The 114,262-nt window shown below is 68.5% G+C and carries 101 protein-coding genes and 1 tRNA gene (1 of these 102 cut by a window edge); 54 read left to right on the top strand and 48 right to left on the bottom strand.

The window, feature by feature from the left end:
• The 3 genes from plsX to FN976_RS21255 all read right to left on the bottom strand — a co-directional run.
• Positions 1-814, bottom strand: the 5' portion of a protein-coding gene (plsX, locus tag FN976_RS21265; protein WP_145895077.1) for a phosphate acyltransferase PlsX. The gene continues 242 nt to the left of window position 1, outside the view; only the first 814 of its 1,056 coding nucleotides appear in the window; its start codon is at positions 812-814; the stop codon falls past the left edge of the window.
• 136 nt (positions 815-950) lie between these two features.
• Positions 951-1,133 (bottom strand): 50S ribosomal protein L32, encoded by a 183-nt coding sequence (gene rpmF / locus FN976_RS21260; RefSeq protein ID WP_145895076.1) that lies wholly within the window; start codon positions 1,131-1,133, stop codon positions 951-953.
• A gap of 153 nt (positions 1,134-1,286) precedes the next feature.
• Positions 1,287-1,832, bottom strand: a complete 546-nt coding sequence (locus tag FN976_RS21255; protein ID WP_145895075.1) for a YceD family protein — start codon at positions 1,830-1,832, stop codon at positions 1,287-1,289.
• Between the two features lie 25 nt (positions 1,833-1,857).
• Between FN976_RS21255 and FN976_RS21250 the strand changes: the two genes are divergently transcribed.
• Positions 1,858-2,469 (top strand): Maf family nucleotide pyrophosphatase, encoded by a 612-nt coding sequence (locus FN976_RS21250; protein ID WP_145895074.1) that lies wholly within the window; start codon positions 1,858-1,860, stop codon positions 2,467-2,469.
• Positions 2,466-3,230, top strand: a complete 765-nt coding sequence (locus tag FN976_RS21245) for an SAM-dependent methyltransferase (RefSeq protein ID WP_145895073.1) — start codon at positions 2,466-2,468, stop codon at positions 3,228-3,230. The genes FN976_RS21250 and FN976_RS21245 overlap by 4 nt, the downstream gene beginning before the upstream one ends.
• A 14-nt stretch (positions 3,231-3,244) precedes the next feature.
• Here FN976_RS21245 and FN976_RS21240 read toward each other — a convergent pair whose 3' ends face one another.
• From FN976_RS21240 to FN976_RS21225, 4 genes are read right to left on the bottom strand one after another with little or no spacing between them, the layout of a single operon-like run.
• Entirely contained in the window at positions 3,245-4,282 is a 1,038-nt protein-coding gene (locus FN976_RS21240; protein WP_145895072.1) for a S49 family peptidase, read from the bottom strand.
• Positions 4,283-4,654 carry a Rieske (2Fe-2S) protein gene (locus tag FN976_RS21235; RefSeq protein ID WP_145895071.1) on the bottom strand — a complete coding sequence of 124 codons (372 nt, stop codon included), beginning with the start codon at positions 4,652-4,654 and terminating at the stop codon, positions 4,283-4,285. It lies immediately after the preceding gene.
• Between the two features lie 2 nt (positions 4,655-4,656).
• Positions 4,657-5,319: an HAD family hydrolase gene (locus tag FN976_RS21230; protein WP_145895070.1), complete on the bottom strand. Its 663-nt coding sequence runs from the start codon at positions 5,317-5,319 to the stop codon at positions 4,657-4,659.
• Positions 5,282-6,280 (bottom strand): RluA family pseudouridine synthase, encoded by a 999-nt coding sequence (locus FN976_RS21225; RefSeq protein ID WP_432417881.1) that lies wholly within the window; start codon positions 6,278-6,280, stop codon positions 5,282-5,284. The genes FN976_RS21230 and FN976_RS21225 overlap by 38 nt, the downstream gene beginning before the upstream one ends.
• A 231-nt stretch (positions 6,281-6,511) precedes the next feature.
• Here FN976_RS21225 and FN976_RS28975 point away from each other — a divergent pair, with 231 nt between their 5' ends.
• Positions 6,512-6,676, top strand: coding sequence for a hypothetical protein (locus tag FN976_RS28975; RefSeq protein ID WP_186511062.1), 165 nt, complete (start codon positions 6,512-6,514; stop codon positions 6,674-6,676).
• 138 nt (positions 6,677-6,814) lie between these two features.
• Positions 6,815-10,096 carry an Rne/Rng family ribonuclease gene (locus FN976_RS21220; protein WP_145895068.1) on the top strand — a complete coding sequence of 1,094 codons (3,282 nt, stop codon included), beginning with the start codon at positions 6,815-6,817 and terminating at the stop codon, positions 10,094-10,096.
• Positions 10,097-10,237: 141 nt separating this feature from the next.
• Here FN976_RS21220 and FN976_RS21215 read toward each other — a convergent pair whose 3' ends face one another.
• From FN976_RS21215 to hemC, 4 genes are read right to left on the bottom strand one after another with little or no spacing between them, the layout of a single operon-like run.
• The gene (locus FN976_RS21215; RefSeq protein WP_145895067.1) at positions 10,238-11,491 is read right to left on the bottom strand and encodes a heme biosynthesis protein HemY; all 1,254 of its coding nucleotides are present in this window, start codon (positions 11,489-11,491) and stop codon (positions 10,238-10,240) included.
• A gap of 5 nt (positions 11,492-11,496) precedes the next feature.
• Positions 11,497-12,576: a uroporphyrinogen-III C-methyltransferase gene (locus tag FN976_RS21210; RefSeq protein ID WP_145895066.1), complete on the bottom strand. Its 1,080-nt coding sequence runs from the start codon at positions 12,574-12,576 to the stop codon at positions 11,497-11,499.
• Positions 12,573-13,331 carry a uroporphyrinogen-III synthase gene (locus FN976_RS21205; protein WP_145895065.1) on the bottom strand — a complete coding sequence of 253 codons (759 nt, stop codon included), beginning with the start codon at positions 13,329-13,331 and terminating at the stop codon, positions 12,573-12,575. Before FN976_RS21205 ends, FN976_RS21210 begins: the two co-directional genes overlap by 4 nt.
• Before the next feature lie 10 nt (positions 13,332-13,341).
• Positions 13,342-14,286 carry a hydroxymethylbilane synthase gene (gene hemC, locus FN976_RS21200; protein WP_145895064.1) on the bottom strand — a complete coding sequence of 315 codons (945 nt, stop codon included), beginning with the start codon at positions 14,284-14,286 and terminating at the stop codon, positions 13,342-13,344.
• A 70-nt stretch (positions 14,287-14,356) separates the two neighbouring features.
• On the opposite strand from hemC, the gene ppc reads away from it, so the two are divergent.
• Positions 14,357-17,164 carry a phosphoenolpyruvate carboxylase gene (ppc, locus tag FN976_RS21195; protein WP_145895063.1) on the top strand — a complete coding sequence of 936 codons (2,808 nt, stop codon included), beginning with the start codon at positions 14,357-14,359 and terminating at the stop codon, positions 17,162-17,164.
• Here the strand turns inward: ppc and FN976_RS21190 are convergent, their stop codons facing one another.
• The 3 genes from FN976_RS21190 to FN976_RS21180 form a co-directional block, all read right to left on the bottom strand.
• Positions 17,165-18,358, bottom strand: coding sequence for an AI-2E family transporter (locus FN976_RS21190; RefSeq protein ID WP_255440653.1), 1,194 nt, complete (start codon positions 18,356-18,358; stop codon positions 17,165-17,167).
• Between the two features lie 114 nt (positions 18,359-18,472).
• Positions 18,473-19,213 carry a LytR/AlgR family response regulator transcription factor gene (locus FN976_RS21185; protein WP_145895062.1) on the bottom strand — a complete coding sequence of 247 codons (741 nt, stop codon included), beginning with the start codon at positions 19,211-19,213 and terminating at the stop codon, positions 18,473-18,475.
• Positions 19,214-19,247: 34 nt separating this feature from the next.
• Positions 19,248-20,297, bottom strand: coding sequence for a sensor histidine kinase (locus FN976_RS21180; protein WP_145895061.1), 1,050 nt, complete (start codon positions 20,295-20,297; stop codon positions 19,248-19,250).
• 78 nt (positions 20,298-20,375) lie between these two features.
• Between FN976_RS21180 and argH the strand changes: the two genes are divergently transcribed.
• The 3 genes from argH to FN976_RS21165 all read left to right on the top strand — a co-directional run bounded on the left by argH (position 20,376) and on the right by FN976_RS21165 (position 23,370).
• Positions 20,376-21,767, top strand: coding sequence for an argininosuccinate lyase (gene argH / locus FN976_RS21175; RefSeq protein ID WP_145895060.1), 1,392 nt, complete (start codon positions 20,376-20,378; stop codon positions 21,765-21,767).
• A 3-nt stretch (positions 21,768-21,770) separates the two neighbouring features.
• Positions 21,771-21,974, top strand: a complete 204-nt coding sequence (locus FN976_RS21170) for a hypothetical protein (RefSeq protein ID WP_145895059.1) — start codon at positions 21,771-21,773, stop codon at positions 21,972-21,974.
• 133 nt (positions 21,975-22,107) lie between these two features.
• Positions 22,108-23,370, top strand: a complete 1,263-nt coding sequence (locus tag FN976_RS21165; RefSeq protein ID WP_186511060.1) for an agmatine deiminase family protein — start codon at positions 22,108-22,110, stop codon at positions 23,368-23,370.
• A gap of 194 nt (positions 23,371-23,564) precedes the next feature.
• Here FN976_RS21165 and FN976_RS21160 read toward each other — a convergent pair whose 3' ends face one another.
• Together FN976_RS21160 and FN976_RS21155 are read right to left on the bottom strand one after the other, a co-directional pair.
• Positions 23,565-26,903, bottom strand: a complete 3,339-nt coding sequence (locus FN976_RS21160) for an acetate--CoA ligase family protein (protein WP_145895057.1) — start codon at positions 26,901-26,903, stop codon at positions 23,565-23,567.
• Positions 26,904-27,004: 101 nt separating this feature from the next.
• Positions 27,005-27,919, bottom strand: coding sequence for a LysR family transcriptional regulator (locus FN976_RS21155; protein WP_145895056.1), 915 nt, complete (start codon positions 27,917-27,919; stop codon positions 27,005-27,007).
• Between the two features lie 140 nt (positions 27,920-28,059).
• Here FN976_RS21155 and FN976_RS21150 point away from each other — a divergent pair, with 140 nt between their 5' ends.
• Genes FN976_RS21150 through FN976_RS21140 form a run of 3 tightly spaced genes read left to right on the top strand, consistent with a single transcriptional unit; the run spans position 28,060 to position 32,398 of the window.
• Positions 28,060-29,043 carry a Bug family tripartite tricarboxylate transporter substrate binding protein gene (locus FN976_RS21150; protein ID WP_145895055.1) on the top strand — a complete coding sequence of 328 codons (984 nt, stop codon included), beginning with the start codon at positions 28,060-28,062 and terminating at the stop codon, positions 29,041-29,043.
• A 1-nt stretch (position 29,044) separates the two neighbouring features.
• Positions 29,045-30,793, top strand: coding sequence for a carboxylesterase/lipase family protein (locus FN976_RS21145; protein ID WP_255440651.1), 1,749 nt, complete (start codon positions 29,045-29,047; stop codon positions 30,791-30,793).
• Between the two features lie 21 nt (positions 30,794-30,814).
• Positions 30,815-32,398 carry a methyl-accepting chemotaxis protein gene (locus tag FN976_RS21140; RefSeq protein ID WP_145895054.1) on the top strand — a complete coding sequence of 528 codons (1,584 nt, stop codon included), beginning with the start codon at positions 30,815-30,817 and terminating at the stop codon, positions 32,396-32,398.
• Positions 32,399-32,405: 7 nt separating this feature from the next.
• On the opposite strand, the gene FN976_RS21135 is transcribed toward FN976_RS21140, so the two are convergent.
• Positions 32,406-34,397, bottom strand: a complete 1,992-nt coding sequence (locus tag FN976_RS21135; protein WP_145895053.1) for a helix-turn-helix domain-containing protein — start codon at positions 34,395-34,397, stop codon at positions 32,406-32,408.
• Between the two features lie 149 nt (positions 34,398-34,546).
• Between FN976_RS21135 and FN976_RS21130 the strand changes: the two genes are divergently transcribed.
• From FN976_RS21130 to FN976_RS21085, 10 genes are all read left to right on the top strand, one after another.
• Positions 34,547-35,338 (top strand): SDR family oxidoreductase, encoded by a 792-nt coding sequence (locus FN976_RS21130; protein WP_145895052.1) that lies wholly within the window; start codon positions 34,547-34,549, stop codon positions 35,336-35,338.
• 16 nt (positions 35,339-35,354) lie between these two features.
• Complete coding sequence (gene kce / locus FN976_RS21125) at positions 35,355-36,293, top strand: 3,5-dioxohexanoate:acetyl-CoA acetone transferase (protein WP_145895051.1); 939 nt, start codon at positions 35,355-35,357, stop codon at positions 36,291-36,293.
• 40 nt (positions 36,294-36,333) lie between these two features.
• A complete protein-coding gene (locus FN976_RS21120; protein WP_145895050.1) occupies positions 36,334-37,431 on the top strand; it encodes an SMP-30/gluconolactonase/LRE family protein in 1,098 nt (365 codons plus the stop codon).
• A gap of 25 nt (positions 37,432-37,456) precedes the next feature.
• Complete coding sequence (locus FN976_RS21115) at positions 37,457-38,356, top strand: SDR family NAD(P)-dependent oxidoreductase (RefSeq protein ID WP_145895049.1); 900 nt, start codon at positions 37,457-37,459, stop codon at positions 38,354-38,356.
• A gap of 139 nt (positions 38,357-38,495) precedes the next feature.
• The gene (locus tag FN976_RS21110; protein ID WP_145895048.1) at positions 38,496-40,199 is read left to right on the top strand and encodes a tannase/feruloyl esterase family alpha/beta hydrolase; all 1,704 of its coding nucleotides are present in this window, start codon (positions 38,496-38,498) and stop codon (positions 40,197-40,199) included.
• A gap of 24 nt (positions 40,200-40,223) precedes the next feature.
• Positions 40,224-41,039 (top strand): Crp/Fnr family transcriptional regulator, encoded by an 816-nt coding sequence (locus FN976_RS21105; protein WP_145895047.1) that lies wholly within the window; start codon positions 40,224-40,226, stop codon positions 41,037-41,039.
• A gap of 24 nt (positions 41,040-41,063) precedes the next feature.
• Positions 41,064-41,906, top strand: a complete 843-nt coding sequence (locus tag FN976_RS21100; protein ID WP_255440649.1) for a YihY family inner membrane protein — start codon at positions 41,064-41,066, stop codon at positions 41,904-41,906.
• Between the two features lie 107 nt (positions 41,907-42,013).
• Entirely contained in the window at positions 42,014-47,893 is a 5,880-nt protein-coding gene (locus FN976_RS21095; protein WP_145895144.1) for an alpha-2-macroglobulin family protein, read from the top strand.
• Positions 47,890-50,085: a penicillin-binding protein 1C gene (pbpC, locus tag FN976_RS21090; protein WP_145895046.1), complete on the top strand. Its 2,196-nt coding sequence runs from the start codon at positions 47,890-47,892 to the stop codon at positions 50,083-50,085. Before FN976_RS21095 ends, pbpC begins: the two co-directional genes overlap by 4 nt.
• A gap of 29 nt (positions 50,086-50,114) precedes the next feature.
• On the top strand, positions 50,115-51,284 hold the full coding sequence (locus FN976_RS21085) for an alpha-hydroxy acid oxidase (RefSeq protein ID WP_145895045.1): 1,170 nt from the start codon (positions 50,115-50,117) through the stop codon (positions 51,282-51,284).
• Positions 51,285-51,290: 6 nt separating this feature from the next.
• Here the strand turns inward: FN976_RS21085 and FN976_RS21080 are convergent, their stop codons facing one another.
• Positions 51,291-52,184 carry a c-type cytochrome gene (locus FN976_RS21080; RefSeq protein ID WP_145895044.1) on the bottom strand — a complete coding sequence of 298 codons (894 nt, stop codon included), beginning with the start codon at positions 52,182-52,184 and terminating at the stop codon, positions 51,291-51,293.
• Between the two features lie 147 nt (positions 52,185-52,331).
• Here FN976_RS21080 and dinB point away from each other — a divergent pair, with 147 nt between their 5' ends.
• Positions 52,332-53,528, top strand: coding sequence for a DNA polymerase IV (gene dinB / locus FN976_RS21075; RefSeq protein ID WP_145895143.1), 1,197 nt, complete (start codon positions 52,332-52,334; stop codon positions 53,526-53,528).
• Here dinB and FN976_RS21070 read toward each other — a convergent pair.
• Together FN976_RS21070 and FN976_RS21065 are read right to left on the bottom strand one after the other, a co-directional pair.
• Positions 53,525-53,794: a hypothetical protein gene (locus tag FN976_RS21070; RefSeq protein WP_145895043.1), complete on the bottom strand. Its 270-nt coding sequence runs from the start codon at positions 53,792-53,794 to the stop codon at positions 53,525-53,527. The genes dinB and FN976_RS21070 overlap by 4 nt on opposite strands.
• Before the next feature lie 20 nt (positions 53,795-53,814).
• Positions 53,815-55,425, bottom strand: coding sequence for a DUF4331 domain-containing protein (locus FN976_RS21065; RefSeq protein ID WP_145895042.1), 1,611 nt, complete (start codon positions 55,423-55,425; stop codon positions 53,815-53,817).
• Between the two features lie 133 nt (positions 55,426-55,558).
• On the opposite strand from FN976_RS21065, the gene FN976_RS21060 reads away from it, so the two are divergent.
• The 4 genes from FN976_RS21060 to FN976_RS21045 all read left to right on the top strand — a co-directional run bounded on the left by FN976_RS21060 (position 55,559) and on the right by FN976_RS21045 (position 58,186).
• On the top strand, positions 55,559-56,155 hold the full coding sequence (locus FN976_RS21060; protein WP_145895041.1) for a sigma-70 family RNA polymerase sigma factor: 597 nt from the start codon (positions 55,559-55,561) through the stop codon (positions 56,153-56,155).
• On the top strand, positions 56,152-56,889 hold the full coding sequence (locus tag FN976_RS21055) for an anti-sigma factor (protein WP_145895040.1): 738 nt from the start codon (positions 56,152-56,154) through the stop codon (positions 56,887-56,889). The genes FN976_RS21060 and FN976_RS21055 overlap by 4 nt, the downstream gene beginning before the upstream one ends.
• A 125-nt stretch (positions 56,890-57,014) precedes the next feature.
• The gene (locus FN976_RS21050) at positions 57,015-57,287 is read left to right on the top strand and encodes a hypothetical protein (protein ID WP_145895039.1); all 273 of its coding nucleotides are present in this window, start codon (positions 57,015-57,017) and stop codon (positions 57,285-57,287) included.
• A gap of 68 nt (positions 57,288-57,355) precedes the next feature.
• Positions 57,356-58,186 carry an enoyl-CoA hydratase-related protein gene (locus FN976_RS21045; protein WP_145895038.1) on the top strand — a complete coding sequence of 277 codons (831 nt, stop codon included), beginning with the start codon at positions 57,356-57,358 and terminating at the stop codon, positions 58,184-58,186.
• 87 nt (positions 58,187-58,273) lie between these two features.
• On the opposite strand, the gene queF is transcribed toward FN976_RS21045, so the two are convergent.
• The 5 genes from queF to FN976_RS21020 are packed head-to-tail and all read right to left on the bottom strand — an operon-like array spanning position 58,274 to position 61,952.
• Positions 58,274-59,119: an NADPH-dependent 7-cyano-7-deazaguanine reductase QueF gene (gene queF, locus FN976_RS21040; protein WP_145895037.1), complete on the bottom strand. Its 846-nt coding sequence runs from the start codon at positions 59,117-59,119 to the stop codon at positions 58,274-58,276.
• Positions 59,116-60,018, bottom strand: coding sequence for an alpha/beta fold hydrolase (locus FN976_RS21035; RefSeq protein WP_145895036.1), 903 nt, complete (start codon positions 60,016-60,018; stop codon positions 59,116-59,118). The genes queF and FN976_RS21035 overlap by 4 nt, the downstream gene beginning before the upstream one ends.
• Positions 60,015-60,884, bottom strand: coding sequence for a 2OG-Fe(II) oxygenase (locus FN976_RS21030; RefSeq protein ID WP_145895035.1), 870 nt, complete (start codon positions 60,882-60,884; stop codon positions 60,015-60,017). The genes FN976_RS21035 and FN976_RS21030 overlap by 4 nt, the downstream gene beginning before the upstream one ends.
• Entirely contained in the window at positions 60,881-61,660 is a 780-nt protein-coding gene (yaaA, locus tag FN976_RS21025) for a peroxide stress protein YaaA (RefSeq protein WP_145895034.1), read from the bottom strand. Before yaaA ends, FN976_RS21030 begins: the two co-directional genes overlap by 4 nt.
• 10 nt (positions 61,661-61,670) lie before the next feature.
• Positions 61,671-61,952: a hypothetical protein gene (locus tag FN976_RS21020; protein WP_145895033.1), complete on the bottom strand. Its 282-nt coding sequence runs from the start codon at positions 61,950-61,952 to the stop codon at positions 61,671-61,673.
• Between the two features lie 61 nt (positions 61,953-62,013).
• Between FN976_RS21020 and hemA the strand changes: the two genes are divergently transcribed.
• The 5 genes from hemA (at position 62,014) to FN976_RS20995 (ending at position 66,832) form a co-directional block, all read left to right on the top strand.
• Positions 62,014-63,285: a glutamyl-tRNA reductase gene (gene hemA / locus FN976_RS21015; RefSeq protein WP_145895032.1), complete on the top strand. Its 1,272-nt coding sequence runs from the start codon at positions 62,014-62,016 to the stop codon at positions 63,283-63,285.
• Positions 63,286-63,357: 72 nt separating this feature from the next.
• The gene (gene prfA / locus FN976_RS21010) at positions 63,358-64,455 is read left to right on the top strand and encodes a peptide chain release factor 1 (protein WP_145895031.1); all 1,098 of its coding nucleotides are present in this window, start codon (positions 63,358-63,360) and stop codon (positions 64,453-64,455) included.
• The gene (gene prmC / locus FN976_RS21005) at positions 64,452-65,282 is read left to right on the top strand and encodes a peptide chain release factor N(5)-glutamine methyltransferase (RefSeq protein WP_145895030.1); all 831 of its coding nucleotides are present in this window, start codon (positions 64,452-64,454) and stop codon (positions 65,280-65,282) included. The genes prfA and prmC overlap by 4 nt, the downstream gene beginning before the upstream one ends.
• Before the next feature lie 45 nt (positions 65,283-65,327).
• Positions 65,328-65,657: a Grx4 family monothiol glutaredoxin gene (grxD, locus tag FN976_RS21000; protein ID WP_145895029.1), complete on the top strand. Its 330-nt coding sequence runs from the start codon at positions 65,328-65,330 to the stop codon at positions 65,655-65,657.
• A 179-nt stretch (positions 65,658-65,836) separates the two neighbouring features.
• Positions 65,837-66,832, top strand: coding sequence for an AAA family ATPase (locus FN976_RS20995; protein WP_145895028.1), 996 nt, complete (start codon positions 65,837-65,839; stop codon positions 66,830-66,832).
• 9 nt (positions 66,833-66,841) lie between these two features.
• Here the strand turns inward: FN976_RS20995 and FN976_RS20990 are convergent, their stop codons facing one another.
• Together FN976_RS20990 and FN976_RS20985 are read right to left on the bottom strand one after the other, a co-directional pair.
• The gene (locus FN976_RS20990) at positions 66,842-67,537 is read right to left on the bottom strand and encodes a lytic transglycosylase domain-containing protein (RefSeq protein WP_145895027.1); all 696 of its coding nucleotides are present in this window, start codon (positions 67,535-67,537) and stop codon (positions 66,842-66,844) included.
• Positions 67,534-69,276 (bottom strand): proline--tRNA ligase, encoded by a 1,743-nt coding sequence (locus FN976_RS20985; RefSeq protein WP_145895026.1) that lies wholly within the window; start codon positions 69,274-69,276, stop codon positions 67,534-67,536. The genes FN976_RS20990 and FN976_RS20985 overlap by 4 nt, the downstream gene beginning before the upstream one ends.
• A 92-nt stretch (positions 69,277-69,368) precedes the next feature.
• On the opposite strand from FN976_RS20985, the gene FN976_RS20980 reads away from it, so the two are divergent.
• Positions 69,369-70,010, top strand: a complete 642-nt coding sequence (locus FN976_RS20980; protein ID WP_145895025.1) for an RNA pyrophosphohydrolase — start codon at positions 69,369-69,371, stop codon at positions 70,008-70,010.
• Positions 70,000-70,500: a CNP1-like family protein gene (locus tag FN976_RS20975; RefSeq protein WP_145895024.1), complete on the top strand. Its 501-nt coding sequence runs from the start codon at positions 70,000-70,002 to the stop codon at positions 70,498-70,500. Before FN976_RS20980 ends, FN976_RS20975 begins: the two co-directional genes overlap by 11 nt.
• A 7-nt stretch (positions 70,501-70,507) precedes the next feature.
• Here FN976_RS20975 and proB read toward each other — a convergent pair whose 3' ends face one another.
• The 4 genes from proB to rplU are packed head-to-tail and all read right to left on the bottom strand — an operon-like array spanning position 70,508 to position 73,377.
• Positions 70,508-71,656, bottom strand: a complete 1,149-nt coding sequence (proB, locus tag FN976_RS20970; RefSeq protein ID WP_145895023.1) for a glutamate 5-kinase — start codon at positions 71,654-71,656, stop codon at positions 70,508-70,510.
• Entirely contained in the window at positions 71,653-72,726 is a 1,074-nt protein-coding gene (cgtA, locus tag FN976_RS20965) for an Obg family GTPase CgtA (RefSeq protein ID WP_145895022.1), read from the bottom strand. Before cgtA ends, proB begins: the two co-directional genes overlap by 4 nt.
• A 59-nt stretch (positions 72,727-72,785) precedes the next feature.
• Positions 72,786-73,049 (bottom strand): 50S ribosomal protein L27, encoded by a 264-nt coding sequence (gene rpmA, locus FN976_RS20960; RefSeq protein WP_145895021.1) that lies wholly within the window; start codon positions 73,047-73,049, stop codon positions 72,786-72,788.
• Positions 73,050-73,065: 16 nt separating this feature from the next.
• Complete coding sequence (gene rplU, locus FN976_RS20955; RefSeq protein WP_145895020.1) at positions 73,066-73,377, bottom strand: 50S ribosomal protein L21; 312 nt, start codon at positions 73,375-73,377, stop codon at positions 73,066-73,068.
• A gap of 226 nt (positions 73,378-73,603) precedes the next feature.
• On the opposite strand from rplU, the gene FN976_RS20950 reads away from it, so the two are divergent.
• The 8 genes from FN976_RS20950 (at position 73,604) to FN976_RS20915 (ending at position 80,535) form a co-directional block, all read left to right on the top strand.
• Complete coding sequence (locus tag FN976_RS20950; protein WP_145895142.1) at positions 73,604-74,533, top strand: polyprenyl synthetase family protein; 930 nt, start codon at positions 73,604-73,606, stop codon at positions 74,531-74,533.
• A 33-nt stretch (positions 74,534-74,566) separates the two neighbouring features.
• Positions 74,567-74,643: transfer RNA gene (locus FN976_RS20945), tRNA-Pro, on the top strand.
• A gap of 211 nt (positions 74,644-74,854) precedes the next feature.
• On the top strand, positions 74,855-76,594 hold the full coding sequence (pilB, locus tag FN976_RS20940) for a type IV-A pilus assembly ATPase PilB (RefSeq protein WP_145895019.1): 1,740 nt from the start codon (positions 74,855-74,857) through the stop codon (positions 76,592-76,594).
• 15 nt (positions 76,595-76,609) lie between these two features.
• Positions 76,610-77,824 (top strand): type II secretion system F family protein, encoded by a 1,215-nt coding sequence (locus FN976_RS20935; RefSeq protein ID WP_145895018.1) that lies wholly within the window; start codon positions 76,610-76,612, stop codon positions 77,822-77,824.
• The gene (locus tag FN976_RS20930; protein WP_145895017.1) at positions 77,824-78,762 is read left to right on the top strand and encodes a prepilin peptidase; all 939 of its coding nucleotides are present in this window, start codon (positions 77,824-77,826) and stop codon (positions 78,760-78,762) included. The genes FN976_RS20935 and FN976_RS20930 overlap by 1 nt, the downstream gene beginning before the upstream one ends.
• Before the next feature lie 10 nt (positions 78,763-78,772).
• On the top strand, positions 78,773-79,378 hold the full coding sequence (coaE, locus tag FN976_RS20925; RefSeq protein WP_145895016.1) for a dephospho-CoA kinase: 606 nt from the start codon (positions 78,773-78,775) through the stop codon (positions 79,376-79,378).
• A gap of 171 nt (positions 79,379-79,549) precedes the next feature.
• A complete protein-coding gene (gene zapD / locus FN976_RS20920) occupies positions 79,550-80,302 on the top strand; it encodes a cell division protein ZapD (protein WP_145895015.1) in 753 nt (250 codons plus the stop codon).
• Between the two features lie 11 nt (positions 80,303-80,313).
• Positions 80,314-80,535, top strand: coding sequence for a DNA gyrase inhibitor YacG (locus FN976_RS20915; protein ID WP_145895014.1), 222 nt, complete (start codon positions 80,314-80,316; stop codon positions 80,533-80,535).
• A gap of 3 nt (positions 80,536-80,538) precedes the next feature.
• Here FN976_RS20915 and FN976_RS20910 read toward each other — a convergent pair whose 3' ends face one another.
• From FN976_RS20910 to FN976_RS20895, 4 genes are read right to left on the bottom strand one after another with little or no spacing between them, the layout of a single operon-like run.
• Entirely contained in the window at positions 80,539-81,018 is a 480-nt protein-coding gene (locus tag FN976_RS20910; RefSeq protein WP_145895013.1) for an NUDIX domain-containing protein, read from the bottom strand.
• The gene (locus tag FN976_RS20905; RefSeq protein ID WP_145895012.1) at positions 81,015-81,887 is read right to left on the bottom strand and encodes an ATP-binding protein; all 873 of its coding nucleotides are present in this window, start codon (positions 81,885-81,887) and stop codon (positions 81,015-81,017) included. The genes FN976_RS20910 and FN976_RS20905 overlap by 4 nt, the downstream gene beginning before the upstream one ends.
• Positions 81,888-81,890: 3 nt before the next feature.
• Positions 81,891-83,117: a bifunctional glutamate N-acetyltransferase/amino-acid acetyltransferase ArgJ gene (argJ, locus tag FN976_RS20900; protein WP_145895011.1), complete on the bottom strand. Its 1,227-nt coding sequence runs from the start codon at positions 83,115-83,117 to the stop codon at positions 81,891-81,893.
• 16 nt (positions 83,118-83,133) lie between these two features.
• The gene (locus FN976_RS20895) at positions 83,134-83,541 is read right to left on the bottom strand and encodes a rhodanese-like domain-containing protein (RefSeq protein ID WP_145895141.1); all 408 of its coding nucleotides are present in this window, start codon (positions 83,539-83,541) and stop codon (positions 83,134-83,136) included.
• A gap of 193 nt (positions 83,542-83,734) precedes the next feature.
• Between FN976_RS20895 and FN976_RS20890 the strand changes: the two genes are divergently transcribed.
• From FN976_RS20890 to FN976_RS20845, 10 genes are all read left to right on the top strand, one after another.
• Complete coding sequence (locus tag FN976_RS20890; protein WP_145895010.1) at positions 83,735-84,850, top strand: TRAP transporter substrate-binding protein; 1,116 nt, start codon at positions 83,735-83,737, stop codon at positions 84,848-84,850.
• Between the two features lie 76 nt (positions 84,851-84,926).
• A complete protein-coding gene (locus tag FN976_RS20885; protein ID WP_145895009.1) occupies positions 84,927-85,550 on the top strand; it encodes a TRAP transporter small permease subunit in 624 nt (207 codons plus the stop codon).
• On the top strand, positions 85,547-87,547 hold the full coding sequence (locus tag FN976_RS20880) for a TRAP transporter large permease (RefSeq protein ID WP_145895008.1): 2,001 nt from the start codon (positions 85,547-85,549) through the stop codon (positions 87,545-87,547). The genes FN976_RS20885 and FN976_RS20880 overlap by 4 nt, the downstream gene beginning before the upstream one ends.
• A 66-nt stretch (positions 87,548-87,613) precedes the next feature.
• Complete coding sequence (locus FN976_RS20875) at positions 87,614-88,456, top strand: PPK2 family polyphosphate kinase (RefSeq protein ID WP_145895007.1); 843 nt, start codon at positions 87,614-87,616, stop codon at positions 88,454-88,456.
• A 19-nt stretch (positions 88,457-88,475) separates the two neighbouring features.
• A complete protein-coding gene (icmF, locus tag FN976_RS20870; RefSeq protein WP_145895006.1) occupies positions 88,476-91,769 on the top strand; it encodes a fused isobutyryl-CoA mutase/GTPase IcmF in 3,294 nt (1,097 codons plus the stop codon).
• Between the two features lie 241 nt (positions 91,770-92,010).
• Positions 92,011-92,784, top strand: a complete 774-nt coding sequence (locus tag FN976_RS20865; RefSeq protein WP_145895005.1) for an ABC transporter ATP-binding protein — start codon at positions 92,011-92,013, stop codon at positions 92,782-92,784.
• A 1-nt stretch (position 92,785) separates the two neighbouring features.
• Positions 92,786-93,493, top strand: coding sequence for an ABC transporter ATP-binding protein (locus FN976_RS20860; protein WP_145895004.1), 708 nt, complete (start codon positions 92,786-92,788; stop codon positions 93,491-93,493).
• A 42-nt stretch (positions 93,494-93,535) separates the two neighbouring features.
• Positions 93,536-94,729: an ABC transporter substrate-binding protein gene (locus FN976_RS20855; protein ID WP_145895003.1), complete on the top strand. Its 1,194-nt coding sequence runs from the start codon at positions 93,536-93,538 to the stop codon at positions 94,727-94,729.
• Between the two features lie 50 nt (positions 94,730-94,779).
• Positions 94,780-95,664: a branched-chain amino acid ABC transporter permease gene (locus FN976_RS20850; protein WP_145895002.1), complete on the top strand. Its 885-nt coding sequence runs from the start codon at positions 94,780-94,782 to the stop codon at positions 95,662-95,664.
• 184 nt (positions 95,665-95,848) lie between these two features.
• Positions 95,849-96,799 (top strand): branched-chain amino acid ABC transporter permease, encoded by a 951-nt coding sequence (locus FN976_RS20845; RefSeq protein WP_145895001.1) that lies wholly within the window; start codon positions 95,849-95,851, stop codon positions 96,797-96,799.
• Positions 96,800-96,803: 4 nt separating this feature from the next.
• Here the strand turns inward: FN976_RS20845 and FN976_RS20840 are convergent, their stop codons facing one another.
• Together FN976_RS20840 and FN976_RS20835 are read right to left on the bottom strand one after the other, a co-directional pair.
• Positions 96,804-98,474, bottom strand: coding sequence for a magnesium transporter CorA family protein (locus tag FN976_RS20840; protein WP_145895000.1), 1,671 nt, complete (start codon positions 98,472-98,474; stop codon positions 96,804-96,806).
• A gap of 11 nt (positions 98,475-98,485) precedes the next feature.
• Entirely contained in the window at positions 98,486-99,928 is a 1,443-nt protein-coding gene (locus tag FN976_RS20835) for an MBL fold metallo-hydrolase (RefSeq protein WP_145894999.1), read from the bottom strand.
• 117 nt (positions 99,929-100,045) lie between these two features.
• Between FN976_RS20835 and FN976_RS20830 the strand changes: the two genes are divergently transcribed.
• Complete coding sequence (locus FN976_RS20830) at positions 100,046-100,816, top strand: SDR family oxidoreductase (protein WP_145894998.1); 771 nt, start codon at positions 100,046-100,048, stop codon at positions 100,814-100,816.
• 25 nt (positions 100,817-100,841) lie between these two features.
• Here FN976_RS20830 and FN976_RS20825 read toward each other — a convergent pair whose 3' ends face one another.
• The 7 genes from FN976_RS20825 to FN976_RS20795 all read right to left on the bottom strand — a co-directional run bounded on the left by FN976_RS20825 (position 100,842) and on the right by FN976_RS20795 (position 106,770).
• Complete coding sequence (locus FN976_RS20825; protein WP_145894997.1) at positions 100,842-101,735, bottom strand: carbohydrate kinase family protein; 894 nt, start codon at positions 101,733-101,735, stop codon at positions 100,842-100,844.
• A gap of 28 nt (positions 101,736-101,763) precedes the next feature.
• Entirely contained in the window at positions 101,764-102,786 is a 1,023-nt protein-coding gene (locus tag FN976_RS28970; protein ID WP_186511058.1) for a DUF3426 domain-containing protein, read from the bottom strand.
• A 22-nt stretch (positions 102,787-102,808) separates the two neighbouring features.
• Positions 102,809-103,690 (bottom strand): 50S ribosomal protein L11 methyltransferase, encoded by an 882-nt coding sequence (gene prmA / locus FN976_RS20815; RefSeq protein WP_145894996.1) that lies wholly within the window; start codon positions 103,688-103,690, stop codon positions 102,809-102,811.
• A complete protein-coding gene (gene accC / locus FN976_RS20810) occupies positions 103,690-105,039 on the bottom strand; it encodes an acetyl-CoA carboxylase biotin carboxylase subunit (RefSeq protein ID WP_145894995.1) in 1,350 nt (449 codons plus the stop codon). The genes prmA and accC overlap by 1 nt, the downstream gene beginning before the upstream one ends.
• Positions 105,040-105,049: 10 nt before the next feature.
• Positions 105,050-105,514 carry an acetyl-CoA carboxylase biotin carboxyl carrier protein gene (accB, locus tag FN976_RS20805; protein WP_145894994.1) on the bottom strand — a complete coding sequence of 155 codons (465 nt, stop codon included), beginning with the start codon at positions 105,512-105,514 and terminating at the stop codon, positions 105,050-105,052.
• Between the two features lie 125 nt (positions 105,515-105,639).
• On the bottom strand, positions 105,640-106,143 hold the full coding sequence (locus FN976_RS20800; RefSeq protein ID WP_145894993.1) for a TlpA family protein disulfide reductase: 504 nt from the start codon (positions 106,141-106,143) through the stop codon (positions 105,640-105,642).
• A gap of 30 nt (positions 106,144-106,173) precedes the next feature.
• Positions 106,174-106,770, bottom strand: a complete 597-nt coding sequence (locus FN976_RS20795) for a hypothetical protein (RefSeq protein ID WP_145894992.1) — start codon at positions 106,768-106,770, stop codon at positions 106,174-106,176.
• A 76-nt stretch (positions 106,771-106,846) separates the two neighbouring features.
• Between FN976_RS20795 and FN976_RS20790 the strand changes: the two genes are divergently transcribed.
• Together FN976_RS20790 and mpl are read left to right on the top strand one after the other, a co-directional pair.
• Positions 106,847-108,475, top strand: a complete 1,629-nt coding sequence (locus FN976_RS20790) for a long-chain fatty acid--CoA ligase (RefSeq protein WP_145894991.1) — start codon at positions 106,847-106,849, stop codon at positions 108,473-108,475.
• A gap of 47 nt (positions 108,476-108,522) precedes the next feature.
• Complete coding sequence (mpl, locus tag FN976_RS20785) at positions 108,523-109,902, top strand: UDP-N-acetylmuramate:L-alanyl-gamma-D-glutamyl-meso-diaminopimelate ligase (RefSeq protein ID WP_145894990.1); 1,380 nt, start codon at positions 108,523-108,525, stop codon at positions 109,900-109,902.
• On the opposite strand, the gene FN976_RS20780 is transcribed toward mpl, so the two are convergent.
• The 4 genes from FN976_RS20780 to FN976_RS20765 all read right to left on the bottom strand — a co-directional run bounded on the left by FN976_RS20780 (position 109,899) and on the right by FN976_RS20765 (position 114,098).
• Positions 109,899-110,930, bottom strand: coding sequence for a hypothetical protein (locus FN976_RS20780; protein WP_145894989.1), 1,032 nt, complete (start codon positions 110,928-110,930; stop codon positions 109,899-109,901). The genes mpl and FN976_RS20780 overlap by 4 nt on opposite strands.
• Before the next feature lie 114 nt (positions 110,931-111,044).
• Positions 111,045-112,067: a hypothetical protein gene (locus FN976_RS20775; protein ID WP_145894988.1), complete on the bottom strand. Its 1,023-nt coding sequence runs from the start codon at positions 112,065-112,067 to the stop codon at positions 111,045-111,047.
• Between the two features lie 103 nt (positions 112,068-112,170).
• The gene (locus tag FN976_RS20770; protein WP_145894987.1) at positions 112,171-113,289 is read right to left on the bottom strand and encodes a 3-deoxy-7-phosphoheptulonate synthase; all 1,119 of its coding nucleotides are present in this window, start codon (positions 113,287-113,289) and stop codon (positions 112,171-112,173) included.
• 224 nt (positions 113,290-113,513) lie between these two features.
• On the bottom strand, positions 113,514-114,098 hold the full coding sequence (locus FN976_RS20765) for a hypothetical protein (protein ID WP_145894986.1): 585 nt from the start codon (positions 114,096-114,098) through the stop codon (positions 113,514-113,516).
• Positions 114,099-114,262: the final 164 nt, after the last annotated feature.

The following is a 114,262-nucleotide window of genomic DNA, read 5'->3' as shown; positions in this document are numbered from 1 at the left end:
AGGCAGTTAGGATCGGATAGGCCACGATCGCGGCGAGTTTCGTCAGCGGATTGCGAGAAAACTCTTCTCGCAGGAAACCACCGATCATCGAAGCCAGGCCTTCGCTGGTCTTGAGCGCCACGTTGCCGACAAAACCGTCACACACGACGATGTCCGCCGTTCCCTTGAAAATGTCGTTGCCCTCGACGTTGCCAAAGAAATTGAGATCGCCGGCATTGCCGGCCGATCGCAGCAATTCGCCCGCTTTCTTGATGACTTCGCTGCCTTTGATCACTTCCTCGCCAATGTTGAGGAGCCCCACCGAAGGCGTCGGATTGCCCGTGAGGGCGGAGACCAGCGCGGAGCCCATCACGGCGAACTGGAGCAAGTGCTGCTCCGTGCAGTCCACATTGGCTCCGAGGTCAAGCACGGTGGTAGCGCCGCCCTTGGCATTCGGCAGTGGTGAGGCAATGGCGGGACGATCGATGCCGTCCAGCGTCTTCAACAGGTAGCGCGCCAGCGCCATCAGGGCGCCGGTGTTGCCGGCCGAGACGGCCGCCTGGGCATCGCCCTGCTTCACCTGCTGGATCGCGATGCGCATCGAAGAATCCTTCTTCTTGCGCAACGCGACCTCCACGGCATCGTCCATGGCCACCACTTCGGTGGCGGCAACGATGCGGGCTCGGGGATGCTGCAGGCCCGCCAGCTGCTCGGGCGCGCCCACCAGCAGCAAGCGGGCTTCGGGATGGCGGTCCAGGAACTGACGGCAAGCCACGAGGGTGACCCGGGGGCCGTGGTCGCCGCCCATGCAATCGACAGCCAAAGTGGTCGTCATGGCTTCAACTGTAGTTGCAAAGATTGATTCAGGCCCATCAAGACAAAGGCCCGGACTGCGGAGTGCCAGCAGCCGGGCCTGGGGCCGGGGTTGGACGCGAGGCTTGACGCCAGGCGTCGCGCCAAGCGGCGCGTGGTCAAGCGTCGTTTTTGGTCTTCAGCACCTTGCGGCCACGATAGAAGCCCGTCGGGCTGATGTGGTGGCGCAGGTGGGTTTCGCCCGTGGTCGGCTCGACGGCGATGCCCGGGACGTTCAACGCGTTGTGCGAACGGTGCATGCCACGCTTGGAGGGCGACTTCTTGTTCTGCTGGACAGCCATGAGGGGCTCCTGATTTCAGGCGGCGGCTCGCGGGCCGCAGCACTTGGTTGGGTTGGACAATCCTGGGTTCGACGAACGGCCAGGGGGTCTGCGGGCACTTGGCTGGGAAAGCCAGGGCGCAACCGGCGCGAAGCCCGCGATTATAGCCCATTGTCAGGACTTGCCGGCCTTCAGCTTGCCCAGCACCGCGAAGGGGTGCTGGCGTTCGGCTTCGGCCAGATGGTAGGCCGGGTCCGCGCTGGACATTCTGACGGGCACCGGACAGGTCTCGTGCATGGGAGCCACGGGCAGATCCATGATCAACTCGTCCTCGACCAGTTCCAGCAGGTCGAATTCGCGGCTGAGAGCCAGGACCTCCTCCTCGGCCTCGTCGTCTTCGGCGGCAGCGGTGGCTTCGTCCGCCACGAAGCGGAACGGGCGTTCCAGCATCACCTCCACGTCGACCGGCTGCAGGCAGCGCTGGCAGGTCAAGGCGAAGGTGGCCTCCGCCTCCAGGTAGAGCCACATCTCAGGATGCACGTGCTCGGGATTGCGCAGCTCGCCGGTCGCCGTCCAGCGCACCTCATTGGAGGCGCTCACCGTCTCGAGTTCGGAAGCCAGCCGGGGGAACGAGAGCGCAGGCGTCACGCCGGCCAGGGTGCCGGCCTCCTCGGCAAAGCGGCGCACATCGAGGCGGCGCGGATCGAACTCCTTGGGCATGCAGGCAGTGTAAGAGAATCGAGCCATGAAGAAGGGTTCTTCCCCCGGTCCAACGCCTGCGCGCGCTGTCGTGCTGGGATCGACTTCGCGCTACCGCCGCGAACTGCTGGGCCGGCTGGGCATCGCCTTCCAAGTGGCTGCCCCCGAGGTCGACGAGGCCGCGCTGCCGGGCGAAGGCCCCGCCGCCTTGGCCAGCCGCCTCGGTCTGGCCAAGGCCCAGGCGGTCGCGGAGCGTTTCCCGGGCGCCGTCGTGATCGGCTCGGACCAGGTGGCGGACCTGGACGGCGAGGCCCTCGGCAAGCCTGGCGACCATGCGAATGCCGTGGCGCAGCTCAGCCGCATGCGCGGACGCAGCGTGCTCTTCCACACGGCGCTCAGCGTGGTCTGCCGCGAGACCGGCTTCCAGCAGCAGGACGTCGCCGTGGTGCGCGTCCGCTTCCGCGACCTGTCGGATGCGGAGATCGAGAGCTACCTGCGCCGCGAGCAGCCCTACGACTGCGCGGGCAGCGCGAAGAGCGAGGGGCTGGGCATCGCCTTGCTGGACGCGATCGAAAGCGATGACCCGACGGCGCTGGTCGGCCTGCCCCTGATCCGCACCTGCCGCATGTTGCGGGCCGCCGGCGTCCCGCTGCTGTGACGACGCCCGGCCGCCTCCTGCTCGTCCCGGGACCGCTCGATTTCGGCTGCGCGGCGCAGGTGCCGCTGGCGGACGTGCTGCCCGCCGGCACGCTGGCGGCGGCCGCCGGCCTCACGCACTGGATCTGCGAGAACGCGAAGACCGCGCGTGCGTACCTGAAACGCATCGGCGAGCTGCATCCCCTGGCCGCACCGCTGCAGCAGCAGGCGCTGGTGGAATTGCCGCGGGAAGTTCACAAGAAGGGTGACCACACGCCCCACGCGTTCGACGCGCGGCCGCTGCTGCAGCCGGCGCTGGATGGGCACGACGTCGGCCTGCTCAGCGAAGCGGGCATGCCCGCCATCGCGGACCCCGGCAGCTCCGTGGTGCGCGCCGCGCACGACCTGGGGCTGGCGGTGGTGCCGCTCGTGGGGCCGGTGTCGCTGCTGCTCACCCTGGCGGCCAGCGGCCTGAACGGCCAGAACTTCGCCTTCGTCGGCTACCTGCCGCAGGACCCGGATGGCCGCTTGCGCCGCCTCCGCGAGCTCGAAAAGATCGCGCTCGCCACCGGTCAGGCGCAGCTGTTCATCGAAACCCCCTACCGGAATTCGGCAGTCTGGCAGGCCCTGCTGCAGGCGTTGCAGCCGGCGACGCGGCTGGCGATCGGCTCGGGTCTCACACTGCCCTCAGCGAGTTGCCTGAGCGCCACTGCCTCCGCCTGGAAGAAGCGGCCCGCCCCCGTGGGCAACGACACGCCGGCAGTCTTCGGGATCGGCCGCTAGACGTTCGCCAGCCGCTAGCGGATCGGCTGCATCGTGCGCAGCGCCTTCACGGCACCCTCGCCGATGGCCGCCCCGAAGCGCTTGGCCAGTTTCTGGGCGACGTTCTCATGCCGGGTGTAGTCCACCAGTTCCTCGGCCTTCACCACTTCGCGAGCGACGTAGTCGAGGTTGCCCAGCTGGTCGGCCAGGCCCATGTCCACGGCCTGCTGGCCGGTCCAGAACAGGCCGCTGAACAGCTCCGGCGTTTCCTTCAGCCGCTTGCCGCGGCCGGCCTTGACCACGTCGATGAACTGCTTGTGGATCTGGTCCAGCATGCCCTGCGCATGGGCGCGGTGCCGCTCGGTCTGCGGGCTGAACGCGTCGAGGAAGCCCTTGTTCTCGCCCGCGGTCAGCAGCCGGCGCTCGACGCCCAGCTTGTCCATGAGGCCGACAAAACCGAAGCCCTCCATCAGGACGCCGATGCTGCCGACGATGCTGGCCTTGTCCACGAAGATGCGGTCCGCGGAGGCGGCGATGTAGTACGCGGCGGAAGCGCAGGACTCCTCGACCACGGCATACAGCGGCTTCTTGTGCTTGGCCTTCAGGCGGCGCAATTCGTCGTTGATGATGCCGGCCTGCACCGGGCTGCCGCCCGGCGAGTTGATCAGCAGCACGATGGCCTGCGCGCCCTGGTCCTCGAAAGCGGCCTTGGCGGCCGCCACGATGAATTCGGCGCTGGCCTCCGCCTCCGGCCCGATCTCGCCCTTGATCTCGATCACCGCGGTGTGCGCGGTCGATTTGTCGGTGCTGGGCGAACCCTTGAAACCCACCACCCAGATCAGGAAGACGAAGAACGCCAGCCAGGACAGACGGACGAAGCTGCGCCAGCGCCGCGCCGTGCGCTGCTCTTCGAGCGTCGCGAACAGCAGCTTCTCCATCGTCTGCCGCTCCCAGCCGGGCGCGACAGCAGCCGCCGCGGCCACAGGCGGCGGGTTCGGGGCGGTCGCGGCGGAAGGTGCAGCCTCGGGCGCCGGCGTCGCGGCGGGGCCGCCCGGGCTCTCGGGATCAGTCATTTAGAACTCGATGGGTTTCAGGTTGAAGGCAGTATGCCAGTGCACCACGCCATCGCGCTCGGTGAGGGCGATGGCCACCAGGCGGCCGCCGCGGCAGGGGCCGCCCACGCAGACACCGGTGTCGGGTTCGTAAGCCGCGCCATGGGTGCTGCAAAGCAGCCAGCGTCCGGTGTCGTCGAAGAAGCGGTTCGGCTGCCAGTCCATCTCCATCGCCACGTGCGCGCAGCGGTTCAGGTACGCGTGCGCCCCGCCCTGCCAGCGCACGGCGAAGGCCCGGCAGGTCTGGCCGCCGTAGATGACGTCGAAGGGCACGGCCAGGCCGCCATCCGCCAGGTCGGCCGAGTTGCACAGGGGAATGGCCTCGCCGTCCATGCTCAGGCGTTCCCCACCAGCCAGCTGTGCAGTTCAGCCACCGAATGCGCGACATGGCGCGGCCCCAGCGCCGCGAAGCCGGCCGTCTCGTGGGCGCCGTAGCTGACCCCCACGCTGGCGCAGCCGGCGTTCACCGCCATCTGCAGGTCGTGCGTGGTGTCGCCGACCATGAGCGTGCGTTCCGGCTCCACGCCGAACTGCTCCATCAGCTCGTGCAGCATGCGCGGATGCGGCTTGCCCGCGGTTTCGTCGGCCGTGCGCGAGCCGTCGAACACGCCTTTCAGCTGCACGGTGGTGAGCACGTCGTCGAGGCCGCGGCGCGACTTGCCGGTGGCCACCGCCAGCAGGTGGCCCCGCTCGCGCAGGCTCCCGAGCATTGGCAGCACGCCGTCGAACAGGCTCAGGTCATCCTGGTGCGCCAGGTAGTGCACGCGGTAACGCGCCCCGAGTTCCGCGTACTTCTCTTTCGGCACGTCAGGCGCCGCGTGGGCCAGCGCCTCCATCAGGCCCATCCCGATGACGTAGGCAGCCTCCCGGTCCGCCGGCACCGTGCCGCCGACATCGGCCACCGCCCGCTGGATGCAGCGCACGATGATCTTGGTGGAGTCGAACAGCGTGCCGTCCCAGTCAAAGGCGATCAGGTCGAATTGGCGCGGGGCTGGCATGGTCAACGTACTTCTGCAATTCAGGAGGTAAGGCGGCCTGGAGGCTGATGCGTTCGGCGCTCGCGGGATGATCGAACTGTAACCGCCAAGCGTGCAGGAACATGCGCTTCAGGCCCTGCTTCTGCAGTGCCTTGTTCCACTCGAAATCGCCGTACTTGTCGTCGCCCGCGATGCCGTGGCCCTGGCTGGCCAGGTGCACGCGGATCTGGTGCGTGCGGCCGGTCTTGATGGTCACCTCCAGCAGGGAGCAACCGGCCAGCCGCTGCGCGACCTTCACCAGCGTGATGGCCCGCATGCCGTCGGGATCGTCCTTGGGCACCACCTTGACGCGGCGCTCGCCGTCGTCCAGCAGGTACTTGTGCAGCGGCTGGTCGATGACTTTCTTGTTGCCGGGCCACTCGCCCTGCACGAGCGCGAGATAGGTCTTGCCGGTCTCCCGCTCGCGGAACTGGTCCTGCAGCCGGGTCAGGGCCGAGCGCTTCTTGGCCACGAGCAGGATGCCGGAGGTTTCGCGGTCGAGCCGGTGGACCAGCTCCAGCAGCTTCGCGGCCGGGCGTGCCTGGCGCAACTGCTCGATCACGCCGAAGCTGACGCCGCTGCCGCCATGCACCGCCACGCCGGCCGGTTTGTCGATGGCCAGCAGGTGGTCGTCCTCGAACAGGATGGGAAACTCGCGCGGCGGCGCCGGCTTGTCCAGCTTGCGTTCCATCGCCTCGGACACGCGCACCGGCGGCACCCGCACCACATCGCCCTCGCCCACCCGCGTGTCGGCGCCCGCGCGGCCTTTGTTCACCCGCACCTCGCCGCTGCGGATGATGCGGTAGACATGCGTCTTGGGCACGCCCTTGAGCACGCGCAGCAGGAAGTTGTCGAGGCGCTGGCCGGCGGATTCTTCCCCGACTGTCAGAAATTTGACCTCCGCGCTTGCAGCCCGCGGCGCGCCCCCTATAATCTGTTTCACTAGCGTTACGCTGTAAGTGGTTGATTTGGCTGGCAGTTTAGTCCACCCCACCACTTTCGCCACGCTGGAAGGTCGATGCCACCGTGGGTGTGGGCGAGCAGATTCCGGGCCAAAGCCCGTCATGGCCGCCCCGCTGCCGGCGCGGGCCGATTCCTTGAAACACGATACGGAATTCAAGTCCGTCAGCGCACTGCGCTGGCGGGCGGATCAAAGCGAGACAACGAAGTGCTGATGGCGATCCTCCTGGCATGCTGGCGCTGGCTTCTGCCCGCGCAACGCGTGCCGGCGTCATCCGCACCAGCCGACGGCGCACTCGCCGCGGCAACCCTCGCGGTGCATCTTTCGCACCGCGCGCTCGCCCCCATCCCTGTGCCTTTGCCACGCCTGCTGAGCTAGCCTCGGCACGCTGCGTCGCACTCCGGCAATTCCACTCGTTTCAAGGCGTCAGTCCCGGCACCGAATTCCGCGCCCCAAGGCGCGTTGAAGAAGTTCGCGACCCCTCGGGGGGCGCGTTGAAAGTTGAGGGACAGACCTATGAAGCGCATGCTCATCAATGCCACCCAGGCGGAAGAACGCCGGCTGGCGATCGTCGACGGACAAAAGCTCCTCGACTACGAAATCGAGATCGAAGGGCGCGAACAGCGCAAGGGCAACATCTACAAGGCGGTCGTCACCCGCGTCGAGCCGTCGCTGGAAGCCTGCTTCGTCGACTACGGCGAAGACCGCCACGGCTTCCTGCCGTTCAAGGAAATCTCCCGCCAGTACTTCGCCCAGGGCGTGCCCGTCTCCCAGGCCCGCATCAACGACGTGATCCGGGAAGGCCAGGAACTGCTGGTCCAGGTCGAGAAGGAAGAACGCGGCAACAAGGGCGCGGCCCTCACCACCTTCGTTTCCCTGGCTGGCCGCTACGTCGTGCTGATGCCCAACAACCCGCGCGGCGGGGGAGTCTCCCGGCGGATCGAGGGCGAGGACCGCGCCGAGCTCAAGGAGAACATGGACCAGTTGGAATACCCCAACGGCATGTCCATCATCGCCCGCACCGCCGGCATCGGCCGCAGCGCGCCCGAGCTGCAGTGGGACCTGAACTACCTGCTGAAGCTGTGGTCCGCCATCGACGGCGCGACCAAGGGGGCCAAGGGCGCTTTCCTGATCTACCAGGAATCGTCGCTCGTCATCCGCGCGATCCGTGACTACTTCAATCACGACATCGGCGACATCCTGATCGACACGGACGACATCTACGACCAGGCGCACCAGTTCATGGCGCACGTGATGCCGGAACACGCGGCACGCGTGAAGCGCTACCGCGACGACGCCCCCCTGTTCAGCCGCTTCCAGATCGAGCACCAGATCGAATCGGCCTATGCGCGTGAAGTGAAGCTGCCCTCCGGCGGCGTCATCGTCATCGACCACACCGAGGCGCTGGTCTCCATCGACGTCAACTCGGCGCGCGCCATCAAGGGCGGCGACATCGAGGAAACCGCGACCCGCACCAACCTGGAAGCCGCCGACGAAGTGGCCCGCCAGATGCGCCTGCGCGACCTGGGCGGCCTGATCGTCATCGACTTCATCGACATGGAAGAGTCGAAGAACCGCCGTGAGGTCGAGAACCGGCTGCGCGACGCGCTGCGGCAAGACCGCGCCCGCGTGCAGTTCGGCAGCATCAGCAAGTTCGGCCTGATGGAGATGAGCCGCCAGCGGCTGCGCCCGTCGCTGTCCGAAGGCGCCTCCATCCCCTGCCCGCGCTGCGGCGGCCACGGCCACATCCGCGACACGGAAAGCTCGGCGCTGCAGATCCTGCGGATCATCCAGGAAGAGTCCATGAAGGACGGCACGGCCGCCGTGCACGTGCAGGTGCCCGTGGAAGTCACCTCGTTCCTGCTGAACGAGAAGCGCCCCGAGATCGCCAAGATCGAACTCAAGCAGCGCATCAGCGTGATCCTCGTGCCGAACAAGACGCTCGAGACGCCGAACTACCGGCTGGAGCGCCTGAAGCACGACGACGCGCGCCTCGACAACATCAAGGCCAGCTACCACATGGCCGAAGAGATCGAGGACCCGACCGCCGTCACGCGCCGCTCGCACGAGCGCACCAACAAGCAGGAGCCGGTGATCAAGGGCGTGCTGCCCGATGCGCCGGCACCCATGCCGGTGGTCAAGCCGGAGCCGGCACCGGCTGTTCCTGCTCCGGTGGCCGTCAAGGCGCCCGCCCCGACGGCCGCGCGTGCGCCGGCCCCGGCGCCAGTGCAAGCCCCGGCCGAAAGCGGCTTCTTCTCCTGGGTCAAGGGCCTGCTGGGCATCACGCCCGCGGCCGAGCCGGCACCGGCGCCCGTGGCATCCGCGCCGGTGGCGCCCGTTCGAACGGAAGAAAAGCGTGAACATCGCGGCGATGGCCGCCGCGATGGCCGTCGCGGTGAAGGCCGTGGCGACCGCGATGGCCGCCGCGACGGCCGCCGGGGCGATGGCCGCGGCGGCGACCGGGACGGCCGCCGCGACGGTGAGCCGCGCCGCGAGCGCGCTGCCGCCGAGAGTGGCGAAGGCACGGGCCAGCCGCGCGTGGAAGGTCAGGGCGGCCAGGGTGGCCGCGGCGAGGGCCGGCGCGAGCGCGGCGAAGGCCGGGGCGAAGGCCGCGGGCAGGACGGCCGCCGCGAGCGCGGCGAAGGCCGGGGCGAGGCCCGCGAACCGCGCGAGAGCCGTGAACCGCGGGAAGGCCGCGAACCGCGGGAAAACCGCGAGCCGCGCGAACCCCGTGAGGCGCGCGAAGGCCGGGGCGAGGCCCGCGAACCGCGTGAGAACCGTGAGCCACGGGAGCCGCGTGAAGCGCGTGAACCGCGCGAAGGACGCGAGAACCGTGAACCGCGCGAGCCCCGTGAAGCACGAGGTGAGGTGGCCGGCGAGGTCCGGGGTGAGGCACGCGAGCCGCGCGAGGCCCGCGCTCCCCGCGAGACGCGCGATGACCGCGAGCCGCAGGAAAGCCGCGAACGGCATGAAGCCCGCCTGCGCCGCCAGCGCGAAGATGCGCAGGCGCGCGAGTCCGGCGAAGCCGCCCCCGCCGAGCCGCAGGAAGCCGGCGCCGAGGGCGCTCTGCCCGTGCAGGCGCAGGACCGTCCGCCCCGCGGTGAGCGTGGGGATCGCGGCGAACGCGGAGACCGCGGCGAAGGCCGCCGCGACGGCCGCCGGGGCCGGGGTGACCGTGAAGGCCGCGGCGACCGCGAAGGACGCGATAGCGTCAGCCCCGAAGCGACCGTGGAAGCGCAGGCCCTGGCCGGCGCCGGCGGTTCCGTCGGCGCGGTGACCGAATCCGCGGGCGACCAGCTGCCGCCGGGAACCAACCCGGTGCTGGAGTCGCACACGCATTTCGACGAGGCCAGCGCGGCCAACGCCGCCGAGAACGGCCCCGACGGCGAAGGCCGCCGCCGCTCCCGCGACCGTTATGGACGCGAACGCCGCGAGCGCGACGAGCGCCCGCAGCGCGACAGCCTGCCGGTGGGCGGCGCCGAACTGTCCGCCGGCGAGCAAGCCGCGGTGCCTGTGACGGCACCGGTGGCGGCCAGCGCTCCGGCGGCGCAGGCGCTGCCGCGCGTGACGGCGTACCAGTTGCCGGTGGAGACACTGGCGGGCGTGGCGCAGAGCTCCGGCCTGCAATGGGTGAACTCGGACGCAGCCAAGATCGCCGCGGCGCAAGCCGCGATGGCGGCCGAGCCGGCACCGGTGCGCACGCCGCGCGAGCGGCCGCCGGCCGTCGTGATCGAAGAAGGCCCGCTGGTGCTGGTCGAAACCAAGCGCGACCTGCGCAACCTGCCTCTCCCGTTCTGAGCCTTCACGCTGAAAAGTCGCTGCGCGACTTTTCAGCGTGGCTTGATCAGTGCGACGAAGCCCGGCAAAGCCGGATCTTCATCGCAAGGGAGGCCGGCCTGCATGCTATTCCGGCCGGCCTGGTGCCGCGGTGCGGAGGATTCAATCCCCCGCCGCGCGCTTCCATGCCAGAGCCGCGGCTTCCGCATCCTCCCGCTGCTCCGCCAATTCGGCCAGCGCGCGCCAGGCGCTGCGGTGCATGCGCGGGTCCTGCAGGCCCAGCGCCGCCTGGCGCAGCAGTTGCTGGGCCTTGCCCCAGAGCTGGCGCTTCATGCACGCCATGCCCGCCAGGTACTGCAGGTTGGGGTCACGCGGATTCGCTTTCTGCGCCGCCTCGATGCGGGCCAGCCAGGCGCCGTCCAGGCTGTCCAGGCCCTCTTCGAGCGCGCCCACCAGCTTCACCCTCAGGCTGTCCGGGAGCTGGCCCTGCGCCTCCCACACCGGCAGCAACCAGTCGCGCGCCAGGTGGGCGTCGCCGCCCAGCGTGGTGAGCCGGCGCGCGGCGTGGATCGCGACTTCGGGAACCGTGCGCTCCGCCGGCTCCAGCGTGGCCCAGGCGCGCTGCAGCTGCGCGACGTCGTAGGCGCCGTTCAGGGCATCGATGGCCAGGCCGCGAACGATGCTCTGCGCGGCGACCGGCGAAAAAGCATGGTGCTTGGCCAGCAGCCGTGCCGTGTCCAGCGCCTCGCGGGTCTGGCCCGCCAGGCGCGACGCCTTCAAGCGCGTGCGCAAAGCCAGCGTGCGCCGGGCCGCCCCCTGTGGCAACCCTTTCAGCCAGGTCAGGGCGGCCTGCGGCTCGCGGTCCTCCAGTGACCAGCGCGCCGCGCGCATCAGCACACCTTCGTGCGTGCCCTGCGCGTCGCGGGCAGCCGCGTGTTCCAGGGCCTGCTGCAGGTGCTCCTCGCGGCCCGTGCGGTCCTGCAGCGATTGCGCGCTTTCCGCGGCCAGGAGGTGGGCAAGCGCGCGCAGCTGGACGCCGTTGGCGGGCCGCCGGCCGGAGGCGGCCAGCGACGCCTCCTGCTGCAGCGCCGCCTCGGCCGACTTGCGCGCGCGGATGTAGCGGCCCGCCAGCATGTGCGACAGCGCGTCCAGCACCGAACCGTGCATGGCGCGCTCCTTCTGCTGGGTGCGCCAGCGCAGCGCCTGGCGCGGCAGGTCGAACAGCGCGGCCAGCGCGCCGAGCGCCGCATGCAGGAACAGGAACGCGCCGAGCAACAGCAGCAGCACCAGGTTGAGCGACAGGTCGATGCGGTAGGGCGGCCAGAACAGCGTCACCGTGCCCTGGTTGTTGCCCGCGAACAGGGCCACCGCCACCGCGATGGCGAAGAGCACCAGGAGCCAGAGTGCCGCGCGCATCGGGCCTAGCGCCCCGCCGCGGCGGTCGCCAGCGCGGCCAGGGTTTCGTCCATGCGCGGCACTTCGGCCACGCGCACCTGGGCCTGCACCTGCTGCAGTTGCGTGGCCACCTGCTGCGTGCGGCGCGAGGCCGGGTCGAAATACTTGTGCAGGGTGGCGACTGCGGCAGCGACGTCGGTGCGGGCCGCCTCGTTCTGGCGGGCCAGCAGCGAGAGCCGTGCGTTCAACAGCTTGAGCTTGAGGTTCTCGCGCAGGAAGAAGGTCTGCTCCGGCGCCAGCAGCGCGGCCTCGGGCTGGTCGATGCGGCTGACGCGCACCAGGCCGCGGGCCTCGTCGAGCACGGCATCGCGCCACTTCTGCCACCACAGCGCCTGACCGGCCGCCGGTGTGGTCCGCCGCGCCGCGTCGAGCGCCCCGCGCGCCGGCACCTGGTTCGCCACCGGCAGCTCGTCGATCTGCCGCGCCAGGTCGTCGAGGCGGGCGAGCACGCCGGGTACGTCGGTCACCGTCGCCGCCTTGATGCGGTCCACATCTCGTGCAATCGCCGCGCGCAGCCGGGCGAGGCGGGGCTGCGCCGCGCGCGCCAGGCGCTGATCGGCGGTGCGCAGCGCGGCCAGCAAAGGCTCCGCGCTGCCGGTCAGCTGCGTCTGCTGCTGCGCCAGCCGCAGCGCGGACTCGATGTCGACCACCAGGTTTTCGTCGCGCGAGCGCGAGAGGCTCTGCATCAGTTCCTCGAGCTGGCTGCGCTGCAGCGCAACCTCGCTCACGCGCGACTCCAGCAGCACCTGCCGGGCCGACGCATCGCGCGCCACCTCCTGGGCCTGCTGCGCCAGGGCGCGCGCCGCCATCGACGTGGCGGCGCTGTCCGCGCTCTGCCGCGCGAGCTGTTCCTGGATGTGGGTCAGGTTCTGCCACAACAGCGCTCCCAGCACCAGCGAAGCGCCGGCCATCACCACCAGGGCGATCAGGGCGCCGCGCGGCACGGCGATGATGCGGTCATTCACCGGCACGACCATGGTCGACACGGCGTGCCCCACCGGCAGGGCCGGCGCGGGGTCGGGCGGTGGCGTGCCGGGTGCGTTCATCGGCGCGATTCTATCGACGCGAGCACGTCGCCCAGCGCCGGGCGCGTCTCGTCCACCACGCCGAAGCCCGCGTCCCGTGCCGCAACGGCGATGCGTGGGTGGGTCGCCAGAGCGCGCGCGGCGGACCAGTCCTGGCCCGGCAGGAGGGCGCGCAAATGGCCCACGGCCTCGGAACTGCTGAACAGCCAGAGCGAACCGTCGGCCGACGCTTCGCGCGCAGCCGCCAGCTGGGAGCCGGTCCAGCCCGGTGCGCCCCGCGTGTAGGCCACGACGCTCTCGGTGCGGGCCCCACGCGCGGCAACCTGCTCCGCCAGCCATTCCCGGCCGGCCGCGCGGCCGGTGGCATCGCCACCGCGCACCAGCAGCACGGCGCCCCCGGTGCGTACCTGGGGGCCGACTTCGCGCCAGAGCGCTTCCGAATCGAACTGCTCGGCATCGGGCGCGGGCGCGTCGATGCAGGCGGCAGGCACTCCGGCCGCGCGCAAGGCGTCGCGCGTGCCGGGGCCCGGCGCCCAGGCGCGCGGACCGGCAGGCCAGGCCGCGCCGGCCGCGAAGAAACCTTGCACGGCGTTGGCGCTGACGAAGAGGGCGGCCTGGCAAGCGGACAGCCGCGCCCAGGCGGCGCGGACCGCCGTGGGATCCGGCGCCGGGCCGATCGCGATGAGGGGCAGCACCAGGGGATCGATGCCGCGCGCCGCGAAGTCCGCCGCCCAGGCACGCGACTCCGGCTCGGGCCGCGTCAGGACCACGCGCATGACGGTCCCTCTAACCGGCGCCGGCCGCGCGCAGCTTGGCCGCGACGCTTTCGCCGAGCACGGCCGCCTGCGCCAGGTCGGCCACGACTGCCGCGCCGCGAGCCCTCACCAATGGCCCGGCCTGCTCCGCATCGCCCCAGGCCGCGGCGAGCTGCACGTATTCGCCCTCCATGCGCGCGTGAGCGGCCAGCGGCATGGAGCAGCTACCGCCCATGGCGCGGCTGACCGCGCGTTCGGCGGCCACGCACAACCAGGTGCCCTGATGCGCCATGGGGGCAAGCGCCTGCGCAACATCCATGCGGCCGGCCCGGATCTCGATGCCGAGCGCGCCCTGCCCGGCCGCGGGCAGCATGTCGGCCGGTTCGAACACCTGGCGGATGCGCTCGGCCAGGCCCAGGCGCTTGAGGCCGGCGGCGGCGAGCACGATCGCGTCGTACTGGCCGTCGTCCAGCTTGCGCAGGCGGGTGTCGAGATTGCCGCGCAGGGGTTCGATCCTGAGGTCGGGCCGGGCCGCCATCAGCAGGACCACGCGGCGCAAGCTCGACGTGCCGACAACGGCGCCCTGGGGCAGTGCTTCGAGAGACGCGAAGCGGCTGGAGACCAGGGCGTCGCGCGGATCCTCGCGTTCCAGCACGCAGGCCAGTTCGAACCCGTCCGGCAACTCCATCGGCACATCCTTCAGGGAGTGCACGGCCAGGTCGGCACGGCCTTCCTCCAGCGCCGTCTCGAGTTCTTTCACGAACAGGCCCTTGCCGCCGACCTTGCTCAAGGTGCGATCCAGGATCTGGTCGCCGCGGGTGGTCATGCCCAGCAACGACGCGGTGTGGCCGCCCTGTTCGAGCAAGGCCTTCACGTGCTCGGCCTGCCAGAGGGCGAGCCGGCTTTCGCGGGTGGCGATGGTGAAATGCGGCACGTAACCAGAACGGAATCGGGGGGCGGAAGTCGATGCTAGCATGCACGTTGCCAGAACAATGAGCACGCACCGCCCCAACCCGCGCGGTGCCGCACCCCCCGGAGAGAGAAGCATGCCGCCCAGTGCCACGACGCCTCCAGCGCGTCGCGCGAAGGACAACGAACGCCCGCTGGTGGAAGACATCCGCCTGCTCGGACGCATCCTGGGAGACGTGCTGCGGGACCAGGAAGGCGTGGACGCCTACGAGCTCGTCGAGCGCATCCGCAAGCTCTCGGTTGCCTTCCGCCGCGACGCCGACCACGAAGCCGACAAGGCGCTCAAGTCGCTGCTGAAGGCGCTCTCCAGCGACCAGGCGGTGAGCGTGATCCGGGCCTTCACCTATTTCAGCCACCTCGCCAACCTGGCCGAGGACCGCCACCACATCCGCCGCCGCCAGGTGCACGAACGCGCCGGCGACACGCAGGAAGGCAGCATCGAGGTGGCGCTGGCGCGCCTGCGCTGGGCCGGCATCGGCGCCAAGGCCGTGGCGCAGACGCTGGCGCACAGCTACCTGTCGCCCGTGCTCACCGCGCACCCCACCGAAGTCCAGCGCAAGAGCATCCTGGATGCGGAACGCGACATCGCGCGCCTGCTCACCGAGCGCGACGAGATCAAGGCGCGGGCGCTGCCCAAGGACGCCCTCGCCCCGCGCGAACTGGCCGCCAACGAGGCGCACATCCGCGCCCGCGTGCTGCAGCTGTGGCACACGCGCCTGCTGCGCTTCACCAAGCTCACCGTGGCCGACGAGGTGGAAACGGCGCTGAGCTACTACGAGGCGACCTTCCTGCGCGAGATTCCCAAGCTGTACACGCAGCTGGAGCAGGAACTCGGCAACCACCCGGTGGCCAGCTTCCTGCGCATGGGCCAGTGGATCGGCGGCGACCGCGACGGCAACCCCAACGTCAGCGCCGAGACCCTCGAATACGCCCTGCGCCGCCAGTCCGAAGTGGCGTTGCGCTACTACCTGACCGAGCTGTTCTGGCTGGGCAGCGAGCTGTCGCTCTCGGCCATGCTGGTCCCGGTCACGCCCGAGATGCGCGCGCTGGCCGACGGCTCACCCGACGGCAGCGAACACCGGCAGGACGAGCCCTATCGGCGCGCCGTCACCGGCATGTATGCACGCCTGGCGGCCACGCTGAAGGAGCTGACCGGCGGTGACGCCGCCCGGCACGCCGTGGCGCCGCAGAACGCCTACCGCCGCGCCGAGGAGTTCATGGCGGACCTGCGCACGATCCGCGCATCGTTGCTCGCGCACCATGGCGCCGCCCTGGTGCACCAGCGCCTGCACGCGCTGATCCGCGCGGTGGAGGTGTTCGGCTTCCACCTGGCGACAGTCGACTTGCGGCAGAACTCCGAGCAGCACGAGGAAGTGGTGGCCGAACTGCTGGCGGCGGCACGCATCACGCCCACCTACCGCAAGCTGGATGAAGCGGCCAAGCGCGAGGTGCTGCTCCAGCTGCTGAATGACGCGCGGCCGCTGCGCGTCTGGGGCGTCGACTACAGCGAGCACGCCCGCAAGGAGCTCGCGATCTTCGAATCCGCGGTCCGCATGCGCGAGCGCTATGGCGTGCAGGCGATCAAGCACTACATCATCAGCCACACCGAGACGGTCAGCGACCTGCTGGAGGTGCTGCTGCTGCAGAAGGAGGTCGGCCTGGTGCGCGGGACGCTGGACGCCAACGCGATCGCCGACCTGATCGTGGTGCCGCTCTTCGAAACCATCGAGGACCTGCGCAATGCCGCCCCCATCATGCGCGAGTTCTATGCGCTGCCCGGCATCGCCAAGCTGGTGCAACGCTCGGGCGCCGAGCAGGACATCATGCTCGGCTACAGCGACAGCAACAAGGACGGTGGCATCTTCACCAGCAACTGGGAGCTGTACCGCGCCGAGATCGCGCTGGTCGATCTCTTCGACCAGCTCGCCAATTCGCACAACATCCAGCTGCGCATGTTCCATGGCCGCGGCGGCACGGTGGGCCGCGGCGGCGGGCCGAGCTACCAGGCGATCCTGGCGCAACCGCCGGGCACCGTGCGCGGGCAGATCCGCCTGACCGAGCAGGGCGAGGTGATCGCGTCGAAGTACGCCAACTCCGAGATCGGCCGGCGCAACCTGGAGACACTGGTCGCGGCGACGCTGGAGGCGACACTGCTGCAGCCGACCAAGCCGGCGCCGAAAGTGTTCCTGGACACGGCGGCCAGGTTGTCGGAGGCCAGCATGGCCGCGTACCGCGGGCTGGTCTACGAGACGCCCGGCTTCGTGGACTATTTCTTCAGCGCCACGCCCATCCGCGAGATCGCGGAGCTGAACATCGGCTCGCGCCCGGCCTCGCGCAAGGCCAACCAGCGCATCGAGGACCTGCGCGCCATCCCCTGGAGCTTCAGCTGGGGCCAGTGCCGGCTCACGCTGCCGGGGTGGTACGGCTTCGGCTCCGCGGTGGAAGGCCTGCTGGCCGGCGCCGGCAAGGAGCGCAAGGAGGCCGTCGCGCTGCTGCAGAAGATGTACCGCCAATGGCCCTTCTTCAAGGCGCTGCTGTCCAACATGGACATGGTGCTGGCGAAGAGCGACCTGGCGCTCGCCTCGCGCTACGCCGAACTGGTCGGCGACGCCCGGCTGCGCAAGCGCATCTTCGGCCAGATCGAGGCCGAGTGGCACCGCACGGTGGAGGCGCTGGCCCTGGTCACGGGCGAGAAGCATCGCCTCTCCGGCAACGCGGCGCTGGCGCGCTCCATCAAGCACCGCTTTCCGTACATCGACCCGCTGCACCACCTGCAGGTGGAACTGGTGCGGCGCTGGCGGCAAGGCCAGCACGACGAACGGGCCAAGCGGGGCATCCATCTGTCCATCAACGGCATCGCCGCAGGGCTGCGCAACACCGGTTGATCAGGTTCCGAGCAGCTCGCCGACCGGCTTGAGGTGATCGACGCGGTCGCACACCGCCTTGATCGCCATCAGGATCGGGATCCCGAGCAGGAGCCCCCAGACGCCCCAGAGCCAGCCCCAGGCCAGCACCCCGATGAACACCGCGACGGCATTCATGCGGCTCGTCTTGCTGGTGGCCCAGGGCACCAGCAGGTAACCCTCGATGGTGTTGATCAGCAGCGAGATGCCGCCCACCAGCAGCGCCATGTCGATCTGGCCGAACTGCAGGAAAGCGACCAGAGAGGCGCCGCCGGTCACCACCAGCGAGCCCATGTAGGGCACCAGGTTGAGCACCCCGGCGGCGACGCCCCACACCGCCGCGTGGTTCAGGCCGAGCATGGCGAAAGCGATGCCGGTCGCCAGGCCCACGCCGACGCTCGCCGCCAACTGCACCACCAGGTAGCGCTGCATCTGCGCGTTGATCTCGTCCAAAGCCTGCACCGTGAGCTTCTTCTCCGAAAGCCCCGGCCCGGTGATCTTCACCAGCTTGCGCCGGAACGTGTCCCCGGACATCAGCATGAAGTAGGTGAGGAAGGTGACCAGCACGATCTGGCCGAGGAGGCTGGCGAGACCCAGCGTTCCGGACACCAGGTGGTCCCGCAGGTCGAAGCGGGGCTTCTCGATGATCACGCGGGCGACGCCGCGGGCGTTCGGGGCGCTGGTGGCGCCGCCTGCCTCCTCGGCCGCTTTCTGCAGTTCGGCCGCCGCCTTCTGCACGGTCTCCAGCGTGGTGTCGGGCGCCCGCGCCTGCTTGCGCACGCTGTCACGCAGCTTGGCCGCCGCCGCCGGCAGCGAGGTGATCAACTCGTTCGCATCGTCCGCCAGCGCGTAGACCGAGGAGCCGGCGGCCCCCAGGATGCCGAGGATCAGCACCGCCGCGCTGAGGGCCCGGGGAATCTTGCGCCGGGCCAGCCAGTCGACGACCGGCGACAGCGCGTAGCTGAAGACGAGGCTGATCATCAGCGGGATGAAGAAGCCGCTGGCCCACTTCAACACCGCCAGGACGGCGATGCAGGTCAGGACCACCAGCATCACGCTGCGCACGTCCGCCGGCAGCGGCAGCAGCACGTGCGGCGGCGCTTTCGGGTCGACCGGCGTGCGCGTGGCGGCAATGGCGTCCGACACTTCGTCGCTTACGGGGGTTTCGTCACTCAAGGGGCCATCTCCAAAGGGCCGGATGAGAATACCCCGCCAGGCATATGGATGGGGCAGCAACGGCCGCGCAGCCGCAAAACGCGCCGCAGGCCTACCCGCCGGCTGCCTCTTGGCCTACCCCGCGATCGCCTCGCGCACCGCGCTCAACTGCCGGCGGGACACCGCGAGCGATTCCTCGACCCCGGTCAGGCGCACGGCCCAGCCTTCTCCCTCCTCCGGGTCGTAGTGCTTCTCCAGCGCCCGGATCGCGCGGCGCGACACCAGCGCATTGCGATGCACCCGCAGGAACTGGGCGCCATGGCGTTCCTCCAGTTCGCTCAGCGAGCCGTCCAGGATGTAGCTGCGGACCGACGTGCGCACCGTCACGTACTTCAGTTCCGCCTTGAAATACAGCACCTCGGCCACCGGCACGCGTTCGGTCCGGCCCCGGTCCTGGATGACGAGCACGTCCGGCGCACCCGCCGCGGGAGCGGCCTGGCGCCCCTGCAGGGCGCGCTCGGCCTTTTGCAGGGCGATCTGCAGGCGTTCCAGCCGCACCGGCTTGGTCAGGTAATCCACCGCTTCGAGGTCGAAGGCCGCGACCGCATGCTCGGCATAGGCGGTCACGAAGATCACCACGGGCGCGGACGGCAGGGCGCGCAGGGCCTGCGCGAGCGCGAGCCCGTCGGCGCCCGGCATGTGGATGTCGAGCAGCACGGCGTCGAAAGGCTGCCGCCGCATCTGTTCCATCGCCTGGGCCGCATTGCCGGCCTCGCCCGCGACGTCGCCAGCCGGGGCGTTGCATCCGGCCAGCAGCGTGCGCAGCCGTGACCGCGCGAGCGGCTCGTCGTCGACCAACAACAGTTTCAAACCCATGGCTCCCCCGCACTCGCGTGCCGGCCGGCGTCCTTCAAGCCGGTACTTCGATCCGCACCTGGTACACCCCGTCGGCCAGCACCGTCTGGAACTGGCCCTGCACGTCGTGCAGCAGGCGCAGCCGGTCGCGGACATTGCCCTGCGCCACGCCATGGCCCCGCCGGCCCTGCCCCGACGGCACCGTATTCGTCACCTTGATCACCACCACGCCGCCCCGCCGCTGGGTGCTGACTTTCACCTCCGCGCCGGTGGAGCTGGGCTCGACCCCGTGCTTCACCGCATTCTCCACCAACGGCTGAAGAATCAAAGGGGGCACGCGCGCGCTGCCCGCCAGCGGGTCGAGCGCCCATTCCAGCCGCAGCCGGTCGCCGAAGCGCACCGCCTCGATGGCCAGGTAGCGCCGCGCGACGGCGATTTCCTCCGACAGGGTGACGGCCTCGCCCCGGTCGACCAGCGCGTGCCGGAACAGCTCGCTCAGGTCCTCCAGCAGGGATTCCGCCTTGGCGGGGTCCTCCCGCACCAGCGCGATGGCGCTGTTCAGGCTGTTGAACAGGAAGTGTGGCCGGATGCGGGCCTGCAGTTCCGCCAGGCGCGCCGCGGTCTCGGCCGGCATGCGGCTCTTCGCGCGCAGCACGAGGGCCGCCACCACCAGCGCCGCCAGCATGCCCCCGACCAGGGCGGAGCCGATCCAGGGCATGGGCGCCGTGATGCCGACCAGCGCCAGCAGGAAGCAGCCGTACAAACCGGCGAGCATGCCCAGCACCACCCCGAACAGATGCTGCCCGGTGGGCGGCAGGCGCGCCAGCAACTGCTTCAGGCTGCAGGCGACGATCAGCCAGCTCAGGGTGCCCGGCAAGGCCGCGCCGGTGAGGAAGGCCAGTCTTTCGATCCAGTCCGGCACGTTGCCGGAACCCAGCGTGGCGCCGACGGCCATGACCGCCTCGACGAACAGCACCGTGCGCAGCACCACCCCCAGCTGGCAGGCGTCGAACACCAGCGCCGGCCGGATGGCGGGCGGCGGCTCCGGCGGCGGCGGGGTGCGCCGCGAATCGGAGAACGTCGATAATAGGTGCGAGTCGTTCATCGGTCGGCAGGCCTTCATTATGGTGAATCAGCCGGCATGACGAATCCGCATCGCATCCCTTTTCCTGCCCCTCCCCCCATGAGCCAATTCGATCAGAAATCCGAGGCCTGGTCCGCGCTGTTCAGCGAACCCATGAGCGACCTCGTGAAGCGCTACACCGCCAGCGTGTTCTTCGACAAGCGGCTCTGGCAGGCGGACATCCAGGGCTCGCTGGCGCATGCGGCCATGCTCCAGCGGCAGGGCGTGATCTCGGCGGACGACCTGGCCGCCATCCAGAAGGGGCTCGCCCAGGTGCGCGCCGAGATCGAGTCGGGGGCTTTCGAATGGAAGCTGGACCTGGAGGACGTGCACCTGAACGTCGAAGCCCGCCTCACGCAGCTGGTGGGTGATGCCGGCAAGCGCCTGCACACCGGCCGCAGCCGCAACGACCAGGTCGCCACCGACGTGCGCCTGTGGCTGCGCGGCGAGATCGACCTGATCGCGGGCCTGCTCGAAGACCTGCAGCGGGCGCTGCTGAAGCTGGCGGAGAAGAACGTCGACGTCGTGCTGCCGGGTTTCACCCACCTGCAGGTGGCGCAGCCCGTGAGCTTCGGCCACCACATGCTGGCCTATGTGGAGATGTTCTCGCGCGACCACGAGCGCATGCTCGACGTGCGCAAGCGCGTCAACCGCCTGCCCCTGGGCGCCGCGGCGCTCGCCGGCACGAGCTACCCGCTGGACCGCGAGTGGGTGGCGAAAGAGCTCGCGATGGAAGCCGTCTGCCAGAACTCGCTGGACGCCGTCAGCGACCGCGACTTCGCCATCGAGTTCACGGCGGCCGCCAGCATGGTGATGGTGCACGTGAGCCGGATGTCGGAGGAACTCATCCTCTGGATGAGCCAGAACTTCGGCTTCATCCGCATCGCCGACCGCTTCACCACCGGCTCGTCGATCATGCCGCAGAAGAAGAACCCCGACGTGCCGGAGCTGGCGCGCGGCAAGACCGGCCGGGTCGTCGGCCACCTGGTCGGCCTGATCACCCTGATGAAAGGCCAGCCCCTGGCCTACAACAAGGACAACCAGGAGGACAAGGAGCCGCTGTTCGACACGGTCGACACGCTCAAGGACACCCTGCGCATCTTCGCGGAGATGGCCGAGGGCATCACCGTGCAGCCGGAGGCGATGGAAGCCGCCGCCCGCCGGGGCTACGCCACCGCGACGGACCTGGCCGACTACCTGGTGAAGAAGGGCCTGCCGTTCCGTGATGCGCACGAGACGGTGGCGCACGCGGTGAAGGCGGCCACTTCGCACAACTGCGACCTGTCGGAGCTGCCGCTGGCCGTGTTGCAGGGCTTCCATGCCTCGATCGAGAAGGATGTGTTCGATGCGTTGTCGCTGCGCGGTTCGCTGAATGCGCGCAATACGCTGGGTGGTACCGCGCCGGCGCAGGTCAAGGCGCAGATCGAGCGGCACCGGGCGCGGCTGGGCTGAGCCATGCCGCTGGACCTGGCTGAGCAGGAACTGGCGCGGCTGGTGGCTGCCGGTTCGACCTACGCCATCGGCATGCTGCCGGTGAACCTGTACCTGCACAAGGGCGACCGGGCCACGGTGAAGAAGCACCTGGACACCCTGAATGCCAGGAACAAGGCCAAGGGGCTGCCGCCGCAAACGCTGGCCGATTTCGAGATGTGGCACTGAGCGCAGTCGCGCCACAAAATCGCCTTGGCGGCACAATGCTCGCTCCAGGAGCGATCGCCCGATGTCCCGATCTGAACCCGCGTCATGGTCCCGTCGGCGCTGCCTGCACGCGGCCGCCGCCCTGTTCGCTGGCATGGCGCTCCCACTCAACGCCGCTGCGGACGGCCCGCAGACGGAGGGCGCCCGGCTGACGGCGGACTTCGATCCGATCGGCGCCATGTGGCTGGGGTATGACGCTGGTCACGAGGCCTTCACGGGTGATCTGGCGCAGGCCTTGTGGCCTCACGTGCCCATCCGCATGCTGGTCCGCGATCCGCAGGCGCGCGTCCGCGCGATGGCCCTGTTGGCCGACCGGGGCCTGGACGCGGGCAAGGTGCAGTTCACCGAGGACCGTTCGGCGCACTTCTTCGTGCGTGACAGCGCGGTCTTCGGTGTGGACGGGGACGGCCGCCCCTTCATCGTCGATTTCCGGTGGACCGGCTACGGCCTGGGGAACTGGTGCCGGCGCCGCCATGGCACCAACACCGTGGAGGCCGCCGCTTGCGCGGCGACGCTGGACCGCGATGCCGGCGCCGTGGACGAGCGGCTGGCCGAAGCGCTGCGGCTGCCCCGGTTCACGACATCCCTCGCGATGGAAGGTGGAGGGGTCGAGGTCAACGGGCAAGGCCTGCTGATTGCCCACACCGCCTTGTGGCGCCGCAGGAACGGGGGCATGGCGCGCGACGCCCTGGAAGCGCAGATGCTGGCGCTGCCGGGCATCCGCAAGGTGATCTGGATCCCGTTCGGCCTGGCGCACGATGCACCGCATCGCGCGACCATCACCGGCCCCTATGTCGGGTGGGGGACCGGCGGGCACACCGACGAATTCGTGCGCTTCGCCGACGAAAACACGGTGCTGCTGGCGTGGGTGGACGAAGCGGAGGCGAACCTGCATCCGGTGGCCCGCCTGAACCGCGAGCGCATGCAGGCGAACCTGGAGGTCCTGCGAGCCAGCACCGACCAGCGCGGCCGCCCGCTGCGCGTGGTCAAGGTGCCGCTGCCGCGCGTGGTCGAGCGGCCGGTGGTGCTGCGGGCCGATGCCGACACCGCGTATTCGGAACAGTGGTCGGCCACCACGTTCCCCCCCGCCGAGGGGCGCCGTGAGGGTGACACTGTGCTTCAGGTCGCCACCACCAGCTACCTGAACCACGTGGTGGCGAACGGCCTGGTGCTGCTGCCGGACTACGTGCCGCACGGAACGCCGCCCGCGCTGCAGGAACGTGTGCTGAGACGCTACGAAGCCGCTTTTCCCGGGCGCACCATCCGGTTCATCGATTGCATGGGCGCCAACTGGGTCGGTGCCGGCGCGCATTGCGCCAGCCTTGGCCAGCCCCGGGCCAGGCCAGGCTGGGGCTGAGCCGGCCGCAGCCCTCGCACTGCCGGAGTGCGCAGGAGCCCAGGCGCTCCATGCCGGTGCCCCACCCGCGACCCGGAATTCCAGGGACGCCGCCCGCGGGGCGATTGAACGCAACCCGGTGGTGTTCTGGAAGGGCTCGCTGTTCCTGGCCGTGGCGTGCGTCGTGTTGCCGGGACTGTGGCGGTTGAAGTGAGTCACGCCAGCCGTTCGACCGGCGGATAGTCAAACGTGCCTTCGAGGTGGGCCCGGCGCGGCTGGTACAGCCGCAAGGCCAGGTAGAACGCCTCACCCGCGGGCGCCGGCAGCCAGTTCCTCCCCGGCCCCGGGTCCTGCGCCTGGATCGCGATCGTCAAGCCGCCGTCCGCATCGCGCACCAGCCCGCGGGTACGGTCACCGATGGAGTGGCGGCCGATCGGATTCGCGGCCAGCAGGCAGTCGGCGCGGCGGTACAACGTGACCGACCAGAACGCATCCACCTCCGGCATCCCCCCGGCCGTCAAGCGCAATGCATAGCGGTGCGTTCCATCCAGCACATGGCCTTGCGCGTCGACTTCCGCCATCACATACATCGCCTCCTCGACCCCCAGCGTGCCGATCCAGTTGCGCGCGACGCGGGCGCGCGTGGCGAAGTCCTCGCCGAAATGGGTGCGCACGTTCACGGCGGTGGTCCAGCCGCCGCCGAGTTCGGATCGCGCGTCGGCCTCGCGCAGTGCGGCGTAGACGGGAGGGAGCGCTGCTTCGAGCGCCGACGCCGCCGGCGGCCAGCCTGGTACGGGGCGCGGCGGCGGGTTGCGCGCCATCATGCGCTCCACGGCGTTCAGGTATTCGCCCGCGCCCGGCGTGCCGGCGCGGCGGCCGTCGAGCAGCACGTCCAGCCGTGCCAGCGCCGACGAACCATCGGGCCGCGAAATGCCAAACCGGTCCTGCAGCGCATGCACCCGGGCCAGGTCCTCATCATCGTGGTCCACGATGATCCGCCCGATCACCCACACGTCGTCGCCCGGCGCACGCACGCCGTGCATGCCGGCCGGCACCCCGCCCTGCCAGGCCGGGCCATGCACGAAGACGCGCTGGCGGGCCCCGCCCGTCGTGCGCCGTCCCGCGTAGGCCCAGGGATTGGTCCAGGCGTCGAGGAAGCCGAGCACCCAGTAGCGTTCGCCCATTTCCGGGACGTCGATGACCAGGGGGCCGGCCGAAAGATCGAGCCAGGCGTTGGTGAACAGCGTGTCGTTGTTCGGCGTCACGACCTCCTTGTCGCCCGGACCGATCAGCCGGCGGGTGTGCGTGAACTGGTTCACCCACCGCATCGTGGAGGCTGGGCCAGCGCCCGCGAAGCCTTGCACGGCGTGGCGGCGCGCCGTGTTTGCCGAGCGCATGCGCGCCATCTCGAAGAGCGGCAGCGTTTCGATCACGAGGTCGCCCACGCCCGTCTCTCGAGCCGTACCGCGGCCGACGATGACCGCATCCAGCGCGACGGCGCCTTCCCCTAGCGGCAACACGGCGAAGGGATTCACGTCCACGGATTCCAGCGAATCGCCGGCGGCCATGGCGAATCCGGAGAGCCGGACGATGGCCTGCGCCAGCGCTTCGGCATCCGCCTTCGGCGCGCCGCGAAAGCCGTGCAGCAGCGCCGCGGTCTTGAGCCCGGCCACCATGCCGCGGGCTTGCCCGAGGTCCACCGGCGCGATGCGGAAGCTGACGTCCCTCAGGAGTTCCACGTTCACGCCGCCCGCACCCAGCATCACCACATGGCCGAGCACCGGGTCCCGATGCACGCCCAGGATGCATTCGACACCGCGCACCATTGGCGCCGCCAGCACGCCGTCCAGCCGCGCATCGGGCGCGCCGGCGCGTACGCGCTCCATGATGCGGTCGTAGGCTGACGCGACCGCGGCGGCGTCGGCCACGCCGAGGGCGACACCGCCCAGGTCGGTCTTGTGCGTGATGTCCGGCGACAGGATCTTCAGGGCCACGGGATAGCCGAGGGCTGCGGCGGCAGCGATCGCTTCGTCCCGGCTGCCGGCCCGGCGCGCGGCGACCGCGGGCACGCCATGCGCCTGGAGCAGTTCCAGCGCGTCGGCCTCGTTGTAGGTGCGGGGCTGCAGCGTGAGTGAAGCCGCGGCGGGGGAAGGCGCAGCATCGTTCGCCCGCTGGCCCTGCTCGCGGAAGAAGTGCAGGGCGGCCAGGACGCCGATGGCGCGGCTCGGGTCCGTGAAGGTGAGGCAGCCGAGTTCCTCCAGGGCGCACTGCTGCCGCGGATCGGCCAGCGTGCTGAAGACCACCGGGCGGTCCGGGAAATCGCGCCGCAACTGGCGCGCCAGGTTCAGCTGCATCTGCTGCATGACGGGGGTGAGGCCGGCGGCGGCGAGGAACACCAGCAGGCTGCCGTAGCCGCCTTCGCGCAGCATGACGTTGGCCGCGACTTCCAGCAGGTCCGGTTCGGACGTCACCTGGCCGGTCACATCCACCGGGTTGCGCGTGGCCGCGAAGGGCACGCGGTCCAGGATGCGCTGCTGCGCGGCCGCGGGCAATGGCGCGACATCGAGTCCGGCATCGGCGGCGGCGTCGGCGAGCAGGACACCGACACCGCCCGATACCGTCAGCAAGCCCACCTTGCCGTTCGCCGGCAGCCCAGAGACCGCCAGGCCATGCGCCACGTCGAAGAACTCGTCGATGGTGCGCGCGCGCCAGGCGCCGTACTGCCGGAACAGCGCGTCGAACGCGGCGTCGTCGCCGGCCAGCGCCGCCGTGTGCGAAGCCGCCGCCTGCGCGCCGAGCTCGGTGCGCCCCACCTTGACGACGACGACCGGCTTGCCCGCCGCGCGGGCCGAGGCCAGGGCGCCCTTGAGCCGGGCGCCGTCGTGGCAACCCTCCATGTAGGCCATGATGACGTGTGTCGCCGGGTCTTGCGCCATCCACGCGATGCACTCGGCCACGTCGATGTCACCCTCGTTGCCGGTGGCGACCCAGGTCGAGAGCCCCAAACCGCGCTCGCGCGCCATCCCGTAGGCGTAGGCGCCAAACGCGCCGCTCTGCGTGACGATGCCGACGGTGCCGCGCGGTGCCAGGCCGGTCGAAACCACGGGCGAGAACGTCGCGTAGACGGAGGCGGCGGCGTTCATGAACCCCAGGCAGTTGGGGCCGAGCACGCGGATGCCGTGCGTCCGGGCTCGCTCCATCACGCGGCGCTGGGCCGCCAAGCCCTCCGGCCCGGTCTCCGCGAAGCCGGCAGTGAAGACGACCACGTTGCGCACACCCGCGGCGACCGCGTCCTCGAAGGCGGCTTCCACCTGGTCCGCCGGGACGGCGAAGATCGCCAGGTCGATCGGGCGGCCGACCTCCCGCAGTCCCGGATACGCACGCAAGCCAGCCACCTCCTGCCGCGCCGGGTTGATCGGGTAGATCTCACCTGCATACCCATGGTCCGCGAGATAGCGCAACGGGATCGCCCCGATCTTGCCGGCGGTCGCGGAGGCTCCCACGACGGCGATCGAGCGCGGATGGAAGAAGGACTGGAGGTCTGGCGAGGGCACGGCGGCAGTCGAAGCAAGGGAAGGACCGCAAGATAGTCGCGCCTGCCCTATCGGACAAACTGCGATTTCCGTCCGATTGATAGGACGGCGCGATAGGTGGCCTAGCGGCGCGCGCCGGCGCCCGGCTTTTGGCGCGTGAATTCGAGCGCGAAGCGCAGGAAGCTTTCCACGGCGGGCGATGCCGACGGGCCACGGCGGACATACATCGCCACGCGCCAGCTCACCTGCGGCTGCACCAGCGGCAGGAACACCAGCCCGAAGCCGCGCACCAGCGGCTCGGTCATCGACGGGCAGACGACGGCGCCGCGTGTCACCTGCAGCATGGACAGCGCGGTGTTGACGCGGTGGACCGGCATGAGCTTGCGCGGGTGGTTGCGCACCGGCACCTGGCTCAGCACGTTGGGCGCGAAGTTGGGCATGTAGTTGATCATGGGCAGATCGCGCAGGTCTTTCCAGCTCACCGACGCTGCATCGGCCAACGGGTCGTCCGGCGCGAGCGCCGCCCACAGCGGGTCTGCCCAGAGCACGTGCGCCTCGATGGCTTCGTCCTGCACGATGCCCGCCGGCCCGAAGCCGATGTCCGCGCTGCCCCCCTGCAGCTCGGCCAGCACGAGTTCGATCGGCACGTCGTCGAAGCGCACGTCGATGCCGGGATGGCGCGCCGTGTAGCTGGCGATCAGCTGCGGCATCAGCGTGCATGACAACGGCTCCGGCGCGGCCAGCCGGATGACGCCCCGGCGCAGCTCCTTCAGGTTGCTCAGGCTGCCCAGCGCCTCGTCGAGGCTGGCCAGCACGCGGCGCACCATCGGTTCGAAGGCTTCGCCCACGGCCGAAGCCGAGACGCTGCGCGTGGTGCGATCCAGCAGCCGCACCCCGACGCGCTGCTCGAGCTCGCGGATGAGGCCACTCAGCGCCGCCTGCGACAGGTGCATCGAGTGCGCGGCTTCGGAAAAACTGCCGGTGCGCACCACCGCCACGAAGGCCTGCAGCTGCCGCAGTGTCACGTGCATGGTCATGGGAGGTTCCCGCCGCGACGGCGCGGCACTTATAACGCGCGATGATAGATTGCTTGAAAAAAACGTCTTGCGCGATAGCCCGGGCGCGCCTTACCGTGTCGCCAGGGCTGCATCGACAGCCTCTCATCCGAGGAGACGAAATGAAGTTCACCCGCCGGGCCCTGCTGGGCACCGCCGCGGTCTGCCTGTCGGCCGGGACCGCCCCCTTCGCATCGGCCCAGGGCTCGGCATGGCCAGCGCGGCCGATCCGGTTGATCTCACCGTACGGCGCCGGCGGCGCCAGCGACATCTCGGCACGCATCCTCGCCGAATACCTCGGCAAGAAGCTGGGCCAGCAGATCGTGGTCGAGAACAAGCCGGGCGCCGGCACGCGGCTCGCCAACGAGTTCGCCGCCCGCGCCCCGGGCGACGGCTACACGATCCTGTATGCCGCCGCGCCCTACGCGACGGCCGAAGCGCTCTATGGCAGGCAGAACTTCGACACGCGCAAGGACCTGCAGCCGGTGGCGCTGGTCGCGATGGCGCCGCTGTTCCTGATCGTCAACGCGCAGAGCGGGATCAAGACGGCGCAGGAACTCATCGCGCACAGCAAGACCAAGCCCAGCGGCCTGAACATCGCGTCACCCGGTGCCGGCTCGCAGCCCAACTTGGCCGCCGAGCTGTTCCTGCGCGATGGCGGCGCCCGGGGTGTCGTCATCCACTATCGCGGCGACGCACCGGCCTACGCCGAATTGCTGGCCGGGCGGGTCGATGCCACCTTGACGGCGATCACCACGGCCTTGCCGCACATCCAGGCCGGCAAGCTGCGAGTGCTGGGCGTGGCGGCGACCCAGCGCAGCGCGCTGTACCCGGACGCGCCCACCTTGCGCGAGCAGGGCTTCCCGAACGTGGTCGCCTCCGGCTGGTACGGCTTCATGGTCCCCGGCACCACGCCGCCGGCGATCGTCGAGCGGCTGCAGCTGACCACCATCCGCGCGCTGGCCGACCCGGAGGTGAAGCAGAAGTTCCTGGCTCAGGGACTCGAACCCAACAGCAAGACCAGCGCCGAGTTCCGCAAATTCATCGATGACGAGGGGCGCAAGTGGGGCGAATTGATCGCCAAAGCCGGCATCAAGGGGGAATAGCGTGCATGCGCTTGACCGCTCCCTGCTCGCGCGCTCTTGCGCCGTCGCCCTGCTGGCCCTGCTGCAGGCTTGTGCCCATCCCGTGAACACCGGGCCGGGAACTCAACGCAACACGTCGCACGGCCCGGTCCTCGGCGTCGAGGACGCGGGCACCGCCACCATCAGCTGGAAGGGCGTGCCCTTCGCCCGGCCGCCCGTGGGCGCGCTGCGCTGGAAGGCCCCGGTCGATCCCGAGCCCTGGTCGGCGCCACGGCAGGCGTCCGCTTTCGGGCCGGCCTGCGTGCAGACCGGCCGTCTCTATGGCCCCGGCCTGAACAACCGGTACGACGAAACGATCGGCGCGACGCTGGGGCAGACCCTCGGCTCCGAGGATTGCCTGTACCTCAACGTCTGGGCACCCGCCACGCGTTCGGCGGCGCCGCGTCCCGTGATCGTCTGGGTCTACGGCGGCAGCAACATCACCGGCCACACCGCGGACCCCGTGTACGACGGGGCGAACCTCGCGCGTGCGGCCGACGCCGTGGTCGTCTCGGTCAATTACCGCCTCGGCATCTTCGGCTTCCTGGAACTGGCCGAACTGAAGACGGGCAACGCGGCCGACGACTCCGGCAATTTCGCGTTGCTGGACCTGATCAAGTCGCTGGAGTTCGTGCAGAAGAACATTGCCGGCTTCGGCGGTGACCCGGCGCGCGTGACCTTGATGGGCGAATCCGCGGGTGCGGTCAACGTGTACGCGCTGATGACGTCGCCGATGCTGGCCAGCAGAACGCCGCAGCTGTTCCACCGCGTCATCGCGCTGAGCGGCGGGCTGTCCACCGCCGCCACGTTGCCGCCCGGGTCCATCCCCGGTGTGCTTCCCAGATCCGTCTGGGCCACGCGCGGACAGGCCTTGCTGACGCACTCCTTGATCGCCGACGGCACGGCGACGGACGAAGCCGCGGCCAAGGCCAACCTGGCCCGCCGCTCGCCGCAGCAGATCGCGGACGACGTGCGCAGCAAGTCGCCCGATGCGTTGCTCACCACGGTGCGCACCCGCCTCACGCCCTTGGGCATGTCTGCATCCAACCCGATCCCTGACGGGACCGTGGTGGCCACGGACCCGATCGCGGCCATCCGCGCAGGCCGTTACGTGAAAGTGCCGGTGCTGGCCGGCAGCACGCGCGACGAGACCAAGCTGTTCCCCCAGCTGTTCGCCATCCGCCCCGACCTCGGCGGCGCGAGCGGGCGCCTGATCGACGACGCCAGGCTGTTCGCCATCGTCCACAAGTACGATCCCGAAGGGCCGCCCGCGACCCGTGTCGAAGACTGGATCCCGGCGCGCTACCTGCCGGTGGACCAGCCGGCCACCGGCTTCAATGCGCGCGCGCGGGAGCTCAACCGCGTCTGGTTCGCGGCGATCCGCGACGACATGCTCAACGCCCTGCGCACGCAGCAGGCCGCGGTCTGGCACTACGACTTCGAGTGGGACGAGCTGCCCCCGCCGTTCGACACGATCTTTGGCGCCGCCCACAGCTTCGACCTGCCCTTCGTCTTCGGCAACTTCGGGCCTTCGCTCTACGCCAATGTGTCGTTCACGCGAGCCAACCAGCCCGGGCGCCTGGCGCTGTCCAACGCGATGATGGCCAGCGTGAGCGCGTTCGCCCGCGCGGGGGACCCGAACCATCCGGGACTGGGAGCGGCCTGGCAGCCGTGGCCGCGGCGCATCGTGTTCGATGCCACGCCGGCGGCAGCCCGCATCTCCGCGAGGTAACCCGGCAACGAGGAGAGTTCGATGATGCAGTCTCTGCTCGCACCCGCGCACAAGCTGCTTGGCCACATCCATTTCACCGCGGCCTTCGGCATCGTGTGCGTTCTGGCCGTGTTGCCCGCCGCGGTGGCGCTCGGTGCGCGCGACTTGCTGGGGCCTCAGGAACTGTTCATCGCGGTTGCCGCGCTCTGCGCGCTCGCGCTCTACGCGCTGGCGGCGTTGCGCACCTTCGCATCCGCCGACATCTCCGCCATCGTCCGCATCATCGACCGGCTCGCCAGCGGCGAACTGATCGGCAGCGTCCAGCCGGCAGCCGCGGCCACGGGCGACGGCACGCGGCTCTGGGCGTCGGTCACGCGGATGAACACCACGCTGTCGGCCATCGTGAAGCAGGTGCGCGCGAGCGTGGAAACGGTCGTGGCGGGATCCGACAGCATCGCGGAAGGCAACACGCTGCTTTCCGAGCGCACGCAGCAACAGGCCGCCGCGCTCGAGGAGACGGCGAGCGGCATCGACCAGCTGGCGGCAGGCGCGCGCCGCAATGCGGAGAACTGCGAGCGCGCGAGGCAGCTGGCGAGCGAGTCGAGCGAGGTGGCTGCGCAGTCGGCCGAGCGCATGGGGCAGGCGGCGCAGACGATGCAGGCCATCGATGCCAGCGCCCGGCGCGTCGCCGAAGTCCTGGCCACGGTGGAAGGCATCGCCTTCCAGACCAACATCCTGGCCCTCAACGCCGCCGTCGAGGCCGCGCATGCTGGTCACCGCGGGAACGGGTTCGCCGTGGTCGCCGCGGAGGTGCGCGAGCTGGCGCGCCGATGCGCCGAGGCCGCTCAGGAGATCAAGTCGCTCAACGAAGTGGCCGCGGGACACGTCGAAGCCGGCCAGAAGCTGGTGGGAGCCGCCCAGGAGGCTGCCACCCGGGCGGCCGGCAACGCTTCCGAAGTGGTGAGCGTCCTGGGCACCATCGCGCTGTCGACCCGCGAGCAAAGCGTGGCGCTGCAAGAGGTCAGCCTCGCCGTGGCCCAGGTCGACACGGCGACCCAGCAGAACGCGGCGCTGGTGGAAGAAGCGGCGACCTCCGCAGAAGCCTTCCGCGAAGAGGCCCGGCAGCTGTCCGAGGTGGTGGGGCGCTTCAAGACGGACCGCAACGACGACCGGGGCCGGGTGATCGCGCTGGTGAAGAACGCCGTCGAACACGTGCGACGCCGCGGGGTGCGCGGTGCCTGCAGCGACTTCAACGACGCGCGCGGGGACTTCGTGCGCGGCGAGGATTACGTCTTCGCGCTGGCCGGCGACGGCATGCAACTGGCCTACGCCCCCGACCCCAGCATCGTCGGGCGCAACAACGTCGACCAGCCGGATGCCGCGGGCAAGATCGTGGGCCGCGAGATCCTGCAAGTCGCCCACGGGGACGGGTTCGGCTGGGTCGACTATCTGTTCGCCAACCCGCGCACGGGACGCATCGAACCGAAGTCGGTCTATGTGGAGGCGGTCGAGGGCATCATCGTCGGATGCGGCATTTATCGCAACGACGGCGTCGGCGATGTCGTGCAACCGGCGCGGCGGCCGCAACCCGTGCGGTCCGCGCCCGCGCGGCTGGCGCGCGCCTAGCGCACCCTCAGCCCAGCCGGGCCGCGACCTTGCGTCGCAGTTCCTCGTCGCCCAGGGTCCACAGGCGCAAGGCGATGTGGATCTCCAGCACGCGGGTAGCGCTGCCCCAGTGGCCGAGCAGGTCCTCGATGGTGCCGAGACGCTGGCGCACGGTGTTGACGTGGATGCCGAGGCGCTGCGCCGCCACCTTCGCGTTCTGCTGCGCGTCGAAATAGCAAAGCAGGGTCGGCGCGAGTTCGGTGCCGCGTTTCTGGTCATAGCCCGTGAGCGCGCCGATGGAGGCTGCGAGGAACGCAGCAAGGCTGTCCTGGTCGTGCGTCTCGAACAACGTCGAGTAAAGCGCCATCTCGTTCTGCGGAACGATCTGCGAGCGGATGCCGATCCGGCGCAGCACCGGCAGGGCACGGCGAAGCGCCGTGTAGGTGGCCGGGATCTCCGCGGGACCCGACAACGGGCGCGAGACCACCCCCAGGAAGGCCGAACCGAATTCGCGCCCCGCCAGCTCGGCGACGCTCCGGCGGCAAGGCTCGGCGCGCGTGGCCGCGGTGAGCAGCACGAGCGCGCCGTCGATCTCGTCGAACACCGCGCCGGCGTGGGTCTCCGCCGCTCGCAGCCGGCGTGCCGCGTACCCGGCGTTCGAATCGGCGATCTCCACCACCAGCAGGGATACCGGTTGCGTCAGGTCCAGCCCGAAGCCGAGGGCGCGGTCCCACTGCAGCGCCAGGTCGTCCTGGCGCGGTGACAGCAGCGCACGCAACAGGGTCGCAACGTCGCGCGTCTTCGTCGCTTCCATGCGCTCGCGCGAGAGCAGCACCACCCCGATGACGGTGGCGCTGCGCTCGAAGGTGCGCACCGCGATCTCGTCGAGTTCGCCCCGCCGGAACAGCAGGACAGCGCCCAGCACATCGTTGCCGCCAATCACCGCGATGGCGCGGCAGCTCTCCTCGCCTTGTTGAAAAGCAACGACGGACCGGCCGATCTGCCGGCTCTGGCGCAACGCGCCCGTGAGGGCGCTGCTGGTCCCGGCGTGCGGCGCGTAGGCCGCCATCGCGGCGGAAGCGAGCCCCGGCGCGGCACCCCGGCCGATCGCCTGGCCGGCCTCATCGAGGACGATCACACCGCCGTCGAGCAGCCGCGCGAGGGATTCGCACAAGGCGGCCAGCGGCGCGCCGCGCGCCAGCAGCGAAGTCATCTCGCCGTGCGCCTCGGCGGCGCCCTGGACGCGGCGGGCGTGCAACTCCAGCTCCGCCCTGGTGGTCTCGGCGCTGCGCAGCGCCGCCTGCGCCTGCCGGAACGCCATGGCGTTCTTGATGGCCACAGCCGCGTGCGCCGCCAGCGTGGAGAGGATGGAGACGTTCTGCGCCGTGTGCGTGCGGTGGTAGCGATCGGCCACGAACAGCAGGCCGATCACGTCGGCTTCCCAGAGCAGCGGCACGCCCACCACGGCGGCGATGCCCTCGTCGCGGAAGGTCTGGTCCAGGTCGGGATCGTGCGGGAACCGCGTGTCATGCAGGTAGTCGGGCGTGCTGAAGGGCAGGCGCGTCTCCATGACGACGCTCACGATGCCGCGGTCGCGGCTGGTCGCCATCTTCCCGGTGCCTCTTGCGAGGGCACCGTCGGCGGCCAGCACATGGAATTCGCCCGCTTCGCTGTCGTAGGTGGACAGCCATGACACGTGCGAGCCCAGCATGTTGCGCGCGCGCGAGGCGATCGTGCGCAACAGTTCGTCGAGTTCCAGCCGCGCCGTCAGGTCCCGCGCCGATTCGATCACGGTGAGCAGGCCGCTCTCGCGCTGCTGCCAGAGTTCCAGGCGGTTGTGCACCGCCATGGCCATGCGGACGAGTTCGACCAGGCTTGACTTGCCGCGGCCGTCCTCAGGCAGGCTCTCGACTTCGGCCAGGCGGGCCGCGAATGCCTCGGCCGGCGCCCCCTGGTGCAGCAACGCGACAAGGTCGCGCGCGATGCCTTCGCCGTCTGGGGGCTGGGGACTGGATGGCACTTCTTCTTGCTCCGGGTTGGCGTCACGTCGAAGTGTGCAGGCTAACGCGCGGCCTGTCTGCCCCCAGGTGGCACGGCCACATCCGAAGCCGCCCCCGCATGTGGCGGGTGCACATTTGATTCGCGGCGCGGGTCGGACAAAGTCCCCGCATGACAGTTCTTGATTCCCTGCGGCCCCCGGCGGGACTGCGGGTCCTGGTGACCGCGGGCGCCAGCGGCATCGGCGCGGCGATCGCACGCGCCTTCCATGAAACCGGCGCGCGCGTCCACGTGTGCGACATCGACCGGACGGCGCTGGACCGCCTGGCCACGGACAGCCCCGCGATCACCGGCAGCGTCGCGGACGCGTCGATCGCGCGCGACGTCGACCTCGTGTTCGACGACGTGCTGGGCACGCTGGGCGGTCTGGACGTGCTCGTCAACAACGCCGGCATCGCCGGGCCCACCGCGGCGATCGAAGCGATTGACCCGGCGCAATGGGACCGGACGGTGGCGGTGAACCTCAACAGCCATTTCCTGTTCGCCCGGCGCGCGGTCCCGATGCTGAAGGAATCCCGCTCGAACCCCTCGATCGTGATCATGAGCTCGGTGGCCGGGCGCCTGGGTTATGCGTGGCGAACGCCGTATGCCGCAACCAAATGGGCGGTCATCGGCATGATGAAGTCGCTGGCGGTGGAGCTCGGGCCGCAGGGCGTACGGGTCAACGCGATCCTGCCGGGCACGGTCGAGGGCGAGCGCATGGACGCGGTGATCGCCGCGCGCGCGGCCGCCACCGGGCTGAGCCCCGTCCAGGTGCGCGAAGAGTACGTCCGCAAGACCTCGCTGCGCCGCATGGTGACCACGGACGACGTCGCGGCCATGACCCTGTTCATGTGTTCCCCCGCGGCGCGCAACCTCACCGCCCAGGCGGTGAGCATCGACGCCAACATCGAATATCTCTGAAGGCGACAGGCAGGCCATGGCAAGAACCCAGGACAAGGTCATCATTTCCTGCGCGGTGACCGGCTCGGTGCACACGCCCACGATGTCGCCCTACCTCCCGCTTTCCCCGGACGACATCGCCCGGCAGGCGATCGAGGCGGCGGAAGCAGGCGCCGCCATCCTGCACCTGCACGCACGGGACCCCGGCGACGGCCGGCCGAGCGCGGATCCGAAAGTGTTCGACCAGTTCGTTCCGCGCATCCGCGCGGCGACCGATGCGGTGATCAACATCACGACAGGCGGCAGCACCCGCATGACGCTGGTGGAGCGGCTGGCCTACCCGTTGCAGGCGAAGCCGGAGATGTGCTCGCTCAACATGGGGTCGATGAACTTTTCCATCCACCCGGCCGCGCGGAAAATCCAGGACTGGAAGTACGACTGGGAGAAGCCCTACATCGAGGGCATGGAAGACCTGATCTTCCGCAACACCTTCCGGGACATCAAGCACATCCTGCGCGTGCTGGGCGACGACTGCGGCACGCGGTTCGAATTCGAGTGCTACGACGTCGGGCACCTCTACAACCTGGCGCATTTCGTGGATGAGGGGCTGATGCGCGGGCCGCTCTTCATCCAGGGCATCTTCGGCATCCTCGGCGGCATCGGTCCGGACCCGGAGAACCTGGTCCACATGAAGACCACGGCCGACCGCCTGTTCGGCGACGGCTACCGCTTCTCGGTGCTGGGCGCAGGCCGGCACCAGATGCCGCTGCTCACCATGGGCGCCCTGCTCGGCGGCAACGTCCGCGTCGGACTGGAGGACAGCCTGTACCTCGGCAAAGGCCAGCTGGCGAAATCGTGCGCCGAGCAGGTGCGCAAGATTCGCCGGATCCTCGAGGAGCTGTCGCTGGAAATCGCATCCCCCCAGGAGGCCCGCGCCATGCTGGGCCTGAAGGGCCAGGAGAACGTCGCGTTCTGAAGAAGGCGCGATTCGCGCCAGGCACAACCAGGAGACACCCATGACCCCGCAATCGCAAGCAGTCACCGCGCACCCGCGCACCCTCGGCAGGCGCGCCTGCCTGCATCGCCTGGCCAGCTCGGTGGGCTGGCTGGTCGCCGGCTCGACGTTGGCCGCCTGCGGCGGCGGTGGCGATGCCGGGCCGGCCGGCGGGGCCGAGCTCGCCTACCGGCCCGACATCCAGGGGCCCTTCCCGATCCCGCCGAGCGAACGCGGGCTGTACACCGTCACGGCGGAACCGTACTTCAAGGTGTCGGACAAGGGGCTGCAGCTCGAGGCCGCGTCGTTCGACAAGGCGGGCAACCTGCTGTTCGTGGACGTCTTCGGCGGCACCATCTTCAAGCTGACGCCGGCGAAGACGCTGAGCACCGTCCTGCCCGCGAACGCGCTCGGCTCCGCCGGCATCGCCATCCACAAGGACGGGCGCATCTTCGTGGCCGGCCTGGGCAACTTCGTCGATACCGGCAGCATCTTCTGGATCAACCCCGACGGCACGGGCCTCACGACCATCGTGCCCGCGAGCGCGGGCTACCTGCCGGACGACCTGGTGTTCGACGCGCAGGGCGGTTTCTACTTCACGGACTTCCGCGGCAGCACCGTCGACCCGATCGGCGGCGTCTACTACGTGTCGCCGGACTTCAAGACGATCACGCCGATCCTGAAACACATGGCGATCGCCAACGGCGTGTGCCTGAGCCCGGACGGCAAGGTGCTGTGGGCGACCGAGCTGAGTGCCGGGCGCCTGCACAAGATCGAGCTCTCGAACGCAACCACCATCGCGCCGTTCGGCACCGCCGTGCCCTACTACTTCAACGGGTTCGCGCCGGACTCCATGCGTTCCGACGCCGACGGCAACGTCTACGTGGCCATGTATTCGCAGGGCCGCGTGCTGGCATTCAACCCGAACGGCATCGCGATCGGCCAGATCCTGCTGCCCAAGCGCGAGAGCGGCCACAACATGCGATCGACCAGCGTCGGCTTCATCCCCGGGACCAACGAGATGGTGATCCTCACCAACGACGCGGACGGGGGCGAGGGCTCGTGGATCTTCCACGCGAAGGGCTTCGCCAAGGGCACCACGCTCTATTCGCACGCCTGATTCCGGTTTTCATCGAGAGAGGTTCATGAAGAAGCATCTGCAGGATCGGGTGGCCGTGGTCACCGGGGCGGGAGGGGGTCTCGGCCGCGCGCACGCGTTGGAACTGGCGCGCCACGGCGCGCGCGTGGTGGTGAACGACCTGGGAGGCGATCGCCCCGATTCCGCCGCCATGCGGGTGGCCGAGGAAATCCGCCGCCTCGGCGGCGAGGCCATCGTCGATGGCGGGGACGTGACGGACTTCGCGCGGATGGAAGCCATGGTGGCCGCGGCGGTGGACGAGTGGGGCCGGGTCGACGTCCTCGTGAACAACGCCGGCATCCTGCGCGACAAGTCCTTCGCCAAGATGGCGCTGGACGACTTTCGCGCGGTGCTCGATGTCCATGTGATGGGCGCGGTGAACTGCACCAAGGCGGTCTGGGAACGGATGCGCGCGCAGAACCACGGGCGCATCGTGATGACGACCTCGTCCTCCGGCCTGTACGGCAACTTCGGCCAGGCCAACTACGGCGCGGCCAAGATGGCGCTGGTCGGGCTGATGCAGACGCTGGCACTCGAAGGCGCGCGGCACGGCATCCGCGTCAACTGCCTGGCACCGAGCGCGGCGACCGGCATGACCGCGGGCGTCCTGCCTGGCGAGGCACTGGCGGGACTGGCGCCGGAGAAGGTCAGTCCCGGGCTCATCGCACTGGTGGGCGACGACGCGCCCACGCGCATGGTGCTGCTGGCGGGCGCCGGCAGTTTCGAATGCGCGCACGTGACCATGACGCAGGGCGTGTTCATCGGCGAAGCCGGCGACGCGGCGGAGCGGGTCCGCCGCAGCCTGGACGCGATCCGCGACCGTGCAGGCGAGAGGGTGCCGGAGTCCGGCTGGGAGCAGTACCAACTGGAGCTTTCCAAGGCCGGGCTGGCGAGCGAAGTCGCCTAGGACTGGCAGCCGATGGGCACATCGAAGAGGGCCGGCGGGTGTGGCGGAACCACATTTTCCCGGGCGCTGCGCCCGGCCAGACTGGATGACAGGGTGCCCCATCCGCTGGAGGGTGCCCGCACACAACATCGGAGACGACATGAACGCAACCTCTCACACGAAGCTCAGGCCGCTGGCCTGGAGCGGGCTGGCCACGGCGGCGCTGCTGGCCGGCTGCGGCGGCGACGACGGCCCACCCGCGCAACCACTGGCCTGCGCCGACTTGTCCGGCATGGCCATCCCCGCCTCGGCCATCGGCCTGCCGACCAGCGGCGGCACCGTGACCACGGCGACCATGGTCGCGGCCAGCGGCACCGGAGCGGCGGCCGTGCCCGAGCATTGCCTGGTCTCGGCCAGCATCTCGCCGGTCGATGCGACCGCGCCGAAGATCCTGTTGCGCGTCGCGCTGCCGGGCACCTGGAACTCCAAGGTGCTGATGTACGGGGGCGGCGGCTTCGACGGCTCGATCCCCAACGTGGCCGGCAATGTTCCCGCCGGTCCGACCGACGCGCCCTTGCCGCTCGCGCGCGGCTACGCGGTGTTCGCGAGCGACTCGGGGCACCAGGCCGGCGCCAGAGGATCCCTCGACGGCTCGTTCGGCCTCAACGACGAGGCCTTGCGCAACTGGGGCGGCGACGCGCTGAAGAAGACGCGCGATGCAGCGGTGTTCCTCGTGAAGGCGCGCTACGCCGGCAACCCGGCGAAAGCCTACTTCGCAGGCGGCTCCACCGGCGGCCGCGAAGCGCTGCAGAGCATCCAGCGCTGGCCGAACGACTGGGACGGCGCGATCGCGTGGTACCCGGCCTGGAACCAGGCGTCGGCGATGCTGGGCGGCCAGAAGGCCTCGATCACGCTGGCCAGGCCGGGCGCCTATCCGAACGGCGCGAAGCGCCTGGCCGTGTTCCAGGCCGCCATGCAGGCCTGCGACGGACTCGACGGGGTCACCGACGGCCTCATCGCCAACCAGGCCGCCTGCAATGCGAGCTTCGATCCCGCCACCGCCATGGTGAACGGGGCCCCGCTACGCTGCGCTGGCGGCGCGGACACCGCCGACACCTGCCTGTCCGACGTGCAGATCGATGCGCTGAAGACGATGAATGCCCCCGTGAAGTTCGGCTTCACGCTGACCAGCGGCGAGACCGGCTACCCCGGCTACAACATCTGGGGCGCGGACCTGGGCATCCCCTCTTTCACCGCAGCCATCCAGCCGACCATCACGTTCCTGAACCTGGGTTCGAGCCAGCCGGCCAACCCGATGCCGGCGACCGCGCCGTACATCAGCCAGCAGCTCGACCAGGTCCTGAAGAACATCATCACGCGCGACCAGGCCTTCGATCCGCTGACGTTCGACCCCACCCTGCCCAATGCCGCCCTGGCGCCGCGCTGGGGCTTGCTGAGCAGCATGATCGATCAGTCCACCGACATCTCCGGTTTCGCCGCGCGCGGCGGCAAGCTGCTGCTGGCGCATGGCTTGCATGACGCGCTGGTGAGCTCCCGCGCCACCGCCGACTACTACGGACGGCTGCGCCAGCGCTTCGGCGCCGCCACCGCGGACAGCTTCATCCGGTACTACGAGGTCGCCGGCTTCGGCCATGCCTTCAGCAGCCAGTTCAACGCGACCTGGGATTCGCTGACGGCACTGGAGCAATGGGCAGAGAAAGGGGCGGCGCCGAGCGGGCAGATCACCCGCGACACAGTCGGCGTGCCCGGCCGCACGCGGCCGCTGTGCGACCACCCCACGTGGCCGCGCTACAAGGGCACGGGCGACGTGAACGTGGCGTCCTCGTACAACTGCGTGAACTGAAGTCCGATGGAGAGTGGCGCCGTCATGTCCGATCTCGAAGACTTCGTCCTCGACGACGAGCTGCGCGGCGGCGCCACCGTCATGCCATTCCCCGGCGGGCCGCTGGCCGCGCCATGGGCCGGCGCCGCGCTCCACGCGTTCCGGGACGCGCGGTCCTCCGAGCCGCTGCTCACGCTTCCGGAGAGGGCAGCACTCGACGCGGCGCCGTGGCTGACGGGCCTGCCCGCGGCGGCCCGCGACGAGATCGTCCGGCATTGCCGGGTGCGAAACCTCCGCGCCGACGAGAGCGTGCACGCGGCGGGCGACGGGCCCGTGCTTTGCGGCGTCGCCTCTGGCGCCTTGCGCATCCGCCTGCGCCGGCCCCACTCGGAAGCGCTCGACTACTTTCCCGCCGGCACCTGGCTCGTCGATCCTGGGCGGATGGCGGCCGCCTCTTCGCTGCTGGTCCTGGAGGCCCATCGCCGGGCCACCGTCGTCACCATGCCGGCCGAGACGCTCAGCTCGCTCATCCAGCGCCATCGCTGCCTGCAGCAGCCGCTGCTGGAAGCCGGCTGGAACCTGATGGCTCGCCTGATGGGCATCCTCGAGGAATTCTCGACCCTGCCCCTGAAGCTGCGCGTGGCGCGCTGCCTGCTGCGCCTCGCCGGCCACTTCGGCGTGCAGGAAGACGGCGGCATCCGGATCGTGCTGGCCATCAACCAGACCGAGCTCGCCCTCCTGGTTCGTGCCAGCCGGCAGCGGCTCAATCTCGAGCTGAAATCGCTGGAAGCTCAGGGCGCGCTGCGGATCGGAAAAGAGCTGCTCATCACGGGTTCCGCCGCGCTGAAATCCATGGCCTGAGCCGCGGGCGAATATATTCGCCCGGTGCCGAAAGCAAACAACAGCCGGATGGGCTTCGCCGGCGCCCTCCTGCGCCGCGGCCGCGAAGAACGCCTGCCCCTCGCCACGGGCGGCCTCGCCTTCGCCACCGTGCTCTCCATGGTGCCGCTGCTCGCGGTCAGCTTTGCCTTGTTCGCGCGCGTCCCGGCCCTGCGCCCCGCCGGTGAGGCGATCCGCGAGTCGCTGCTGCGCGGCCTGCTGCCCGCCGACATCACCCGGACGATGGTCAAGTACCTCGGGCAGTTCACAGGAAACGCGAGCGGTCTCACACTGGTCGGCTTCATGGCCCTCCTGGTGTCCGCCCTGGCCCTGTTGCTGAACGTGGAGAACACCCTCAACCGGATCTGGCAGGTGAAGAAGCCGCGGCCGTGGGTGCAGCGGGCCCTGCTGTATGCCTGCCTGGTGCTCGCGGGGCCGGTATTGCTCGGGGCCAGCTTGTGGGCCACGTCGTACCTGCTCGCCGCATCCGATGCGCTGCTGGCATCGCGTCCGGACTGGTGGCCCCATGCCCTGAGCGTCGGGCCGGTGATGCTGGGTGCTGCCGGCTTCGCCTGCCTGTTCCGCTTCGTGCCGCACACGGCCGTGCGCTGGCGCCACGCGGCAGCCGGTGGCCTGCTCGCCGGCATCGCTTTCGAACTGGGCAAACGCGGTTTCGCGATCTACCTGGCCAACGTGCCTGCCTACCGGACCATCTACGGTGCCTTTGCCCCTCTGCTTGCGTTCCTGATCTGGGTGTACTACTCGTGGTTCATCACGCTGGCCGCGGCGCTGGTCAGCGCGGGCCTGGGACGCGGCGGTTCCTCGGGGCGCCGCTTGTCACCCGCGTAGCGTTCGCGGCATTTGTCACGGTGGGCCCCGGCCAATTGCGCTACCCTCCCCGCGCACAGGAGGGACGATTGAACCAGCTCCCAGCTTTCTTCGCCGCCGCTTGGCTGATGGCGTTCGCCGGTGGCGCGCAAGCCTTGCAGATCACCAGCTTCACTCCGCAAGGCGAGATCGCCCGCGTGCGCCAGGTCGTTGCCAAGTTCGACGAAGCGGCTGTCACCTTCGGCGACCCGAAGGCGCCCGCGCCGCTCGCGCTGAGTTGCAGCGACGCGCAGGTGAGCAAGGGCAACGGCCGCTGGACCAGCGACCGCGAGTGGGTGTTCGACTTCGAGAACGACCTTCCGCCCGGCGTGGCCTGCACCGTGCAGTCCAAAGCGGGCTTCAAGTCCCCGCGTGGTGCCGAACTGCCTTCCACCACCTACAAGTTCAACACTGGCGGCCCCTTCGTCCAGCAGATCCGGCCCGGCACCTCGCAGCGCATCGACGAGGAGCAGTTCTTCGCGCTGCAGCTGAACGGCGCGGCCACGCTGCAGAGCGTGCGCGACAACGTCTGGTGCAGCGCGGAAGGCCTGGGCGAGCGCGTCCCGATCCGCCTGCTCGAAGGTGCGGAGCGCACCGCGTTCCTGAAGTCGCTTGGCCTGGAGAAACCGGCCGCGCAGGATCCGCTGCGCCACGTGACCTTCGCCTGCAACCGGCGGCTGGCGCCCAACGCCAAGGTGCAGGTGATCTACGGCAAGGGCGTGGCCACGCCCAGCGGCATCGCGAACGCGGTGGAGCGGCGCTTCAACTTCCAGGTGCGCGAGCCGTTCGCCGCCACCTTCAGCTGCGAGCGCGAGAACGCGCAGGCCGCCTGCATGCCGATCCGGCCGATGTCGCTGTCCTTCAACGCGCCGGTGCCGCGCAAGCTGGCGGAGCGCATCGTGCTGAAGTCCGCCAAGGCGACCTTCAAGCCTGCCTTCGGCAAGGACACCGACGGCGAGGATGTGGTCAACGACATCGCCTTCCGCGACATCTTTCCCGAGCAGACGGCCTTCACCGTGGAACTTCCGCCGGATTTCAAGGATGCGTCCGGCCGGCCTTTGCGCAACGCGGACAATTTTCCGCTGAAGGTCAGCACCGCCGCGATGCCGCCGCTGGCCAAGTTTGCGGCGGCACCCTTCGGCATCGTCGAGCGCTTCGCCGAACCTGACAGCGGGCCGCTGCTGCCCATCACCGTGCGCAACGTCGAACCGGCGCTGCGCGCGGCGACCCTCAGCCCCGGCCAGATCAGCGACCTGCAGGCGCGCACCGATGCCGACATCATCGCGTGGTTCCGCAAGGTGGCGCGCTACAACGAGTGGCAAGTGCCACGCGAAGCCGCGAAGGTCGACGTCAAGGGACCGCTGCCGAAATCGCTGGACGCGAACGACAAGGAATGGGTGCAGGGGCGCATGGTGTCGCTGCTGGGCGGGCAGGCGAACGTGAAGACGGTGGACCTGCCCAAGCCCCAGGGCGGCGATCCGCGGCCGTTCGAGGTGGTCGGCATTCCGCTCACGCCCGGCTTCCACGTCGTGGAGATCGCCTCGCCCATGCTCGGCCAGTCGCTGCTGGACGAACGCCACGGCAAGCCGCGAACCATGTACGTGCGCACCTCGGCACTCGTCACCAACCTCGCCGTCCACTTCAAATTGGGGCGTGAGAACTCCGTCGCCTGGGTGACCACGCTGGACAAGGGCCAGGCCGTTCCCAATGCGCGTGTGAACGTTTCGGACTGCCAGGGCAAGCTGCTGGCCAGTGCGACGGCCAATGCGCAGGGCGTTGCCTCCTTCACCAACCTCGCGCCGCAGGCGCCGCGCTGCAGCGGCTCCGACGAACACCGCGAAGCCTATTTCGTGAGCGCACGTGCCGCCGACGACCTGGCTTTCACGTGGACCGACTGGTACCGCGGCATCGAGCCCTGGCGCTTCAACGTGCCGACCAGCCGCGAGGCGCAGCCCGACGAGCGCATGCACACCATCTTCGACCGCACGCTGCTGCGTGCCGGGGAGACCGTGTCCATGAAGCACGTGGCGCGGACCGAGACCGCCACCGGATTCGGGGTCCCGCGGCAATTGCCGACCGAGCTGTCGATCACGCACGTCGGCAGCGGCCAGCAGTTCACGCAGCCGCTGACGTGGCGCAAGACCGCCACAGGAGGCAGCAGCGCGGAGAGCACGTTCCAGGTGCCGCCCGCCGCCAAGCTGGGCCAGTACCAGGTGGAACTGAAAAGCCTGGGCGAGAAGGACAAGCTCGACCGGAGCGCCACCACGGGTGAATTCCGCGTCGAGGAGTTCCGGCTGCCGGTGCTGGAAGGCCGTGTCACGCCGGCCGAGAAGAAGCCGCTGGTGCAGGTGACCAGCGTGCCGGCGCAGGTGCAGGTGAACTACGTCGCCGGGGGCGCCGCAGCGAATCTTCCGGTGCGCGTGTCGGCCATGGTGCGCGGCATGACGCTGGGGTTCCGCGACTACGACGAATTCAGTTTCCAGCCACCGCGCGCCCGGCGCGAGGGCGGCAATGACGAGGAAGATCCCGCAGCCTCGCGCGATGCCAAAGTGATCGCCGACAAGCTCCCGGTCACGCTGGACCGCAACGGCACGGGTCAAGTGACGGTGCCGGGCATCCCATCGTCCAGGCGCGCGCAGGAACTCGTGCTGGAAGCGAGCTATGCCGATCCCAACGGCGAGATCCAGACGCTGCGCAGCGTGCAGACCGTCTGGCCGGCCGGCGTGGTCGCCGGCATCAAGACCGAGGGCTGGGTCTCCGCCAGCCAGAAGATCGGCTTCCAGGCGCTGGCGCTGCAACCGGACGGCAAGCCAGCCGCCAACGTGCCGCTGGAAGTGAAGGCGACCGCCCGCGTCACCACCACCAGCCGCAAGCGCATGGTCGGCGGGTTCTACACCTACGACAACAGGACGGAAGTGAAGGAACTCGGCACGGTCTGCAGCGGCAACAGCGATGCGCGCGGGCTGCTGCTGTGCGAAGCGAAACTGGAGCAAGCCGGCGAGGTGGAACTGGTCGCCAGTGCCAAGGACCCCGAAGGCCGCGTCGCGCAAGCGGCGAGCTCGGTGTGGGTGACGAAGCGTGGCGAACTCTGGTTCGGCGGCGAGGACCACGATCGCATCGACGTGCTGCCCGAGAAGAAGGCCTACCAGCCCGGCGAGACGGCCAAGTTCCAGGTGCGCATGCCGTTCCGCTTCGCCACCGCGCTCGTCGCGGTGGAGCGCGAAGGCGTGCTGGAAACGCACGTGGTGCAATTGAACGGCAACGATCCCACGGTCAGCCTCAAAGTGGGCGCCGGCTGGGGGCCCAACGCCTACATCAGCGTGCTGGCCCTGCGCGGCCGGTTGCGTGAAGTGCCCTGGTACAGCTTCTTCACCTGGGGCTTCAAGGCGCCTCGTGAATGGTGGACGGCCTTCTGGTTCGAAGGACGCGAATGGGTCGCGCCGACAGCGCTCGTGGACCTGAGCAAGCCGGCGTTCCGCCTGGGCCTGGCCGAGATCCGCGTGGCGACGAAGGGACACGAGCTCGCGGTGGCCGTGCAGGCCGACAAGGAGGCCTACCCGGTGCGCGGGCAGGCGCGCGTGACCATCACGGCGAAACTTCCAAACGGCCAACCGGCCGCCAACGCCGAAGTGGCCCTGGCCGCCGTGGACCAGGCTTTGCTGGAGCTGATGCCGAACCACAGCTGGAACCTGCTGGATGCGATGCTGAAGCGCCGGTCCTGGGGCGTGGAAACGTCCACGGCGCACATGGAGATCATCGGGCGCCGGCACTACGGCCGCAAGGCGGTACCGGCGGGCGGCGGCGGCGGCAAGAGCCCCACCCGCGAACTGCTCGACACGCTGCTGCTCTGGAACCCGAAGGTGCAGCTGGATGCCAATGGCCAGGCCGTGGTGACCGTGCCGCTGAACGACGCGCTCACCAGCTTCCGCATCGTCGCCGTGGCCGATGCCGGCACCGGCATGTTCGGCACCGGGCAGACGACCATCCGCGCCACGCAGGACCTGCAGATCATCAGCGGCCTGCCGCCTTTGGTGCGCGAGGACGACCAGTTCCGTGCGCAGATCACCTTGCGCAACACCACAGCCAAGGCGATGAAGGTGGAGGTGGCGCCGCGCGCGACACTGCTCACGCTGGCGCCGCAGACCGTCGACATCCCGCCCAATGAAGCGCGCGAAGTCGCGTGGAACGTGACGGCGCCGGCGCAGCTGGCGTGGACGCGCAGCGAAGCCCTGCTGTGGGAAATCGAAGCGAAAGACACCCTGGGCGGTGCGCGCGACGCCTTGAAGGCGCGGCAACGCATCGTTCCCGCGGTCCCGCTCACCGTGCAGCAGGCGACGCTGGTGCAGGTGGACGGGCCGCTGTCGCTGGAGGTCGCGGCACCCGCTGACGCCCTGCCTGGCCGCGGCGGCATGAAACTGGCGCTGCAGCCCAAGCTGGCCGAAGGGCTGCCGGGCGTGCGCGACTGGTTCGCGGCTTATCCCTTCATCTGCCTGGAGCAGAAGACCAGCAAGTCGGTCGGCCTGCGCGACGCGAAGCTGTGGCAGTCCGTGGTGGCCCAGTTGCCGACGTACCTGGATGCGGACGGTCTCGCGAATTACTTCCCGCCGCGCGATGGCGATGCCAACCGCGGCAGCGACGTGCTGACGGCCTACCTGCTCGCGGCCACGCATGAAGCGTCGGCGATCAACCCGGCGTTCGCCTTGCCCGATGAAGCGCGCGCGCCGATGGAACGCGGCCTGACGGCCTTCGTCGAAGGCCGCATCCAGCGCGAGTTCTGGAGCCCGCGCAAGGACCTGGACGTGCGCAAGCTGGCGGCGCTGGAAGCGCTCTCGCGCTACGGCAAGGCGCAGGGCCGCATGACGGCCAGCATCACCATCGCGCCCAACCAGTGGCCCACGCATGCCGTCATCGACTGGCTGAACATCCTGAAGCGCGTCGCCGACGTGCCGCAACGCGAGCAGCGGCTGGCGGAAGCGATGCAGGTCTTGCGCTCGCGCCTGTCGTTCCAGGGCACCAAAGCGATCTTCAGCACGGAGAAGGACGACTACTGGTGGTGGCTGATGACCAACGGCGACGTCAATACCGCCCGCCTCCTGCTGGCGGTGATGGACGACCCCGCCTGGAAGGACGACATGCCGCGGCTGGCCAACGGTTTCATCGCGCGCCAGCAGCGTGGTGCCTGGCACACGACCACCGCCAACCTCTGGGGCGGCCTGGCGCTGGAGAAGTTCTCGGCGAAATTCGAGGCCGTGCCGGTCGCGGGCGCCACCCGCGCCGTCATGGGCGGCGGCAACGCGGCGGTCGATTGGGCCAAGGTGGACCGGGTGAAGACCACGGACGCCGCCGGCGCCCCGCACCAGACCACCGCCTTCGGCGCACCCGCCGCGGCGGGGAACTTGCGCAACAACACGGCGTTCCTGCCCTGGAGCCAAGGCGTCACGAAGGACACCCTCACGGTTGCGCACCAAGGGCCCGGCAAGCCCTGGCTCACCATGCAATCGGTGGCGGCGGTGGACTTGAAAGCACCCTTCAGCGCCGGCTACGTGCTGAAGAAGACCATCACGCCGGTGGAGCAGGCGGCCCCCGGCAAGTACTCGCGCGGCGATGTGCTGCGCGTGACGCTAGAGATCAATGCCTCCGCTGACATGACCTGGGTGGTGGTCACCGACCCCATCCCAGGCGGCAGCACGTTGCTGGGCGGCGGCCTCGGCCGCGATTCGCAGATCGCCACCGCCGGCCAGCAGCGCCCCGCCGGCAGCGCCTGGCCGGCGTTCGAGGAGCGAAGCTTCGAGGCTTTCCGCGGCTACTTCGAATATGTGCCCAAGGGCGTCTTCAAGATCGAATACACGCTGCGGCTGAACAACGTGGGCGAGTTCGCCATGCCGCCGAGCCGGGTGGAGGCGATGTATGCGCCGGAGATGTTCGGTGAGGTGCCGAATGCACGGGTCAAGGTGGAGGCCGGGCGGTGAAGCTGGCTCGTGCCTGGCTGGCGGCGACGGCGCTGTGCGCCCTTCAATCTGCGCACGCCCTGCCCACTTTCGACGAAGTTCGCGCCGCGCACCGTGCTTCCGACAGCGTGCTCCTCGACCGGCATGGCGAAGTGCTGCATCGCCTGCGCACGGACCCCAAGCTGCGCCGGGGCGAATGGGTCCGCCTTGAAGACATCTCCCCGGCCCTGCGCCACGCCATCCTGGCCTCGGAGGACAAGCGCTTCCACGAACACAGCGGCGTCGACTGGCGCGCCGCTTCGGCGGCCGCCTGGGGCAACCTGTGGAACACGCGCACGCGCGGTGCCTCCACCATCACCATGCAACTGGCCGGCTTGCTGGAGGATGGCCTGCGGCAGGATGGCGGCGGGCGCAGCGTGGCCCAGAAGGTGGGCCAGACGGTCGCCGCGCAGGTGCTGGACCGCCGCTGGCGCAAGGACCAGATCCTGGAGGCCTATCTCAACCTGGTGCCGTTCCGCGGCGAGATCGTGGGGGTGGATGCCCTCTCGCGTACGCTGTTCGGCAAGGCAGCGCATGGGCTGGACCTGCAGGAAGCGGCGGTGGCGGCGGCGCTGGTGCGCTCGCCGAATGCGAAGCCCGCCGTGCTGGCCCGCCGGGCTTGCGGCGTGCTGCGCGACATGCAGCCGCCCGGCGCGAAGGCCGACTGCGAAGCACTCGACGTCTTCGCCACCTCGGCGCTGCAGCGCAAGGCCATGATGGCGAGCGAGGGCATCGCGCCGCACCTCGCGCGCCGGCTGCTGCCCGCTGGCGCGCCGCCGCGCGTCTCCTCCACCGTGCGTGCTGACCTGCAGCGCTTCGCCACGTCGGCCCTGCGCCAGCAGCTTTCCGAACTCCGTGGCCGCAACGTGCAGGATGGCGCGGTGGTCGTGCTGGACAACGCGACGGGCGAGGTGCTGGCCTGGGTCGGCTCCTCCGGCAGTTTCAGCGCCGCCGGCGAGGTGGACGGTGTGCTGGCGCCGCGCCAGCCAGGGTCCACGCTCAAGCCCTTTCTCTACGCCCAGGCCCTCGCGGAACAGCGGATCACGGCCGCTTCGCTGCTGGAGGATTCGCCTGCCCACATCCCGACCGCAGCCGGGCTCTACGTGCCGCAGAACTATGACCGGCAGTTCAAGGGCTGGGTCACGGTGCGTACCGCGCTCGGCGCCTCGCTCAACGTGCCGGCCGTGCGCACGCTGGTGATGGTTTCGCCGGACGCTTTCCACCGGCAGTTGCGGGCGCTGGGGCTGCCGCTGAAGGAGTCCGGCGGGTATTACGGCTACAGCCTGGCGCTGGGCAGTGCGGAGGTGCCGCTGCTGCAGTTGACGAATGCGTATCGGGTGCTGGCGAATGGGGGGCGGTTCAGCGAGGTCCGGACCACGCGCGCGCCCCCCTCCCAACCTTCCCCCGGAGGGGGGAGGAGCAACAGCCAGGCGATCGATCCGGCAGCGGCCTTCATCGTCACCGACATCCTCGCCGACCCCAACGCCCGCGCACGCACCTTCGGCACCGACAGCCTGCTGGCCACGCGCTTCTGGACGGCCGTGAAGACCGGGACCAGCAAGGACATGCGCGACAACTGGGCGCTCGGCTATTCGCAGCGCTACACCGTGGGCGTCTGGGTCGGCAACGCTGCCGGTGCGCCCATGCACGACGTCAGCGGCACCAGCGGCGCCGCGCCGGTCTGGGCCGCCGTCATGCAGCACCTGCATGCGCGCGAACCCAGCCGCGCGCCGGCGCCGCCGGCCAGGCTGATCGCACAGCAGGTGGCCTTCGGCGGAACGGAAGCGCCACGCCGCGAGTGGTTCGTGCCGGGCACGCAGCAGGCGGCTTTTGCGCTGGCCTCCGGTGAAAGCCGCCAGGGCGCCCCCTTCATCCGGCAACCGGCGGCCGGCGCGATCATCGCGCTGGACCCCGACATCCCGCCGCGTCACCAACGCCTGCGCTTCAGCGCCGGCGGCGCGGCCACCGGACTGCGCTGGCGCCTGGACGGCAAGGAATTCGCCCAGGGCGCCGATGCCGCCTGGCTGCCCTGGCCGGGCCGGCACGTGGTGCAGCTCACCGACGCGCGCGGCACCGTGCTGGACGAGGTGCGGATCGAGGTGCGCGGAGCCGGCGTGAGAAAAATGGTGACCGACCCCAAAACTCTTCAAGCCGTCGCGCACCCGGGCCGTTAGCATCCTTGGATCGCCGAGGAGACAACACCGTGCCAGTGATCACCAACATCGAAGACCTGCGCGTGCTCGCGAAGAAGCGCGTGCCCCGGATGTTCTACGACTACGCCGATTCCGGCTCGTGGACGGAAAGCACGTACCGCGCGAACGAGGCGGATTTCAACCGCATCCTGTTCCGCCAGCGCGTGGCGGTGAACATGGAAGGCCGCAGCACGCGCACGAAGATGCTGGGCCAGGACGTGGCGATGCCGGTGGCCATCGCGCCCACCGGCCTGACCGGCATGCAGCATGCCGACGGCGAGATCCTCGCCGCCAGGGCCGCCAAGAAGTTCGGCATCCCCTTCACGCTGTCCACCATGAGCATCTGCTCCATCGAGGACATCGCCGCCGCGACCGATCGGCACCCGTTCTGGTTCCAACTGTACGTGATGCGCGACCGCGGCTTCATCGAACGGCTGATCGACCGGGCCAAAGCCGCCAACTGCTCGGCGCTCGTGGTCACGCTCGACCTGCAGATCCTCGGCCAGCGCCACAAGGACCTGAAGAACGGCCTGTCGGCACCGCCCAAGCTGACCATCCCCAACATCCTCAACATGATGACCAAGCCGCGCTGGTGCCTGGGCATGCTGGGCACCCGGCGCCACAACTTCGGCAACATCTTCGGCCACGTCGAGGGCATCGAGAACATGGGCTCGCTGTCCGAATGGACGGCCAAGCAGTTCGACCCGGCGCTGTCGTGGGCTGACGTCGAATGGATCAAGAAGCGCTGGGGCGGCAAGCTGATCCTGAAAGGCATCCAGGACCTGGAGGACGCCGAGCTGGCCGTGAACTCCGGCGCCGATGCCGTCATCGTCTCCAACCACGGCGGCCGCCAGCTCGATGGCGCGCCCTCCTCCATTTCCGCGCTGCCGGCCATCGTCGACGCTGTCGGCAGCCGCATCGAGGTGCACATGGATGGCGGCATCCGTTCGGGCCAGCACGTTCTGAAAGCCGTGGCGCTGGGCGCCAAGGGCACCTACATCGGACGCGCCATGCTGTACGGGCTGGGCGCGATGGGCGAGGCCGGGGTGGACGCCGCGCTCGCGATCATCCACAAGGAGCTCGACCTGTCGATGGCCTTCTGCGGCCGCACCGACATCGCCAAGGTCGACAAGGGCATCCTGCTCCCAGGCAGCTGGGAGCATCTGGGCGCGCGGCAGTAAAGGCCCTCAGCGCTCTCCCAGCTTGCGGGGCGGCACCGTCTTCAGGTACGTGAAGAGCGCCTGGGCGTCCACGTCGTTCATCTTCGCCAGCGATTCGAATGGCATCACCGCGATCGCCGTGCCGTCCGGCCGCTTGCCGGTGCGCAGCATGGCGGTGAAGGCGGCGGCATCCGTGTAGCGGGACATCGCCGTGCCCTCTCCCGGCGTGAGATTCGCGGCAGCCGGCCAGTCCGGCGGTCCGCCGGGGATCTTGCCGCCCGCCAGTTTCTCACCGTGGCAGCCGATGCAGGCATTGGCGACATAGGCGCCGTGCCGCGCGTCCACGGCGGCCGGCACGGGCTGCGCCGGCGGGAGCGTGTGGTCGATCTTGGCGGCCGCCTCGGGGATGGCACCGAAGCCATAGAGCACGCGCACCGGCAGCGGCAGATCGACCGCGCCCGGGCCGCCCTTCGCCGGCGGCAAGCTGCGCACGTAGGCCACGAGCGCCGCCAGGTCCTCGTCGGTGAAACGGTTGTAGTCCTCGCTGGGCATCACCATCGCGGGCCGGCCATCGGGTTTCACGCCGTGCCGGATGATGCGCACCCAGTCTTCCGGCTGGTAGCCCGCCACCACGCCGCCTTGGGAGATGTCGGGTCCGCGCAGCCGCATGGCGCCGTCGTTGACGAAATCGCGCCCGCCGCCGCTGGCCCCATGGCAGTCGGTGCAGCCGCGCGACAGGAACAGGTACTTGCCGCGCTCCAGCGCCAGCTCGCCGCTGGCGTCAGCGACCGGCTTCACGGCCACCTGCACCACGCGGTTCATCCTGCGCTCCGCCATCTGCGCGCCCAGCACCGCCGCGCCCGCCACCAGCAGCACGAGCACGCCCACGCCGCCCGCGGTCCACTTGATCCAGGGTTTCATCGTTCCTCGCTCCATCCTCAAGGGGCGGGATTCTAGGGACGTGTCAGCAGAGTCCCAGTGAACCTTTGCACGCTTGCGGCGAGTTCGTGCGCGAGGCGGCAGAATTCGAGAACTGTGCCCACCCTGCGCCGCATCGCCCACCTCGACATGGACGCGTTCTTCGCGTCGGTGGAGCTGCTGCGCTATCCGCAGCTGAAAGGCCTGCCGGTGGTCATCGGCGGCGGGCACCGCAAGGTCGACGAGCTGCTGGCGGAAAAGTACGCGGGGCGACCCCGCAGTGCCATCCGCGTCGAGGACTTCCCGCTGCTGAAGGACTATGCCGGGCGCGGCGTCATCACCACCGCGACCTATCCGGCGCGCCAGTTCGGGGTGGGCTCGGCGATGGGGATGATGAAGGCGGCGAAGCTGTGTCCGCAGGCCATCGTGCTGCCGGTGGATTTCGAGGAGGTGCGGCGCTATTCGCGCGGCTTCAAGGCGATCATCCGCGAGATCGCCCCGTTGGTCGAAGACCGCGGCGTGGACGAGGTCTACATCGACTTCACCGACGTGCCGGGCGGCCAACGCGATGGCGGGCGGGTGCTGGCGCGCCTCATCCAGAAAGCCATCTTCGACGCGACCGCCCTCACCTGCTCCATCGGCGTGGCGCCCAACAAGCTGATCGCCAAGATGGCGAGCGAGTTCAACAAGCCGAACGGCATCTCGATCGTCTACCAGGAGGATGTGCAGACGAAGATCTGGCCGCTGCCGGTGCGCAAGATCAACGGCATCGGCCCGAAGGCGGAAGTGAAACTCGCCAAGCTGCACCTGCACACCATCGGGGACATCGCGGCGCAAGAGCGCGCGTGGCTGATCGACAACTTCGGCCAGGCCTACGGGGCCTGGATGCACGACGCCGCCTGGGGCCGCGACGACCGACCCGTGGTCACGGAATCAGAACCGGTCTCGATGAGCCGCGAGACCACCTTCGACCGTGACCTGCACGCGGTGCGCGACCGCGCGGAGCTCGGCGCGATCTTCACCGACCTGTGCGTTCGGGTCGCTGAAGACCTGCGGCGCAAGGGCTACGTCGGCAAGACCATCGGCATCAAGCTGCGCTACGACGACTTCCGCATCGCCACGCGCGACCAGACCATCGAGGACTTCACCGCGGATGCCGCCACCATCCGCCGCATCGCGGGCCAGTGCCTGAAGCGGGTGGACCTGGGCCGGCGGCTGCGCCTGCTCGGCGTGCGCGTGGGGAAGCTCGCCAAGGCGGACAGCATCGCGCCGCCGGCCCCGGAGGGACAGGCGGCGCCACACAAAGCGGCCGAACAGACGTTCGACCTGTTCGCAGACCCTCGTTAGATACTGGGGTCCGGCTCGTCGGTCTCGCTGGTCGCGAGCTTCGCTTCACCCAGCGTGATCGGCTCGGCGCTGTCGGCGCCGGTCAACGTGCGCTGTTGCTGCACGAAGCTGATCGCCTCCGTCGACGTGTTGGTCGCCGTCACCGGAACGTCGGTGCCGGCCACGAGAGCGGGGCCGCTGTCGCCCCCGCCGCCGCCGCATGCCACCAGCAGGGGACCGGCGATCACCATCGCGGGCAACAGGCGGCTTCTGGCAAATCGGTTCATCGCATGCTCCTTGGGATGGTTCAACGCGAACCCGGATTCGGCGTGTTGAGGTACGGGAAGCCCGGCAGGAAGGGCACCACGGCCTGGTCGACACCATCGTGCACCGCGGCCGACGTGGCGCCCAGCGGCACGCTGGACGGCTTGCAGGCGGAAGTGACGCCGGCCACGCCGGGGATGGAGTTCAGCTTCAGGCCGTCGTTGTCGCCGTTGATCACGCAGAGGCCACCCAGCATCGCCACCAGTGCGATGTCGACCACGTCGTCCTTGGGACGGCGGCCGTTCGGGAAGCCGGCCAGGTCCTTCGCTTGCGACAGGTTCGCGAGCCCGCCGACGCGCAGCACTTCACCAGCCACGCCCAGTCGGTTCTGGTCGGCGAAGGCCACCGGCGCGATGGCGGTGTTCAGGCGCAGCATTTCCGAAGCCGTCACGGTCGCGGGCTTGTTGACGCCGGTGATGCCGGTCAGGAACACCGTGGCCAGGTCGGTCCGCGGCAGGTTGGTCGGCGCGAGGCCGGCGGCGTTGTTCGCGAGCACCAGTCCCAGGAGCGCGGGCAGCGTCGGGTTGGTGACGTAGTCGAGGAACTGGCCGTCGCCCGAGGGCTTGCTGGCGTTGAACTTGTCCTTGTCGCGCAGGCCGATCACGACCTCGTTGACCAGCGGATGGCCGAGGCGCGAGACCTGCGTCCAGGCGCCGCCGTTCTTGTCGGATGTCTGGTGGCCCGAGGCGGGGGCGCCGGACAACAAGCGGGCCTGGCGCAGGCTGGCGGTGGTCCAGCCGCCGATGACCGTTTCGCTGCCCGCGGTCAGGCAGTCCTTGTGAACTTCGATCGCCAGCGACGTGACGTTCTTGCCCTGGATGGAGTTGGCCGCGAACGCGTTGATCAGCTGCGGATTGGTGACCTGCGCGGCGGTCGCATTCACCAGGTCGAAGATCGGGCCGAGATTGACGGCGAAGCCTTCCTGCCGCTGCCCGACGAACACGCGCCCGCTGTCCTTGCCGCTGGGGCACCCGGGGATCTTGACGGAGTGGATGTGCTTGCCCGCGTACGAGGCGTAGGCGGCATCGTCGCCCAGCGTCTTGACGCCGATGTAGTCGACCGGCTTCTCGAAGGTGGCGGCGCCGCCGTCCTTGGTGACGGCTTGCACGGTGCCCTTGCGGCGGTCGCCGCGGACGATGCTGACCGAGTAGGTTTCGGCGACGTTGAGGTTGGGGTCTGACACGCGCGACACTGCACCAGCCTGCGTGAGGGGAATCGCCACGGACTTGCTGCCGATCGGCAGCTCGACGCCCTTGCCGGCATTGGCCAGCGTGTTGTTGAAGCGGAACTGGAAGGTGAGGTCTTCCTTCGCGTCGCCGTTGTTGTCGAGATGGATCTCGTACAGCGCGTTCGGGTCCAGCTTGAAGTAGTTCGGCCCGCCGTACCCGTCCTGCAACGGCAGGTAGTTCGCGATCAGGGTGACGTAGTCGCTGCGTCCCGCTTCGTAGCTGCGGAACATGTAGAAGTCCGTCCCGTCCGCCTTCGGGCTGGTCGTGATGAACGGTGCTTCGCGATGGCTGGAAGCGAAGCTGAAACTGGCGGCGCAGGCGGTGGCGACCGCCAGCATTCCCGCAGCCAAGGGGCTGACGCGCATGAAGCTCTCCTTTTGTTCGAACCGATGACCGGCCCGAACGCAATACGGAGCGAAGCGCGCGCTGGATTCACATATCTTTGCACGGCCTGTCCAGCTCGACAGTGCCGCGCGTCGCGGTTCTATACTGCGCCGCATGAGTGGGGACCCGACGAACCTGCAAACCTTGCTGGCGCAGACCGCGCGCGGCGATCACCGGGCCTTCGAGGAGGTCTACCGGCGCACGCACGCGCATCTGTTCGGCCTTGCGCTTCGTATGTTGGGGCGTGAGCAGGCCGCTGAAGACGTGTTGCAGGAAGCTTTCGTCAGCATCTGGAAGAGCGCCTCGCTCTACCGGACGCAGGTGGAAGGCCAGGAGATCCAGCCGATGACCTGGCTGATCGCGATCGTCCGCAACAAGGCGCTGGATGCCTTGCGGGCCCGGACGCGCCGGCGCGAGAGCGAACTGCCCGAGCCTGGGGAGGCCGACGAGGATGAAGGCGCTTTCGGCGGCGATGCCGCGCCGAGCGCGCTCGAGCTCTTCGCGCAGGCCACCCGCGCGCTGCGGCTGGAAGATTGCCTGAGCGAGCTCGACGGCAGCCATCGCCAGAGCCTCGCGCTGGCGTACTACCAGGGTTTGTCGCACAGCGAAGTGGCGAGCCAGATGGGTGCCCCGCTGGGGTCGGTGAAAGCCTGGATCCGGCGCGGCCTCGACAAGCTCAAGTCCTGCCTGCAGGCGGCGGGAACGGCATGAAGTACAGCGACCCGGCACTCGTCGACCAGCTCGCGGCGCGGTATGCATTGGGCACGCTGTCGGGCGGGGCGCGGCGCCGCTTCGAGCGGCTGCGGGCGCATCGCAGCGACGTCGCGCTGGCCGTGGCGGCGTGGGAATCCCGCCTCGGGCGGCTGGCGCAGTCCGTGCCGCCGGCGCGGCCCTCGCCGCGCGTCTGGGAAGCCATCGCGCGGCGCACCATGCCGCCGGCGCGCGCCGAATCTCCAGCGGTGCCCGCGCGTGGCGGCTGGCGCTGGGCGGGCTTCGGCTTCGGCGGTTTTGCCGCTGGCCTCGTGGCCGCGTTCGCCTTCTTCCTGACGGCCCCGGCGGTCTTTCTCACGACCGACCAGCTGGCCATGCGCACCGGCGAGAAGCTGCCGCAAAGCTACGTGGGCCTGCTCACCGACGCCGCGGGCGACGGCAAGCTGCTGGTGAGTTCGCTGCGGCACGGCCGGACGATGACGGTGAAGGTGATCGGGCCGCTGGCGCCGCCGGCCGCCGGCAAGCAACTCGTGCTCTGGGCCGTGCCCCCCACCGGCGCGCCGTTCGTGCTGGGCGGTGTGCCCGGCAGCGGATCGGCCGTTTCGCAACTCCCCGATACCTCGGAACGGCTGCTGTCCAAGGTGACCAGGCTGCTGGTCACCGAGGAGGCGAGCGCCACCCCGGCCACGCCTGGTACCCCGGTCTACACCGGCAATTGCGCGAAGCTTTGGTGATCCGCCGCTAAGCCTTTCCGAGGCTGGGCGCAGCGCTCCGTTTTCGGTAGCGTTTGACAGACTTCTTACGCGTGCCTTACAGTCCGTCTGACTGGAAACTGACGCCGACTGCACAGGGGGATGCCATGAGCCTGGATGAACTTCAACGCATCAAGCAGTGGCACGTCCATCATCGCGGCGACCATCCGCTGGAGTACCACCTGTGGGACGGCATGCTCACCTTGTGGATGATGGGATGGGTGGGCTGGGTGCCCGCATTCGCATTCGACGCGCTCTGGGCGATGCCGCTTTGCGTGCTCGCGATGGCCGCTCCCAGCCTCTATGTCACCTGGCGAATGCGCGCCCACCACGCCCGCCGGCTGCGTTGCGACTGGCTCGCGCGCAAGGTCCAGCAGTAGCTCCTGTCCCGCAACAGGCAGCGGCCGCGCGAGGCGAGCCGCTACAGTGCGGCTGAAGGAGACTTCCCATGCAATGTTTCGACCTGCAGCAGGTGGGCCACGTGGCCCACCTGGTGCTGAACCGCCCCGCCGCGCTCAACACGATGGACCCCACGTTCTGGCGGGAGCTGGACGAAGTGCTGGTCCGGCTGCATCGCGGCAAGGAAGCGCGCGTCCTCCTGATCTCCTCCACTGGCAAGCACTTCAGCGCCGGCATGTCGCTCGAGGCTTTTGGCGGCGCGGTGACGCTGGACGACCGCAGCGCGGAAGGGCGCGCGGCGGTGTTCGACCAGCTCACCGACATGCAGGCGACCTTCACCAGACTGGAAACGCTGCGCATCCCGGTGATCGCGGCCATCCACGGCGGCTGCATCGGCGGAGCGGTCGACATGGTCACGGCCTGCTGCCTGCGCTTCGCGACGGCCGATGCGTTCTTCTGCGTGCAGGAGATCAACATCGGCATGGTGGCGGACGTCGGCACGCTGCAACGGCTGCCCAAGCTGCTGCCGATGGCCGTCGTCAAGGAGCTCGCTTACACGGGCCGCCGGCTGCCGGCCGCGCGCGCGTTGTCGCTCGGGCTGGTCAACGAGGTGTTCGAGACCCAGCAGGCGATGATGGAGGCGGCGTTGAAATGCGCTGCCGAGATCGCGGCCAAGCCGCCGGTGGCGATCTGGGGCACCAAGCAGGCGCTGAACTACGCGCAGGACCATTCGGTGGAAGATTCACTGAAGCAGATGGGCTGGCTGCAAGGCGCCATCTGGAGCAACGCGCACGTGCGCGAGGCGATCACGGCGATGAAGGAGAAGCGCGCAGGCGAGTTCCCCTCGCTGGCGCCGCTGCAGTCCTTCCGGGAAATCTGAAAGTGCCGTCATTCCCGCGGAGGCGGGAATCCAGAGCATCCAAAGACGGAAGCCCTGGGCCCCGCCTCCGCGGGGACGACGCCTTCTCTACTGCCGCGCCGTCCGCACATTCGGCGGCAGCGGCATCGGGTGGCTGGTGCGCAGCGGATTGATGTCCAACCCGCCGCGGCGCGTGTAGCGCGCATACACCGCCAGCCGGGTCGGTTTGCACTGCCGCCACAAGTCCATGAAGATGCGTTCCACGCACTGCTCGTGGAATTCGTTGTGGTTGCGAAAGCTCACGAGGTAGCGCAGCAGCCCGCCCTGCTCGATCTGCGGCCCGGTGTAGCGGATCCGGATGCTGCCCCAGTCCGGCTGGCCGGTCACCAGGCAGTTGCTCTTCAGCAGGTTGCTGGTGAGGACTTCCTCCACCGGGGGTTCGCCCGCCACCGTGGTCAGCAAGTGCGGCGCGGGTGTGTAGTCGGTGCATTCGATGTCGAGGCGGTCCAGGCTCAGCCCGTCGAGCTCATGCACCGGCTCCCGGTCGAACACCTCGGGCAGCACCAGGCGCACGCCGACGGTGGCCGGTGACTCCGCGCCGCGCCAGACCGCTTCGCTCAAGTCCGCCCGCAGGCGGTCCCGCACGGCATCGGCCGTCGCGAACACCGTATTGCTGAAACTGCCCAGGTAGAGCTTGAAAGACTTGCTCTCCACGATGTTCGGGGTCTCGCACGGAACTGTCACGTGCGCGATCGCCACTTGGGGCTTGCCGCGCGGATTGAGCCAGCTCAACTCGAACGCCGTCCAGAGGTCGGCGCCGAAAAACGGCAGCGCGCCGGTGAGCCCGATCTCGTGGCGCGCCGGCGCCCGCGCGAGCGGGAACAGCAGCGCTGGGTCGTACTGGTCCGCGTAGTGCGCCTGTTTGCCGAGCAGCGACTGGTCGGGCGTGTTCATCGTGCCTGGGCCTCACGCAGATGGGGCAGCAGGGGCGCGAGGATGCGGTCCACCACGCCGGGTGGCAAATCATGCCCCATGCCGGGGACGGGAACCAGCTTGGCGCCCCGGATGCGCCGCGCCGTATCCTGGCCGCAGGCGAACGGCACCAGCGGATCGCTCAGCCCGTGAACCACCAGGGTGGGCAAGTTGATCCGGTCGAGTTCGTCAGCGCGGTCCGTGTCCGCCGCGACCGCGGCGATCTGGCGCGCCGTGCCGGCCGGGTGGAAGCTGCGTCGCACACCGCGCAGGATGCGCTCGCGCAGTTCCGCTTCGTCCAGAGGGAAGCCCGGGCTGCCGATGACCTTGAAAAGCGAGACGTAGTGGTCGGCGATGGCCTGCTCCGTGTGGTCGCGCGGCCGCCGCAACAGCGCCTGCAGCACCTGGGACTTCGGGCCCGGAAGGTCGCGCGCGCCGCTGGAACTCATGATGCTCGTGAGGCTCAGCACGCGCTCCGGCGCCGCCAGCGCGAGCCGCTGCGCGATCATGCCGCCCATGCTGACGCCGACGACGTGGGCCCGCTGGATCTTCAACGCATCGAGCACGCCGAGCGCGTCGGCGGCCATCGCCTTCAGGTCATAGGGCGCCCGCACCGGGAAGCCGATGCGGTGCTTCAGGCTTTCCCACAACAGGTTGGGCACCCCGAGATGGTCGAACTTGGCGGACAGCCCCACGTCGCGGTTGTCGAACCGCACCACGCGGTAGCCGGCGTCGACCAGCGCCTGCACGAGCGCCGGCGGCCAGGCCACCAGCTGCATGCCGAGACCCATGATGAGGAGCACGACGGGGCGAGCGGCGTCGTCCGGCCCCCCGGCGGTGTCCTCGACTTCCACCGGGATGCCGTTGGCCTGGACTTTCATTCGAAGCGCCGTTCGCGCAGCCACTTGGTGGCGATCCACTTCTCGCCCGCCAGCACGGGCGAGCCGCCGTGCAGGGTCTTGGTGGAGGGATGCGCGCGGTCGTAGCTGAAGAACACCCCGTTGCCGCGTTTGGGCGCGACTTCCAGGTGGATGTCCGGAAACACGGTGCCGCCCCCCTTGGTGGGTTCGCCGAGATACATCACCAGCGTGGCGACGCGCTGGCCGCCGCGCTTCAGGATGGTCGGCGTGCCGGGCTCGACCGGATCGAAATAGTCGTAGTGCGGCTTGTATTCGGCGCCCGGCCCGTACTGCAGGATCTGCAGGCCCTCGCCGTTTTCCTCGGGCCAGTTCACCAGGCGGGCGATCCGTTGCTCGAGGCGCCGCACCACTTCGTGCTCGCCGCGCTGGAAGAACATGCCGTTGCTGGTCCGGTCGGCGTTGACTTCTTCGCCGCCGGTCTTGGTGGCGACGGTGAGCGAGCGCGCCAGGCGGGGCTTCGCCAGGGCGATCAGCGCATCGCATTCCTCATCCGACAGCAGGTTGCCGAACACGACGATGCGCGGATCGGACACGGTCTGCAGCACGCACACCTGCCGGTCGCCCGCGTCGATGTAGAGCGGGGATTCCGCGAGCGCCGGTTCGGGCACGGGCACCGGCTGCGGCTGGCTCTGGTCCTGCTCCGCGGCCTTGCTCTCCAGGTGGCCGCGCAAGGTGGCTTCCATCGCTTCCACGGCGACATCTTCGGTCCAGCCGGAGGCCAGCATCGCCTGCAGCACCGATTCGGCGCTGTGGCCGGCCTCGGCCTGTTCGACGATCCATTTGCGCAGGTCGGGCGTGACCTGCTGACGGGCTTGGGTGGTTGTCATTTCGCGATCCTGCGGCGGAAGACCAGGCGGTCGGGCTCCGAATGGGCCTTGGCGAAAGAGTAGCCTTCCACGGCAAAGGTTTCCAGCCGGCGCGGGGTTTCGATGCGATTCTGGATCGCAAAGCGCGCCATCAGGCCGCGCGCTTTCTTCGCGGGGAAGCTCACCAGCCGGAACGGCCCATCCTCCTTCGCTTCCTCGAACACGCAATCGATCACCCGGCCACGCAAGGCCGCGCGGTCGACCGCCTTGAAATATTCCTGGGACGCCAGGTTGATGACCACGGGGGTCTTGTCCGCCTGCAGCTGCCGGTTGAGGGATTCCGAAATGCGGGTGCCCCAGTACTGGTACAGGTTGCGGGCACGCCCGACCGCCAGCGAGGTTCCCATCTCCAGCCGGTAGGGCTGCATCCAGTCCAGCGGCCGCAGCACGCCGTAGAGGCCGCTCAGCATGCGCACGTGCGACTGGGCCCACTCGAGGTCCGCCGGGCTGAGGCTTTTCGCGGCCAGGCCGTCGTAGACGTCGCCGTCGAAGGCCAGGAAGGCCTGCCGCGAATTGCGCTCCGTGAATTTTTCCGACCAGGCCTGGTAGCGCGCGGCGTTCAGCACCGCCAGGTTGTCGCTGATGTCCATCAGCCCGGACAGCTGGCGCGGCGACTTCTTGCGCAGCACGCCGATCAGGCGTTCGGCATCGGGCGCGAACTCCGGCAGCGTGTGCGGCAGCGCCGCCAACGGCGATTCGTAGTCGAGTGTCTTGGCGGGGGAAAGCAGGAACAGCATCTGGCCGCAATTATCCCCGGCGCCAGCCTCGCCCCGCCAGCCATTGGCAGGTGGCCACCACGCCGACCAGTGCGGCGTAGGTCCCCATCAGGCCGTCGCGCCCGCCCAGCCACAGGCCGCCGGCCAGGACGGCAATCCCTGCTGCGGAATTGATAGCAAACGAAGCCCACCAGCCGGGGGCACCAGCGCCGCGCGGCAGCAGGAAGCGGGCGGCCAGCGCCACCAGGGCGGCAACCGCCAGAGCGGGTGCCGCGAAGCTCAGCAAGTGGATCAGGAAGTCGGCGGGACCCATATTCGCGGGGTTTGATGCAAGCTAAGTGCTTGATCTTCCGGCAAATTTTATAATTCGTCCCATGGCAGTCTGGGCTTTGGGCATCAACCACACGACGGCACCGCTCGACATGCGGGGCCGCTTCGCGTTCGGCCTGGAGCAAATCGCCCCGACTTTGCAGTCGCTGCGGGAGAATTTCGCCTCCCGCACCGGCCGCGAGCCGGAGGCCGCCATCCTCTCCACGTGCAACCGCACGGAGATCTATTGCGCCGCCTCCGGCCAGGAAATCGACCCCACGATCGACTGGCTGGCCCACTCGCGCGGCATCGCGCCGGGGCTGCTGCGCCACCACGCGTACACCCTGCGCGATGGCCAGGCGGCGCGGCACGCCTTCCGCGTCGCCAGCGGCCTCGATTCGATGGTGCTGGGCGAAGCGCAAATCCTCGGCCAGCTGAAGGACGCCGTCCGCGCCGCGGATCAAGCCGGCTCGCTGGGCACGACGCTGAACCAGCTGTTCCAGCGTTCGTTCGCCGTCGCCAAGGAAGTGCGCTCGTCGACCGAGATCGGGGCGCATTCGATCAGCATGGCCGCCGCCGCCGTGCGCCTGGCCGGCCAGCTGTTCGAAGACCTCGGCAAGGTGCGGGTGCTGTTCGTGGGCGCCGGCGAGATGATCGAGCTGGCGGCGACGCACTTCGCCGCGCGCAACCCGAAGTCCATTGCCATCGCCAACCGCACGCTGGAGCGCGGCGAGAAGCTCGCCAGCCGCTTCGGCGGTGAGGTGCTGCGCCTGGCCGACCTGCCGGCGCGCCTGCATGAATTCGACGTGGTCGTGAGTTCCACGGCCAGCCAGTTGCCCATCATCGGCCTGGGCGCGGTCGAGCGGGCACTCAAGGCACGCAAGCACCGCCCGATGTTCATGGTCGACCTGGCGGTGCCGCGCGACATCGAGCCCGAAGTCCAGGCGCTCGAAGACGTCTACCTGTACACGGTGGACGACCTGGCGAACGTGGTGCAGACCGGCCATGCCAACCGGCAGGCCGCGGTGGCGCAGGCCGAGGCGATCATCGACGCCGGGGTCCAGAGTTTCCTGCACTGGATGGACCAGCGCCAGGCGGTGCCGGTGATCCGCCAGCTGAACGCGCAGGCGGACGAGTGGCGGCACGCGGAAATCGCGCGGGCCCGCAAGGCGCTGGCGAAGGGCGAGGACGTGGATGCGGTGCTGGAAGCCCTGTCTCGCGGGCTGACGCAGAAGATGCTGCACGGGGCGCTGGCCGAGCTGCACGCTGGCGATGCCGAGTCGCGCCAGCGGGCGACCACGGCGATCGAACACTTCTTCCTGCGAAAAGAACGGTAGCGGCGCTCGCCGCCCGCCCGTCGCCATCCGTCCTTGCCAATCCGCGGCCTTCAGGCCGCGCTACCGTCCGTCATGAAGCCCTTCCTCCGCCAGCAACTCGAACGCTTCCCCGTCCGCCTGCAGGAACTCGACTTCCACCTCTCGCAGCCGGAAGTGGTGAACGACATGGAGCGCTACCGGGCGCTCACGCGCGAGCATGCGGAGGTGAGCGAAATCGCCGGGCGCTTCCAGCGGTTCCTCGAGCAGGAAAGCAACCTCGCCCAGGCGCGCGAGATGCTCGACGACCCCGACATGGGCGACATGGCGCGCGAGGAGATCGCCACGATCGAGGCCGAGCTGCCCGCGCTGGAGACGGAACTGCAAGGCCTGCTGCTGCCCAAGGACCCGGACGACGTCCGCAACACCTTCCTGGAAATCCGGGCGGGCACGGGCGGTGACGAGTCCGCCCTGTTCGCCGGCGACCTGTTGCGCATGTACGTGCGCTACGCCGAGCGCCAGGGCTGGCGCACCGAGATCGTGAGCGAGAGCGAGGGCGAGGTCGGCGGCTTCAAGGAAGTCGTGATCCGCGTCGTCGGCGACGGCTGCTACGGCAAGCTCAAGTTCGAGTCGGGCGGCCACCGGGTGCAGCGTGTGCCCGCCACGGAAACGCAGGGCCGCATCCACACCAGCGCCTGCACGGTCGCGGCGCTGGCCGAGCCGGACGAAGCAGTCGCGGTCCAGATCAACCCGGCCGACCTGCGCATCGACACCTATCGGGCCTCCGGCGCCGGCGGCCAGCACGTGAACAAGACGGACTCCGCGGTGCGCATCACCCACCTGCCGACCGGCATCGTCGCCGAATGCCAGGACGACCGTTCGCAGCACCGCAACAAGGCCAAGGCGCTGCAGGTGCTGTCGGCGCGCATCCAGGAAAAGGAACGCTCGGAGCGCGCCGCGAAGGAAGCGGCCACCCGCAAGGGCCTGATCGGCAGCGGCGACCGCTCGGACCGCATCCGCACCTACAACTTCCCGCAGGGCCGCCTCACCGACCACCGCATCAACCTGACGCTCTACAAGCTGGCGAACATCCTGGAGGGCGACCTCGACGAAGTGGTGCAAGCCCTGCTGCTGGCCCGGCGGGCCGAGCAGCTCGAAGAGCTGGAGATCGGCATGGGCGCCGCTCGGGGATGAACACCTTGCGCGAAGGCCTCGCGCAGGCGGTCGCCACCGGCGTCGCCCGCCTCGACGCCCAGTTGCTGCTGCTGCACGTGCTCGGCCGGCCGGCCGCGGACCGCGGCTGGGTGATTGCCCACGACGGTGACCCACTCCCTGACGATGCCCATCGCGCGTTCCTGGCCCTGGCAGCACGCCGGGCGGCCGGCGAGCCGCTGGCCTACCTGGTCGGGCAGAAGGAGTTTTTCGGCCTCACGCTGGCCGTGGATGCGCGCGTGCTGGTGCCGCGTCCGGAGACGGAGCACCTGGTGGAGTGGTCGCTCGAAGTGCTGGAAGGCAAGGCGCAGCCCACGATTGTCGACCTGGGCACCGGCAGCGGCGCCATCGCGCTGGCACTGGCCAGCCGGCGGCCAGACGCACGCATCGAGGCCGTGGATGCCTCGATGGGCGCCTTGGAAACCGCCGCGGCCAACGCGCGCGCCCTCGGCCTGGCCGTGGCCTTCCGGCAAGCGGACTGGCTGGCCGGCGCGCAGGGGCCTTACGACCTGATCGTCAGCAATCCGCCCTACGTCGCCTCGGCGGATCCGCACCTGGCGGCCCTGAAGCACGAACCCTTGTCCGCCCTGGCCTCGGGCGCCGACGGCCTGGATGCCCTGCGCGCGATCGCCGGCCAGGCGCCCGCCCTGCTGCGCCCTCGCGGCTGGCTGCTGCTGGAACACGGGCACGACCAGGCGCCGGCCGTCCGGGCTTTGCTGGAAGCTGCTGGGCTGTCCCAAATCCAGAGCCGCAACGATCTCGCGGGCATCCCGCGCTGCACCGGCGGGCTTCGGCTTGAACTGGGATAATCCACCGCCATCTGCAGAAGAGTCTTGTCTAGGAGAGATTTCGACATGAGCGACGTTCAACAACGCATCGACGGCCTGGTCAAGGGCAACGACGTCCTGCTCTTCATGAAGGGCAATGCGACCTTTCCGCAATGCGGCTTTTCCGGCCGCGCGATCCAGATCCTCAAGGCCTGCGGGGTCGACCCGCGCCAGCTCGCCACCGTGAACGTGCTGGAAGACGACGAGATCCGCCAAGGCATCAAGGAATACAGCAACTGGCCCACCATCCCCCAGCTGTACGTGAAGGGCGAATTCATCGGCGGCTCGGACATCATGATGGAGATGTACCAGAACGGCGAACTCCAGCAGGTGCTGGGCACGCCGTCACAGGCCTGAGTACGCGCCGATAGCACTCTGCCGGCCCGGCTGCTACCAAGCCGCCCCCTCCCTCCGTCCCGCCTCCACTGTCGACTCCTGCTGACAGTGCGGCGCGCCGCGCGCCGCGGCGTGTTGCCCATTGGCACGCCTTATGCTGGAATCAGTTCACAGCCGAGTCGTCGTTGAAGGAGAGGTCGATGGAATCACGTAGTCTCGTTCCTCAGAGCCCGGGCCTGAAGTTGCCGATCGCCAACTTGCGCAGCGTGTTCCGCCCGCATGACGTCGAGCGCAAGCTGGCCAAGCTGCCCAACCGTGACCACGAGAACCTGCGGGCGACCTACGAACGCATGCTCGAGCGCGGCCCGGATCGCTTCCAGGTCAAGCCCAGCGGTGTGCCCGAGATGGCCTCGCTCTACGAGCAACTGCCGAATTTCGCGGACGCGCTCGACGACGTGAAGCGCCATGTGGCGCTCTCGCAGGACGGCGGCGATGGGCTCGAAGTCACGCCCATGTTGCTGCTCGGTCCGCCCGGCATCGGCAAGACCCATTTCGCGCGCCAGCTGGCCGACCTGCTCGGCACCGGCATGAACCTGGTGCCCATGAGTTCGATGACGGCGGGGTGGCTGCTGTCGGGCGCGTCGTCGCAATGGAAGGGCGCCAAGCCCGGCAAGGTGTTCGAAGCGCTGGTGGAGGGGCAATACGCCAACCCGGTCCTGGTGATCGACGAGATCGACAAGGCGAGCGCCGATGCGCAATACGATCCGCTCGGCGCGCTCTACGGCCTGCTCGAGCACGACACCGCGGGCGCCTTCATGGACGAGTTCGCGGAGATCGCGATCGACGCCAGCCAGGTGATCTGGATCATGACGGCCAACGACGAGCGCTGCATCCCCGAGCCCATCCTGAACCGCATGAACGTGTTCGAGATCGATGCGCCGAACCTGGAGCAGGCGCGGCAGATCGCCCGCAACCTGTACGTTTCGATCCGTGGGGACCACGGCTGGGGCCGGCGCTTTGAAGAAGAACCGTCGGACGACCTGCTGGACCAGCTGGCGGAGCTGGCTCCGCGCGAGATGCGGCGCGCCCTGATGACGGGGTTCGGCAACGCGCGGTTGGCGCATCGGGGGCAGATCCAGGCCGAGGACCTGCCGAAAGCCGGCGCGGGCAAGACCCGCATCGGCTTCATGCAGTAGCCGGGCCCCTCAGCCCCCCGGCCCGCCGGGAACCCGTTCGCTCGGTTTCGATGGGTCCGGCGACCTCTCCGGGATGACGCCGGGCTGCATGTCGAACTGCCAGTTGCGCGCGGCGGCGAACACCGCATTGGGATATTGCGGCTGGCCCCGGCTGCCGTTGTAGCGTCCGAGCGCCATGTAGAGGTCGCCCCGCTCGCGGTCGAGGTAGTGGCGCAGGATGACGCAGCCGAACCGCAGGTTGGTCTGCATGTGGAACAGCTTGGAGACGTCCCCGTCGCCGATGACGCGGGTCCAGAACGGCATGACCTGCATGTAGCCGCGGGCGCCCACCGGGCTCACCGCGAATTTGCGGAAGGCACTCTCCACCTGGATCAGGCCGAGCACGAGCTGGGTGTCGAGGCCGGCGCGCCGGCTCTCGTACCAGACGGTCTGCAGGAATTCCTTGCGCTCCTGCCAGGAGGGCTTGCGCCTCTGCAGCCGTGCGCTCATGGCGCCGAGCCAGCGCAGGTAGGTCAGGCGCGCCTCGAGGCTCGCGAACTCGGGGATCGGCGGCGCGCTGTTGGCCACGGCCGAACTGAGCGCGGTGCGGATCGAGTCGACCAGGGGCTCCTCGAGCTGGCCGCCCGCGCGCGCCGGGCTCGCGCCCAGCGACCAGAGTCCGGCGCCGCCCAGCGCCGACGCGATCCAGCGGCGCCGCCGGATCACGCCGCCAGCCGACCCCGCAGGAAGTCCAGCACCTCGCCCACCGCCACCTTGCTGGCCGCCGTGTCGCGCCGGTGCTGGTATTCCAGCTGGCCTTCCTTCAAGCCGCGATCGGAGATCACCACGCGGTGCGGCACGCCGATCAATTCCCAGTCGGCGAACATCGCGCCGGGGCGTTCGCCCCGGTCATCGAGCATGACGTCGATGCCGGCGGCGGCCAGCTCATCGTGCAGCTTTTCCGCGGCCGCCTTCACGTCAGCGCTGCGGTCCATGCCGATCGGGCACAGCACCACCGTGAACGGGGCGATGGCGTCGGGCCAGATGATGCCGCGCTCGTCGTTGTTCTGTTCGATGGCGGCCGCCGGCAGCCGCGTGATGCCGATGCCGTAGCACCCCATCTGGAAAGGCTTCGGCTTGCCATCCTCGTCCAGGAACGTGGCATTCATCGGCACGCTGTACTTGGTGCCCAGCACGAAGATATGGCCGACTTCGATGCCGCGCTCGATGGCGAGCCGGCCCTTGCCGTCGGGCGACAGGTCGCCCTCGACCACGTTGCGCAGGTCGGCCACGGTGTCCGGCTCCGGCAGGTCCCGGCCCCAGTTCACGCCGGTGAGGTGGTAGTCCTCCTCGTTGGCGCCGCAGATCCAGTCGGCCATCAGCGCCACCTCGCGGTCGGCCACGATCTTCACCGGCTGCTTCAGGCCGATCGGGCCCAGGTAGCCGGGCTTCGTTCCGAAGTGCGCCTCGATCTCCGGCACCGTCGCGAAGCGGAAGCCGTCCAGCCCCGGCACCTTGCCTGCCTTGATCTCGTTCAAGCCGTGGTCGCCCCGCACCAGCAGCAGCCAGACTTGCGTCTTCACGACGTTGCCCCTGTCGTCGTGCTGGTCGGTCGCCAGCACCAGCGACTTGACGGTCGTGGTCAACGCCACGCCCAAGAGCTGCGCGACGTCCTCGCAGGTGGCCTTGCCCGGGGTGGGCACGCGGGTCATCGCCTGGGCCGCAGCCGCCCGCGGGCCCGCCGGCGCGAGCGCCTCGGCCTTCTCCATGTTGGCCGCGTACTCGCTGTCCGGGCAATAGACGATGGCGTCCTCTCCGGTCGCGGCGATCACCTGGAATTCCTGGCTGACGTCGCCGCCGATGGCGCCGCTGTCCGCCGCCACGGCGCGATAGCGCAGGCCGAAACGGTCGAAGATGGCGCGGTAGGCCTGGCCCATCTGCTGGTAGCTCCGCTTCGCGGCTTCGAGGTCGCGATCGAAGCTGTAGGCATCCTTCATCACGAACTCACGGCCACGCATCAGGCCGAAGCGGGGCCGGCGTTCGTCGCGGAACTTCGTCTGGATCTGGTACAGGTTCTTCGGCAGCTGTCGGTAGCTGCGCAGTTCCTGCCGGCCGATGTCGGTGATCGCCTCTTCACTGGTGGGCTGCACGACGAAATCGCGCTCGTGCCGGTCCTTGATGCGCAACAGTTCCGGCCCGTAGGCCTGGAACCGGCCGCTTTCCTGCCACAGCTCGGCCGGCTGCACCACGGGCATGGTGAGCTCCACCGCGCCGGCGCGGTTCATCTCCTCGCGCACGATCGCCTCGACCTTGCGGATCACGCGCAGGCCCATGGGCATGTACGTGTAGATGCCGGCGCCCAGCTTCTTGATCATGCCGGCGCGCATCATCAGCCGGTGGCTGGCCACCTCGGCATCGGCGGGTGCTTCCTTGAGCGTGGAAATGAGGAACTGGGAGGCTTTCATGAATCTGCGCAGGGAGATTGGGTGACTGAGCCCTTCCAGCGCGCAGGGGCGCCGTGCATAATGAACTCAGTTCAAAGATTTGGGGTCAGATTATGCTTGACCGGGACGGCTTCAGGCCTAACGTCGGCATCATCCTGCTCAACCAGAAAAACCAGGTGTTCTGGGGCAAGCGGATCCGGACACACAGCTGGCAGTTTCCGCAAGGCGGCATCGATCGCGGCGAAAGCCCCGAACAGGCCATGTTCCGGGAACTGCACGAGGAAGTCGGGTTGATGCCGGAGCATGTCCGCATCGTCGCGCGCACGCGCGACTGGCTGCGCTACGAAGTGCCCGAGCGGTACATCCGCCGCGACGCGCGCGGACACTACAAGGGCCAGAAGCAGATCTGGTTCCTGCTGCAGCTGACCGGGCAGGACTGGAACCTCAACCTGCGCGCCACCAATCACCCCGAGTTCGATGCCTGGCGCTGGAACGACTATTGGGTGCCGCTCGACGTGGTGGTGGAGTTCAAGCGCGGCGTGTATGAGATGGCGCTGCGCGAACTGGCCCGCTATCTGCCGCGCAACGACCACCGCAACCGCTACCTCCGCAGCGGCATGCGCGCCCGCGAGCACGACCACCTGGGCCACGATGGCGGCGGCATGCTGCCGGGGCCGGCGATGGAACTGCCGCCGGGCGCCAGCTTCGAACCGAATCCGCAAGCGGCCTTCGTGAAGGGCAAGCATGCGCTTTGAGCGATGGCTGCTGGCGATTGCCTTCGCGAGCACCGGCGCGATCGCCCAGGTGCTGCCGGCCGACCCTGACTGGAAGGAAGTGGAAGCGCCCCGCCCGCCGGCCCTGCGCACCACGGGCCTGATCATGCTCGAAGTGCGGGGCAGCAGCCTGCAGTTCGGCGTGGACCCGGAGTCGTTCTCGATCGGGCCCGACGCCATCGTGCGCTACGTCCTGGTCGCCCGCAACGACAGTGGCGCGCTGAATGCGCTCTACGAGGGCATCCGGTGCAACAGTGGTGACGTGAAGGTGTATGCGCGGCACGACCCCGACAAGGGCTGGGTGCCTGCACCTGGCGCGGAATGGGTGCCCCTGCAGCGTGGCCGGCACGAGCGGACCAGCCTGCAGGTGGCGCGCCAGGGCGCGTGCATGGGGCATTCCCCGAACGGGTCGGCCCGGCAGATCGTCGAGGACTTGCGCGCCCCGGTCAATCGGCGCTTCGGCGCCCGCTGACGCTTTCCTATCGGGTGACGACCAGATTCGTCCGGTGGATCATCTCGGGCTCGGCCACGTAGCCCAGCAGCCGTTCGATGTCACTTGAGGGCTTGCGGCACAGCAGGCGGGCTTCGGCTGCCGCGTAGTTGGCCAGGCCGCGTGCGATCTCCCGGCCGCCGGGGTCGCGCACCGCGATCACGTCGCCCCGCGAGAAATCGCCATCCACTGTGGTCATGCCGATCGGCAGCAGGCTCTTGCCTTCGTCGCGCAGCTTGGCGACGGCGCCCGGGTCCACGGTCACGGCCCCGCGCAACTGCAGGTGGTCGGCGATCCAGCGCTTGCGCGCCTGGTGCTTCTGCGTGGGCGCCACCAGCAGCGTGCCGATGATTTCGCCGCGCGCCAGGCGGACCAGGCAATCCGGCTCGCGGCCCCAGGCGATGACGGTCGACGCGCCGGAGCCGGCGGCGCGCTTGGCGGCGAGCACCTTGGTGATCATGCCGCCCCGGCCGATGCTGGAGCCAGCGCCGCCGGCCATGGCTTCGAGCGCGGCGTCACCGGCGGCGGCCTCCTGGATGAAACGCGCGGCGGGGTCCTTGCGCGGGTCGGCGCTGTACAGGCCCTTCTGGTCCGTCAGGATCACCAGCAGGTCGGCCTCGACCAGGTTGGCCACCAGGGCGCCCAGGGTGTCGTTGTCGCCGAACTTGATCTCGTCGTTGACGACCGTGTCGTTCTCGTTGATCACGGGCACCACGCGCAGGCCCAACAGCGTGAGCAGCGTCGAGCGGGCGTTCAGGTAGCGTTCCCGGTCCGCCAAGTCCGCATGGGTCAGCAGCACCTGGGCCGATGCCAGCCCGTGCTCGCGCAGCTTGGTCTCGTACATCTGCGCCAGGCCCATCTGGCCGACGGCGGCGGCGGCCTGCAACTCATGGATCTCGTGGGGCCGCGTGGCCCAGCCCAGGCGCTTCATGCCTTCGGCGATCGCGCCGCTCGACACCATGATCACTTCGCGGCCGTCGGCGGCGAGCGCCGCCAGCTGGCGGGACCATTCACCGATGGCGGTTTCGTCGAGGCCGCGGCCTTCGTTGGTGACCAGGCTGGAGCCGACCTTGACGACGATGCGTCGGGCCTCGCCCAGCACGGCGGACAAGCCCCCGGCGTCCCCAGCGGCGCTCATTGTTCGTCGGCCGGCCCGCCGGCAAATCGCACGTCGACCTCGGTGACGGGCTGCTCCGCGACCTGCTGCGCATGCACATGCTGGTAGATGGCCTGGACCAGGTGCTCGCAGCCCTCCCGCGTGAGCGCGGAGATCTGGAACAACGGGCCCTTGTAGCGCATGCGCTTCACGAAATCCTTGACCCGGGCCTCGCGCTCCTCGGCCGGCACCATGTCCAGCTTGTTCAGCACCAGCCAGCGGGGCTTCTTGTAAAGACCCTCGTCGTACTTCTTCAGCTCGCCGGCGATGGCTTTCGCCTGCGCCACGGGGTCCGCGCCGTCGAAAGGTGCGATGTCGACGAGATGCAGCAGCAGGCGGGTGCGCTGCAGGTGGCGCAGGAACTGGTGGCCCAGGCCCGCGCCCTCCGCCGCGCCTTCGATCAGGCCGGGCAGGTCAGCCACCACGAAGCTCTGCTCGGGACCCACCCGCACCACGCCCAGATTGGGATGCAAGGTGGTGAAGGGGTAATCCGCGATGCGCGGGCGCGCGTTCGAGATGGCGCTGATCAGCGTCGATTTCCCGGCGTTCGGCATGCCCAGCAGGCCAACGTCGGCCAGCACCTTCAACTCGAGCTTCAGGCTGCGCTTTTCGCCGGGCCAGCCGGGCGTCTTCTGCCGCGGCGCCCGGTTGATCGAGCTCTTGAAGCGCATGTTGCCGAAGCCGCCGTCGCCGCCCTTGGCGATCATGATCTGCTCGCCCGGCACGAGCAGCTCGAACAGCACTTCGCCCGTTTCCACGTCGGAGAGGATGGTGCCCACCGGCATCTTGAGCACGATGTCGTGGCCCATGGCGCCGAACATGTCGGAGCCCATGCCGTGCTCACCGCGCCCCGCGTCGTGCCGGCGCGAATAGCGGTAGTCGACCAGGGTGTTCAGGTTCGGGTCGGCCACGGCATACACGTGGCCGCCGCGCCCGCCGTCACCGCCGTTGGGCCCGCCGAATTCCTTGTACTTCTCGTGCCGGAACGAGACGCAGCCGTTCCCGCCATCTCCGGCGGAGATGTCGATGAAGGCTTCGTCTACGAATTTCATAACGGAGGAAAAACGAAGCCCCGACAAGCGGGGCTTCGCACTTGCATGTGAAGATTAAATCAGCTTTGGGCCGGGACGACGTTGACCGTCTGCTTGTTCAGCGAACCCTTGACCTGGAATTTCACGTGGCCGTCCACCAGGGCGAACAGCGTGTGGTCCCGGCCCAGGCCGACATTGACGCCGGGGTGGAACTTGGTGCCGCGCTGGCGCACGATGATGGAGCCGGCGCTGATGAGTTCGCCGCCGAAGGCCTTGACACCCAGCATCTTGGGCTGGGAATCGCGCCCGTTTCGCGTAGAGCCGCCGCCTTTTTTCTGTGCCATGTCCGTTGCTCCTGGATCAGCCGGCGATCGCGCCGATTTGCAGTTCGGTGTACTGCTGGCGATGCCCTTGATGCTTCTGGTAGTGCTTGCGGCGGCGCATCTTGAAGATGCGGACCTTGTCGTGCTTGCCGTGTGCCACAACCGTGGCGATGACCGTGGCACCGGATACCAGGGGGACACCGATCTTCAGGTCGCCGCCGGTTCCGACTGCGAGCACCTGATCGAAGGTGATTTCCTGGCCGATGTCCGCAGTAATCTGTTCTACTTTGATCTTGTCGCCGGAAGCAACACGATACTGCTTGCCTCCGGTTTTTATGACCGCGTACATAGTGACCTCTTGAATAGGGGCGACCCGAGAGGGTCGACGATTCCTCCGGACGGATTTCCGGAAAGCCCAAGATTTTAGCATAGGTTGCGGTCCATGCCCGAGAGTGGGTCCGGGGCGGCGAAGAGCGCACGAGGTCATTCCTATAATCCGGCAACCTTCCGCGAAGCCCGACTTGACCGACCCTGCCGCCACCGCGTCCTCCGTACTTTCCCTGATCGCTGACGACATGCGCGAGGTCGACGCGGTGATCGGCCGCCGCCTGGACTCCGGCGTCCCGCTGGTCGGCCAGGTGTCGCGCTACATCATCTCCTCGGGCGGCAAGCGCCTGCGGCCCGCCCTGCTGCTGCTGGTGTGCGGCGCCCTGGGCTACCGCGGCACCCAGCGCCACAACCTGGCGGCGGTGGTCGAATTCATCCATACGGCGACGCTGCTGCACGACGACGTGGTGGACGATTCCACGCTCCGGCGGGGCCGGCCGACCGCCAACCAGCATTTCGGCAACCCCGCGAGCGTGCTGGTGGGCGACTTCCTCTATTCGCGCGCCTTCCAGATGATGCTGGACGCGCATGACGTGCGGATCATGGAGATCCTGGCGGACGCCACCAACGTCATCGCCGAGGGCGAGGTCATGCAGCTGATGAACATGCATGACCCGGCGCTGGACGAGGCCGCCTACCTGCAGGTCATCCGCTCGAAGACCGCCAAGCTGTTCGAAGCGAGCGCCCGCCTGGGGGCCGTGCTGGCCGGCGCGCCAGCTGCCATCGAACAGGCCTGCGCCACCTATGGCCAGGCGCTGGGGACCGCTTTCCAGGTCATCGACGATGTGCTGGACTATGACGGCGACGCCGAGGAGATGGGCAAGAACCTGGGGGACGACCTGCGCGAAGGCAAGGTCACCCTGCCCCTGATCGCCGCCATGCGGCGCGGCTCGCCGGAACAGACCACCCTGATCCGCCAGGCCGTGGAGACGGGAGCGCTCCACGAGCTGGAACGCATCGTTGCGGTGGTCAGGGAAACCGGCTCGCTCGACGTCGCCCGGGATGCCGCGGCGACCGAGGCCCGGCGTGCCATCCAGGCCGCCGAACAACTGCCCCCGAATTCGCATGCGGACGGTTTGGTACAATTGGCGGCTTCGCTGCTGCAGCGCCGCCACTGACTCCCATCAGCGCGCGGCGTCCCGCGGCACCATCGGGGTGTAGCTTAGCCTGGTAGAGCGCTACGTTCGGGACGTAGAGGCCGGAGGTTCGAATCCTCTCACCCCGACCAGTTTTTCCATTTCCTGGTCCTTCATCCGCTTGGCCGTGGTGCGCTTTGGCGCACTCGCGTGACATCCACCCAACTGCGGGGCCCAGTTCGGGGGTGGACGCATTTACAGCAGCTCTGCTTTTGGCGATGATAGGTGAATGCTGTCCTCCACGAGGCGTTGTTTTTTCGTGCCCGAACCCCGTAGCGAACTCCGCAGAGAACCTCGCAGTTAATGGCCGCTGTCGATCCCGCCGCCGCTGAAGCCTCCTCCGTCGCCCTGCCGGGGCTGGGGCGCGCGCTCGTCTCCGCCGGCAAGCTGGGGCAGAAGTCCGCCGACGAGATCTACCGCAAGGCGCAGGCCAACCGCACCAGCTTCATCGCCGAACTGACCGGCTCGGGCGCGGTGTCGGCCTCGGACCTGGCCCACACGATGTCGAGCGCTTTCGGCGCGCCCCTGCTCGATCTCGACGCCATCGACATCCAGCGGCTGCCCCGCAACCTGCTGGACAACAAGATCTGCGTGGCTTACCGGGTGGTGGTGCTGTCCAAGCGCAACAACCGGCTGATCGTCGCCACGGCCGACCCGTCGGACCAGCAGGCCGCCGACAAGATCAAGTTCGCCACCCAGATGGGCGTCGACTGGGTGATCGCCGAGTACGACAAGCTGACCAAGATGGTGGAGGCCAACGCCACCACGGCCACGGAGGCCATGGACAGCATCATCGGCGAGGACTTCGAGTTCGACGAATCGACGATGGACGGCGCGGTCGTCGACGAGGACGACAAGGGCGCCACCTCCGACGTCGAAGACGCGCCGGTCGTCAAGTTCCTGCACAAGATGCTGCTGGACGCGATCGGCGCCCGCGCGTCGGACCTGCACTTCGAACCCTACGAGCACACCTACCGCGTCCGCTTCCGGGTGGACGGCGAGCTGCGGGAGATCGCCTCGCCCCCCGTTGCCATCAAGGACAAGCTGGCTTCGCGGGTCAAGGTGATCTCGCGCATGGACATCTCCGAAAAGCGCGTCCCGCAGGACGGCCGGATGAAGCTCAAGGTCGGTCCCGACCGCGTGATCGATTTCCGGGTCAGCACCCTGCCCACGCTGTTCGGCGAGAAGATCGTCATCCGGATCCTGGACCCGGCCGCCGCCAAGGTGGGCATCGAGGCCCTGGGCTACGAGCCCGAAGACAAGAAGCGACTGCTCGACGCCATCGGCCGGCCCTACGGCATGGTGCTGGTCACCGGCCCCACCGGCTCCGGCAAGACGGTGTCGCTCTACACCTGCCTGAACCTGCTGAACAAGCCGGGCATCAACATCTCCACGGCCGAAGACCCGGCGGAAATCAACCTGCCCGGGGTGAACCAGGTCAACGTGAACGACAAGGCCGGCCTGACCTTCGCGGTCGCCCTCAAGTCGTTCCTGCGGCAGGACCCGGACATCATCATGGTCGGCGAAATCCGCGACCTGGAAACCGCGGACATCGCCATCAAGGCCGCCCAGACCGGCCACCTGGTGATGTCCACGCTGCACACGAACGACGCGCCGACCACGCTCACGCGGATGCGCAACATGGGCATCGCGCCCTTCAACATCGCCTCCAGCGTCATCCTGATCACCGCGCAGCGCCTGGCGCGGCGCCTGTGCCCCAATTGCAAGCAGCCGGCCGACATCCCCTACGAGAACCTGATCGACGCCGGTTTCACGGAAGAAGATGTCGACGGCAGCTGGACGCCTTACCATCCGGTCGGCTGTTCCGCCTGCAACAATGGCTACAAGGGCCGGGTCGGCATCTACCAGGTGATGCCGATCAGCGAGGACATGCAGCGCATCATCCTGGCCGACGGCAGCGCGATCGACATCGCCGAGCAATCGCTCAAGGAAGGCGTCCGCAGCCTGCGGCAAGCCGGCCTGCAGAAGGTCAAGCAGGGCCTGACTTCCCTCGAGGAAGTGCTGGCCGTCACCAATGAATAAGAGGAGTCCCTGACTATGGCCACGGCAGCTACCAAGGTTTCAGAGTTCGTCTTCGAGTGGGAGGGCAAGGACCGCAACGGCAAGCAGGTCCGCGGGGAGACCCGGGCCGCCGGCGAGAACCAGGTCATGGCGGCCCTGCGGCGCCAGGGCGTGTCGCCGACCAAGATCAAGAAGCGCCGGATGAGCTCCGGCAAGCGGATCAAGCCCAAGGACATCGCCATCTTCACGCGCCAGCTCGCGACGATGATGAAAGCCGGCGTGCCGCTGCTGCAAGCCTTCGACATCGTCGGCCGCGGCAACGCGAACGCCAGCGTGACCAAGCTGCTGAACGACGTCCGGACCGACGTCGAGACCGGCACCTCCCTGTCGGCCGCATTCCGCAAGTACCCCCTGTACTTCGACAACCTGTACTGCAACCTGGTGGAAGCCGGCGAACAGGCCGGTATCCTGGAAAGCCTGCTGGACCGGCTGGCGACCTACATGGAAAAGACCGAGGCGATCAAGTCCAAGATCAAGTCGGCACTGATGTACCCGATCGCGGTGGTCGTCGTGGCCTTCGTCGTGGTGGCGGTGATCATGATTTTCGTGATCCCGGCGTTCAAGGAGGTATTCACCTCCTTCGGCGCAGACCTCCCCGCCCCCACGCTGTTCGTGATCGCCTGCAGCGAGATCTTCGTCAAGTGGTGGTGGCTGATCTTCGGCGGCCTCGGCGGCGGCTTCTACTTCTTCATGCAGGCCTGGCGGCGCAGCGAGAAGGTGCAGATCTTCATGGACCGCCTGATGCTCAAGCTGCCGGTGTTCGGCGACCTGGTCTACAAGTCGGTCATCGCGCGCTGGACGCGCACGCTGGCCACCATGTTCGCCGCCGGCGTGCCGCTGGTGGAAGCGCTCGACTCCGTCGGTGGCGCCTCGGGCAACTACATCTACCAGATCGCGACCGAGAAGATCCAGCAGGAAGTCTCCACCGGCACCAGCCTCACGGCCGCGATGACCAACGCCAACGTCTTCCCGTCCATGGTGCTGCAGATGTGCGCGATCGGCGAGGAATCGGGCTCCATCGACCACATGCTCGGCAAGGCCGCGGACTTCTATGAAGCCGAGGTCGACGACATGGTGGCCGGCCTGTCCAGCCTGATGGAGCCCATCATCATCGTGTTCCTGGGCGGCCTGATCGGCGGCATCGTGGTGTCCATGTACCTGCCCATCTTCAAGCTCGGCCAAGTCGTCTGATGTTCGTGTTCCCCGCCGTGGACGCCGCGATCGCCGGCGTCTTCGGCCTGCTTTTCGGCAGCTTCCTGAATGTGGTGGTCCACCGCTTCCCGAAGGTCATGGACCGGGACTGGTGGAAGGAAATCCACGCCACGCTGGCCGATCCGCAGACGCACCAGGCGGTCTTCGCACGGCCGCCGTCCAAGGGGCTGGTCGCGGAAACCGCGGCCATGGGCAACGCGCTGGAAGCCTTGCCCCCGCTCTCTCTCGCCCAGCCGCGCTCGCGTTGCCCGCACTGCGGCCACATGATCCGCTGGTACGAAAACATTCCCGTCTTCAGCTGGCTGGCGCTGCGGGGCAAGTGCTCCGGCTGCGGCAAGCCGATCAGCCCACGCTATCCCATCGTCGAAACGGTGACCGCCGCTTTCTTCGCGCTGTGCGCCTGGCGCTGGGGGCTCAGCCCCCAGGCGGCCGCCTGGGCCGCGTTCGCCTTCCTGCTGATCGGGCTCTTTCTCATCGACATGGACACGTTCCTGCTGCCCGACGACCTGACCTACCCGCTGCTCTGGCTGGGCCTCCTGGCCGCGGCCGCGGGGTGGACGGTGCCGCTCCAGTCCGCCGTCCTGGGCGGCGCAGCCGGTTATCTGGCGCTCTGGTCCGTCTACCACCTCTTCAAGCTGCTGACCGGCAAGGAGGGCATGGGCTATGGCGACTTCAAGCTGCTGGCCGGCCTGGGTGCCTGGTTCGGCGTGCACTACCTGCTGGCGATCATCCTCGTGTCGTCCGTGGTGGGCGCTGTCATCGGCGTGATCCTGCTGGTCGTGGGCAAGCTCGCGAACAAGGAGGTGCCGATGCCCTTCGGCCCCTACCTCGCAGGTGCCGGCCTGGTTTGCCTGGTGATCGGACCGGCGCGGGTGCCCGCGCTGTTCCCCTTCGCCTTCCCTTTCGGCAGTCCTTAGCGCGGCATTCATGGCCTGGCGCATCGGCCTGACCGGCGGCATCGGCAGCGGCAAGAGCACGGTGCTGGAAATGCTGCGCGAAATGGGCGCGGCAGCCATCGATGCAGATGCCATTTCGCGCGCCGTCACGGCACCCGGTGGTGCCGCCGTCCCCGCGATCGCCGCCCACTTCGGTGCCGGTTTCATCGACGCCTCTGGCGCCCTGGACCGCGCCCGCATGCGCGAACTGGCCTATTCGCAGCCCGCCTCCCGCAAGGAGCTGGAGGCCATCATCCACCCGCTGGTCGGCGCCGAAGTGCAGCGCCAGGAAGCCGCAGCCGAGGCGGCCGGCATGCCCTGCATCGTCTACGACATCCCGCTGCTGGTGGAGTCGGGCCGCTGGCGGGCGAAGCTGCACCGCGTGCTGGTGGTCGACTGCGAGCCCGAAACGCAGGTGGCCCGCGTCGTGACGCGCAGCGCACTCGAGCCGGACGCGGTACGCGCCATCATCGCCGCCCAGGCCCCGCGCGCGCTGCGCCTGGCCGCCGCCGACCTGGTCATTTGCAACCAAGCATTAACACTGGATGCTCTGCGAAGCCAAGTGGCACAGGTCGCGAAGACCTTCGGGCTGAATTGACCCACCCCCGAAGCGGCCTTCGGCCGCCTCCCCCTCAAGGGGGCGCCCCCAGCGGCCCGGCGAAGCCGGTTCCGCGGCGGCCGGCGACGCCGTGTTACCGCGCGCCGCAGCCGGCGCGTGACGGGCTACTCTATGATGCGCACGGCGCACTTCCTACCAGCATCGTCCCGCGTGATCCTCTACGAATACCCCTTCAACGAACGCATCCGGACCTACCTGCGGCTGGAGCACCTCTTTCGCCGGCTGGGTGAGCTGATCCCCCGCACCCACCCGCTGGACCACCATTACGCGCTGGCCACCATCTTCGAGGTGATGGACGTGGCCGCGCGTGCCGACCTGAAGTCCGACGTGATGAAGGACCTGGAAAAGCAGAAGATGGTCCTGAACGGCTACCGGGGCAACCCCGCGATCGCCGAAGGTGTGCTCGACGGCGTCATTGGCCAGCTCGATGCCTGCTTCCATGCGCTGAACCACATGCCCGGCAAGTCGGGGCAGCCGCTCACCGAGAACGAGTGGCTGATGAGCATCCGCAGCCGCGCGGGCATCCCGGGGGGCACCTGCGAGTTCGATTTGCCCGGCTACTACGCCTGGCAGCACCGCAGCAGCAGTGACCGCCAGGCCGACCTGGAACGATGGGCCAACCATTTCGGCGCCCTGGCCGAAGCCATCCAGGTGCTGCTGAAACTGCTGCGCGACTCGGGCACGCCCCAGAAGGTGTTGGCCACCGGCGGCCAGCTGCAGCAGACGCTGCCCCAGGGCCGCACCTTCCAGCTGCTGCGCCTGCGCATCGACCCGGCCCTGGGCCTGGTGCCGGAGATCAGCGGCAACCGCCTGATCGTCTCGGTCCGTTTGATGCGGCAGGACAGCGAGCGCATGCACGCGAGCAGCGACAACGCCGCCTTCGAAGTCACCCTCTGTTCCTGAGGAGTCCCGGAATGGCGAGTCATCGACCCGAGTCGCACACGGCCAAGCCGCGGCTGGTGCGCTGCCCCGCGTGCGGCGGGGACAGTGTCTACGCGCCGAGCAATCCGTTCCGCCCCTTCTGCAGTGAACGCTGCAAGAGCATCGACTTCGGGGCCTGGGCCAGCGAGAGCTTCCGGGTGCCTGACGAGACGCCTCCGGACGACGTGCCGTTCGGGGACCCGAAGCTTTCCTGACCTTCAGGCCACGTGAGTGGCGGCCGGGAACGCGCGTTCGGCGGCGAACCATTGCAGCACCGGCACGGTGCCGGGCAGCACCGGCCGCACCTGCACCGGCAACTGCTGCCAGGCGAACTGCTGGCCCTCGTGCATGTGCAGCTCGCCCGACCAGGCGTAGACCTTGCAGAAGTTGAGCCGCACCAGCGCATGCGGGTAGTCCACCACCTCGACCCGCCAGGGGTGAATCGGGCCGACCTCGACACCGATTTCTTCGCGCAGTTCGCGCCGCAGGGCCTGCGCGACGGTCTCGCCCCGCTCCAGCTTGCCGCCTGGAAATTCCCAGTAGCCCTCGTAGACCTTGCCGGGTGGCCGCGAGGTGAGCAGGAAGGCCCCATCGTTGCGCACCAGGACGCCCACCGCCACTTCCACCTGCGCCCGACCGGCCCCACCCATGCGCGGCAGGTCGCCATCGGCCACCAGGGGACCAGCCGTTCGTGTCATCCGCCGTGCCGGCCTGCGTAGTCCCGTGCGAACTGGTAGGCCACCCGGCCGCTGCGCGATGCGCGTTCCAGGGCCCAGACCAGGGCCTCGGCGCGCGCCGCTTCGATGGCCGCCGCAGGTGTGCCGAAGTGCGCGAGCCACTGCGCGGTGATCGCCAGGTATTCGTCCTGGGTGAAGGGATAGAAGCTCACCCACAGCCCGAAGCGCTCGGACAGGGAGATCTTCTCCTCCACCACCTCACCCGGATGCACTTCGCCATCGTCCGTGTGCTTGTAGCTGAGGTTTTCCTTCATGTACTCCGGCAGCAGGTGGCGCCGGTTGCTGGTGGCGTAGATCAGCACGTTGGGCGAAGCCGCGGACACCGAGCCGTCGAGGATGGACTTGAGCGCCTTGTACCCGGCCTCGCCCTCCTCGAAGCTCAGGTCGTCGCAGAACACGACGAACTTCTCGGGCCGCGCCGCGACCACGTCGACGATGTCGGGCAGGTCCACCAGGTCGGCCTTGTCGACCTCGATCAGGCGCAGGCCCTGGGCGGCGTACTCGTTCAGGCAGGCCTTGATCAGCGAGGACTTGCCGGTGCCGCGCGCGCCGGTGAGCAGCACGTTGTTGGCGGGATGGCCCTGCACGAACTGCAGGGTGTTGCGCTGGATCTTCTCCTTCTGCGGCTCGATCTCCTTCAGGTCGCCGAGGCGGATGGCGGCGACGTGGCGCACCGGCTCCAGGTTGCCGTGGCCGCTGGCGCGCTTGCGGTAGCGCCAGGCGGTGGAGGCATTCCAATCCGGGGCGGTCAGCGGCTGCGGCAGGATGGCCTCGATGCGCGTCAGCAACTGGCCCGCGCGCTCGATCAATTGCTCGAACTTCTCATTCATCGTTCAGGACCGGTAGTCGGCGTTGATCGTCACGTACTCGTGGCTGAAGTCGCAGGTCCACACCTGGTCGGCGGCCGTGCCCCGGCCCAGGGCCACGCGCACCGTGATCTCGCTTTGCTTCATCACGCGCTGCCCGTCCTCCTCGCGGTAAGCGGGATTGCGGCCACCGCCCTTGGCGACGTGCACGTCGTCGAGGTACAGGTCGATGCCGGCCGGATCGAGGTCGGCGATGCCGGCGTAGCCCACGGCCGCGAGGATGCGCCCGAGATTGGGGTCGCTGGCGAAGAAAGCCGTCTTCACGAGTGGCGAATGGGCGATGGCGTACGCCACCTGGCGGCATTCCGCGGCGGTCTGGCCACCTTCCACCCGCACGGTGATGAACTTGGTGGCGCCTTCGCCGTCGCGCACGATGGCATGTGCCAGCAGACGCGACACTTCCAGCATCGCCTGCTTGAGCACCCGGCCCTCGGGACTGTCGATGGCGGTGATGGGCGCGTGTTTCGCCCGGTTGGTGGCGACGACGATGAAGGAATCGTTGGTGGAGGTGTCGCCGTCGACCGTCACGCGATTGAACGAGCCCTCCGCCAGCTCGAAGGCCAGCTCCTGCAGCAGTGAACCGTCGATGCGCGCGTCTGTCGCCAGGAAGCCGAGCATGGTCGCCATGTTGGGGCGGATCATGCCGGCGCCCTTGCTGATGCCGGTCACGGTGACCGTCACGCCGCCGATGGTCACCTGCCGGCTGAAGGCCTTGGCCACGGTGTCCGTGGTCATGATGCCCTCGGCGGCGCGCAGCCAGTGCCCGGGTTGCGCGTCCGCGAGGGCCGCGGGCAAGCCGGCTTCGATGCGGTCCGCCGGCAGCGGCTCCATGATGACGCCGGTGGAGAACGGCAGCACCTGCTCCGGCGCGAGATTCAGGTGCCGCGCCAGGGCGATGCAGGTGGCGCGTGCGCGCACCATGCCGTCTTCGCCCGTCCCGGCGTTGGCATTGCCCGTATTGATGAGCATGGCGCGGATGTCGCCGTGTGCCAGGTGCTCACGGCACACCTGGACGGGCGCCGCGCAGAAACGGTTTTTGGTGAAGACGCCGCCAACGGACGCGCCCTCATCGAGCAGGAAGACCGTGAGGTCCTTCCGGTTCGCCTTGCGAATGCCCGCTTCCGTGACGCCGATGCGGACGCCTGGCACGGGGTGCAGCGCGGCCGCGGTGGGCGCGCTCAGGTTGACTGCCATGGAAATTCTCTCTTGGTTAGTTTTGCCGCCAGGGCAACCCGCGCAGGCGCCAACCGCCCTTGCGGCCGCGCTGGCCGGATTCATCTGGGTCGCCCTCGAAGCCTTCGAGGATGTTGTACGCCTCGATGCCCAGTTCCGTGGCCCGCTTCGCCGCGGCGATCGAACGCACGCCGCTGCGGCAGAGCAGGACGGCCTTCTTGCCGCTGGGCACCGCCGCCTTCATCTGCTCGTCATAGCCCGCGTTCATCACCATGCCGGGCCACTGCTTCCAGGCCAGCGGCACTGCGCCCGGCACGAAGCCGACCCATTCGCGCTCCGCGTCGCTGCGCACGTCCACCAGCACGGCCTCGCCGGCTTGCCACCACCGGCACGCGAGTTCGGGCGTCACGTCGCCGGCATAGCCCTGGGCGGGACGGGGCTGCATTCGGTCCGGTGCGGCTGGATCACTCATCGACAGGATTTTGCCAGCGTCGCGAGCCCTCGCCCGCTGCGCAACGGGAACCTAAGTACGAGCACCAGAGGCAAGGCGCCACCTTGCTTGGTGAAAACCCTCTTAACGCGCGATGAACGCGCTGCAAAAGATAGCGTGCTAACGCATAACCACCAGGAGACAACGAATGACCCTACCGAAGACACCCCGCCGCCGCAGCCTGCTGAAGGGTGCGGCCGTGGCGGGCGCTGCCATGTCGGCGCCGATGATCGCCACGGCACAGACCGCGGCGTTCCGCTTCCAGAGCACCTGGCCGGCCAAGGACATCTTCCACGAATACGCCCAGGACTTCGCCAAGAAGGTGAACGACATGGCGGGCGGCAAGCTGAAGATCGAGGTGCTGCCGTCGGGCGCGGTGGTCCCGGCTTTCCAATTGCTCGAAGCGGTCAACAAGGGCACGCTCGACGGCGGCCACGGCGTCGTCGCCTACCACTACGGCAAGAACTCGGCGCTCGCGCTCTGGGGCTCCGGCCCGGCGTACGGCATGACCGCCAACATGGTGCTGGCCTGGCATGAATACGGGGGCGGCAAGGCGCTGCTGGAGGAAATCTACAAGTCCATCAACATGGACGTGGTCTCGTTCCTCTATGGCCCGATGCAGGTGCAGCCGCTCGGCTGGTTCAAGAAGCCGGTGTCGAACGTGTCGCAGATGAAGGGCCTGAAGTTCCGCACCGTCGGCCTGGCCGTCGACGTGTTCAAGGACCTCGGCGCGGCGGTCAACCCGCTGCCCGGTGGCGAGATCGTCCCGGCGCTGGATCGCGGCCTGATCGACGCCGCGGAATTCAACAACTCCTCGTCCGACCGCGTGCTGGGCTTCCCCGACGTGGCCAAGAACTGCATGCTGCAGAGCTTCCACCAGAGCGGCGAGCAGTTCGAGATCCTGTTCAACAAGGCGAAGTACAACGCCCTGCCGGCTGAATTGAAGGCCATCATCACCTATGGCGTGCAGGCCGCCAGTGCCGACATGAGCTGGAAGATGGTCGACCGCAACTCCGCCGACTACATCGAGCTGAAGAAGGCGAAGGTCAACTTCTACAAGACGCCCGACTCGATCCTGAAGGCGCAGCTGGACTCGTGGGACAAGGTGATCGCCGCGAAGGCCAAGGAGAACCCTGTGTTCCAGAAGGTGCTCGACTCGCAAAAGGCTTTCGCCGAGCGCGCCGTGGCCTGGGACAACGACTACAACATCAATTTCCGCATCGCCTACGACCGTTACTTCGGCAAGGGCGCGAAGAAGACCTGAGCCGGCTGCCGGCTGGGTCCGGGGCGGCTGCCGGTGGGCATGCCGCCTTTTTCTTTGCAAGAAGGTACAACAACAAATGCAGAAACTCCTGCTCGCCGTCGACCGATTCTCCACCTGGGTGGGGCAGTTCTTCGCCTGGGCCATCGTCTTCCTCACGCTCGCGATCTCCTGGGAGGTGTTCTCGCGCTACGTGCTCGGGACGCCGCACGGCTGGATGCTGGACGCCCAGATCATGATGTACGGCGTGCTGTTCATGATGGCCGGTGCCTACACGCTCTCCAAGAACGGCCACGTCCGCGGCGACGTGCTCTACGGCTTCTTCCAGCCTCGCACACAGGCCACGCTGGACCTGATCCTCTACATCCTGTTCTTCCTGCCCGGCGTCATCGCGATGACATGGGCCGGCTGGGTGTTCTTCACCGACGCACTGGCGATCCGCGAACAGACGTTCAACGCCGATCCCATCCCGGTCTATCCCTTCAAATTCTTCATCCCGTTCGCCGGCGCCATGCTGCTGCTGCAGGGGCTGGTGGAGATCGCGCGCTGCGTGCTCTGCATCCGTGACGGCTTCTGGCCCTCGCGGGAGCAGGACGTCGAGGAGGTCGACGTCGAAAAGCTCAAAGCGATGGTGCACGTGAAGGACGAGGATATCGCCGCCCTCGACGCTGTCGTCGTGCGCAAGGAAGGGGTGAAGCCATGAAGATCCGCAAGGAGCTGTGGTTCGGCTTCATCCTGATGGGGATCATCATCCTCGCGGCCCTCGGCATGCTGGTGAGCGTGGAGCGCATCGAACGTGGCCACATCGGCCTCTTGATGCTGTCGCTGGTGGTCGTCGCCATCATGCTGGGTTTCCCCACCGCCTTCACGCTCATGGGCATGGGCATGATCTTCACCTGGCTCGCGTACGACCGGGACCTGCAGAAGACGCTCGACCTGATGGTGCAGGCCGCCTACAAGGTGATGGCCAACGACGTGCTGATCTCGATCCCGCTGTTCGTCTTCATGGGCTACCTGGTCGAGCGCGCGAACCTGATCGAGAAGCTGTTCAAGAGCCTGCACCTGGCGATGGCGCGGCTGCCCGGCGCGCTCGCGGTGGCCACGCTGGTCACCTGCGCGGTGTTCGCGACAGCCACCGGCATCGTCGGCGCGGTCGTCACGCTGATGGGGCTCCTGGCCCTGCCGGCCATGCTGCGCGCGGGCTACAGCGTGCAGATGTCGGCCGGCGCGATCACGGCGGGCGGCTGCCTCGGCATCCTGATCCCGCCTTCGGTGCTGCTCATCGTGTACGGCGCCACGGCTGGCGTCTCGGTGGTGCAGCTGTATGCCGGCGCCTTCTTCCCGGGGCTGATGCTGGCGGGCCTCTACATCGTGTACGTCATCATCGTGGCCAAGATCAGGCCTTCGATGGCACCCCCACTCGCGCCGGAAGACCGGCGCGTTCCGCTGCCGGTCTACACGCAGCGCATCGCGCCTTCGGAGCAGGCCCATGCGGTGCCGGTGCTGCTCAACGCCTTGAAAGGCTCGAAGAACAAGGACGTGCCGACCGGCTTCCTGCTGGGGCAGCTGGCCATCGTCTTCGCGCCCCTGCTGGTCTTCGTCTTCCTGGCGCTCTGGGGCTACCAGGCCGCGACCGCGCCCGTGTTCGACCAGGCGCAGGCGGCCAGCGGCCTGACCCGGATGGGCGAAGGCAACGAACCCGCCCAGCGATCGGCCGGTGGGCTCGCGGAACCCCCGGCGAGTTCATCCGGGCTGGCCGAGCCTCCCGCCGAAGGCGGCCTGAAAGAGCCGCCTGCGGAAGGTGGCCTGGCCGAGGCACCGGCCGAGGGTGTGAAGGAGCCGCCGGCCGAAGGCGTGAAGGAGCCGCCCGCGGCCACTGCCAGCGCACCGCCCGCAGTGACGCCGCCCGCCCCGCCGGCTCCCGCCACCGATGCCCCACGCACCGAAGCCGGCAAGGGCTACTGGGTCACCTTCGGGGTCTTCGCGGCCCTGCTGGCGATCTTCTATGCGGTGCTGAGCTTCGGCCGGCTGGAGATCTTCAAGATGCTCCTGACCAGTTTCTTCCCGCTGCTGATCCTGATCATGGCGGTGCTGGGCTCCATCGTGATGGGACTGGCCACACCCACCGAGGCGGCGGCCGTCGGCGCGCTGGGCGGCTTCCTGCTGGCCATCGCCTACCGGCAGCTGACCTTCAACGTGGTCAAGGAAAGCGTGTTCCTCACGGCCAAGACTTCCGCGATGGTGTGCTGGCTGTTCGTCGGTTCCGCGATCTTCTCGGCGGCCTTCGCGCTGCTGGGCGGGCAGGAACTGGTGGAGCGCTGGGTCCTGTCGATGAACCTGTCGAAAACCCAGTTCCTCGTGCTGTCGCAGGTCATCATCTTCGTGCTGGGCTGGCCACTGGAGTGGACGGAGATCATCGTGATCTTCATGCCGATCTTCATCCCGCTGCTCGACAACTTCGGGGTGGACCCGCTGTTCTTCGGCTTGCTGGTCGCGCTGAACCTGCAGACCGCGTTCCTGTCCCCGCCGGTGGCAATGGCCGCCTTCTACCTGAAAGGGGTCAGTCCACCGCACGTGACGCTGAACCAGATCTTCCTGGGCATGCTGCCGTTCATGGGAATCCAGGTCATCGCGATCATCCTGCTGTACCAGTTCCCGGCGATCGGGCTGTGGCTGCCGCAACTGCTCTACTCGCGTTGAGCTCACATTGACGTTGACGTAAACGTCAATTACAGTGCGTCTTCCCTCCCCGGAGACGCACTGCCCATGGCCAAGCCCAGCTCCCGCGCGCCCGCGCTCGCCGATTGGCAGCCCCCTGCGGGCAAGCGCGCGGCCTCGTTCCGCCTGAAGGACATCGACCCGGCGGCCAAGCCCTGGTCCAGCGGTGACAAGGCGCTGGACGTCGCCGCGGTGGAGAAGCTCGCCGTCGAACTCGACGGCCTGCAAAACCTGCTTTACGCGGACCGCCGCTTCAAGGTGCTGGTGGTCCTGCAGGGCACGGACACCGCGGGCAAGGACGGTACGGTGCGCGGCGTCTTCGCCCGCACCAGCCCGCTGGGCGTGCACACCGTCGGCTGGAAGGCACCCACCGAGGAGGAGCGCGGGCACGACTACCTCTGGCGCATCCACAAGGCGATGCCTGGCGCGGGCGAGATCACCGTTTTCAACCGGAGCCACTACGAAGACGTGCTGGTGCCGGCCGTCAATCAATGGATCTCCGCGGATGTGGTCGCGCAGCGCTACCGCCAGATCAACGACTTCGAGCGCATGCTCACCGAGAACGGCACGCTCGTCCTCAAGTTCATGCTGCACATCAGCGCCGAGGAGCAGCGCACCCGCCTGCAGGAAAGGCTGGACGACCCCGCCAAGCGCTGGAAGTTCAGCATGGGGGACGTCGAAGTCCGCAAGCAGTGGGCCGACTACCAGAAGGCGTACCAGTCGCTGCTACGGGCCACCAGCACCGAATGGGCGCCCTGGACCATCGTGCCCGCCGACTCGAAAACGCATCGCAACCTGATGATCGCCACCGTCGTGCGCGACGCGCTGAAGAAGCTCAAGCTGCGTTATCCCCCCGGCGACCCGGCCCTGAAGGGCCTGGTGATCGCCTGAGATTGAAAAGACAAATTCCATGACCGACCTGTCCGCCGAATTCAAGGCGCTCGCGAACTACCGTCCCACGCACAAGGTGCGCTTCGTCACGGCGGCCAGCCTGTTCGACGGCCACGACGCCGCCATCAACATCATGCGGCGCATCCTCCAGGGCATGGGCGCCGAGGTCATCCACCTGGGGCACAACCGCAGCGTGGACGAGGTGGTGACGGCCGCCCTGCAGGAAGACGTTCAGGGCATCGCCATCAGCTCCTACCAGGGCGGCCACGTCGAGTACTTCAAGTACATGGTCGACCTGCTGAAGTCGCGCGGCGGTGCGCACATCCAGGTGTTCGGGGGCGGCGGCGGCGTGATCGTGCCTTCGGAAATCCGCGAACTGCATGACTACGGCGTCACGCGCATCTACAGCCCGGAAGATGGGCAGCGCATGGGCCTGCAGGGCATGATCGGCGAGATGGTGATGCGTTGCGACAAGGACCTCGCGTCCTTCGCGCCGCGTGAACTGGCCGCGATCCAGGGCCGGGAAGAACAGCACTGGCGTGCCCTGGCGCAGCTGATCACGGCGCTGGAAAACGGCAGCGCCGACGCCGCCCTGGTGCAGGCGCTGCGCACCGCCGCCGCCGGCCACAAGGTGCCGGTGCTGGGGATCACGGGCACCGGCGGCGCCGGCAAGTCGTCGCTCACCGACGAACTGGTGCGCCGCCTGCGGCTCGACCAGGGTGACGCCCTGCGCGTGGCCATCATTTCCATCGATCCCTCGCGCCGCAAGAGCGGCGGGGCGCTGCTGGGCGATCGCATCCGGATGAATGCGATCAATCCCTGGAGCCAGGGCCCCCGCGTCTACATGCGCTCGCTCGCCACGCGTGACTTCGGCAGCGAAATCTCGGCGGCGTTGCCGGACGTCATCGCGGCCTGCAAGGCCTCGGGTTTCGACCTGGTGGTCGTGGAGACCTCCGGCATCGGCCAGGGCGATGCCGCCATCGTCCCGCATGTGGACGTCCCCATGTACGTGATGACGCCGGAGTTCGGCGCGGCCAGCCAGCTCGAGAAGATCGACATGCTGGATTTCGCCGAGTTCGTGGCCATCAACAAGTTCGACCGCAAGGGCGCGGCCGATGCGCTGCGCGATGTGGCCAAGCAGGTGCAGCGCAACAAGGAGGCCTGGGGCAAGAAGCAGGACGACATGCCGGTCTTCGGCACGATGGCCGCGCGCTTCAACGACGACGGTGTCACCGCGCTCTACCAGGCGCTGAAGCCCCGGCTGGCGGAACTCGGCCTGCCTTTGGCTGAAGGCCGACTGCCCGCCGTCGCCGTTCGCCACAGCACCAACCAGACGCCGGTGGTGCCGGCGGCCCGCAGCCGCTATCTCGCGGAGATTTCCGACACGGTGCGCAGCTACAAGAAGCGCGCCCGCGAACAGGCCCGGCTCGCGCGCGAGATCCAGCAGCTGAAGGAAGCCGCGCGCATGTTGAAGGAAGGCAAGCCCGACCGCGCCCCGGCCGCCGAAGCTTCGCTCGATCTGGCAGGCCAGCGGCTCGCCCGCATGGACCGCGATGCGCTGCATCTGCTCAAGCAGTGGCCGGAGATGCAGCAGGCCTACGCCGGCGAGGAATACGTGGTGAAGATCCGCGACAAGGAAATTCGCACCAGGCTCACCACCAAATCGCTCTCGGGCACCACCATCCGCAAGGTCAGCCTGCCCACGTACGAGGATCACGGCGAGATCCTCAAGTGGCTGATGCTGGAGAACGTGCCCGGCAGCTTCCCGTACACGGCCGGCACCTTTGCCTTCAAGCGCGAGGGCGAGGACCCCACCCGCATGTTCGCCGGCGAAGGCGACGCCTTCCGCACCAACACCCGCTTCAAGCTGCTGTCGGCCAACATGCCGGCCAAGCGCCTGTCGACGGCCTTCGACTCGGTCACGCTCTATGGCAACGACCCCGACCTGCGCCCGGACATCTACGGCAAGGTCGGCAACTCGGGCGTGTCGATCGCCACGCTGGACGACATGAAGGTGCTGTACTCCGGCTTCGACCTGTGCGATCCGGCGACCTCGGTGTCCATGACCATCAACGGCCCGGCGCCGTCGATCCTGGCGATGTTCATGAACACCGCCATCGACCAGAACCTGGAGAAGTTCAAGAGCGACAACGGCCGCGAACCCACGGACACCGAAGCCGCCAAGATCCGCGAATGGGTGCTGGCGAACGTTCGCGGCACCGTGCAGGCCGACATCCTGAAGGAAGACCAGGGCCAGAACACCTGCATCTTCTCCACCGAGTTCTCGCTCAAGGTGATGGGCGACATCGCCGAATACTTCGTGCACCACGACGTGCGCAACTTCTATTCGGTCTCGATCTCGGGCTACCACATCGCCGAAGCCGGGGCCAACCCGATCTCGCAGCTCGCGTTCACGCTGTCGAATGGATTCACCTTCGTGGAGGCCTATCTCGCGCGCGGAATGCACGTCGACGACTTCGCGCCCAACCTGTCGTTCTTCTTCAGCAACGGCATGGACCCGGAGTACACGGTGATGGGCCGGGTGGCGCGCCGGATCTGGGCGACGGCCATGAAGGACAAGTACGGCGCAAACGAGCGCAGCCAGAAGCTGAAGTACCACATCCAGACTTCCGGGCGCAGCCTGCACGCGCAGGAGATCCAGTTCAACGACATCCGCACCACGCTGCAGGCGCTGATCGCCATTTACGACAACTGCAACTCGCTGCACACCAACGCGTTCGACGAGGCCATCACGACGCCCACCGAGGAATCGGTGCGCCGCGCCATGGCCATCCAGCTCATCATCAACCGCGAATGGGGCCTGGCGAAGAACGAGAACCCCAGCCAGGGCAGCTTCATCATCGACGAGCTGACCGAGCTGGTGGAGGAAGCGGTGCTGACCGAGTTCGAACGGATCGCCGAGCGGGGCGGCGTGCTGGGTGCGATGGAAACCGGCTACCAGCGCGGCCGGATCCAGGACGAGAGCATGCATTACGAGATGCAGAAGCACACGGGCGAGCTGCCCATCATCGGCGTCAACACCTTCCGCAATCCGCACGGCGACACCGTGATGGAGAAGCTGGAGCTGGCCCGCTCGACCGACGAGGAGAAGCAGAACCAGCTGAAGCGGCTGCACGACTTCCACGCGCGCCACGCCGGCGCCGCGCCGGCGATGCTGCAGCGGCTGCAACAGGCGGTGATCGACAACCGCAACGTCTTCGAAGTGCTGATGGACGCGGTGCGGGTCTGTTCGCTGGGCCAGATCACCACCGCACTGTTCGAAGTGGGCGGCCAGTACCGCCGCAACATGTGACGCAAGGGCCAGGCGAAGTAGGTCAGACTTCTGACAGGTTGCCACATCCGGCTTAAGCTCCTCTTTTCGTAGCAACAGGCCGAGGATCTGCAGGCCTCGCGGAAGGATGCGGTGAGCTCTTTCAGCTCATCACGCAAAACTACCTAAGGTCTTACCCCCTTACTGCACCGCAGCACGAATTCCTACATTCGCCTCCAGACCGAGGGCGCGCCGCGCCTGTTTGCAAGAGCCGGAGGAAACCTTGTCCGCTGAGACCATCCTGGAGACCCGGGGCCTGACGAAGGAGTTCAAGGGCTTCGTCGCGGTCAACAACGTCGACCTCAAGGTCCGGCGCGGGGACATCCACGCGTTGATCGGCCCCAACGGCGCGGGCAAGACGACCTTCTTCAACCTGCTCACGAAATTCCTGCCGCCGACCCGCGGCACCATCACTTATCTCGGCACGGACATCACGCACGAAAAGCCGGCCCAGACGGCACGGCGCGGCATCGTCCGTTCGTTCCAGATCTCGGCCGTGTTCCCGCACCTGACCGCCCTGGAGAACGTGCGCGCCGCGCTGCAGCGCAACCTGGGCACCTCCTTCCACTTCTGGAAGCCGGAGAGCTCGCTGCACCACCTGCACGAGCGCGCCGAGCAGCTGCTGGCCGCGGTCGACCTGCAGGATTTCGGCAAGGAACTCACCGTGAACCTGCCCTACGGCCGCAAGCGCGCGCTGGAGCTGGCGACGACGATGGCGCTCGAACCGGACCTGATGCTGCTCGACGAGCCGACCCAGGGCATGGGCCACGAGGATGTGCATCGGGTGACCGAGCTCATCAAGAAGGTCTCCGTCGGCCGCACCATCCTGATGGTCGAACACAACATGGGCGTGGTGTCGTCCATCGCCGACCGCATCACGGTGCTGCAGCGCGGCGCGATCATCGCCGACGGCCCCTATGCCGAAGTCTCGGCCAACCCGCAGGTGATCGAAGCCTACATGGGCAGCGCCGATGTCGCGCTCCAGGGAGCGCACTGACATGGCCGCGAACGAATTCCTGAAGATCGACAACCTGCACGCCTGGTACGGCGAATCGCATGTGCTGCACGGCGTCAACCTGACGGTCAACGAAGGCGAGGTGGTCTCCATCCTCGGCCGCAACGGCGCGGGCCGCACCACCACGATGCGCGCCATCGTCGGCCTGACGGGTTCACGCACCGGCTCCATCCGCATCAAGGGCCAGGAGGCCATCAAGCTGGCGCCGCACAAGATCGCGCGCCTGGGCCTGGGTTACTGCCCCGAGGAACGTGGCATCTTCGCCAGCCTGTCGGCCGAAGAGAACCTCATGCTGCCGCCGACCATCGCCGAAGGCGGCATGAGCGTGGCCGAGATCTACGGCATGTTCCCGAACCTGAAGGAACGCGCGTCCAGCCCGGGCACGCGTCTGTCGGGCGGCGAGCAGCAGATGCTCGCCGTCGCCCGCATCCTGCGCACGGGCGCCCGGCTGCTGCTGCTCGACGAAATTTCCGAAGGGCTCGCCCCGGTCATCGTGCAGAAGCTCGCGGAGATGATCCGCACGCTCAAGGCCAAGGGCTACACCGTGATCCTGGTCGAGCAGAACTTCCGCTTCGCCGCGCCGCTGGCCGACCGCTTCTACGTGATGGAGCACGGGAAGATCGTCAAGGAATTCACCCAGAGTCAGCTTCAAGAGAACATGGCCATGCTCCAGGAATTCCTGGGCGTCTAGGCCGGCACTTTCATTCACGCCATTTTTTCCAAGGAGACCGCTATGAAACTCAAGACCCTCGTCGCCGCCCTGGCCGTCGGCTTCGGCAGTGCCGCCGCCGTGGCCCAGTCGGGCCCCGTCAAGATCGGCTTCATCACCGACATGTCCAGCCTGTACGCCGACATCGACGGCCCCGCCGGCGGTGAAATGATCAAGTGGGCCGTGCAGGACTTCGGTGGCAAGGTGCTCGGCCGCAACGTCGAAGTGCTGACCGCCGACCACCAGAACAAGGCCGACGTCGCCAGCTCCAAGGCGCGTGAGTGGATGGACAAGGAAGACCTGCAGATGCTGGTCGGCGGCACGAGCTCCGGCACCGCGCTGGCGATGTCCAAGGTCGCGGCGGAGAAGAAGCGTCCGTTCATGGTCATCGGCGCCGGCTCCGCCCGCCTGACCAATGAAGACTGCTCGCCCTACACCGTGCACTACGCCTACGACACCGTGGCCCTGGCCAAGGTGGCGGGCAATGCGCTGGTGAAGGCCGGCAACAAGAACTGGTACTTCCTGACCGCCGACTACGCGTTCGGCCACTCGCTGGAAAGTGACGCCTCCAACGTGGTCAAGGCCAACGGCGGCACCGTGGCCGGCACCGTGCGCCACCCGCTGAACGCTTCCGACTTCTCCTCGTTCCTGCTGCAGGCGCAAGGCTCCAAGGCCCAGATCCTGGCGCTGGCCAACGCCGGCGGTGACTTCACCAACGCCATGAAGGCGGCCAAGGAATTCGGCATCAACAAGACGATGAAGGTCGCCGGCCTGCTGGTGTTCATCAACGACGTGCACTCGCTCGGCCTGGCCAACACCGAAGGCCTGCAGCTCGCCGACAGCTGGTACTGGAACCAGGACGACGCCTCGCGCAAGTTCGCCAAGCGCTTCTTCGACAAGTACAAGCGCATGCCCTCCAGCCTGCAGGCCGCCGACTACTCCGCGACCATGACGTACCTGAACGCCGTCAAGGCGGTGGGCTCGACCGACGCCGACAAGGTGATGGCGGAGATGAAGAAGACCGGCGCGAACGACTTCTACAGCAAGGGCAAGATCCGCGCCGACGGCCGCATGATCCACGACATGTACCTGTTCCAGGTCAAGGGCGCCAAGGAGTCCACCACGCCTTGGGACTACTACAAGACCGTGGCCAAGGTGCCGGGCGACCAGGCGTTCACGACGCTGGCCGACTCGAAGTGCTCGCTCATCAAAAAATAAGTGAAAAGCAGCCGGCTTGCGCCGGCTGCGACTTGAACTTGGGGTAAGTCATGGAGATCTTCGGGATTCCGCACCAGGCGTTCCTGGGCCAGCTGATGCTGGGCCTGGTCAACGGTGCTTTCTACGCGATGCTCAGCCTGGGGCTCGCGGTGATCTTCGGCCTGCTCGACATCGTGAATTTCGCGCACGGCGCGCTGTACATGCTGGGCGCGTTCGCCGCCTGGATCATGCTGGACAAGTTCGGCATCAATTTCTGGTTCGCGCTCATCCTGGCCCCCCTGGTCGTCGGCGCCCTCGGCGTCGCCATCGAGCGCGGCTTCCTCAAGCACCTGTACGGTCTCGATCCGCTGTACGGCCTGCTGCTCACTTTCGGCCTGTCACTGATCTTCGAAGGCGTGCTGCGCGAGCAGTACGGCGTCTCGGGGCAGTCCTACCCGGTCCCGGAGCTGCTGTCGGGCGCCACCAACCTCGGCTTCATGATCCTGCCGAACTACCGCGCCTTCGTGGTGGTGGCCTCGTTGCTGGTCTGCCTGGGCACCTGGTTCCTCATCGAGCGGACGCGGCTCGGCGCCTACCTGCGGGCCGGCACCGAGAACGCGAAGCTGGTCCAGGCCTTCGGTGTCAACGTGCCATTGATGGTGATGCTCACCTATGGCGCCGGTGCCGCCCTGGCCGCGCTGGCCGGCGTGCTGGCCGCGCCCATCATCCAGGTGACGCCGCTGATGGGCTCCAACCTGATCATCGTGGTGTTCGCCGTCGTCGTGATCGGCGGCATGGGCTCGATCCTCGGATCGGTGATCACCGGCCTGGGCCTGGGCGTCATCGAAGGCATGACGCGTGTGTTCTACCCCGAAGCCTCCAGCGTGGTGGTCTTCGTCGTGATGGTGATCGTGCTGATCATCCGCCCCGCAGGCCTGTTCGGCAAGGAAACATGACTCCCCCCCGAAGCGCCTTCGGCGCCTCCCCCTCAAGGGGGCGCCACCAGCGGCCCGGCAAAGCCGGTTCCGCGGTGGCCCACGAATGGCACGCACCCCACGGAGAAACGCAATGACCCACTCTACCGCGGCCATCCCCATGACCGAGTCTTCACCTGCGGCGTCCGGAGCGCAAAATAGACCCATGAACAAAGGGCTGCGCCTCACCTATCTAAGCCTGCTGGGCCTTGCGCTCATTGCACCGCTGATCGGGCTGTATCCGGTGTTCGTGATGAAGCTGCTGTGCTTCGGCCTGTTCGCCTGCGCCTTCAACCTGCTGCTCGGGTTCACCGGCCTGCTGTCCTTCGGCCACGCCGCCTTCTTCGGCTTTTCTGCTTACGTCACCGGCTGGTTCATCAAGGCCCAGGGCTGGACGCCGGAACTCGGCATCCTGGCCGGCGTCGTCGTCGCGGCTTTCCTGGGGCTGGTGTTCGGGTTGGTCGCGATCCGCCGCCAGGGCATCTACTTCGCGATGATCACGCTGGCACTGGCGCAGATGGTCTTCTTCATCTGCCTGCAGGCGCCCTTCACCGGCGGCGAAGACGGCCTGCAGGGCGTGCCGCGCGGCAACCTGCTGGGCATGCTGCCGCTCGCGTCGGACACCACCATGTATTACGTGGTGCTGGCGATCTTCGTTGCCTGCTTCATGGGCATCTCGCGCATTGTCACCTCGCCCTATGGCCAAGTGCTCAAGATGATCCGCGAGAACGAACCGCGCGCGATCTCCCTGGGCTACGAGGTCGACAAGTACAAGCTGCTGGCTTTCGTGCTGTCCGCGGCGCTGTCCGGCCTGGCTGGCTCGCTGAAGACGCTGGTGATGGGCTTCGCCACGCTGTCGGACGTGCACTGGTCGATGTCGGGCGAGGTGATCCTGATGAGCCTGCTCGGCGGCGTCGGCACCTTCTTTGGGCCGGTGCTGGGCGCCGGCATCGTGATCGCGCTGCAGAACCTGCTGGCCGACAAGGTGGGCGCCTGGGTCACCGTGATCATCGGCGTCATCTTCGTGCTGTGCGTGCTGGCCTTCCGCAAGGGCATCGTCGGCGAGCTGCTCGCCTGGCGCGACCGGCGTTCGGCGCGCGCAGGGTCGGCCCACTGAAGATTCACTCCTCCTGCCGGCGGCCCCACACCGCCGCCAGTGAGGCGGCCTTTTGCCGGAAGCTCAGGTCCTCCTCCGAGATCGCATCGAGGAAGTCCGAAAGGCGCTTCGACTTGGCGATCGTGTAGAACGTGAGCGCGATCGTCGGCACGAAGACCACCGCGAAGTAGGCCAGCTTGGTGAACGGGTTGGCATCGGCCTCCGAGATCAGGTTCATGCCCAGGAAACCCGTGGTGACCGTGCCGATCAGGCCCAGGATCGTCACCACCGTGAGGCGCACGACCGTGTTGGCCTGCCGGCGCAGCGAGTCGGCATCGAGGAAGCTGTTCATGTCGGCGACGCGTTCCTTGACCTCGACGTACAGGCCATCGGTTCCCAGGTGCTTCACGCACATGTGCCAGAGGGCGCGCACGTGCGCCTGCTCCGAGATCTCGTGGAACCAGTAGCGGTGCGTGAAACGCAGGAAGCCTTCGAAGCTGGCGCGGATGGCGCGCTTGAAGCGGCGCACGCTCGGCGGGCTCGTCGGTTCGAGGTCGTTGAGCGCCTGCACCAGGCGGTCCGAGAACATCAGCAAGGCGGCCTTCTGGAAGTGCGCGATCAGGAACAGCATGAAGTGCTGGTGCCGGAACTGCGCCAGCACGCCACGGTCGCGGCAGCCGAAGAATTGCGACTCCGCCTGGCCGACCACCAGCAGTGAATGGCCGCTGCAAAGGTAACGCGTATTGGGCGCGGCGCCGCCGGGCGCCCAGAACCTGTCATAGCAGAAGCGCTGCTCGAAGTGCCCGAGGTAATCCTCGGCATACGGCAGCGCTTCCGGGTCGCCCTGCTGCGCCCCCGTGACGAGCGCCAGTCGCGCGAAGTCCGCGCGGCGCAGGGCCAGCGGCCGTTCCAGGGCCAGGTAGCCCATCACGGGCATGCGGTAGTACTCGATCTGCCGGAACCGCAGCAGCCCGGCCTCGGTGGAATGGTCGCTCACCAGCGGCTGCAGCATGAAGGCCCAATGCGACGCGATCCTCGGGGCGCGGTGCTCGCAAACGTGGGCGAGGAACAGTTCGCTTTGCTGCGCGTCGGAGCGCGCCAGCACCGCGCCGTCGGCCGCGAGCCATTCGACGCTGGACATGCAGTGCAGCGGCTGGCCATGGTCGTCCCAGCCGCCCGGATAGCCGCGCCCGAACCGGTACAGCACTTCCTGGGCCTCGGCCAGGCTCAAACCGGCGGCGCTGACTTCGAGATTCAGCATCACCAGGTCGACATCGAAGAAGAAGTACAGGTCGGCGTGGACGATGTCCAGCGTGATCGGCGCCTCGCCGGGGCGCGCGATGGTGCGCACGGCGTGGATGTCGCGGCGGCGGAACACGCGCATCGGCGAGCCGCCATCGCCGCCGGTGCGGCGCGCGCGCCCCTCGCCGTAGAGGAATCGCTGGACGAACGGCAGGAACGCCACGAACTCGTGATAGTGGCGCTCGTGGAAGGTGCCGGCGGCGCCGCTGTATTCGTCCACGACCTCTCGCCAGGGCGACGCTTCGCCCATGTCGCGCAGGATCTCCCAGGCCGACTTGCGGCTGCCCTCCACCGGCATCAGGCGCAAGGGCCACAGCAGCACCTGGCGAAACTGCTGGACGAGGCCGGGGCCGGCTTGCGCCGTTTCGCCCGCAGCGGAAACGTCGCGCTCCATTCAGGCAGCCCTCAGCGGGCGCCGACCGCCGTGCGCAGTTCCGCCAGCGGCACCACGCGCCCGTGCAGCGGCAGGATGCGGTCGACGTCCAGCCGCAGGCGCTGGATGTTCTGCCACAGGTTCACGTGATTCAGGTTCGGTGGCGTCGGCGGCGCGGCGCCGGGAGCGCCGGGGGTGAATGCATCGGCTTCGATCAGCAGGCGTTCGCGCGGCAGCCAGACCATGTTGAAGCCCTGGGCGTGGATGCTCGAGTCGATCGAATGGACGATCACCGGCCGGCTCGCGTCGCCGATGTCGCGCATGCCCGCCACCCCGACGACGCTGGCCTTGCGGCCGGAGCGTTGCAACGCGTCCGGGTTGATGCTGTTCGGGTTGGCGAACGTCTTCTCGTACCACGGCTTGGCCTGTTCGCTGGTGACGAGCGTGATGCCTTCGGACACGGCCGTGCGCAAGCCACCCGCGTGATCGAAGTGGTGGTGCGAATTGACGGCATAGCGGATCGGCTTGCCCGGCACGAGCCGCCGCGCTTCGGCAATGACCGCCAGGGACCGCCCGTCATACAGCGGCGTCTCGACCAGGATCAGGTGGTCCCGCATCTCGATCAGCACGCTGTTGTGCGAGCCGCCCGCGATGTGCCAGACGCCGTCGGCGACCTTCTCGGACACGGCGCGCTCGGCGAAGGCCGGCACCAGGGCCGGCAATTCGATGGGCGCCGGCGCGTTGGGCTGGACCTCCGTCACGTTCATGTCGAGCACCGGGAAGCCGCCCTGCGTCTGCTGGATGCGCCCCGGGAACTTGACGCCGCCATGGTCGCGGTAACCCGAATAGATGGTGCTGACCTCGGTGTCGCCCATCACGGCGTTCGGCTGGACCGAATCGACGCGCTCGACGAGTCCGTCGGCGCCGACCCAGACCCTGGCCTTGAAGCGGCCCGGCTCGGTGAAACTCACGACCGTCTTGCCGCCTTCGCTGCGCGCGCTGGGCGAATTCTTCATGGCGGCCTTGAGCACCCCATGCGGCGTGGTCCACAGGTCATGGATGCGGGCATCGACGGCCAGTGGCGCCGGCACGGGTGCCGGGCCGACCAGGTTCCAGGCATGGGTGCCGCGCAAGAGCCCGGTGGTGCGCTGCTCGCCGGTGCCCATGAGGGGCACGGCGCCGCCACCGTTGGGTTCGGAGCGGCTGCGGGCGCCCTCCTCGCGCAAGGCGCCGTTCTCGTAGTCGACGATTCGCGAGCCGGTGATGTTCAGTCGGGGCCATGCTTCCCCCGGCACCCAGGCCTGGCCAAACGATGCGCCCATCCCGCTGCCGGCGTAGCGCAGCGTCTTCAGGTTGGTGCCGCCCATCGCCTGTTCGGCGCCACGCAACACGGCCTGGGCATCCATCGCCTGGTGGGCGCAAGCCGCGAGAAGGGCCAGCGGAAGCACCGCCAGCAGTCTGGAATACCGTGTCATCGCCATCTCCTGTCGTTGTGGGCGCATGGTAGCCCGCGGCGGCGCCGCTGTCATGCAGGTGATTGGCGGGGCGGGCGGCGGGCGCTAACCTGCCGGTGAATTCCCAAGGACTGTCTCATGAACGAACTCTTCTCGCTGCAGGGCCGCGTCGCCCTCGTCACCGGCGGCTCGCGTGGCATCGGCCGCATGATCGCGGCCGGCTTCCTGCGCCAGGGCGCCAAGGTGTACATCTCGGCGCGCAAGGCGGCTGCTTGCGACGCGACCGCCGCCGAACTGTCCGCGCTGGGTACCTGCGTTTCTTTGCCGATCGACGTCTCCAGCCTGGAAGGCGCCCGCACCCTGGCCGCGGCCATCGCCGAGCGCGAAGGCTCGCTCGACATCCTGGTGAACAACGCCGGCGCCGCCTGGGGCGAGTCCTTCGAGACTTTTCCGGAGACCGGCTGGGACAAGGTGATGGACCTGAACGTGAAGGCGCCCTTCTTCCTGACGCAGGCGCTGCACGACCTGCTGAAGCGCGCCGCGAGCAAGGGACGCCCGGCGAAGGTGATCAACATCGCCTCCATCGACGGGATCTCCGTCAACCCGTGGGAGACCTATTCCTACGCGGCGAGCAAGGCGGGCCTGATCCACCTGACCAAGCGCATGGCATTGCGCCTCGCGCAGGACAACATCGTGGTGAGCGGCATCGCCCCCGGGCCTTTCGCCTCGGACATGAACAAGGCGGCGCGCGACCACGCCGACGAGGTGGCCGGCCACGTGCCCGTGGGCCGCATCGGCACCGAGGAGGACATGTCGGGCGCGGCGATCTTCCTCGCGGCGCGCTCAGGCGACTTCGTGGTCGGCGAGACGATCGTCGTCGACGGCGGCGTGACGCACGCGCGCGGGTGACGCACGCGCGCCACCGCCGACCGCGTCAGGCCAGGCTGGCCAGCGAGTAGTTCTGCGGCCCGCGGCTGGCGATCTTGATCGCCCCCACGCGGTTGCCCAGTTCGGCGCACTTCGGCAGACTCCAGCCCTGCTCCAGGCCATGCAGCAGCGCGCCGCGCCAGGCGTCGCCGCATCCCGTCGGGTCCACCACCGCCGCGGCCTTGACCGGCGGCACGAGCGTCTTCTCGCCGCCGATCCAGACCTCGCAGCCGTCGCCGCCGAGCGTGACGACCAGCCCCTGGGTGCGGCGCGAGATCTCCGCGCTGTCCCAGCCCGTGCGGTCGCACAGCATCTTGCCCTCGTAGTCGTTCACGGTCACCCAGGTGGCCTTTTCGACAAAGGCGGCCAGCTCCTTGCCGTCGAACATCGGCAGGCCTTGCCCCGGGTCGAACACGAACGGGATGCCGGCCGCGTGGAACTGCTCGGCGTGCTGCAGCATCGCGTCGCGGCCATCGGGCGAGATCATGCCCAGCTTGATGTCCGCGCGCGCCGCGATGCGATTGCGATGCGCCTGCATCATGGCGCCGGGGTGGAACGCGGTGATCTGGTTGTTGTCCCGGTCCGTCATGATCATCGCCTGCGCGGTGTAGGTGTCTTCCACCTCGAGCACGAATTCGGTGCTGATGCCGAGCGCCCGCAGGCGCGCCAGGTAGTCCGCGCCGTCGGTACCCACCGCGCCCATGGGCAGCGGCGTGCCGCCCAATTGCTTGAGGCTGTAGGCGATGTTGCCGGCGCAGCCGCCGAAGTCGCGCCTGAGCGCCGGCACCAGGAAGGACACATTCAGGATGTGCAGCTGGTCGGGCAGGATCTGTTCGGCGAAGCGGCCTTCGAAACCCATGATGGTGTCGAAGGCAAGGGAACCACAAATGACAGCGGGCATGACGTCCTGGAGGATGAGGTGGAGGGAATCAGGGATAGAAAGCGAGCAGGCGGTAGCCCGCGATGCGCGCGGGAGCGCCAGGGGCGACCGTGAGGCCGACCGCGCCCGTCCAGTCGGAGGCGGCGTCGATGACGCGACCCTTGGCACCGAGTTCCTCGGGAGTGAGCACCCGTCGCATCAGCGGCTGATCCTGCGCATCCGTGAGCGTGAGCTCCATGGCCGGCGTCGCGACTTCGACGGCCGCGGTGTTGCGCAGGGTGAAGCTGAGCCGGTAGGCGTCGCTGCGCAGCTTGTTGAACGAAGAGCTCTCGATCACGATCGCCTCGATCTGGCGCGAGGGGCCCAGCCGGCACTGCATCCATTCGCACATCTGCTCCAGCCAAGGTTTGAGCTGAGGCTGCGCCACCGCGAGGCGGTCGCGGTCCTGGTAGGCCAGCTGCAACACCAGTGCGAACGCGAGAACCAGGCTGAGGAACATGAGGCTGAGGCGGACGCCTGGGCGCCGCCAGAAGGCACGCCGCCGAGCCTGGCGGACGAAGGAGACCTGGTCGATGTCGGCCGGCTCGGCCAGCGACGCCGGCCTGCTCTCTCGCGCGCGCGGCGCGATCGGTGGCGAGACGGAAGGGACCGGATCCGAGTGATCGAGGTCCGAGCGGCGGAACACAAAGGGCGCGTCGAGGGGGGAGGCTTCCAGCGGCTCGCTCTCCGGCCCTTCGGTTGCGGCGACGGCTGCCGCGGGCGCCGATCGGGCGAAACCCGTGGGACGGCTCGCGGTGATGTTCGCGAAATCGAGCGCCGCCGGCGTCTTCGGCGGTACCGGACCTGCCGCCGGCGGAGCGGAAAGAGGAATGTCCCAGTCCTCGGGCAACTCGCCCGGCTGGGTCGGGAGAGCCTCTCGAACCTCGGGCGAAAGGTGGTCCGCCATGTGCGCGGTCGCGTCGAAGATCTCGGCGCAATGGCCGCAGCGCACCCAGCCCTCGGAGATCCTCAGCTGGTCGGGGACCACGCGGAACATCGTGCCGCAGGCCGGACAGCTGGTGATGAGGCTCATGAGCCGCAGATTGTAGTAATTCTCACCGCCTGGCCGTCATGAGGATCCAGCCGTCCTCCTCGTCGCGCACGCTGAGGCGGACGTAGGGCGCGTAGGCGGCCTGCAGTTCTTCGGCTTGCCGCGCGAGGATTCCCGCAAGCACCAGATCGCCGCCGGGGCCGACATGGCCGCACAACAGCGGCGCCAGCACTTTCAGGGGCGACGCCAGGATGTTGGCCAGCACCACCTGGTAGCTGCCCCTGGCCTGGTCCGGCAGGCCTGTGCGAATCCGGACGGTGTTGGCCTCGGCGTTGTGCGCGGCCGACTTGACGGCCGCCTCGTCGATGTCGACCGCATCGACCTCGGTCGCGCCGAACTTCGCGGCGGCGATGGCCAGGATGCCAGAGCCGCAACCGTAGTCCAGCACGCGCTCCCCGCCGGGCGCCCGGCCGGCGATCCAGCGCAGGCACATGCGGGTGGTCGGGTGGGTGCCGGTGCCGAAGGCCAGGCCGGGGTCCAGGCGGATCACCTGGCTGGCCTGCGCCGGTGGTTCGTGCCAGCTCGGGACGATCCAGAACGAGGGCGTGATCTCGACCGGCTCGAACTGCGACTGGGTCAGCCGCACCCAATCTTCCTCGGGCACGGGCGTGATGCCCAGCAATCGGCAGTCGACGAAGAAATCCTGCGGCGCCAGCAGTCGGGCGCCCTCCTCGGCCTGGGCCAGTTCACCGAACAAGGCGACGACCAGCGAGCGCTGCCAACCGCCTTTCGGCGGGGGCATGCCGGGTTCGCCGAAAAGGGCCTGCTCCGCCGGGGTCTGCGCGTCGGCGTCTTCGACCGAGACGCTCAGCGCCTCCAGCGCTTCCAGCGCCTCGCTCACGTCTTCGACGCGATCCTCGGGGCACAGCAAGCGCAGGTCGAACATCAGCGTTTGTGGTGGGACAACCACTCCTCGAGATAGTGGATGTTGGTCCCGCCGTCCATGAACTTCGCGTCCACCATCAGTTCGCGATGCAGTGCGATGTTGGTGTTGATGCCTTCCACCACCGTCTCGGCCAGTGCCGTGCGCATGCGCGCCATCGCCTGCGCGCGCGTGTCGCCGTGCACGATGATCTTGCCGATCATCGAGTCGTAGTTCGGAGGCACGAAGTAGTTGTTGTAGACGTGGGAGTCCACCCGGACCCCCGGGCCGCCGGGGGCATGCCACAAGGTGATGCGCCCGGGCGACGGCGTGAACTTGTACGGATCCTCGGCGTTCACCCGGCACTCGATGGCGTGGCCGCGCAGCACGATGTCACGCTGCGCGAAGGGCAGCTTCTCGCCAGCCGCCACCATGATCTGCGTGCGCACGATGTCGACGCCGGTGATCAGTTCGGTCACCGGGTGCTCCACCTGCACCCGCGTGTTCATCTCGATGAAATAGAACTCGCCGTTCTCGTAGAGGAACTCGAACGTGCCGGCGCCACGATAGCCCAGCTTCTTGCAGGCGGCGGTGCAGCGCTCGCCGATCTTCTCGATCAGCTTGCGCGGGATGCCCGGCGCCGGCGCCTCCTCGATCACTTTCTGGTGCCGCCGCTGCATGGAGCAGTCGCGCTCGCCCAGGTACACGGCGTTCTTGTGCTTGTCCGCCATGATCTGGATCTCGACGTGCCGCGGGTTCTGCAGGAATTTCTCCATGTAGACCGCCGGGTTGCCGAACGCAGCCTGGGCTTCCGCCTTGGTCATCTGCACCGCGTTGACCAGGGCGGCCTCGGTGTGGACGACACGCATGCCGCGCCCGCCGCCGCCGCCGGCCGCCTTGATGATGACGGGGTAGCCGACCTGTTTCGCGATGCGGCGCACTTCGGCCGGGTTGTCCGGCAGCTCGCCTTCCGAACCGGGCACGCAGGGCACACCCGCCTTGATCATCGCCTGCTTGGCCGACACCTTGTCGCCCATGGTGCGGATGTTCTCGGGGGTCGGACCGATGAACTGGAACCCGCTCTTTTCCACCCGCTCCGCGAAATCGGCGTTCTCCGACAGGAAGCCGTATCCGGGGTGAATCGCTTCGGCGTCCGTGACTTCGGCGGCCGAAATGATCGCCGGCATGTTCAGGTAACTTTGGGGCGAAGGTGCCGGGCCGATGCAGACGGCTTCCTCGGCCAGCTTCACGTACTTGGCTTCGCGGTCGGCCTCGGAATAGACCATGACGGCCTTGACCCCGAGTTCACGGCAGGCGCGCTGGATGCGCAGGGCGATCTCCCCGCGGTTGGCGACCAGGATTTTCTTGAACATGGGTCGCGCTTTATTCGACCACGAACAGCGGTTGGCCGTATTCCACCGCCTGGCCGTTCTCGCACAGGATCTGGGTGATGGTGCCGCCCTTGTCCGTCTCGATCTCGTTCAGGATCTTCATCGCCTCGATGATGCAGATGGTGTCGCCTTCCTTGACCTGGCTGCCGATCTCGACGAAGGCCTTGGCCCCCGGGGCGGAGGCGCGGTAGAAAGTGCCAACCATGGGCGACTTCACGATGTGCCCGCTGGGCGCCGCCGGGGCGGCCACGGGAGCCGAGGCGGCCGGGGCGCTGCCGACCGGCGCCGGGGCCAATGCAGCCTGGGTGGCCTGGGCCATGGGCGCCTGCGCCGCATGGACAACCGGCCCGCCGCCTTTGACAATGCGCACCTTGCCTTCGGCCTCGGTGATCTCCAGCTCCGAGACGTTGGACTCGGACACCAGGTCGATCAGGGTCTTGAGTTTGCGCAGGTCCATGGGCGTCTCCGATCGTTCTGAAAGAGGACGCGAATTTACAGCAAAATTCGGTTACTTCTTTCTAAAAGCTCGAAATCTCTCTTATTTTTTCGAACTGCCGCGAGCGGCCCGGCTGCGGTGGCGCCTCAGGAGGCCTGCGCCCAGGCTGCCAGATCGGCTTCGGAGACCCGGCCCATTCTACGCTGGCGCACGGCGCCGTCCGGGCCGAAGACCACGGTGAAGGGCAAGCCGCCCGTCAGGTTTCCCAGCTGCTTGGTGAGCTCCGTGCCTTCCAGCCCGGCCATCCCGATCGGGAAAGTCACCGGTCGACGCGCCAGGAAAGTGCGGACGGCGCTCGGCTGGTCGATCGCCAGGCCGACGACTTGCCAACCTTTTGGCGAATGTTGCCGGAAGAAGCCATCGAGAAGAGGCATCTCCTCGACACAAGGGGGGCACCACGTCGCCCAGAAATTCATCAGCAGGGGACGCCCTCGCATCGCGGCGAGCGGCAGCGCCGTGCCCTGAGGGGTCTGGAAACTCAAGGCCCACAGGGCCTGCACCGCCGCGTCGTCGGCGGCACCCGGCTGCAGCCGCCACCAGGCGACACCTGCTCCGGCGGCCACCGCGCCCGCGGCGACCGCGCCCGTCAACCAGCGCCGGCGACCGGCGAGTTTGCGCCGTCAGTCATGGCCGCCTTCCTCGATCAACCGGCGCACCGCCGCCAGGTCACCGCGCGGCGAACGCCCCTTCGCATCCGGACGCAGGGCGCCGCGCAGGTCGTCATGGTCGTAAATGAGCAGGTGCACCCCGACGTGCTCGCCCAGTTCCGGGCTCATGCTGCTCACGCTCAGCGCCTCCACCGGATCCCCATGCAAGCCGTTGACCGTTCGGGGGGTGTATTGCACGCCGTGGTCGATCAAGGCGATCTCCGCGGATTTCGGGTCGTCGCAGAACAGCTGGAGATGGATGTCCGAGAGCCGGGTGGCCGTCCCATGCCAGACCGCGCCGGCCAGGTGCGGCCGGAAACCCTCCAGCCGCTCCATCCAGGTCAGGGCCAATGCGCGCAGCGCCGCCAGTTCCCCCGGCTGGGTCTCGGCATGGAACAGGGCGATGTACTCCTTCACCGCGTCTTCCAGCGCATCGTTGTCCGGCAAGGCCGCCCGGGCAGGCAGGCCCAGCTGCTTGACGGCGCGCCGCTTGGCCGGCCCGTATTCGAGCCCCTCTTCCACCACCAGCCGCGCGGCTGCCGCGGCGATTTCCGACTGCACACTGTCCATCCCGGCATTCTGCATTGCCGGCGGGCGGCCGCAGGCCGTACAGTGCCATCGAAGGAGACATCGAAGGAGACATCGAATGAAGAGCACGATGATGGAGGGCGCCCTGTCGCTCAACCATTTGCTGGACCGCGCGGGCCGGATCTTCGCCGGCAACGAAATCGTCTCGCGCCTGCCGGACAAGTCGCTGCGCCGGCACACCTATGGCGAATTCCACCGCCGCACCCGTGCACTGGGATCGGCCTTGCAGAAGCTGGGGCTGCGCAAGGGCGACCGCGTCGCCACCCTTTGCTGGAACCACCATGCGCACCTGGAATGCTACTTCGGCATTCCCGCGGCCGGCGGCGTGATGCACACGCTCAACCTGCGGCTCTCGCCCGACGAGATCGGCTGGATCGCCGGCGATGCGAGCGACCGCTTCCTGGTGATCGACGACGTGCTGCTGCCGCTCTACAAGCAGTTGGCGCACCTGCATGCGTTCGAGAAGGTGATCGTCTTTCCGTTCTCCGGCAGCGCCGTGCCCGCGGAATTCGCCGACTATGAAGCCCTGCTGGCCGCCGCCGACCCGGCTGGCTTCACCTACGCGCCGCACGACGAGAACGACCCCGTGGCCATGTGCTACACGTCCGGGACCACGGGCCGGCCCAAGGGCGTCGCCTACTCCCACCGTTCCACCGTGCTGCACACGCTGGTCGCCAGCCTGGGCGACTTCTGGGGCCTGCGCGGCACCGACGTCGTGATGCCGGTGACGCCCATGTTCCATGCCAACAGCTGGGGCATGCCGTACGGCGCTGTGATGATGGGCGTGAAGCTGGTCTTCCCAGGCCCGCACCTGCACCCCGACGACCTGCTGGACCTGATGCAGCTGGAGCCACCGACCCTGTCGCTGGGCGTGCCCACGATCTGGATGAGCCTGATCCAGGCCTTCGATGCCGCGCAGCAGCCGGGCTCACCCAACGCCGGCCGCTGGAAGCTGCCGCGCGGCATGCGGTCGCTGGTGGGCGGCGCGGCCGTGCCGGAATCGCTGATCCGCGCCTTCGACCGGCACGGGATCTGGATCGAACAGGGCTGGGGCATGACGGAAACCTCGCCGGTCTGCACGATCTCCTATCCGCGCGCCGAGCTGCAGGGAGAGAGCGACGATGAGAAATACCGCCGCGCGGCGATGGCCGGCGTCCCGGTGCCCCTGGTGGACCTGCGCGTGTGGGGCGACGAAGGCGAGCTGCCCTGGGACGGCAAGAGCGTGGGCGAAATCCAGGTGCGCGGCCCTTTCATCACCGGCAGCTACCACGAGGTCCCGCTGGACCCCGGCAAATTCACCGAAGACGGCTGGCTCCGCACCGGCGACGTCGCCAGCGTGGACAACCTCGGCTTCGTGCGCATCACCGACCGCACCAAGGACCTCATCAAGTCCGGCGGCGAATGGATCAGCTCGGTCGACCTGGAGAACGCGCTGATGGCGCATCCAGCGGTCGCGGAGGCCGCGGTGATCGCGATCCCCGACGAGAAATGGAGCGAGCGCCCGCTCGCCTGCGTGGTGTGGAAGAAAGGGGCAGCGGCGCAGCCCGCTGACCTGAATGCGCACCTGCTGAAGCACAGCTTCGCCAAGTGGCAATTGCCGGAACGCTACGAATTCATCGACGCGGTGCCGCGCACGTCCACCGGCAAGTTCTGGAAGCTCAAGCTGCGCGAACGCTACCCCCGGTAACGCGCGCACCAGCGGGCGGTTACACGGGGCCGGGATAATTCCGGCCCATGCACATTCACATCCTCGGCATCTGCGGCACTTTCATGGGCGGCCTGGCGGCGCTCGCGCGCGAAGCGGGCCACCAGGTCACCGGCTGCGACGCCGGGGTCTATCCGCCCATGAGCGACCAGCTGCGCTCGCTCGGCATCGAACTCATCGAGGGCTTCGGCACGGAGCAGCTCGCGCTGGCCCCTGATCTCTGGGTGGTCGGCAACGTCGTGTCGCGCGCCCGGCAGGCGGACGGCACGCCGCGCTATCCGCTCATGGAAGCCATTCTCCACCAGGGACTGAAATACACCAGCGGGCCGCAATGGCTGGCCGAACATGTGCTGCACGGACGCCACGTGCTGGCGGTCGCCGGCACCCACGGCAAGACGACGACGACTTCCATGCTCGCGTGGATCCTGGAGCAGGCAGGACTCCAGCCGGGCTTCCTGGTGGGCGGCGTGCCCCTGAATTTCGGTGTGTCCGCCCGGCTCGGGCAGGGGCAGGCCTTCGTGATCGAGGCCGACGAGTACGACACGGCGTTTTTCGACAAGCGCAGCAAGTTCGTGCACTACCGCCCGCGCACGGCCATCCTCAACAACCTCGAGTTCGACCACGCCGACATCTTCGATGACCTGGCCGCGATCGAGCGCCAGTTCCATCACCTGGTGCGCATCGTGCCCTCACAGGGCCGCGTCGTGGTCAACGGGCTGGAGGAGAGCCTGGCACGGGTGCTGCACCTGGGGTGCTGGAGCGAAGTGCGCAGCTTCGGCGCGGCCGTCAGCGACTTCAGCGCGGAAGGGGAACCTGGGTCGTTCCAGGTGCTGGAGAACGGCCGGCCCGCCGGCCGGGTCGACTGGGACATCGGCGGCGTGCACAACCAGCTGAACGCACTGGCGGCCATCGCGGCGGCCCAGCACGTGGGGGTGGCGCCCGCCCGCGCCGCTCAGGCGCTGGCCGATTTCCGCAATGTGAAGCGCCGCATGGAAGTGCTGGGCGTGGCGGGGGGCGTCACTGTCTACGACGACTTCGCGCACCACCCCACCGCCCTCAGGACCACCATCGATGGCCTGCGCCGCCAGGTCGGCCCCGCGCGCATCCTGGCGGTGTTCGAGCCGCGCAGCAACACGATGAAGCTGGGAACGATGAAGGCCCAGCTGCCCTGGAGCCTGGAACAGGCGGACCTGGCGTTCTGCCACGCCGGCGGCCTGGGCTGGGATCCGGCTGATTCGATGGCGCCGCTGGGCGACCGCGCCCGCATCGCGCCCGACATCGGCACGCTGCTGCAACAGGTGCTGGCCGCGGCGCGGCCCGGCGATCACGTGCTTTGCATGAGCAACGGCGGCTTCGGCGGCATCCATGCCAGGCTGCTGGAAGGCCTGGGGCTGCGCGCCCGCGTCTAGTTGCCCCCGCGCGGCCGGAGCTTGTGCTCCAGCATCGCGGGCACCGTCACGTCGAGCGGCTTCGCGAGCGCGGTGCTGGCCGGGCCCACTTCCGAAGGCGTGGACGCTTCGCCTTCACGCCCACCCGCCGTGGGCGCGGCCTTGCTGGCCGTCGTGGTGATGGCCCCTGCGTAATACATGCAGCCGAGGTCCTGCGCGAGCACCGCTTCGGAGATGCCGGTGCGCTGGCGCAGTTCCTGGAAGGACGCTGGCAACGAATTCAGTTCGCGCACCACCGCCAGCAAGGAATCGCGCAGCCACCGCAGCGGCACGCGCGGGGCGTGGCGGAAGTAGATGGTCTCCGTGCGGTAGCGTTCCGGCAGCATGTCGCGCCGGGTGCGCCGCACATAGGCCCACACCAGCTGCGCCGGCGTGCAATCCACGAAGCGGGGCGGCAGCTCGGCGGCGCTCGCCGGCCGCTTGTCCCATTCCGCCTCCCACAGGTCGGCCGCCTCCGCCCCGGGATGGATGCCCGCGTGGCCGTTGCGGTAGTCGAGCACGGCCAGCAGATTGCCCTGGTGGATGAGGTGGTGGACGGTGCCGCGCAGGCTGGCCCCGCGCTGGACCACCATGGCGCCGAGCGCGAACTGCGCGCGGAGCACGCGCAACCAGTCATGGAAATGGGCGAGCGCCGAAAGCACCGATGCTTCATCGGCGAGGTCGAACACGCACAGCGGCTCGAAGTCCGGCGCCGCCAGCGGGGCGCAGAAGGCGACCGGCCGGTCGATCTCCGCCAGGTCCAGGTGCAGCGCATGTTCGGTCGGCTGGCCGGCCTTGACGCGGAGGTTGCCATCCTGCAGCAGCTTGATGCGGCTGCCATTCACCCACCAGCCGTCAGCTTCCGAGAACGGCACCAGCGACCAGCCGGGCCCGGTGCCAGGCAAGCGCGCGAGCAGCCCCTGGATGGCCTCGCGCTGCGCAGGCGAAAACCCCGTCGCGCCCAGCAACAGCGTCGGCTCCTCGCGTAAATCCTCGCCCCCCGCCAACATGCAGCCCCGTCATTTGAATTTGGAATGCGCCCGCCCCGGCTGGGGTGGCCGCCGATTATGGAACCCCTCGCCGCGCGGGGCCATCCCCGGGACGAAGGAATTGGGGGGACCGTGCTATTCGGGCGACAGTGGTGCAGGAACCGTCAGGTCCAGCGCCTGCTGTGGCGTCAGTCCGCCCGGGCCGGAGGCCGCGTCCAGTCCGGACGGCGTCACGCTTGGCAACGCGCTGTCGGACGCGTCGCCCGCCGGGCGCGAATGCCAGGTGGCCGCCCGGTTGGGGTTCGCGGTGATCGAACCCACGAGATAGAGCGCGGCCAGGTGGCGCGCCAGGGTCGATTCGCCGAGGCCGGTGCGCTGCCCCACTTCCTCGAACCGGCTGCCCGGGTGCCCGGCGAGGTCGCGCAGCAGCAGCAGGTGCGCGTCGTCCATCTTGCGCTGGGCCAGCCGCGGCGGCCGCCGGAAAAAGAGCGCCTTGTCACGGTAGTGCGCGGGCAGCAGGTCGCGGGTGGTGCGCGCCGCGTACTGCCACATCAGCTGCGACAGGCTGGCCTGGATGAATTCACGTGGCAGGTTCGCTTCGCCATGGTCACGGATGCACCAGGTGGCGTCGGCAAAGTCGAGCGGCGTGGCCTGCGGCGCCACTGCGGTGCCCAGGCGCACATCGACGACCGCGATCAGGTCGGAGCCCCGCAGGACCTCCCACGCGCCCGCCGCCAAGGCCGGCTCGTTCTCCACGATGCTCGCGGCCAGGGCGTACTGGGCCATTGCCGGCTGCAGCCAGGCGCCGAATTTCTTGAGGATCGCCGCCATGCTGGCGGGATCTTCGAGCCGGAAGAAGAAGGTCGGCTGGAATCCCCCGGCCATGGGCAGGGAGACAGCAAGGGGGCGGTCGACATCCGAGAGAGTCAGCTGGACGACCCGCGCCGCGGTCTGCCCCGGGGCGACCCGCAAGATGCCCGTGGGCAATGCCTGCGTCCGGCCGCCATGCAGCCACCAGGCGTCCGCCTCCGCGAATCCCCCGAGTTTCCATTCGACAGCCGCGGTCTCGGCCGCCGAGAGCGCGGCCTGCACCTGCTGTTGCTGCTCCGCGGCGAACCCGGCAATTCCCAGTCTCAACGTGGGACGGTCAATATTCATGGCTGGTGTCCTGCCTCGGCCGATCAGCGGCCCACCCGCCACAAATATAGACAGATCGTTACTTCATGTAAATACTTGTTACCGATTTGAGGCCAGCTTCCGACTAGCGGCGCCGGGCCCGAACCGCGTTCGACAGGACGTCCAGGACCTCCAGCGAATCGCCCCAGCCGATGCAGGCGTCGGTGATGCTCTTGCCGTATTCCAGGGCCTTCGGATCGTCCTTGCCGGGGCTGAATTTCTGGGCGCCCCCGGTGAGATGGCTCTCGATCATCACGCCGAACACGCTGCGCGAGCCTGCGGCGACCTGCGCCGCGATGTCGCGTGCCACATCCACCTGCCTTTCGTGCTGCTTGCTGCTGTTGGCATGGCTGCAATCCACCATCAGCGTGGCCGGCAGCTTGGCGGCTTCGAGCTCGGCACAGGCGGCGCCCACGCTGGCGGCGTCGTAATTCGGCGCCTTGCCGCCGCGCAGGATGACGTGGCAGTCCTTGTTGCCGTGGGTCTGGACGATCGCGACCTGCCCGTTCTTGTGCACGGACAGGAAGTGGTGCGGGCGGGCTGCGGCCTGGATCGCGTCGGTGGCGATCTTGATGTTGCCGTCCGTGCCGTTCTTGAACCCGATCGGCGCGGACAGGCCGGAGGCAAGCTCGCGGTGCACCTGGCTTTCGGTGGTGCGCGCGCCGATGGCGCCCCATGCGATCAGGTCGCCGATGTACTGCGGCGAGATCACGTCCAGGAACTCGCTGCCGGCCGGCAGGCCGATGCGGTTGATCTCGATCAGCAGCTGGCGCGCGATGCGCAACCCCTCGTCGATGCGGAAGCTCTCGTCGAGGTACGGGTCGTTGATGAGGCCCTTCCAGCCGACGGTGGTCCGGGGTTTCTCGAAGTACACGCGCATCACCACTTCCAGCGTGTCGGCGTATTTGTCTCGCGCCTCCTTCAGGCGGCGCGCGTAATCCAGCGCGGCGTTGGGGTCGTGGATCGAGCACGGGCCGATGACGACCAGCATGCGGTCGTCGCTGCCGGCCATGATGTCGTGGATGGACCGCCGGGTGCGGCCGATCAGGGTCTCGACGGGCGTCCCCTGGATGGGGAAGAAGCGGATCAGGTGTTCGGGCGGAGGGAGCACGGTGATGTCCTTGATGCGTTCGTCATCGGTCTGGCCGGTCTTGTCGATGGGATGCGCATACCAGGTCTCGCTGGCGGGGGTCTTGGCGGTCATGGACTGTCCTCGTGCTCGGTTTCAGGGGCCCAAAAAGAAAAACCGCCGGGGGTTCCGGCGGTTTGTTCGAGGGTCTTGCGTTTCTTCTGGGTACGCTCAGATCTCTCTTCCGCCGGGGGCGCTTGAGAACCAAAAATAGCCAAAAAAGAAAGACGCGACGCAATGCATAGGTGCAATGTAGCACACGGCCTGAGGCGCTCGCTGCGCCGCAGCATGAGCGTGTCTCATAGCCGCAACTTTTTCCACCATTGCAAGGCGCGCTCGACTTGCGGCCCCTCCTCGCGGGTGAAGGGCTGGGTGACGACGAACTCACCATCGAGCGGATCGCGGACCAGCTGCTCGTACATGTCGATCAGCAGCAGGCCTTCGCCGAGCGTGCGCCAGGCCACCAGCTCGAAATCCTCGGCCGCCAGCTGGAGCTGCGCGCCCCGGGCATCGCCCTGCAGCAGCCACTGGCCGATCAGCACCCGGAAATTGTTCAGCGCCTGCAGGTACGAGGCGTACTCGTAGAGGCCGCGCCATTCGAGCCCTAGGCCGACCACCATGGTGCGGTGGTCACGCAGGACCGTGAGGAAGTCCATCAGGAGCGGCGCCACGGCCGCCCTGCTGCGGTCCAGCCGCAGGCACGCGACGATCGCCTCGATGTGGGTCGCCAGCAGCGTCATGCCTTCGGAAAACTGCCGGCTGTCTTCGTCGGCGACGGCGCTGCGCAGGAACTGGCTCAGCTCGCCAAACGTGTGGATGCTGGGCAGGTGCGTCGCCGGGTCGAGCGGCAGGCGGGACGGCGGGACGGTGGAGGGCGACGACATACGACGCCGCCAGTATCCCAGGGCCGCCGGAGATTGGCTAGGAGCCTGGGCGGCAGAGAAACGGGCCTGCGTTGGGCCGAGAACAGGGCTCAGGCTAGGCGCGGGCGCGGGTCAAGACTGGCCGTCTTGACCCGTGACCGGAACGACGCATGAGCCCTGTTCTC

Origin of the sequence: Caenimonas sedimenti, from assembly GCF_007833165.1 — a bacterium.
Taxonomy (GTDB): domain Bacteria; phylum Pseudomonadota; class Gammaproteobacteria; order Burkholderiales; family Burkholderiaceae_C; genus Ramlibacter; species Ramlibacter sedimenti.
The sequence above is the reverse complement of the archived record's forward strand: the minus strand, read 5'-3'. Positions and strand labels throughout refer to the sequence as shown.

Bases quoted from the DNA above. Each gene is read 5' to 3' on its own strand.
- rpmF (WP_145895076.1), bottom strand. From the start codon at position 1,133: ATGGCTGTCCAGCAGAACAAGAAGTCGCCCTCCAAGCGTGGCATGCAC.
- FN976_RS21255 (WP_145895075.1), bottom strand. From the start codon at position 1,832: ATGCCCAAGGAGTTCGATCCGCGCCGCCTCGATGTGCGCCGCTTTGCC.
- FN976_RS21250 (WP_145895074.1), top strand. From the start codon at position 1,858: ATGAAGAAGGGTTCTTCCCCCGGTCCAACGCCTGCGCGCGCTGTCGTG.
- FN976_RS21240 (WP_145895072.1), bottom strand. From the start codon at position 4,282: ATGACTGATCCCGAGAGCCCGGGCGGCCCCGCCGCGACGCCGGCGCCC.
- FN976_RS21235 (WP_145895071.1), bottom strand. From the start codon at position 4,654: ATGGACGGCGAGGCCATTCCCCTGTGCAACTCGGCCGACCTGGCGGAT.
- FN976_RS21230 (WP_145895070.1), bottom strand. From the start codon at position 5,319: ATGCCAGCCCCGCGCCAATTCGACCTGATCGCCTTTGACTGGGACGGC.
- FN976_RS28975 (WP_186511062.1), top strand. From the start codon at position 6,512: ATGGCGATCCTCCTGGCATGCTGGCGCTGGCTTCTGCCCGCGCAACGC.
- FN976_RS21220 (WP_145895068.1), top strand. From the start codon at position 6,815: ATGAAGCGCATGCTCATCAATGCCACCCAGGCGGAAGAACGCCGGCTG.
- FN976_RS21215 (WP_145895067.1), bottom strand. From the start codon at position 11,491: ATGCGCGCGGCACTCTGGCTCCTGGTGCTCTTCGCCATCGCGGTGGCG.
- FN976_RS21210 (WP_145895066.1), bottom strand. From the start codon at position 12,576: ATGAACGCACCCGGCACGCCACCGCCCGACCCCGCGCCGGCCCTGCCG.
- FN976_RS21205 (WP_145895065.1), bottom strand. From the start codon at position 13,331: ATGCGCGTGGTCCTGACGCGGCCCGAGCCGGAGTCGCGTGCCTGGGCG.
- hemC (WP_145895064.1), bottom strand. From the start codon at position 14,286: ATGCTAGCATCGACTTCCGCCCCCCGATTCCGTTCTGGTTACGTGCCG.
- ppc (WP_145895063.1), top strand. From the start codon at position 14,357: ATGCCGCCCAGTGCCACGACGCCTCCAGCGCGTCGCGCGAAGGACAAC.
- FN976_RS21185 (WP_145895062.1), bottom strand. From the start codon at position 19,213: ATGGGTTTGAAACTGTTGTTGGTCGACGACGAGCCGCTCGCGCGGTCA.
- FN976_RS21180 (WP_145895061.1), bottom strand. From the start codon at position 20,297: ATGAACGACTCGCACCTATTATCGACGTTCTCCGATTCGCGGCGCACC.
- argH (WP_145895060.1), top strand. From the start codon at position 20,376: ATGAGCCAATTCGATCAGAAATCCGAGGCCTGGTCCGCGCTGTTCAGC.
- FN976_RS21170 (WP_145895059.1), top strand. From the start codon at position 21,771: ATGCCGCTGGACCTGGCTGAGCAGGAACTGGCGCGGCTGGTGGCTGCC.
- FN976_RS21165 (WP_186511060.1), top strand. From the start codon at position 22,108: ATGGCGCTCCCACTCAACGCCGCTGCGGACGGCCCGCAGACGGAGGGC.
- FN976_RS21155 (WP_145895056.1), bottom strand. From the start codon at position 27,919: ATGACCATGCACGTGACACTGCGGCAGCTGCAGGCCTTCGTGGCGGTG.
- FN976_RS21150 (WP_145895055.1), top strand. From the start codon at position 28,060: ATGAAGTTCACCCGCCGGGCCCTGCTGGGCACCGCCGCGGTCTGCCTG.
- FN976_RS21140 (WP_145895054.1), top strand. From the start codon at position 30,815: ATGATGCAGTCTCTGCTCGCACCCGCGCACAAGCTGCTTGGCCACATC.
- FN976_RS21130 (WP_145895052.1), top strand. From the start codon at position 34,547: ATGACAGTTCTTGATTCCCTGCGGCCCCCGGCGGGACTGCGGGTCCTG.
- kce (WP_145895051.1), top strand. From the start codon at position 35,355: ATGGCAAGAACCCAGGACAAGGTCATCATTTCCTGCGCGGTGACCGGC.
- FN976_RS21120 (WP_145895050.1), top strand. From the start codon at position 36,334: ATGACCCCGCAATCGCAAGCAGTCACCGCGCACCCGCGCACCCTCGGC.
- FN976_RS21115 (WP_145895049.1), top strand. From the start codon at position 37,457: ATGAAGAAGCATCTGCAGGATCGGGTGGCCGTGGTCACCGGGGCGGGA.
- FN976_RS21110 (WP_145895048.1), top strand. From the start codon at position 38,496: ATGAACGCAACCTCTCACACGAAGCTCAGGCCGCTGGCCTGGAGCGGG.
- FN976_RS21105 (WP_145895047.1), top strand. From the start codon at position 40,224: ATGTCCGATCTCGAAGACTTCGTCCTCGACGACGAGCTGCGCGGCGGC.
- FN976_RS21095 (WP_145895144.1), top strand. From the start codon at position 42,014: ATGGCGTTCGCCGGTGGCGCGCAAGCCTTGCAGATCACCAGCTTCACT.
- FN976_RS21080 (WP_145895044.1), bottom strand. From the start codon at position 52,184: ATGAAACCCTGGATCAAGTGGACCGCGGGCGGCGTGGGCGTGCTCGTG.
- dinB (WP_145895143.1), top strand. From the start codon at position 52,332: ATGGACGCGTTCTTCGCGTCGGTGGAGCTGCTGCGCTATCCGCAGCTG.
- FN976_RS21070 (WP_145895043.1), bottom strand. From the start codon at position 53,794: ATGAACCGATTTGCCAGAAGCCGCCTGTTGCCCGCGATGGTGATCGCC.
- FN976_RS21065 (WP_145895042.1), bottom strand. From the start codon at position 55,425: ATGCGCGTCAGCCCCTTGGCTGCGGGAATGCTGGCGGTCGCCACCGCC.
- FN976_RS21060 (WP_145895041.1), top strand. From the start codon at position 55,559: ATGAGTGGGGACCCGACGAACCTGCAAACCTTGCTGGCGCAGACCGCG.
- FN976_RS21055 (WP_145895040.1), top strand. From the start codon at position 56,152: ATGAAGTACAGCGACCCGGCACTCGTCGACCAGCTCGCGGCGCGGTAT.
- FN976_RS21050 (WP_145895039.1), top strand. From the start codon at position 57,015: ATGAGCCTGGATGAACTTCAACGCATCAAGCAGTGGCACGTCCATCAT.
- FN976_RS21045 (WP_145895038.1), top strand. From the start codon at position 57,356: ATGCAATGTTTCGACCTGCAGCAGGTGGGCCACGTGGCCCACCTGGTG.
- queF (WP_145895037.1), bottom strand. From the start codon at position 59,119: ATGAACACGCCCGACCAGTCGCTGCTCGGCAAACAGGCGCACTACGCG.
- FN976_RS21035 (WP_145895036.1), bottom strand. From the start codon at position 60,018: ATGAAAGTCCAGGCCAACGGCATCCCGGTGGAAGTCGAGGACACCGCC.
- FN976_RS21030 (WP_145895035.1), bottom strand. From the start codon at position 60,884: ATGACAACCACCCAAGCCCGTCAGCAGGTCACGCCCGACCTGCGCAAA.
- yaaA (WP_145895034.1), bottom strand. From the start codon at position 61,660: ATGCTGTTCCTGCTTTCCCCCGCCAAGACACTCGACTACGAATCGCCG.
- FN976_RS21020 (WP_145895033.1), bottom strand. From the start codon at position 61,952: ATGGGTCCCGCCGACTTCCTGATCCACTTGCTGAGCTTCGCGGCACCC.
- hemA (WP_145895032.1), top strand. From the start codon at position 62,014: ATGGCAGTCTGGGCTTTGGGCATCAACCACACGACGGCACCGCTCGAC.
- prfA (WP_145895031.1), top strand. From the start codon at position 63,358: ATGAAGCCCTTCCTCCGCCAGCAACTCGAACGCTTCCCCGTCCGCCTG.
- prmC (WP_145895030.1), top strand. From the start codon at position 64,452: ATGAACACCTTGCGCGAAGGCCTCGCGCAGGCGGTCGCCACCGGCGTC.
- grxD (WP_145895029.1), top strand. From the start codon at position 65,328: ATGAGCGACGTTCAACAACGCATCGACGGCCTGGTCAAGGGCAACGAC.
- FN976_RS20995 (WP_145895028.1), top strand. From the start codon at position 65,837: ATGGAATCACGTAGTCTCGTTCCTCAGAGCCCGGGCCTGAAGTTGCCG.
- FN976_RS20985 (WP_145895026.1), bottom strand. From the start codon at position 69,276: ATGAAAGCCTCCCAGTTCCTCATTTCCACGCTCAAGGAAGCACCCGCC.
- FN976_RS20980 (WP_145895025.1), top strand. From the start codon at position 69,369: ATGCTTGACCGGGACGGCTTCAGGCCTAACGTCGGCATCATCCTGCTC.
- FN976_RS20975 (WP_145895024.1), top strand. From the start codon at position 70,000: ATGCGCTTTGAGCGATGGCTGCTGGCGATTGCCTTCGCGAGCACCGGC.
- proB (WP_145895023.1), bottom strand. From the start codon at position 71,656: ATGAGCGCCGCTGGGGACGCCGGGGGCTTGTCCGCCGTGCTGGGCGAG.
- cgtA (WP_145895022.1), bottom strand. From the start codon at position 72,726: ATGAAATTCGTAGACGAAGCCTTCATCGACATCTCCGCCGGAGATGGC.
- rpmA (WP_145895021.1), bottom strand. From the start codon at position 73,049: ATGGCACAGAAAAAAGGCGGCGGCTCTACGCGAAACGGGCGCGATTCC.
- rplU (WP_145895020.1), bottom strand. From the start codon at position 73,377: ATGTACGCGGTCATAAAAACCGGAGGCAAGCAGTATCGTGTTGCTTCC.
- FN976_RS20950 (WP_145895142.1), top strand. From the start codon at position 73,604: ATGCGCGAGGTCGACGCGGTGATCGGCCGCCGCCTGGACTCCGGCGTC.
- pilB (WP_145895019.1), top strand. From the start codon at position 74,855: ATGGCCGCTGTCGATCCCGCCGCCGCTGAAGCCTCCTCCGTCGCCCTG.
- FN976_RS20935 (WP_145895018.1), top strand. From the start codon at position 76,610: ATGGCCACGGCAGCTACCAAGGTTTCAGAGTTCGTCTTCGAGTGGGAG.
- FN976_RS20930 (WP_145895017.1), top strand. From the start codon at position 77,824: ATGTTCGTGTTCCCCGCCGTGGACGCCGCGATCGCCGGCGTCTTCGGC.
- coaE (WP_145895016.1), top strand. From the start codon at position 78,773: ATGGCCTGGCGCATCGGCCTGACCGGCGGCATCGGCAGCGGCAAGAGC.
- FN976_RS20915 (WP_145895014.1), top strand. From the start codon at position 80,314: ATGGCGAGTCATCGACCCGAGTCGCACACGGCCAAGCCGCGGCTGGTG.
- FN976_RS20910 (WP_145895013.1), bottom strand. From the start codon at position 81,018: ATGACACGAACGGCTGGTCCCCTGGTGGCCGATGGCGACCTGCCGCGC.
- FN976_RS20905 (WP_145895012.1), bottom strand. From the start codon at position 81,887: ATGAATGAGAAGTTCGAGCAATTGATCGAGCGCGCGGGCCAGTTGCTG.
- argJ (WP_145895011.1), bottom strand. From the start codon at position 83,117: ATGGCAGTCAACCTGAGCGCGCCCACCGCGGCCGCGCTGCACCCCGTG.
- FN976_RS20895 (WP_145895141.1), bottom strand. From the start codon at position 83,541: ATGCAGCCCCGTCCCGCCCAGGGCTATGCCGGCGACGTGACGCCCGAA.
- FN976_RS20890 (WP_145895010.1), top strand. From the start codon at position 83,735: ATGACCCTACCGAAGACACCCCGCCGCCGCAGCCTGCTGAAGGGTGCG.
- FN976_RS20885 (WP_145895009.1), top strand. From the start codon at position 84,927: ATGCAGAAACTCCTGCTCGCCGTCGACCGATTCTCCACCTGGGTGGGG.
- FN976_RS20880 (WP_145895008.1), top strand. From the start codon at position 85,547: ATGAAGATCCGCAAGGAGCTGTGGTTCGGCTTCATCCTGATGGGGATC.
- FN976_RS20875 (WP_145895007.1), top strand. From the start codon at position 87,614: ATGGCCAAGCCCAGCTCCCGCGCGCCCGCGCTCGCCGATTGGCAGCCC.
- icmF (WP_145895006.1), top strand. From the start codon at position 88,476: ATGACCGACCTGTCCGCCGAATTCAAGGCGCTCGCGAACTACCGTCCC.
- FN976_RS20860 (WP_145895004.1), top strand. From the start codon at position 92,786: ATGGCCGCGAACGAATTCCTGAAGATCGACAACCTGCACGCCTGGTAC.
- FN976_RS20855 (WP_145895003.1), top strand. From the start codon at position 93,536: ATGAAACTCAAGACCCTCGTCGCCGCCCTGGCCGTCGGCTTCGGCAGT.
- FN976_RS20850 (WP_145895002.1), top strand. From the start codon at position 94,780: ATGGAGATCTTCGGGATTCCGCACCAGGCGTTCCTGGGCCAGCTGATG.
- FN976_RS20845 (WP_145895001.1), top strand. From the start codon at position 95,849: ATGAACAAAGGGCTGCGCCTCACCTATCTAAGCCTGCTGGGCCTTGCG.
- FN976_RS20840 (WP_145895000.1), bottom strand. From the start codon at position 98,474: ATGGAGCGCGACGTTTCCGCTGCGGGCGAAACGGCGCAAGCCGGCCCC.
- FN976_RS20835 (WP_145894999.1), bottom strand. From the start codon at position 99,928: ATGACACGGTATTCCAGACTGCTGGCGGTGCTTCCGCTGGCCCTTCTC.
- FN976_RS20830 (WP_145894998.1), top strand. From the start codon at position 100,046: ATGAACGAACTCTTCTCGCTGCAGGGCCGCGTCGCCCTCGTCACCGGC.
- FN976_RS20825 (WP_145894997.1), bottom strand. From the start codon at position 101,735: ATGCCCGCTGTCATTTGTGGTTCCCTTGCCTTCGACACCATCATGGGT.
- FN976_RS28970 (WP_186511058.1), bottom strand. From the start codon at position 102,786: ATGAGCCTCATCACCAGCTGTCCGGCCTGCGGCACGATGTTCCGCGTG.
- prmA (WP_145894996.1), bottom strand. From the start codon at position 103,690: ATGTTCGACCTGCGCTTGCTGTGCCCCGAGGATCGCGTCGAAGACGTG.
- accC (WP_145894995.1), bottom strand. From the start codon at position 105,039: ATGTTCAAGAAAATCCTGGTCGCCAACCGCGGGGAGATCGCCCTGCGC.
- accB (WP_145894994.1), bottom strand. From the start codon at position 105,514: ATGGACCTGCGCAAACTCAAGACCCTGATCGACCTGGTGTCCGAGTCC.
- FN976_RS20795 (WP_145894992.1), bottom strand. From the start codon at position 106,770: ATGGACAGTGTGCAGTCGGAAATCGCCGCGGCAGCCGCGCGGCTGGTG.
- FN976_RS20790 (WP_145894991.1), top strand. From the start codon at position 106,847: ATGAAGAGCACGATGATGGAGGGCGCCCTGTCGCTCAACCATTTGCTG.
- mpl (WP_145894990.1), top strand. From the start codon at position 108,523: ATGCACATTCACATCCTCGGCATCTGCGGCACTTTCATGGGCGGCCTG.
- FN976_RS20780 (WP_145894989.1), bottom strand. From the start codon at position 110,930: ATGTTGGCGGGGGGCGAGGATTTACGCGAGGAGCCGACGCTGTTGCTG.
- FN976_RS20775 (WP_145894988.1), bottom strand. From the start codon at position 112,067: ATGAATATTGACCGTCCCACGTTGAGACTGGGAATTGCCGGGTTCGCC.
- FN976_RS20770 (WP_145894987.1), bottom strand. From the start codon at position 113,289: ATGACCGCCAAGACCCCCGCCAGCGAGACCTGGTATGCGCATCCCATC.
- FN976_RS20765 (WP_145894986.1), bottom strand. From the start codon at position 114,098: ATGTCGTCGCCCTCCACCGTCCCGCCGTCCCGCCTGCCGCTCGACCCG.